Raw genomic sequence first — 111,701 nt, 5'->3', positions numbered from 1 at the left:
CGAGCCAGCCAGCCGCCCCCTGATCCGGCAGGCGATCGAGGCTGGCATCAACTTCTTCGATACCGCCAACGTGTATTCCGACGGCACCTCCGAGGAAATCGTCGGCCGCGCGTTGAAAGACTTCGCCAGCCGCGACGACGTGGTGATCGCCACCAAGGTCCACGGCCGCATGCGCCCCGGCCCGAACGGGGCCGGCCTGTCGCGCCGCGCCATCCTGGCCGAGATCGACAACAGCCTGCGCCGCCTGGGCACCGACTACGTCGACCTGTACCAGATCCACCGCTGGGATCCGCATACGCCCATCGAGGAAACCCTCGAAGCGCTGCACGATGTGGTCAAGGCGGGCAAGGCGCGCTATATCGGCGCGTCCTCGATGTATGCCTGGCAGTTCTCCAAGGCCATCTACACCTCGCGCCTGCGCGGCTGGACGCAGTTCGCCAGCATGCAGGACCATGTGAACCTGCTGAACCGCGAAGAGGAGCGCGAGATGCTGCCGCTATGCGCCGCCGAGGGCATCGCGGTGATGCCGTGGAGCCCGCTGGCGCGCGGCCGCCTGACCCGGCCGTGGCATGCCGGCAGCGCCCGCGAGGAGAGCGACACGTTTGGCAAGACGCTGTACCGCGATACCGAGGCGTCGGACCGCAAGGTGGTGGAACAGGTGCACGCCATTGCGCAGGCGCGCGGCGTGCCGGCTGCCCAGGTCGCGCTGGCGTGGTTGTCGCAGAAGCGGGAGATCACCTCGCCGATCATCGGCGCGTCCAAGCCGCACCATATCGAGGACGCCGTGGCGGCGCTCTCGCTCGGCCTCACCGCCGAGGAGATCGCCGCGCTGGAGGCGCCCTACGTGCCGCACGCGCCCGTGGGCTTCTGAGGCAGCAACGGCAAAGACGGAAGCAACGGCGATGACGGCGCCGGTGAACTACCGGCGGCCGGTCACTCGCCCGAGGGCCGCAGCGCGGCCGCGCCCGGCTCACGCGTGATCAGACGCAGCCCGCTGGCGATGCTGGCCACGCCCGCGAAGCCCGCGCCGATCGCCAACGCCAGGGTGGGGCCGTGGCGGCCCGCAATGCCGAAGCTGAGCGCGACCAGCGCCGCACCGGTTGCCTGGCCGAGCAGGCGCGCGGTGGCAATCACGCCACTGGCGCCGCCAGCGCGCTCGCGCGGCGCGCTCGACATCAGTGCCTTGAGGTTGGGCGACTGGAAGAAGCCGAAGCCCGCGCCGCAAATCGCCATGCGAATGCCGATATCCAGCGCGCTGGGATGCGCCGGCAGCAGCGCCAGCGACACCATGCCCATGCACATCACCGCCAGCCCCACGCCGCCAAGCAAACCCGGCGCATAGCGGTCGGACAGCCGCCCGGCCAGCGGCGCCATCAGCGCCACCACCGCCGACCACGGCGTCATCAGGAAGCCCGTCTCGATCGGGCTGCGCCCCAGCACGCTCTCGAAGTAGAACGGCAGCGACACGAAGGCCAGCCCCTGCGCGGCGAACGAGCAGATCGCGGTCATGGTCGACAGCGCGAACATGGGCCGCTTGAGCAAATCGATGGGCAGCATCGGCGCGGGATGTCCACGCTCGCGGCGCAGCAGCAGCACGAACGCCACCAGGAACAAGGCCAGCGCCGCCAGCGACTGCCCCAGCGGCGCGCGTTGCGCGCCCTCGCCCAGCGCAAAGATCAGCGAGGCGAACATCACCACGTTGAGCCCCGCGGCGACGCGGTCAAAGCGGTGCGCGCCGCGCACCGTCTGGGGCAGCGCGGGCCAGGCGATGTAGAGCGCCAGCAAGCCGATCGGCAGGTTCACGGCAAACAGCCACGGCCACGGCCCCAGCGACAGGATGATCGAGGCCACCGTGGGCCCCACCGCAAACGACACGCCAACCACCAGCGCGTTGAGCCCGACGCCACGCCCGAGCCGGTGCGGCGGAAAGATCGCGCTGATCAGCGCCGCGTTCACGCTCATGATGGCGCTGGCGCCCACGCCCTGCAGCAACCGGGCTGCCACCAGCGTGGGCAGCGACCAGGAAAGCGCGCAGACCACCGACGCGGCGATGAACAGCATCAAGCCGCCGAGATACACGCGCCGGTGCCCGACGATGCCGCCCAGCGCCGCGAACGGCAGCAGCGTGGCCACCATGGCGAGCTGGTAGGCGTTGATGACCCAGACGGATGCCGCCGGGGTGGCATGCAGCGAGGCCGCGATGTTGGGAAGTGCGGTGTTGGCGATTGCCGTATCGAGCGTAGCGAGCGAGACCGCCACCAGGATGGCGGCCATGCCGCGGCGCTCCAGCGACGTCATGGGCGCATCCGCCGCGCGAGAGGGGAGATTGGATTCTGCTGTGTTCGACACTGTCTTTGCCAGTTACCGCCGCGCCCGGGAAGCCGCGCGCGATGCGCCGGCGCCCTGCCCGATTGTTTGATACATGCACCATGGCTCACCCTCCCGATGCGAGAGAGGGCATGGCAAGCCGACACAATACGGGATAACGCGAATATCTGCAGGCGACGGCGTCGCCGGCAGATAGGCAAATGGCCGAGTTGACCGCCGAAAAGACCGCTAAGGCAGCGCCAGGCGACGCGCCTGCGCTATGCCGCCGACCACACCGCCAGCTCGTAGCCGTCCGGGTCGCGGAAGTGGAAACGCCGCCCGCCCGGGAACGAGAAGACCGCCCGGACCACGGTGCCGCCGGCCGCCTCCACGCCCTGCTGCGCCTGTGCCAGATCATCCGCGTACAGGATCACGAGCGGCCCGCCGGGGCGGACCTCTTCGCCGGTGGTGAAGCCGCCGGTCAGCCGGCCATCGCTGAACTCGCAGTAGGCGGGGCCGTAGTCGGTAAAGGTCCAGCCAAAGGCTGCGCCATAGAACGCCTTGCTGCGCGCGATGTCGCTGACGTTGAACTCGATGTTGTCGATCTGCCGGTCCTGGCCTCTGGTGCCCATGGCGAACTCCCTGGTGATGGATAAGGAACACCATTTTCACCCGGATGCCGTGGCAAAGCTTGAACAAAACGGCCAATCAAGCCTTTGGCGCGCACAACTGGCGCAGCAGGGCCGACGCCGTCATGCCGCACAGCGACTGGATCTCCCGGCTCAGGTGGGCCTGGTCGGCGTAGCCCGCATCCGCCGCGAGCGCGGCCAGCCCAAAGTCGGACCTGTCCGCCCTGCCTGCCCGGTTGCCTGCCCTGCCGCCTGCCCGCTGCGTCGGTGCCAGCGCCAGCGACAGCGCACGCTGGAACCGCAGGATCCGCTCCAGCGTCTTCGCGCCATAGCCGAAATGCTCGACGCTGCGGCGCCGCAGCGTGCGCTCGCCAAGGCCCAGCCGGCGCAGGAGCAGGGGAATCGTCTCGCCCGCCATGCCGGCGTTGGCCTGCACCAGCGCGAAGATGGCTGCCGCCTCGCGGCTCGGGGCGTCGACGCTCAACGCCGTCCGCGCCAGTTGGCTCTGGAATACTTCCACCTCGCGCCCTGCAGCCGCGGCCTCCTCCATCCTCCCGGCAAATTCCCGCCCACGCGCGCCCCACAGATCAGCCAGCTCGACCTGGCTCCCGACGATCTCCGACATGGGCAGGCCCAGCCAGGGCAGCGCCGCGCCCGGTTGAAAGCGCGCGCCCAGCACCACCACGCCGGGCGTCAGGTCCGGCCGGGCCGCGGTGATGTCAGGCCCGACCACCAGCAGCCGGCCGGCGCGCCAGAGCACATCCACGCAGCCGTCCGGCACGACGGCGATCGCACCGGCGTGGTCAGTTGGCAAGGCACTGGTCCACACGCACTGGAAGTGCGGCTGGAGTTCAGGCCGGGGCCGGGCTTCGCAGTAGTGCCCGACCGTGCCTGCCAGCGCGGGAATGTCCGGTGAATGTCGCGAATCCGGCTGTTGCATTACTCTGTGGGTCCCCGCAGACGTTGATGGCGATTCATGGCGATTAATGGCGATGGATTGCAATCCAGGCATGGCGCCGGAATTGGCATCGCCAGCCCCCCAAGGAGAGACGCATGAAAATTGGCCTGGTTTCGGACCTGCATCTTTCGGTCTATCCGATGGACTTTCCGAATCCCGATGTCGACGTGATGATACTGGCTGGCGACATCTGGCGCCCCCGGGAAGCCATGGCATGGGCCGCGGCCGCCACCCTGCCCACCCTGTACGTGGCTGGCAACCACGAGTTCTACGGCAGCGACCTGGCCACCACCATGGACGCCCTGCGCGCCGGCGCGGCCGGCACGCAGGTACAGGTGCTGGAGCGCTCGGAATGGCATTACCGTGGCGTGCGCTTTCTCGGCTGCACGCTGTGGTCGGACTACCGCTTGTTCTCCTCCCCGCAGCAGCGCGAAGATGGCCTGCGCGACGCCCAGTCACTGATGCGCGACTTCTCCCGCATCCGCGTTGCGCCGGATTTCGAGGAGCGCTTCACGCCCGCCACGTCGCAGGCGCTGTTCAGGGATTCGGTGGCCTGGCTGGCGCAGCGGTTCCAGGCGCCCCACGACGGCCAGACCGTCGTCATCACGCACTTCGCGCCGTCGCCGCTGAGCATCAGCCCCAAGTTCGCCGGCTCGCACCTCAACGCCAGCTTCGTCTCCGACCTGCGCCAGGAAATCGCGGCATGGCAGCCTGCGCTCTGGGTGCATGGGCATACCCATGACAGCTTCGACTATCGCCTGGGCGCCACCCGCGTGGTGTGCAACCCGCGCGGCTACGCACGGGATGGCAAGCTCGAAAACCCGGGTTTCAATCCGGGCCTTGTCATCGAGCTGTAAAGCAACGCCGGCCAGCAACCGCACCGAAGTTCGCGGCGCGAACGCCGGCGTGATGCGCACCGGACAAGCCACTTGGGATTTTCCCTTGGTTTGCGCTGCGTAATGCACTGCCAGACCTTTCGGCCCGCAGGGGCACTTCGCCATGGCAGAAGTTGTCTGCTAATGTCTGCTCCGCAGGAAATCAAGGCAGGCGACGCCCGCCGCATCCCCTGCGCCGCCCGGGCCGGCCACGCGCCGGCCCCTGGTCTGGCAAGCCCGAAAGACAGGAGATAAAGCAATGCAGCCTAAGGCTCTCGAACCGACGGAATCCGTACTTCTTGCTTTGATGGACAGCGTGCGCGAATGGCAGCGCGTGCTGGACCAGACTCTGTGCGATGCTGGACTCGACTATCCGAAATGGATCTTGCTGCGCGCTATCCGCCAGGAAGAGTTTGTTCGCCATGAGCCTTACCTGGGCCTGATGCCGATATCCGCGGCGCACTCGGAAAGCCTGCTGGACGCCTTGCACGCCGACGGCTGGATCGCATACGATCCCGCCGGCCAGCCGTTGATCCCCGCGCGCGCCGAGCCCAAGGTGGACCGCGTCTGGAAAGGGTTGAAGGCGCTCCACTCCGTCTCCGTGGCCCCCTTCAGCACCGAGGAACGCCACGCGCTGACGGCCTCGCTCAGGCGCATGAAGGCCACGTTGCACGACCACAGCGTGCGGCTTGGGCGCCAGGCGGAACGCCGGGTGGAACTGGCGCACTGAAAATAGATAAACAGACAAACAAACCAACAAACAACAAACCGGAACCCCGATGCTCCCTGCCGCACCCAGCGCCGATATGACGAATGACATGCCGCCTCCCGCCGTGGTCTGCCATTGGATAAGACGGCTGCTGCGGCGCGCGGAGCTGGCGCAAGATCCTCGGCGGGTGCAATTGGCGGCGCAAGACCCCGGTATTGCGCAAGCCGTCCGCTACGCTGCCGACCCCGCCTACATCACCGCGTATCCGGCCTGGCCCCGCGCCACGGCCTTGGCGCAGGCCGCCGGCCTGGGCGAAGCCGGCACGGAAATCCTGGCATTCCTGATCGCCGCCGAGACGTCCCCGCCGCTGCAGAGGTGCCTTGCCGCATTTGGCCCGTTGACGCAAGAGCGCATGGCTTCGGTGTTGGCCACGGCGCTGTACCGGCCAATGGCCGTCGTGACCCAGGGCCTTGCGACAGCCACCGCGCTTTGCCGCGCGGCACGGCTCGCCGCGGCGCCAGCCACGGCGAGCCTGTCCCAGGCATCCATGCCGAGCTAAGCCACGGCCACGCCTGCGAGCAGCCCGCCGGCCCTCATTGCCCGCCACCAAACAACGGCGACGCTTCGATGCGCTCAAGCATGCCGCGTGCCGCGCTGGTCAGCGGCCGGTTGGCCCTGACGATCAGGCGCGACTGCGCGGCCTCGAAGATGGGGTTGGTGGTGCGCAGCGCCACCAGCTCGCCCCTGGCGACTTCCGTCACCACGGAATTCGAGGAGGTGAAGGTCAGGCCAAGGCGGCACTCGACATAGCGCTTGAGCGTGAGGATGGAGTTGGCGACGAAGCTGGGCGTGAGAACAATGTTCTCGGACAGCTCGGCCATCTGGATCAGCTGGCGCAAACCGAATCCCGGCGCCATCAGCGCCACCGGATAACGCGCCACGTCCTTCAGGGCGGGCCGTTTGCGCTGCCGCGCAAGCGGATGGTCCGGCCAGGCGATCACGCACAGCGGATGCGTGCGCGCCGTGACCACGCGAACGGCGGGATCCGCGGGCGCGCCGAACAAGACGCCGATATGCGCGTCGTCGTGCGCCACCGCGCGCACGGCGTCGGAGGCGCCCGCCACCTTGAGCGAGACGCGGATGCCGGGATATTGCCGGCAGAACGCATCCACCACCCCGCTCATCAGGATATCCACAAAGCCCTCGCTAGCCACCAGCTGGATATCCCCGCGCTGCAGGCCGTTCACTTCATCGAGCCGGGCCATCAGCGCTTGTTCGCTGGCCTGGCGGTCGCGGCAATGGTCCATCACGATGGCGGCCACCTCCGTGGGCACGATGCCCCGGCCTTTGCGCTCCAGCAGCGCCACGCCTAGCTCGGTCTCCAGCAGCTGGATCTGCCGGCTGACGATCGACGGCTCCACGCCCAGTCGCTCGGCCGCGCCGCGCACCGACCCTGTGTTGACCGCTTCGAAGAAATACTGCAGGCGCCGCGCGCTCAGTCCGCCTTCCATGTTCCGTTCCTGTTTCACGTTTCCTGACTGGCTCAAACTCCGCCAATCGTTGCCAAATAGGCAACAAATTCCCGGCAAGCTTACATTGATTCGGACGACTGGAATTGCAAATAATGTGCGGGCGGCAAATCCGCGACCACGATCCCCTTCGAGCAAACAAAGCATGAAACCCTTCGCTTCAATCCTGGCAGCCGCAACCTTGGGCGTGCTCTGTCACCAGGCCGCGGGCGCGGCGCCGCAAGACCCCGCGTACCCGGTCAAACCCGTGAAGATCGTGGTCGGTTACGCGCCCGGCGGCTCCTCCGATGCCGTGGCGCGGCTGGTGGCCAACCGGCTTTCGGAACGGCTCGGGCAGAGCTTCGTGGTCGAGAACCGTCCTGGCGCGGCCAGCAATATCGCGGCGGCCGGCGTGGCGCGCTCGCCCAATGATGGCTACACCATCCTGCTAGGCTCCAATGCCAGCACCATCAATGTCTCGCTGTACAAGAAGCTGCCCTTCGACTTCCAGAAGGACTTCGCGCCGGTGGTGCTGCTCACGCGCTTCCCGAACATCATGGCGGTGAACCCGTCGGTGCCGGCCACGACGGTGGCGGAGTTCATCAGCTATGCCAAAGCGCATCCCAAGGGCATCTTCTTCGCGTCGTCCGGCGCGGGCTCGTCCACGCGCCTGTCGGCCGAGTTGTTCAAGATGATGGCGGGCATCCAGATGGAGCACGTGCAGTACAAGGGCAGCGCGCCGGCGCTGACCGACCTGATGGCGGGCCAGGTGCAGGTGATGTTCGATACGGCGCCGTCGGTCATGCCCCTGATCAAGAGCGGCAAGCTGCGCGCGCTGGCCGTGACCAGCGCCAGCCCGCAGCCCTTCGCGCCGGAGATCCCCACCGTGGATGCGGGCGGGTTGAAGGGCTATGAAGTGGTGTCGTGGTATGCGCTCTTCCTGCCCGCTGGCGCCCCGGGCAGCATCGTCGATACGCTGAACAAGGAAGTCAACGCGATCATGGCCGAGAAGGAAACCCGCGAGAAGCTCGCCGCGATGGTGGCGACGCCGGGCGGCGGCACGCCCGAGGCGCTGCGCCAGTTTGTCGGCTCGGAAATCACCAAATGGGGCGCGGTGGTCAAGGCCTCTGGCGCCACCGCGGACTAGGCCGGCAGATCATGCGCGTTTTTACCGGCTCGCTGGCCACCGAGACCAACACCTTCGCCCCGCTGCCGACCGCGCTCGATGCGTTCGTCGACCGCGGCTACTTTCCCGCAGGCACGCACCCGCCGGAGATGACCATGTTCAGCGGCCCGCTGTGGGCCGCGCGCGAACGCGGCCGCGCGCGCGGCTGGGTGGTGATCGAGGGCATGGCCGCGGGCGCGCAGCCCGGCGGCGTCACCACGCGTCACGCCTATGAGGCGCTGCGCGATGAACTGCTCGGCGACCTGCGGCGGGCGCTGCCCGTCGACATGGTGGTGCTGGGCCTGCACGGCGCCATGGTGGCCGATGGCTACGCGGACTGCGAGGGCGACCTGCTCACCCGCGTGCGCGCGCTGGTTGGCCCCGGCGTGGTGATCGGCGCCGAGCTGGACCCGCACTGCCACCTGTCGGATGACATGGTGGCGCATGCCGACATCCTGGTGGCCTACAAGGAATATCCGCACACCGATATCCGCGAGCGAGCGCTGGAGCTGGTGGACCTATGCGCGGCGCAGGTGGCGGGCCACATCGCCCCCGTGGCGGCGGTGGCCGACTGCGCGATGGTCGTCACCATCCGGACCAACCAGGAGCCGGCACGCAGCTACGTCGACCGGCTGATCGCACTGGAGGGACACGACGGCATCCTCTCGGTCTCCGTGGCACATGGCTTCCCGTGGGGCGACGTGCCAGACATGGGCACCAAGCTGCTGGTGTACGCGAATGGCGATGGCGCAGCCGCGCACCGGCTCGCGCGGCGCCTGGCCGACGAGCTGATCCGCATGCGCGAGACCCTGACGCCCGCTTACCCTGGCCCGGATGCGGCCATCGACCAGGCGCTGGCATTGGCCAAGGCGCCGGGCGGCGCGCCCGTGGTGATCGCGGATGCGGCCGACAACCCCGGCGGCGGGGCGGCGGGCGATGCCACGTTCCTGCTGCATCGCCTGCGCGCGCGTGGCATCGGCAACGTGGCGGTGGGCCCCTTGTGGGATCCCATCGCTGTGCGCATTGCCTTTAGTGCCGGCGTCGGCGCGCGGCTGGCGCTGCGCATCGGCGGCAAGGTCAGCCCGATGTCCGGCGAGCCTATCGACCTGGCTTGCACCGTGAAGGCGCTGGTTCCTGACATGATCATGACGGGGCTGTCGGGCGCGCCGGCGGCGGTGGGCAACGCGGCGCTGGTGGAGGCGGATGGCATCGAGATCGTGCTGATCACGCGGCGCGCGCAGGCGCTGGACACCGATGTCTTCACGCAGCTCGGCTGCCGGCTGTCCGAAAAGACGCTAATCATCGTCAAATCCGCGCAGCACTTCCACACCGCGTTCTCGCGGATCGCGCGCCATGTCATCTACGCGGACGCGCCAGGCTCGGTCTCGCTCAATTTGCGCTCCCTGCCCTATCGGCACATTCGCCGGCCCAAGTGGCCGATCGATGCCTGAACGAAAAAAGGCGGCGCACGCGCCCAGACGCGCGAGCGCCGCCTTCACGGCATCAAGCCTCCATCAACCTGCATCAACCTGCATCAAGCTTTCTTCACGCTTTCTTCACGCTTTCTTCACCCACGCACTGCACCAGCCCTTGGTCGCGACCTGCTTGCCGGCGAACAGCGGGCAGCCGCCGCTTGCATCCGCCGCCTTGCCCTGGAAGAGCTGGCAGTTGCCGCAATGCTGGCTGGTGTCATGCTTCGGGTACTTGGCCTTGTCCACCTTGGACGAATCCGCCTTGTAGCCAAGGCCGACCGCCTGCGGGTCCTTTTCATCCACCATCGGGCCGCTTCCCTGCGCCCGGGCTGGCAGGGAGACACCCAGCGCGCCGGCCGCCGCGATGATCGGAATGCCTTTCAAGAAATGACGACGAGTTGACATCTTTAATCCTCTTTTTTCTGTGGGGGACAAACCGGACAGGGCCGCGCCTTGTGCAACCACGCAAGCCCCCGTCCGTCAACCATCGGCGCGCCCATGACGGCGCGCGCCAGATACCAGCCCGGACGCAGGCTACGCCCCAGCAAAAAACCAAGTGTCAGACACGTCGATTCAAAGTGCGCGCAGCCGGCACCCGGAGCCGCCATCGTGGCCGGCTCCAGGCTTGTATCCCGATTGAGTTTAGACGACGCCGATTACGTCGACGTTGCGCGTAGTCATGGAATGCGATCGATCCATGCCCTGCGCGCACCCGGAATCCGGCCGCAGGATCGTATGAGGCCGGATCAGGCAGGGAAGAACGTTCTAGCGCCGTCCGCCCACATCCACAATCGCCCCATTTGGCGCGACCATGTAGTAATCCGCGCCAATGCCAACCCAGTGGTGGCCCTTCGATGGCTTCGGCAGTTCGTGCGAACGCCAGTCATCCACCACATATTGGCGATCACGGTACTCCGCGGGGAGCCTGTCGCCCTTATGCCACTGGCCCGGCCCGCTACGCGCGTTGTCACGGTCGTCACCCGGCCGCCCACGGTCATCCCGGTGCGGCTGCGGCTGGCCCCGGTATTGGTAGCCACGGTCAGAGTCGCGGTCCGGCTGCGCAGAACTTTGGGCCGAAACCAGGAACCCGCCGGCGAGCATCACGCCCAACAGCAGTTTGCTTCTCACGGTTTTCGTCATCAGGCACTCCTTTTTATTAGCCGCTGTAGCCACGCTGGCCGCGGTGGCCGCGCTGGCCCTGGCAGGACATCGTCAACAAGGCCAAAAGCACGAACAGTCCACGCGAATGGCTTGTCGCCATGGACTGGCTCGCAACTTCGATGCCCGATTGAAGAATAGTGGCTGCGGCGCAGGATGCCGCCGAGAAGCGCCGCATCGGGCGCTCATCATGCTTGCGCGGAGGAAAAATGAAGTGCGGAGGGAGACAGGCAAGAACACGATGGCGGTAAATGCCCACCATCCGTGTAAGAAATACAAGCCGATTTGACCAGGACGCGGCACGCAAGCCGCGCCCGCATCACAAGGCCTGCCGCCAGCGATCAGGCGTGCGCGCCCTGCAGCGTGCCGGCAAAGCGGTGTTGCCCAGGGGCGTCGTCGTCGGGGGTGGCTTCCAGCTTGAACTCGCCCACCGCGTTCTGCAACTGGTGCGCCTGTTCCGCCAGGGCAGACGCGGCGGCGGCGGCTTGCTCCACCAGCGCGGCGTTCTGCTGCGTGACCGCATCCATTTGCATCACGGCTTGATTGACCTGCTCGATGCCGCCGCTCTGCTGCGCCGATGCCACCGAAATCTCGCCCAGGATGGTGGTGACCTGGCTGGACGCCGTCACGATCTCGCGCATGGTCTGGCCGGCATGCTCCACCCGCGCGGAGCCGTTGCGCACCTGCTCAACCGAATCGCCGATGAGACCGCGGATTTCCTTGGCGGCCGCGGCGCTGCGCTGCGCCAGCGTGCGCACCTCGCCGGCCACCACGGCAAAGCCGCGCCCTTGCTCGCCCGCGCGCGCCGCTTCCACGGCGGCATTGAGCGCCAGGATATTGGTCTGGAACGCAATGCCCTCGATCACGTCGATGATGTCGACGACCTTCTTGGAGCTGGCGCTGATCGCCTGCATGGTTTCCACCACCTCGCCCACCACGGTGCCGCCGCGCTGCGCAATATGCGAGGCATTCGCCGCCAGTTCATTGGCCGCGTGCGCGCGCTCGGTATTCTGCCTGACCATGGCGGTCAGCTCGCCCATGCTCGATGCGGTTTCCTGCAGCGCCGAGGCCTGCTCCTCCGTGCGCTGCGAGAGGTCGGCATTGCCGGCGGCGATCTGCTTGGAGGCGTCGGAAATGGAATCGGTCGATTCCTTGATGCGGGTCACCAGGTCCGTGAGCATGTCCTCCATCTCGCCCATGCCGGCCAGCAAGCGGCCGAACTCGCCCTTGCGCTCGGTTTCGAATTCCTTGCTGAGGTCGCCGGAGGCCACGGTCTCGGCGATATAGACAGCCTCGCCTAGCGGCTCGGCGATACTGCGCGCAATGCCGTAGGTGAAGGCGGCGCCAACCAGAAGCGCGACAAGCCATAGGGTAAACATCAAGGTACGCGCGCCGTCGATGGCCTGCTGCGCGCCGCCGCCGCTCGCACCAGGCAGGCGGTCCAGCCCGGCCGCGATTGCCGCGGCCATCAAGAGCAAAACCACCGCGAATCCCACGCCAAGGCGCGTACGGATGGTCAGGTTGGCAAATGACATCATTGCTGCATCTCCCCTTTTTTATGTGGACTCCGCCTGCGTCGTCGCCTGGATAACGGCGATGCGCGCAGAAACTTTAGGAGAAATCCTGGATGCCTTTATCGGCTCCGTCCGCAAGGCCCGCTCAGCCGGGGAGATGGCCCGGCGCCGCCCCGTCGCCCGCGCGGCTGCCCGCGGGGAAATGCACGCCGGCGCGCTGGGCCGCCCGGACGATGTGATCCGACATGGCGCGCTGGGCCAGGCTGGCATCGCCCGCGGCCAAGGCGTCGATGATGGCGCAATGCTCGGTGTAGGTGGCATGGCGGCTGCCGCGCTGGTAGAACGGCAAGCGCTGGCTTTCCTGCATGACGTCAGTGCTGTTGCGCAGGATATCGGCGATGGCGCGGTTGCCGGCGATCGCGATGATGCGCATATGAAAATCAAAGTCCAGCCGGGCGGCCTGCGTGAAGTCGGACGCGTCGATGCACACCCGCATGGCCTCGGTGTTCTCGCGCAGGGCGTCGATGTCTTCCGGCAGCAGCGCCGCCGCGGCCAGCCCCACGGTGAAGCCCTCCAGCGCGAAGCGCAACTGGTAGATATCGGTCAGCGAATGCGATTTGGAGAAACGCCATGGCGGTGGTGCGCCGTCGCCAGCGTCGGCGGCCACGTACACGCCCTTGCCGGGGCGCGAGACCACCAGCCCGAGCCCCTGCAGCGTGGACAACGCCTCACGCAGCGAGGTGCGGCTGATGCCGAGCTGCTCCGACAGGTCGCGCTGCGAGGGCAACAGCGATCCGGCCGGATACTTGCCGCCCTCGATCCACTCGCGGATCAGGTTCGCGGCGTTGGCGGAGATGGCGGTAGCTGTGACCATTGGGTGCGATGAAGTCCTGCGCGGGATCGTGAAAGATGGAGGCCAGCGCTTGCCGCCGGATTGACGGCAAATTGTACTCGACGACCCGCCCGGAGCACGCCCCGGGCAGCGCCATCGCATACCTGCCTGACTTACTTGTTCACCAGCCGCGCCGGTACCGTATAGGTCAGCGCCGCGCCGCAAAGCAGCACGCCAGCCAGCACGAACATGGCCAGGTTGGTGCTCTGCGTCGCGTCCTTGATCAGGCCGATCATGTAAGGGCTGACAAAGCCCGCCAGGTTGGCAAACGAGTTGATCATGGCGATGCCGGCAGCGGCACCCGCGCCGGACAGCAGCGCGGTCGGCAGGCTCCAGAACAACGGCGACGTGGCCAGGCTGCCGCCCGCGGCGAGCGCCAGTGCGGCGAGCGAGAGCACCACGTTGTCGCTGAAGATCGCGCTCAGCGCCAGGCCGGCTGCGCCGCAGCAAAACGGCACGATCAGGTGCCAGCGGCGCTCGCGCATGCGGTCGGAGCTGCGGCTGACCAGGATCATCGAACACACCGCGACGGAGAACGGGATGGCCGTCAGCAGGCCGATATTCAGCGCGCCGCTCACGCCGGCCTGCCGGATCAGGGACGGCAGCCAGAACGTCAGCCCGTACTGGCCCATCACCGTGCAAAAGCAGATGCAGGCCATCTTGATGATGCGGCGGTCCGAGAACAGCTGCCGCATGGTCATGTGCCCGCCTTTGGTGGCGTTCTCGTTGGCGATGTTGCGCTCCAGCAGGTCCTTCTCGCCCTGCGTGAGCCAGCGCGCCGAGCGGATGTTGTTGTCCAGGTAGGCCAGCACGGCAACGCCGACCAGCAGCGAAGGCAGCGCTTCGATCAGGAACATCCATTGCCAGCCGCGCAGCCCCGCCACGCCCTGCATGGACTCCATGATGAAGCCGGAGAGCGGGCCGCCAAAGATGCCCGACACCGGGATCGCGCACATGAACAGCGCCACCATGCGCGCGCGGCGGTGCGACGGGAACCAGTAGGTCAGGTACAGGATCATGCCGGGGTAAAAGCCAGCCTCGGCCGCGCCGAGCAGGAAGCGCAGCACGTAGAACTGCGTGGTGGTCTGCACGAACACCATCGCCGCCGAAATCACGCTCCACATGATCATGATGCGCGAGATGGTCGCCTTGGCGCCGATGCGGTGCATCAGCACATTGCTCGGCACTTCAAAGAAGAAGTACCCGATGAAGAACAGGCCTGCGCCCAGCCCGTAGGCGGACTCGCTGAACTGCAGGTCGCCAAGCATATGCAGCTTGGCAAACCCCACGTTGACGCGGTCCAGGTAGGCCACGACATAACAGAGCATCAGGAACGGCAGCAGGCGCCACGCAACCTTGCGGTAGACGGCGTTTTCCTGCGCCGCCGCCGCGCGGGCGGCGGCGGGCTCGGGGGCTAGCGATGGGGCGGTGGTCAGGGACACAGCGGTTTCCTCCTCAGGTGGCTCGGCTTGTTATCTCAGCTGGTATTACCAGTCTGTTTTCTTGGAGATGGCGAAGGATACGTCCCAGCGTTTCTCTGGAAAAGCAGCGTAAACCCTGTGATAAAAGCGTCTTGACGCCAGTCATTGACAATCGGATACTGGATCTACTGGTATTACCAGTTGATCCACGGAGGTTGGCCAAGCGCCTTCCCCGGCCACTTCTTACCCATGACAAGAGGAAAAAGGAAAAACGTGTCTGCTCCCGACGAGAAGGCGATCCAGCCCCCACTGCCATCCCAAGCGCCGGTGCGCCTGCGGGTGGAGCCACTGACCGTAGCCGCATTCGCCCCGTTTGGCGATGTCATCGAAAGCGAGGGGCGCGCGCCGATGGTGATCAATGGCGGCATGACGCTGCGCTACGACGACCTTGCCAGCGTTGACGTCGGCACGCAGGGCGGCCGGGCGCTGATCAGCTTCTTCGACGCGCAGCCTTATGCGCTGCCGCTCGGCATCCGCGCCATGGAGCGGCATCCGCTGGGCAGCCAGGCCTTCGTGCCCCTGGACGAGGCCGCCTTCCTGGTGGTCGTGGCGCCCGTTGGCGACCAGATCGACGAATCGGCCATCCGCGTGTTCGTCACCAACGGCAGGCAAGGCGTGAACTACAAGCGCGGCGCCTGGCATCACTCGCTGATCGTCACGCAAGGCACGGCGCGCTTCCTGGTGGTGGACCGCGGCGGCGAGGGCCACAACTGCGACGTCACCGAGCTGCGCGGCAACTACCTGGTGGCGGGGTAAAGGCGTCGTCGCCTGTTGCGAGCGGGGTCCAGGACTGCACCGGCTTGATCCCCCCTGCTGCCTGCTATGGGCGCAGCGGATCAGACTGGCGGCTTCGCAATGCCCTCAGTCCACCGTGATCTGGCGCTTGCGAATCACGCCGGCCCAGCGCGCGCTGTTTTGCTCAATCGTGGTGGCCAGTTCCTGCGGCGTGCCGCCGCTGGGCTCCATGCCGAGCGTGGCCAGCTTCTCCTTGAGCGCCGGGTTCGCCAGGACTTCAAGCGCCTGGTGATTGATGCGGGCGATCACCTCCCTGGGCGTGCCTGCCGGCGCCATCAGCGCATACCAGGATACCGCCTCGAACCTGGGGAAGCCCTGCTCGGCAATGGTGGGCACGTCGGGCATCACCGCCAGGCGTTTCTGGCTGGCCACGCCGAGCGCGTGGAGCTTGCCCGCCTTGACGTACGGCAACGCCGACGAGACCTGCGCGAACATCATGGTCACCTGGCCCCCGACCAGGTCGGTCATGGCCGGGCTCACGCCCTTGTAGGGAATGTGGTTGAGCTTGACCTTGGCGTCCAGCTGCAGCAACTCGCCCGCCAGGTGCGCCTGGCTGCCGGCCCCGGGCGAGGCAAAGGTCAGCTCGCCCGGCTTTTGCGCCGCCAGCTTGAGGAGATCCGCGAGGGAAGCGGCAGGGACGTTGGCACCGACCACCAGCACGTTCTGCGCCGTCGCCAGCATCGTCACCGGCACCAGGTCTTGCGCCTTGTACGGCAGGCTGCGGAACAGTGAAGGATTGACGGCGATATTGCCCACCGGCACCACTGCCAGCGTATAGCCATCCGGCGCGGCCTTGGCCGCCTGCTCCACGCCAATGGTGCCGGCCGCGCCCGCCTTGTTCTCCACCAGCACGCTTTGGCCCCACGCCTTGGACAGCCCCTCGCCCACGACCCTGCCGAGCACGTCGGCGGGCCCGCCCGCCGGGAACGGCACGATCAGCCGCACCGGCTTGGACGGATAGGCCTGGGCGCTGGCCAGCATCGGCAACCCGGCAGCCAGCAATGTCATCAGGAAACGCTTCATCGACAATTCTCCACGTCAGTCGGACTATCAGGAAATCACAAAAACGGGCTCCCGGGCACGGTCAGGCCGCGCGCAAGCCGCGCTCGCTGCCGTGGCGGTCATGGACGCTGCTCCCAGGCGTCAAGGGTGCCGGTCAGCGCAAAGCCCGCGTGGTCGGCTTCGCTGGCGTAGCGCGCCAGCACGTCATAGTCCTGCGCGGTGACGCAAGCAAAGCGCGCCAGCCGCAATTGCGCGAGCCAGCCCGCGCAGGCCGGGTCGCGATGCAGGTCCAGCAGCACGGCGCGCACGCGCGCCACGGCGGCGTCGCCGGCCTGCGGCGCGGCCACCAGCGGCGGGATCGGAGACGCCGGCGTCACCGCCACGCTGCGCACCTTCGCCATCAGCTCAGGGACATGCATGCGCAGCAGGTCCAGCACATAGCTGTCGACCACGCCAACCTCGGCATCGCCGCCGATCACTGCGTCGATCACCTGGCGCGGCGTGGGGGTTGGTGCCGCCGTTGGCCGGAACAGCGTGGCAGCGCCAGCGGCAGCCTTTGCCATCAGGTAGTGCCGCGGCGCATTGAAGCCGGAGTTCGATTCCGGCAACATGCAAGCCAGCCGGCCACCAAAGGCCGGCTCCAGGGTGGCGAACGCCGCATCGTCGCGCACGATGAACTCGGTGAAGTATTCCGGCCGGTCCCCATAGCGCGGCAGCGATGGCACCGGCGCCGCCAGCAGGCGATGCCGGCTGCCCGTGCTGACGAACGGGAACCCGCACATGAAGACGCAGCCGCAGTCCGGCCGCGCCCACAGCGCGCTGACCGGCGCCGGCGCGGCATGCTCGACGTACGTCCACGCCACGCCGGCGCGCTCGCCCACGTAGGCAAACAACGCACGCCACGCCTGGGCCACCGGCGCGGCCACCGCATACATGCGCGCGTTGGCGATCATGCGTAGACGAGCTGCTGGCCAATGCCCATGCGCTCGGCCTTCTTCATGATGGCGTGGCCAAGCGCGATATCGCTCAGCGACAGGCCTCGGTGCCAGAACAGGTTGGTCTCGTCATCGCTCTGGCGGCCCGGCTTGCGGCCCGCGACGATATCGCCGAGTTCCGCGTGCAGCGTCTGCTCGGACAACCTGCCCGCCTCCACATGCGCGCGCAGCGAGCCGAACATGCCGCCCTTGCACTGCGCCCAGTCGTCCACCACCAGCTTGCTCATGATGTCGGTCAGCGACAGCTCCACCGCGCTCATGGTCCCGTACGGCACCACAAACGCGCCCGGCTTGATCCACTCGGTCTTGAGCAGCGGCGTGGGCTTGTCCAGCCGCGACGCCTCGACCACGATGTCCGCGCCCCGCACGCACGACTCCCAGTCCTGCGTGACGATGACCTTCTTGCCAAGATCCTTCTCCAGCCGCGCGGCGAACGCGTCGCGGCTTTCCGGGCGGCGCGAATGCACCCGGATCTCGTCGAAGTCGAAGAGGCTGTCGAGCAGGCGCACATTCCAGTACGACGTGCCGCGCGCGCCGATATGGCCAAGCACCTTGCTGTTGCGTCGTGCCAGGTGGCGAGCGCCAAGCGCGGTCACCGCGCCGGTGCGCGCATCGGTGATGAAGGTCGCGTCGATCATCGCCACCGGCATGCCGGTGCGAGGGTCGAACAGGTTGAGCATGGCCATCTCCGACGGCAGGCCCAGCTTGTAGTTGTCGACGTAGTCACCGACGATCTTCACGCCGGCCAGCCCCAGGGGCGCCACATAGCCCCGCAGCACATTGAAGTGGCCATTGAATGCCGGGTCTGGAATCAGGTGCACGCGCGGCTCGATCACCGTCTGCTTGTTGCCTTGCGCCAGCAGGCCCTGCTCGACCGCGTCGAGGATTTCCTTGTCGGTCATCGCGAGCTTCGCAATGTCTCGGCCGTTGATGTAAGTCAGATGGATGTCGCTCATGTTCTCTCCTTGTCTCCCGCAGTGGACGTTGGGGCGATGCACCAGCATGCATCAAGATGCCCCGCGATGGGCCATGCATCCCCATCGCGGTGCCGGCGCCGATGGCACCTGGCGCCGCCTTGGTGCACGTGGGCAAGCGCGCTGCCAGGACCCAGTGTAGGCAGCCGCACCCTTACTGTCATATGCTTATATATCCGCGCAACTTAACATCAGGTTAATAGGTTGAAATCATGAAAATGAACCTCCGGCAGATCGAAGTGTTCCGCGCAGTGATGCTCACGGGCTCGATCAGCGGCGCGTCCAAGCTCCTGTATGTGTCGCAGCCCGCCATCAGCCGGCTGATGTCGCACACCGAGCAGCGCCTGGGGCTGGAACTGTTCCGCCGCGTGAAGGGACGCCTGCATCCAACGCCGGAAGCCAGGCGGCTGCTGGGCGAGGTCAATGTGGTGTACGAGGGGATCGAGCGCGTGAACGAGATCGCAGAAGACCTCGCAACCAACCGCACGGGCAGCCTGCGCATTTCATGCAGCCCGAATCTCGGGCAGACGGTGCTGCCCCGCGCCATCGCCTCGTTTCGCGCCGCGCATCCTGCGGTGCGCATCGTCGTGCGCACGCAGATCCCGGGCAACATGCTGCGCGCCCTGCTCTCCGGCCAGGCCGAGCTGGCCGTGTCCAACATGCCGCTGGCGCATCCCAACCTGGAATCCCGGCTGCTGGTGAAGAACCCGATGGTGGCGCTGGTGCCCGCGGGGCACCCTTTGAGCGGGCGCAGCTACGTGCGCCCGGCCGAGCTTGCCGGGGAGCCATTGATCGGCTACGGCGCGGATGTGCCGTTCGGCTTGCTGGTGCGGGAAATGTTTGGCAGCGGCTTCGACGACCTCGATATGCGCATCGAAGTGGAGCAGGCGCACGTCGCGCGCGCGCTGGCGCAGGCCGGGGCCGGCATCGCGCTGGTCGATGCCATGACGGTGTTCGGGCAGGCGTGGCCCAATATCGTGGCGATTCCGATCCGGACCAAGGTCAATGCCTCGGTCCAGATCTTCAATGTCCAGTCCGAGCCGCTGTCGCGGCTGTCGCTGGAGTTTGCGCAGGAACTGGTGGCGCGGATGAAGGCTTGAGGCGTGCAGGGGCAATCAGGTCGACGCACCCGCGCCACCGCTCCTCTTCAGCGGATGCGCCAGGAAAAACCGCACCATCTCCGCGCTGGCATCGGGCCCGCTCGCATCGGTGTACGAACCATGCGTACTGCCACCCGCCCACGCGTGCGGCGCGCCATGAAGCAGCCAATACTCCGCATCAACGCCATCGCGCGACTTCAACTGACGGCGCGTGAAGGCGCGCCCGTTCTGCTTGCTCCAGCGCTGGCCGTCCTGCTCACCGTCATGCTCGAATGCTCGCAGCAACCGGTCGGCGTTAGACACATGCACCGTCGTATCCGCGTCTCCCTGGAAGACGATCAGGGGCCGCAACGGCGCGGCCTGCGCTTTCGCCATGTGTGTGCCTGCCAGCTTGCCGCCTTTCATCGCGGCGAGTGCCGAGGGCAAGTCATGCGCGCTGGCATACGGCAAGCCGGAGTGAATCCCCGCCGCGGCATACAGGTCGGGATAAGCATGCACCATCACGGCGGCCATGGCGCCGCCGGCGGACAAGCCGGCCACGTACACGCGATCGGGATCGACCGGATGGCTGGCCATGACTTCCCGCGTGATACCCGCGATCAGCGACGGCTCGCCCAGCTCGCGCTGCTGGTCGCCCGGCTTGAACCAGTTCCAGCATTTGGACGGGTTCGCCGTCGCGGGCTGGATGGGGTAAGCAACCAGGAAACCGTGCTGCCTTGCCAGCGCATTCATGCGGGTACCCGCGGCAAAATCGTCGGCGTCCTGCGTGCAGCCGTGCAGCATCACCACCAGCGGCAGGCGCTTGCCCTCGAAGCCGGCGGGCACGTAAAGCTTGTAGGCGCGCTGGCCGGCGTGTCCGGCATGGCGCATGGTGGTGAAGTGGCCGGTGTCCCGCACGCCGGGTTGCGGCGCGGGTTGCGGCACATCCGCGGGGTGTGCGCGGCCATCGCGCGCTTGCGCAGCGCCCTCCTGCGCCTGGCGTGGCAGCAGCGCCTCGACAACTTGTGCAGGCTGGAAGCCGGCATTGGGCACTGCGCTGTTGCCGCGCAACGCGCGCGCAATGACCTCGGTGGCTTCCAGCGGCCCCGCGGTGCGCAGCAGCGCCATGGCTTCCTGCATGGAAGCCAGGAATTCTTCGTTCATCTTCATCATGGTGTCCTTCTACGCGCCTTTGGCGTTGGGCTTTCCGTTGCCTGGCGGCTTAGCGGATGCGGCCGGCCAGCGCCGCCTTGACGGCGGCGGAAGCATGGAAAGCGCCCAGCACCACGATCGACTCGATCGTGGCCAGGGCAAGCTCGGGCGTGACATCGGATGCGATGCTGGCCAGTCCCAGCACATGGATATCCAGGCGCTGGTGCGCGGCTTGCGCCGCCTCCAGGTCCTGGCGGGAGAAATGCTGCAGGCCAAGCACCAGCGCGCGCCGCGTCACGGTCTCGCTGACGGCCTGCGCGTGGATCGCAAGCTGGTTGCGGATCGCGGTGCGGATCAGGTCGGTACGGTTTGAGTAAAAGCCTTCCTCGACCAGCAGGTCGATCTGGCCGAGATCGACCGGACCGAGATTGATCGTGATCTTCTCGGTTTCGCCGCCTTTAGGGCGGGGTTGCGCCACAAGTGCCCTTTGTTGCTCATCCATCGTTGTTAACCATCCGGCACCATCCAAATACCATCCAATGGGATGGTTATAGGATGGAACGATCCAGTATTCAAGGACGATTGCCAATGTTTGCTGCAATCGCACATAAAAGTGCGGCCTACGGTATACGGCAACATTGCCCACCCTGGCATTCAAGCCTTTACCGGCGACCCATGAAATTTTTCGCCATGCGGCAAGGTGCCGGGGGATCCGCTCTATCCTTGGGCGTGGCTTCACGCACACCGAACCAGAGCAGCAGGGAACCAGGGATCAAGTGATCGAGAGGACATAGGAGCGATATGCCAGCCCCCGCAATGACAACGCGCCGCAGCCCACGGCATCGCCGAGTGGCGTCCTGGCTTGCCTGCGCTTGCGCAGCCCTGGCGCTATGCGCCTGCGCGCCAGACTCGGTGCGCAACTACGAGGCAAAAGGCTTCGACGCCTACCTCGACAGCGTGCAACGAGGCTGCCCGAACATGATGATCGGAAACAACAACATCAGCGATTGGCTGCGCACCGACGGTGGCCAGAACAACAGCGACTACGTGTACTGGCTCGACCAGACCTCCCGGCTTTACTACCGGCGCATCACGCCGGTGCAGTATCGCGACTCGGTCATCGGCGCGCTCGGGCAAGGCAAATCGGATACGCGCGCGGTGGATTGCATCCTCGGCAAGCTGCCTGCGCAGCGCCCTACCAGCCCGGCAGGCGACAAGCGGCCGTAGTTGCTGGGCGTGGTAGTTGGCCGTTGTAGCTGGCCATGGTTGTTGCGTGGCCGGCCAGGATAGGCGCCAACACATGAGGCGCCGGATTCGGCTATCGGGCCGATGACCTGTTCAGGGCTGCAGCGGCGCGTATGAGCGTCTTGAAGGCATCCTCATCCATTTCGTCACCCTCATGCAAATCGATAGCGCGCCGGGTGTTGCCTTCCAGGCTGGCGTTGAAAAGTCCTGAAGGGTCCTCGAGCGAAGCGCCCTTGGCGAAAGTCAGCTTCACAACGCTCTTGTAGGTCTCGCCGGTGCAGATCAGTCCATCGTGAGACCAGACCGGAACGCCTCTCCACTTCCACTCCTCGACCACCTCAGGGTCAGCCTGTTTGATGAGAGCGCGGACATGGGCGAGCGTCTTGCCCCGCCAATCGTCCAGTTCCTGGATCCTGGCATCGATCAGCCGGGAAGGGGATTCGCCCTGGGGCGTTGCGCTCTTTTTCATAGGGATTGCACCTGATTCGGCTGTTTTACTAGCTTGCTTGCATAGCCGGCTCGCCGTTCCCTGAGCCGCACCGCGCCTGAATAGGCGGCATTGAATCTAGCATACCCCGTTGGTTCATGCTGCATGATCGCTATCGACCATACGGCGTCGTGGCGACATGGTGACACGCTTCAGATTGCTGCCGGCCGTCGCCAGATGACATGGTTTTGTCAGCCGATACTGGCGCGCTGCGGTCGGCTACACTTTGCCGACTCTACCCTCTCAGACATGCGCGAAGGAAATGGCAAATCAAGGCGACATCAGCATCGGCGAAGACAAATGGATCCCGTTCATCGACCTGCAAGGGAAGCACCACGACGCGGTGGGCATCGACGAGTGGCTCGTCCCTATCCTGCCCTTGCTTGACTGGCTCGAAACGGAATGCGTCGCGGACTGTTGCGGCATTGACGCCTATGGTTTCTGGCCTGATGCCATTGCCCGGGCGGCGATGCAAGCCGGGCTCCCCGATCTTGCCGAACGGATTGCACAGGTAAGAGAACGCGTCGCCGGCGCTGGCGGCGACGTGTTCCTCAGCCACAGGATGAACAACTACTTCGACAGGCAGGTCTTGCTTCAACTGATCGACCATATCGCTGCCTGCCTTGCGTCCGGCGCGCGCGATCGTGAGCCGTACTGACGGACACGCAAATCGCGCCCGTCATCAAAGTCAGCGGACGATCGGGTAAGTCAGTGGATTCTTGGGCAGTCATGGAACCGCGGATTTCGTAGAACATCGTGTGTCACCAAACCTGGAGAAATGAGCGTGCACACGGATGTAACATTTGACTCCGACGGGCTCCGCCTGGCCGGAGCCCTGCATCTCCCCCCCAACCTTGCCAGCGGCGAGCGACGTCCAGCCATCGCCGTGCTGCATGGGTTCGGCAGCAACAAGGATGACGGTATGGTGCAGCTGGCGACGCGCCTGTTTTCTTCGCTGGGCTATGTGGTCCTGCGCTTCGACATGCGGGGCTGCGGTAACAGCGAAGGCGAGCGCGGCAAGGTACTGTGCGAGGACCAGGTGCGCGACACGCGCAATGCGGTCAGCTACTTGCAGAGCCTTTCCGAGGTGGAGCCAGCGAAAATTGCTGTGATGGGCCACAGCTTCGGCGCGGCCGTGGCGGTCTATGCGGCCGGCGTTGACCCTCGCATCGTGGCCTGCATCTCATCGGCCGGATGGGGCGACGGGGAGGTAAAGCTGCGTCAGCAACATGCCGGGCCGGGCGAATGGCAGCGCTTCGAGGCAATGGTGGAAGAAGGCCGTGCCCGATTGGCCATGGGCCAGTCGATGCAGGTCTCGCGCTTTGACATCGTGCCGATCCCCGCCGCGATGCGCAGCAATCTGCCTGCGGGAAGCTTCATGGCGTTCCCGTTCGAGGTGGTCGAAAGCATGCTGGGCTTTCGGCCGAACGCAGTGGTCGGAGACATTGCCCCGCGCCCGCTCCTGCTGCTGCATCCGGCGGACGATTCGGTCACCCCTACGGACCAGTCGATCGCGCTGTTCCGCAACGCCAGGATGCCGGTCGAACTGCACCTGTTCTCGGAAATCGATCATTTCATCTTCTCCGACGACAACCGGGCTGTCCTGAACCTGGTCACGGACTGGCTGTACAAGTTCTTCCCGGTCCACCAGGCGCCATCGGGGGCCGCATGACGGCGCGCCCCCCGACCATGATCAGTGCAGCCCGGCTGCAAACCTTCGCGCAGGCGCTACTTGCCTCGGCGGGGCTGCACGAACCTGGCGCCTCACTGGTGGCGCAGAGCCTGGTGTGGGCTGACCTGCGTGGTTCTCCCGGACATGGGGTAGCGCGCATCCCGCAGTACATTGCGTGGCTGGCCTCGGGCGACATGAATGGCCGGGCACAACCGCGCCCGGTGCTCAGCCTGCCAGCGCTAACCGTTGTCGAAGGGGATCGCTGCGCCGGTGCGCTGGGCATGCGCATTGCCGCCGGGCAAGCCATTGCCGCTGCGCGCCAGGCCGGGGCGAGCCTGGTGCTCTTGCGGGAGACAACGCATACCGGCGCGCTCGGCTTTCACACCGCTCATGTGGCCAGTGCGGGCATGTTTGCCATGGCGATGGCCGCGTCGGGACCGTTGATGGCCTACCATGGCGCCTCGGTGGCTGGCGTCTCAACGGCTCCGCTGTCCATGGCCTGCCCTGGCCTCGTCGAGCCGATCGTGTTCGACATGGCTTCGGGTGCGGTTGCCTTCGGCAAACTGATGCAGGCTCGGGCAGCCGGCCGGCCGCTCGAGCCGGGCTGGGCCATCGATGCCATGGGTAACCCCACCACGGACGCCCATCAGGCGACAACGCCGCTGCCATTGGGCGGCCCGAAAGGCTCGGGCCTCGCGCTGATGGCCGAGATCGCCTGCAGCCTGCTGACCAACCATCCGATCCTGGCACCCGCGCTGCTTGCTTCCCCTGCGGTTCATCGGCACACGCAGAACGCGTGGATGCTCGTCATCGATATCGCTCAGGTGCTGGACCCCTCCATGTTTCAAGCGCAGTTGAGCGAGCTCGCGGAGGCCATCCACAATCTGCCGGCGTCTTTCGAAGGCCCTCCACGGCTGCCGGGAGAACGCGGCTACGCCGAATCCCGGGAGCGGGGCGTGAGCGGAATTGCCTTGGCGGGTGTAACCGCTGCCGCGCTGGAAAAACTTGCCAGCCAGGCGGGCATTCGCGCTCCCTGGGCGTAGCATGGCCGGGAAGTCACATTCAAACGCGCACACGGATACGGGCCTGCCGGCCACCGGGCCCGCGGCGCCTTGACGCGTACAAACGAGAAGGGCTGACTAGTCGAGCCTTGCCGACGTGTCGGAGCCAGCGATGCACGGGGCGTATTCGACGCTTGGATCGTCAGCGGCCCCCTTCCCTTCGTCTCCGTGTAGCCCTTGTTTCACGTTTGGGCAAATCGACAGAGACTGCCCCCCTTGACGACTGCCTGACAGATGACATAATTCCAACCTATTGCAAACGTTTGCATAAATGGGATGATCGAGTGGCTTGTCGGCGTGTTTGGGTCGAGCACTGGGTTCACGCAAGGCGAAGCCTTGCTCCACGGCTTTCCGCGCGTGAGCACGATCCCCCCAAGGCATTGATGAGGAGACACCCTGAATGGCAAAGGACCGCCAGCTACGCATCATTCACGGCAGCTTCGGCCGTGCCACCCTTCATCGCATATCGGGGCCGCTCGTCGCGCATGCCCATGCGGAGTTCCATCTGATCTTCAAGTTCGGCGGCACGGATGCGACATTCAAGATCGACGGCCACGCGCAGACACTGACCGACGGATGCGCGCTGCTGATCAATCCCTGGTCGACGCATGCGAAGAGCGCTAAGGAGGGCTCGCCCTCGCTGCTACTCGCCTTGCTGCTGGAGCCGGAATGGCTCGGACGCACGCTCGGCGTCGACAATCCTGCCAGCGGCCTGCGCTTCAGCAAAACGCTGGCGCGCATGGATGCGGATACCGTCGCATCATTGACAGAGTTGGGTACCCGCCTGGCCCGGGACCTGGCTGACGATTCGGCGATTGGCTCGGTAGATTGCGAGGCCGCCGTCGCGGAACTGGCACGCAGGGTATCGGCCTGCCATCTTCAGCGGCGGTCCATGACCGAAGTGCTGGCAAACACCAGACCGCTGGACTACCGGATCAAGCGCGCGACCGAGTACATACGCAACCATGCGGGGGAAAATCCCAACGTGGAGACGGTCGCCAGCGCGGTGGGCATGTCCCGCAGCCGGCTCTTCCACCAGTTCAAGGCCTGCATGGGCATTTCGCCGCAGCAATACCTTGACTGGATCCGAATCGGCATCGCCACCCGACTGCTGGCTCAACGGCATGCCAGCATCGGGGACGTAGCAGACCAGCTCGGATTCAGCGCGCAAGGACACTTCACGCGCTTTTTCGTCCAACACTTGGGGCTTAGCCCGTCGGAGTTTCGCCGCATCGGCATGCCGGGCGATGCACAAGGCGACTGAGACGCCCGACGCCGCCCGGCGTCAACTGTGTCAACTGCCGTCAACCGCGCAGCGAGCGCGACAACTTGTCCTGGATCGCCGCGTCGAATACTGCCTTGGGCAGCATGCCGTGCACAGTCTTGGCCGGGATCGACGTGTAGTTGCTGGCCGTCTGGTTGGAGTACTGGGTGATACGGAATCCCGCGGTAATGCTAGCGAGCGAGTACACGTCCTGAGGATCCATGCCGGTCGCAGCGCTCACCCAGTTGAGCATCTGCCGCAGGCAGGCGACCAGCGCCTCGTCGAGATTGTTGCCGAAGCCGAGAATGATCCAGTGGCCGGGCGTCTCTGCCATCGGCAGGGACAAGGGCCGCTGCTTGTGCAGGAAATACTGGATCTGCATGTCCTCCATCGCGGTTTCAATGGCGGTCTGATTGACCACGCCGTCGCCTTGGGCGGCGTGCGAATCGCCTGTCCAGATCATCGCGCCCGGCCGCTGGACCGGCAGGAACAGTGACGTACCCTCAACCAGCTCGCGCAACACGAGATTGCCGCCATACCGACCGCTGAGGATGGCGCTGACCGGTTCGTCGCCGGCGGGCTGCACCGCCATCACGCCCTGGAACGGCGCCAGCTTGATGTGGATGCCCGGCGCGAACTCGGTGTACTGCCGGCTCTCGTCAAATTTGAAATAGCGCAGGTACGGCTTTGGAAAGTCGTTGGGCAGTGCACCGACACCTTTGGGTGCGGAGTTCCATCCCCAGCCGATCGGACGCAACTTGACCATCCGGCACTCCACCACGTCGCCGGGCATCGCCCCGCGTAGTTCCACGGGCCCGACGTTCGAGTACGGCCCTTGCGGAAATCGCTTGCGCACCGGTTCGCGATCCTCGAAGCTCATGCCGTACGCGGCGCCGTTGGCCCAGTTCACCCAGGTATTGGGATACATCACGAGATCGCCGGACTCGATGCTGGCGGCCGGCGTTGCCTTGGGGTCGAGAATGCCGACGTGCACGGTCTGCGTGGCCGACTCGATCCGGTGGATCTTGCCCGGTTTGATTGCGGGGAGTGGAACCGCACCCGGTTCGGCAACCGGTGCGTTCCGCCCCAACGTCACCTGCGCCGCTGCCTGCAGCGAAGCGGCTCCCAGGCCGAGGGCACCTGCAGCCTTCAGCCAATGTCTCCTGTCGATCATCATCGTTTTGGTTCCTTTCGATTGTGCCGTCCGCGGCACCACTGCGCTGGACGGCAAGATGCAGCACATCAGCGCAGTTGCGCGACGTACTGCGCAACGGCGAGGATCTCTTCGTCCGTCATCAACGGCACAAGCAGGCTCATCAGCTTGCCCGGACCGCCACGTGTGCCGGATTTCCACGCTTGGAGCTGCCTGGCCACGTATTCCGGCTGCTGGCCGGCAATGCGCGGAAAGTCGGGCGCGATGCCTTCCCCATTTGGCCGATGGCATGTCACGCAGGCCGGCAGGTGATTGGACGGATTGCCCTTCCAGTAGATGATCATGCCCGCCCCGACCAAGTGCGGCAGGGCGGCCTGTCCGCGCGCGGGTGCCTGGCGGCTAAAGTAGCGAGCCACTTCGCGCATCTCCATTTCACTCATGCTTTGCACCACGGCAGCCATCGTGGCGTCCTGGCGCAGTGCCGGCTCGCTGGCGCCGGCCTTGAACTGCCGCAGTTGCTTGAACAGGTAGTCTTCGTTCTGACCCGCTAGGCTGGGGTATTCCTTCTGCGCGCTCTGGCCTGTGTTGCCGTGGCATGCCGCGCAGACTTGCTCAACGATCAGCCGCGCGGGCCGCGATTCGCCTGCCTCTGATGCGGGCTGCGCCAGCGCAGGCACGGCCAGCGTGCACAACGCGAGCAAGCGGGCAGACAGCCGGCGGCGCTCCATGGGATGTTTCACGTTGGAATCCTCACAACAAGACAATGCCCGATCTAGTTCAGGTAGCCGCCGGTTTTGGTGACGATCTGGTGCGCGCGCCGCGTTTCGCTGGTCAGACGGCTGGTCAGGCCGATCACGCCGGTCTGGCTGAAGGCGGTGTCAATGCTCTGGCCGGCCAGCCTGGCGCGGATGTCGGCATCGTTCATGATGGCGCGGACCTCGCTGCGCAGCCGCTCGGTCACCGGCGCCGGCGTGCCCTTGGGGGCGAACAAGCCATACCAGACGGTAATGTCGTACCCGGGAATGCTCTCAGCCACCGTGGGCACGTTGGGCAGGCCCTGGAGCCGGCTCGCGGTACCGACGGCCAGCAGCCTCAGTTTGCCGGCGTTCACATGGGGCATGTACTCCAGCAGCGGGCCCGTCGCCAGGTCGATGTGTCCGGCGATCATATCGTTGATGGTTGGGCCGCTGCCCTTGTAAGGGATATTGGTGATGTCGACACCAGCCATCGTCTTGATCATTTCGAGCGGATAGCTGGTCGGGCCACCGTAGTTGACCTTGCCGGGATTCGCCTTGGCGTAGGCAATCAGTTCGGTGACGGACTTGTATGGTGTGTGCGGATTCGTAACCAGCACAAGCGGCGACTCGCCCAGTGGCGCAACAGGCACCACGTCGCGCGTCACGTCGTAGGGCAGCTTGCGGTAGAAGGCGGCGTTGACCGCGTGGATGCTGTTCAGGATGCCGATCGTATGGCCGTCCGGCGCCGCGCGCACAAGCGCCTCCGCGCCGATGTTGCCGCTGGCGCCCGGTCGGTTCTCCACCACGACTGGTTGTCCCAGCGCTTTCGACAAGCGTTGCGCCACGGCCCTGGCCAGTACGTCGTTGATGCCTGCCGGCGGGAACGGCACGATAAAGACGATAGGCTTCGAAGGCTTCCAGTTGGCCTGTGTATTTGTGTCCGCTTGCGCTGCGTTGGCGGCGGCGGGCCGCAGGCCTGCGAGTGCCACGGCCAGTGCGGCGGTGATGGCCGCAGTGATGGCGGCAAATGTGGCCACCCGCTGAGGGGCGCTGAGGAATGATGGAAGCTTCCGGCTTTGCATTGACTCTTGTCTCCTGGTGAATCGCGAGGCGTGGGCGATGCGGTCAGCCCAGGCTCACACTCTACGGATCCGGAAACAAGACGCTTGCCCATTTGGGGAGCCGTTTACCAATACGTCCTCCGTTCTGCGGCATAGGCACGCCGGCAAGCGATCGCCCGATGCCGCGCGGCGTCTGCTTACCGGATTGTCCAAGAACTTGACAGGGGCCGCCCTCACGCCGCGGTTCGTCATGCAATATCGGGCGGGACATCGACGACCGGAGGAAATCAATGCATTACCAGCAAAAAGGCACCGTGGTCACCATCGGCAACGGCCCACACCATGTCATCGCCTTGCACGGCTGGTTTGGCCATGCGCGTGGATGGGGGCCCCTTGTGGACGTGCTCGACGGTGACCGCTTCACCTACGCCTTCATCGACTATCGAGGCTATGGTGCCCGGCGAGAGGTCAAGGGCAGATTCGACATGCAGGAGATCGCCGCCGACGTGCTGGCGCTCGGTGACGAACTGGGATGGCAATGTTTCTCGCTGATCGGACACTCTATGGGAGGAAAGGCCATGCAGGCTGTCGCCATGCTGGCCCCTGCACGCGTCAAGGCCATGGTCGGCGTCACGCCTGTGCCGCCGACGCGCGTGCTGTTCGACGAGCCGGCACGCTCGCTGTTCGAACGTGCTGCCGACGATTTCACCGCAAGAATTGCTGTCGTGGACAATTCCACGGGCAAACGCCTGAGCCGGTACTGGGTAGAAAAATTGGTTCAGGCCTCGACGCTGCATGCCGATGCCAACGCGTTCGCCGCCTACTTCCGGGCATGGGCCGACACTGATTTCTCTGCCGAGATTGCGGGCATCCGTGTTCCCACACTGCTGCTGGTTGGTGAGCACGACCCGTCGCTGACAGCTGACGTCATGGAGCAGACGTATGGCAAAGTATGCCTCGATCTGGCCATCGACGTGATCCGCAACGCGGGACACTATCCGATGGACGAGACACCGGTGGACCTCATCACGCGGATCGAGCGCTTCCTGACGGACGTCCAGGCCCGCAGCGAACGCTGACGTCCTGAATGGCCGATGCGGAGTGCCTGCCGGTGTCGTACACCAGCAGGCACCACCATAGCGCATACGCTACTCAGGGCGCCTCGGCCGCACCGATCGCGACCACGCCGCGGCGCCCGATCTCCTCGTCCATGTCCGATGGCCCGCCGCTAACGCCGACGGCCCCGACCAGCCGGCCACCGACGTAGATGCCCAGTGAACCCTGCGACGGAAAGACGGGCCCGCCATACACCAGCGAACTCATCTGGCCAAAAACGATGGGATTGGCCTGATAGCGCTTCACGAGTTCGGCGCCGGAGACGCCTCCCGTGGCCGCCGAAGCGATGGCCTTGCCGCGTGCGACATCAAAAGTCGCAAACGGGGCGCCATCCATTCTCACGCCGCTGAGAAAGTGGCCGGAAACGTCGACCACGACGATGCTGACGGCAAGTCTTCGGTCCTCGGCAAACCGTTTGGCGGCATCGGTAAGCCGCACCGCGGTGTCCGCGCCAAGGGTCTGCACCTGTACGACGGCCGCAGATGCGATCGACGCGCAGAACAGATGCAGCCCGAAGGCCACTGCGAAGGTAGAGCGCTTCATGGATTCTCCTAGGCATGACGAGATCGCGACGCGTCGGCCTCTGGCCGACGACGGCGACCGGGTGGCGTACGCCGGCGTGCGCACATCAGAAGAGATGGCGCATGCCTATCATGACCCCGCGCGGGTCGGACACGCTGCTTGCTGTGACCTCATTGGGGATGTTTGAAAATGTGTAGTTGGCCCCGTTCGTGTTCCAGATCTTACTGGCGTTGGCATAGAGCGTTGTACGCTTGGACATCGAGTACTGATAGCCAATCGACATCTGCTGGCCACGATTCGGCGTGCCGACCGATTGCTGCATGCCATATGCCACCAGCACCAGTCCGGCGCCGCCCACGGGAATGGTCGTGCCGACATGGAAGCCGCGGTCCTTCAGCGTCGCCTGGCCTGGCACCCATCGTGTGGCTTGGCGGACATTGGCGAACAACTTCGCCCACGGGAACTCATACGTGGCGCCGATCGCGCGCTCGTCGCGGTCGGCATCCGTTACCGCGTTGATGCTGTAGGTACGTTCGTAGGCAAGGCCCAGCCAGAGCGGTCCGCGTGCATAAGTCAGCGCCAAGCCCGCCAGCCGGTCGGCATCGCGTGGCGCGCTGGTCCGCTCGGCGCCGAATGAATAGATCGCACTGCCCTGCAGCCCGGCAAGTTCGGGACTCTCGTACCGAATGGAATTGTCCGCGCGCGCGGTCAGGCTGCTGCCCGCGGGGCCGCCGTTCTGCAGGCGACCGAGCGGGCCATACGGGGAGAAGCCAAAGGCCGATGCCTGCCCCTCGATGTAGTAGATCGGCGTGTTCTGCCGGCCAAACGTCAGCGCGCCCCAGTCGTTGCTGCTCAGGCCGACCCAGGCCTGGCGGCCGAACAGGCGTCCCCCCTGCTGGGCGGTGCCACTGTCCAGTGCAAGCCCAGTCTCCAGTGTGAATACCGTGGAAAGTCCCGGCGCCAGTTCCTCCTTGCCCCGCAAACCCCACCTCGATTGATACAGCCCGCCGTCTTCGACCCGCGCGACATGAACTGCCCCAGACCTGACATACTCGGTGTAGAGATCGGCTACGCCATAGATGGTCACCCCCGATTGTGCCGCCGCTATGCCCGGCATCGTTGCCACCGCCACTACCAAGAGTGTTCCCATTCTTTTCATGCGTTTCTCCTCGCTGTTCCGTCCTGTTTGACGATATGGTTCTTGCACGGTCTTTGCACCGGCGCAGCAAGGGTATGGGTTCGCGCCGGGAGGGCGCTAACCCAATCATCCCGCCACTTGGAAAGGTGTCCGGAATGCGTGGCCGGGTGGTTCAGGAGCGCAGGCTCGCGAGCAAGGTGCGGGGGGGCAGGCCTGGAAGTCCGCGAGAAGCACTGGCGGATTCGGCAAGGCGATGGAGGGCTTTGTCGCAGTAAGAGGCTGCTTCAAAATGAAGCGAAGCGGTTCTGGCTAGGCGCGCGGCCGCAGACAATACATGTGGATCGGCCAAGGCCGCGCAACGACGCCAGCATCTTTTTGAAATGGCCTCTAAGATGGATCCGTCGACAAACAGCCGACGGTGATGGTTGGCTTATGCGCAGGCCAGGTCGAACCGATCGAGATTCATCACCTTGACCCATGCCGTGACGAAGTCTCGGATGAATTTCTCTTGGGCGTCCTCGCTTGCGTAGACTTCAGAGAGCGCGCGGAGCTGTGCGTGCGAACCGAAGATCAGATCGACACGCGTGCCAGTCCATTTCAGTTCACCGGTCTTGCGGTCGTATCCCTCGAATACTCCCCGGGAAGCCGAAAGTGGCTTCCATTCAGTACGCATGTCGAGCAAGTTACGAAAGAAGTCATTGGTCAACGTCTCCGGCCGGTCGGTGAGAACGCCGTGAGCCTCTGTTCCGGCATGAACGTTCAGCACACGAAGCCCGCCAATCAGAACGGTCATCTCCGGTGCGGTCAGCGTCAGCAGTTGGGCCTTGTCGATCAGCAACGCCTCCGCGGGAACGCCGTATTCTCCCTTGACGTAATTGCGAAAGCCATCTGCAACCGGCTCAAGCACCTCGAAAGATTGCACGTCGGTCTGTTCCTGCGACGCGTCCATGCGACCTGGCGAGAACGGCACGGTCACCCGATGGCCTGCCCTTTCTGCTGCCTGCTCGATACCAGCTCCGCCGGCCAGCACAATCAAATCCGCCAGTGAGATCTTCTTGCCGCCAGACTGTGCGCGGTTGAACTCGGACTGGATGCCATCCAGGACCGTCAGCACCCTCGCCAATTGCTGAGGCTGGTTGACGTGCCATTCAACCTGCGGTGCCAAGCGGATGCGCGCACCATTGGCACCGCCGCGCTTGTCCGAGCCACGGAAGGTCGATGCCGATGCCCAGGCCGTCGACACCAACTCCGCTACAGACAACCCCGACGCGCGAATCGTCTGCTTGAGCGAAACGATATCCTGGTCGTTGACCAACGGATGGTCGACGACGGGGATCGGGTCTTGCCAGATCAAGGCTTGCGCAGGCACTTCCGGGCCAAGGTAGCGGGCGCGCGGCCCCATGTCGCGATGGGTCAGCTTGAACCAGGCGCGGGCGAAGGCGTCGGCAAACTGGTCGGGATTCTCCAGGAAGCGCCGCGAGATCTTCTCGTAAGCCGGGTCGAAGCGCAGCGAAAGGTCCGTGGTCAGCATCGTAGGCCGCAGCTTCTTCGAAGGATCGTGCGCGTGCGGGATCGTCTCACCGGCATCCTTTGCCACCCATTGATGCGCACCGGCCGGGCTCTTGGTCAACGCCCAATCGTAGCGGAACAGGTTCTCGAAAAATCCCATGCCCCATTTCGTCGGCGTCGCGGTCCAGGTCACTTCCAGACCGCTGGTAATGGCATCGGCCCCCATGCCGGTGCCAAAACTGCTCTTCCAGCCCAGCCCCTGCTGCTCCAGATCAGCAATCTCCGGCTCCGGGCCAACGTTGCCGGCCGGTCCAGCGCCGTGCGTCTTGCCAAAAGTATGGCCACCGGCGATCAGCGCGACGGTTTCCTCGTCGTCCATGGCCATGCGGCGGAAGGTCTCGCGGATATCGCGCGCGGCCGCGATTGGATCCGGATTGCCGTCGGGGCCTTCCGGATTCACGTAAATGAGGCCCATCTGCACCGCGGCCAGTGGATTTTCCAGGTTTCGTCCGTCGTCCGGGCGGCCGGCCCCCGCGCCATGCGGATCCCCGTCGTTGCCGGCCGCGCCCTTGCCGTAACGGATATCGCCGCCCAGCCAGGTTTTCTCGTTGCCCCAGTAGACGTCATTATCCGGTTCCCAAGTATCTTCACGACCTCCGGCGAAGCCGAAGGTCTTGAATCCCATGGTCTCAAGTGCGACATTTCCGGTGAGGATCAGCAGGTCGGCCCAGGAAATCTTGTTCCCGTACTTCTGCTTGATCGGCCAGAGCAGGCGACGTGCCTTGTCCAGGCTGACGTTATCGGGCCAGCTATTGAGCGGTGCGAAACGCTGCTGACCGCGTCCGGCGCCCCCCCGGCCGTCGTCGACACGGTAGGTGCCCGCACTATGCCAAGCCATGCGGATGAAGAGTGGACCATAGTGGCCAAAGTCCGCCGGCCACCAATCCTGCGAGTCGGTCATCAGAGCAGCAAGGTCCCTTTTTACCGCTGCGAGGTCGAGACGCTTGAAAGCCTCGGCATATCTGAAGCTCCCATCCATTGGGCTGGACTTGTCGGAATGCTGGCCAAGCAAGTCCAACCGCAACTGCTTCGGCCACCAGTCACGATTTGTCGTACCGCCGCCGGCGGCATGATTGAACGGACACTTTGCTTCATTGGACATGCGCTCTCTCCTATCAGAATCAGTCAGCGGCCATGGCCACCGGGCGCTTGTGTGCCCGGTGGATGCGGTGCGAGCCGATGATCGTTGCGACGGCGAGAAGCTGTCAATCAAACTAAAGGATAGGCAGGGCGCGCATCGACGATGCACTCACTGTGTGGGACCGAAGCCAGTGGGCCAAGGACGAGCGCCTGGCCCAGTGGGGCATCTCGCCTGGCAGGCGCATCATGGGCGTGAGGCAGCCTGACGGGCCGACACGGCACCGCGGTTCAGCGGGCCGGAACCGGGGCGATCGACGCGTGCGGCGTGGCGGTGCGCTGCGCGGCCTTGTGCACCATGGTGTAGGCGTAGTCCACGCCCATGCCGTAGGCGCCCGAGTGTTCCTTGACCAGCTGCATCACGGCGTCATAGCTGTCGCGGTGCGCCCAGTCGCGCTGCCATTCGAGCAGCACCTGCTGCCAGGTCACCGGCACCACGCCGGCCTGCACCATGCGCTGCATGGCGTAGTCATGCGCTTCCTTGCTGGTGCCGCCGGAAGCGTCGGCCACCATGTAGATCTCGTAGTCGCTGTCGTGCATCGCCGACAGCGCGAAGGTGGTGTTGCAGACCTCGGTCCACAACCCGGCCACGATGATCTTCTTGCGGCCGTTGGCGGCCAGCGCGTCGCGCACCTTCTGGTCGTCCCACGAGTTCATCGAGGTGCGTTCCAGCGTCTGCTGGCCGGGGAATACGTCAAGCAGTTCGGGGTAGGTATAGCCGGAGAAAGACTCGCTCTCCACCGTGGTGATGGTGGTTGGAATATTGAAGATCCTGGCCGCCTTGGCCAGGCCCACCGCGTTGTTCTTCATCGCCTGGCGGTCCATCGACTGCACGCCGAAGGCCATCTGCGGCTGGTGGTCGATGAAGATCAGCTGGCTGTTTTGCGGGGTCAGGACTTCGAGTTTCGGATTGGACATGATCTTGGCGCTCTCATTGAAATTGGTTGAATTTCATGGGGCAGGGTTTTTTTATTCCTGCCGCCAATGAACTGAACTATACGAGTGCAACCCACCTGAGAATCAGCCATTTCATGGATGCATTATTCAAATATTTTGATCATAGATTCTCACCGAAAAATAAGGAGATTGCCCCCTGCAGGCAACGGCCTCATTCCCATCCGCAGCGGGCGCCTCCTACGTTCGTATAACCCGGCCATCTCAATGTCGTACCGCGCCTGCACCGATGGACAACTGCGTGCGGCGCGGCGCGCGTCATAAGATGTCTTTATGGTCGGCGTCCGCACGCCAGCCTTCATCCGCGCGACGGGGTCCGGCTGCCTCCCCCGCCCGCCTCCATCATCCGGAGCTGACCATGCCAGCGCACCCGAATCCCGCCACATCATCCACCCCATGCGCGCAAGCGGACCGCCCCGACCCGTGGGATAGCACCATCGGCCTGCTCCGTGCGCGTCAGACCTTCCATCTGTACGCCGACTGCGCCTGGCCCGATGAGGAACATCCCCGGCACCGGCGCCACACCGCCATCGTCAGCGTGGTGGAGCGACCCAGTCTCACCTTGGCGGTGATCAGCTGGCGCGACGCCACCCATTGCCGCTACGGCGCCCAGATCTGGGCTGCGATATCGGCACGCGAGGCTGGCGTGTGCGCCCTCAGCGGCCTGCCCATCGCCAAGGGCCAGGCCGTCTACCGCCCGCGCCCCTGCCGGCCGCCGCCGCGCAACGCCGAAGCCATGATCCTCGCGTCGGCGCTACATGCAGCGTGCGGGACCGACGCCGACGTCTGCGGCGAGGATGCCTTGGCGGCATGAGGCATGTGCGGCCCGACCTGTGCGTCGGCTGGGGCAACTCCGTCGCCAAGATCGCGACCCGGGCCGGTGAGGCCCGAGGTGCCTGACACCGTGACCGCCGCACGAAGATAGCCAGAAGACCGCATTTGACATGCATAGCGCGCGTATTCATGTTTCATCCAAGCAACATGCCCACTTGATTTCAAACAGAATCCGAACCTAATATCCTCCGAGATAAAAAACATTACGTATTCGGGCAGGCTCTACGACGCACAGAGCCGCCCTGGCGCGTCCGCCAGGGCAGGGTCGGAAATCCGGGGATTGCAAAACCTGCCGCAAGCGCTGGTCGGCGCTGGTCGGCGCTGGCAGTGTCGTGCCATCCCCGCGGGTTCAGCCTGTCTCCGTTGCACTTGCATTTGCGCTTGTACGGGGAGTTACGGCATGAACGTGGTGCTCGTTGAAAGCCATCCATTGCTCCGGATTGCAATGCTCACGCTGCTGGAGAGTATTGCTGGCATCGCGCAAGTCGCTGCCATCGACCCGGGGGAAATCCCTGAGTATTTGCATGCCGGCGGCACCGTTGACCTGATCGTCTTTGGCATGCCCGCCGATGCTGACACGGGCTGGCAATGGCTCGGCCAGGCACGCAGGCTATGGGCCGCGCCGCGCGTGCTGCTGCTCAGCGATGCCGTGCCGCTGCAGCTGCCGCAAGGCGAGATCACCGAAGGCTTCTGCGGCTGCCTGCCAAAATCCGCCCCGCTCGACGTGCTCAGGACCACCATCCGGCGTATCGCCACCCGTCAGCCGGAGCGTGCCGGCGCGGGCCAGCTTTCACTGTTCCCCGCCTTGCCCGCCTTGCCCTCGGCTGCGCTGGCACCGCGGCCCGCCGCCGGGAGCCAGCGGTTGACACGAGAAGCAACGCAACTGGGACTGACGCAACGCCAGTATGACGTGCTGGTACTGCTCTCCCGAGGGCATGCGGTCAAGACCGTAGGCCGCCTGCTGAATATCTCGGCGCCGACGGTCAAGACGCATGCCCGCGCCATGTACAGGCAGCTCCAGGTGGCTGGCAAGGAAGAGGCCGCCTACAAGGCACGGCAACAGGGCTTTAGCCTGGCGTGGCCGATTGGCGGCGTGCCGGCGTTGACGCTGGCACACCGCCACGCCCCCACCGTCCGGCAGATGGAACTGCTCTGAGCGGCTGACCGGCGTTGATCGGCGTTGATCGGCATTGACCGGCGCTGGCCGGCCAACGCGTTGCCTGGTCACGCCAGGCTGATCCACGTGGTCTTCAGGTCCGTGTACTTGTCCAGCGCATGCAGTGACTTGTCCCGTCCCGAGCCCGACTGCTTCACGCCGCCAAATGGCACCGTCACGTCGCTGTCCATATAGCAGTTGACCCACACCAGCCCCGCCTGCAGCTTGCGCGAAACGCGGTGGGCGCGGGACAGGTTGGAGGTCCAGAGTCCCGAGCCCAGCCCGTAGGGCGAATCGTTGGCCATGCGGATGGCCTCTTCCTCGGACTCGAAGCGGGTCACCGCCAGCACCGGACCAAAGATCTCTTCGCGCACGATGGTGAGCGACTGCGTGGGGCACTCGAAGATGGTGGGCTGCATGTAGAAGCCGCCACTGTCCGTGTGCGCGCGCTTGCCGCCTGCGCGCAGGCGGGCGCCTTCGTCCTCGCCGCTCTTCACATAGGACATCACCCGCTGCAGTTGCGCGCCGTCGACGATGGCGCCCATGGCGGTGGCGGGATCGAGCGGGTCGCCCGGCTGCATGCGCGCCGCGTGTGCTTCCAGCTTCTCCATGAACGCGTCGTAGATGCCGCTTTGCACATAGAGGCGCGAGCCGGCGATGCAGATCTCGCCCTGGTTGCTGAAGATGCCGATGGCGGCGGCCTGCGCGGCGCGGTCCAGGTCGGGGCAGTCGTCAAAGACGATATGCGGAGACTTGCCGCCGCACTCGAGCCAGACGCGCTTGAGGTTGGACTGGCCGGAATACTCCATGAAGCGCTTGCCGGTGGCGGTGGAGCCGGTAAAGGCAATGCAGTCCACGTCGGGATGGCGGCCAAGTGCCTGCCCGGCGGCGGCGCCAAGACCTGGCACCACATTGAAGACGCCCGCCGGGATGCCCGCTTCTTCGGCGAGTTCCGCCAGCCGCAGCGCGGTGAGCGGGGACTGTTCCGCGGGCTTGAGCACCACGCTGTTGCCGGCGGCCAGCGCGGGCGCCACCTTCCAGCTGGCCATCAGCAGCGGGTAGTTCCAGGGCACGACCGCCGCCACCACGCCTAGCGGCTCGCGCGTGATGGTGGCCAGCACGTCGGGGCCCGTCGGCGCGATCTCATCATAGATCTTGTCGATGGCTTCGGCGTACCAGGCATAAGTGCGGCCGGCTTCGGGGATGTCGTATTGCAGCGTCTCGGCAATGGGCTTGCCCATGTCGAGCGTTTCCAGCAACGCGAGCTCTTCGCGATGCGTGTCGATCAGGTGCGATAGCCTTAGCAGCGTGGCCTTCCTGGCGCTGCGCGGCATGTCCGACCAGACGCCGGACTGAAACGCCTTGCGCGCCGCGGCTACCGCGCGGTCGACGTCCTGCGCACCGCAGGCCGCGACGCTGGCCAGCGCCTTGCCGGTGGCGGGGTTGATGGTCTCGAAGGTGGCGCCGTCGGCGGCGTCGGCCCAGCGGCCATCGATATAGGCTTGCGAACGGATCGATACCGTTGCAGCCTGCTTGCGCCAATAGGCGAGATCTCTCAAGTCACTCATCGTGGATTCCTGGCATGCATTGGGGTTTCGGCCCGCTTAGGCGTTCGCGTTCGCCTGCGCCACCATGGCGCCGAGCAGCACATTGGCCCCGGCTTCCAGATGCTCCGGCTTGGCGTCTTCGATTTCGTTGTGGCTGATGCCGTCCTTGCACGGCACGAAGATCATCGCGGTGGGCGCCACGCCGGCGATGTAGACCGCGTCATGGCCTGCGCCAGTGACGATGTCCTGATGGCTGTAGCCCCGCGCGGCGGCTTCCTGGCGCACGTGGCGGATCAGCTCGGGCGCGAACGGCGTGGGCGCGAAATACTGCACGTCTTCCACAACCACATCCAGGGCCGCGCCGGTGGTGGTGCCATCCGCGACGGCGGCGCAAGCCGCGCGAAAGCGCGCATCCATCCCGGCAAGCCGCACCGGGTCGAGGTGGCGCAGGTCGACCGTGAACGTCACCGCCCCGGGAATGACATTGCGCGACGACGGATGGACCTTGACCACGCCCACCGTGCCGCGCCCGTGGGGCGCGAAGTCGTTGGCGATGCGGATCACTTCCTGCATCAGGAACGTGGCGCCATAGAGCGCGTCCTTGCGCAGCGGCATCGGCGTGGGGCCGGCGTGCGCCTCCATGCCGGTCACGGTGACGTCGTACCAGCGCAGGCCCAGCGATCCGGTCACCACGCCGATCACGTTGTCCTCGGCCTCGAGCACCGGCCCCTGTTCGATATGGGCTTCGAAGTAGGCGCCAACCTTGCGGCCAACTTCCGCGTCGCCGGCATAGCCAATGGCCGCCAGTTCATCCGCCACCCGCTTGCCCGCGACATCGGTGGCCGACAGCGCGGTCTCCAGCGGAAAGACGCCGGCAAACACGCCGGAACCCATCATCACCGGGACAAAGCGCGAGCCTTCTTCATTGGTCCAGATGGCCACTTCGAGCGGAGCCTCGGTGGTGATGCCGTGGTCGTTCAGGGTGCGCATGACTTCCAGGCCGGCCAGCACGCCATAGCAGCCGTCGAACTTGCCGCCGGTGGGCTGCGTGTCGATATGGCTGCCGGTCATGACCGGGGCCAGCGCGTTGTTGCGCCCTGCCCGGCGGGCAAAGATATTGCCGACCTGGTCGACCGTCACGCTCAGTCCGGCTGCGCGCATCCAACCGGTCACCAGGTCGCGCCCCTGCCCATCCGGCGCCGTCAGCGCCAGGCGCGCATTGCCGCCCTTGGGCGTGGCGCCGATCGCGGCGAGGTCCATCAGCGACTGCCACAGGCGCTCGCCGTTGATTGCCAGCATGCTCATGTTCTCTCTCCTTGCCGTCGTGGCCATTACTTCGCGTGCGCTTGCCGGGCGAGTGCGTCCGAGCGTATCTGCGACAAGGTCATGCCCGGCGCGATGCCGTCCGCGTCATAGCGCAGCTCCAGCAAGGCAGGCAGCTGCTGGGTGTTGGCGAACGCAAGGGCACGCGCAAAAGCGGGACCGAACGCTTCATCACTGGCGACAATCTCGCCATACCCGCGATAGGCGCGGATCAGTTCGCTGAACTCCGGATTGTCGAAGCCAAGCGCCACGGTGCGGCCCGGGAACTCGCGCTCCTGGTGCGCGCGGATGGTGCCCCAGATGCCGTTGTTGAAGACCAGCACGACGATGCCGACCCGGTACTGCATGGCAACGCCGAGTTCCTGCAGGTTCATCTGGAAGCAACCATCGCCCGCATAGCAGATCACGGTGCGACCGGGGTTCTCGAGCTTGGCGGCAATGGCCGCCGGCAGGCCGTAGCCCATCGATCCCACGGTCGGCGCCAGGCTGGTGCCAACGCCCTTGAAGCGGTAGTAGGCATGCGGGTACAAGGCGTAGTTGCCCGCGCCAACGGTAATGCAGGTGTCCTCCGGCACGTTGTCGCGGACGTGGCAGGCGGCCACGTTGAGATTGAGCGCGCCCGGCGCGGCCTTGGGTTCCTGCTCGGCCAGGTAGACCTGGTGGGCGTCGTGCCCGGCGTTGCGCGCCCCCCGGGAACGCGATGGGGAGAGTTCGCTGACGGCGGCGGCGAACGAGACCGCGTCCGCGGCAATCGGCAGCGTGGGATGAAACACGCGGCCAAGCTCATTGGCGTCGGGGTACACATGGACCAGCCTCTGCTTCGGCAGCGGGCTCTCCACCACCGTGTAGCCCTCGCTGGTGGCCTCGCCCATGCGTGTGCCCACCGCGATCAGCAGGTCGCTTTCCTGTACGCGCTTGCGCAGCGATTCGGGCATGGCCCAGCCCACGTGCCCGGCAAAGTTCGGATGATGGTTGTCGAAGCACTCCAGGCGGCGCCAGGCCACCCCGACCGGCAGCGCGAAGCGCTCGGCAAACCCTTCCATCTGCCGCGAGGCCTCCGGCGTCCAGCCCGATCCGCCTAGCAGCAGGAACGGACGCTCCGCCTGCTCGATCAGTTCGGCCAGCGATGCCATGGCGCCAGGCGTCGGCGCACTATGGGCACGGCGGTAACGTGGCACGTCGGCCACCGTGGCCTTGCCCCACAACGTGTCTTCCGGCAGCGCCAGCACGACCGGGCCGGGCCGTCCGCTGGTGGCCACCGCGAAGGCGCGCGCGATGAACTCGGGAATGCGGTCGGTGCGGTCGATCTGCGCCACCCATTTGGTCATCTGGCCAAACATGCGGCGGTAGTCGACCTCCTGGAACGCTTCGCGCTCGTAGAAATCGTTGCCGACCTGGCCAACGAAGAGGATCATGGGGGTCGAATCCTGGTAGGCGGTGTGCACGGCGATGCTGGCGTTGGTGGCGCCGGGGCCGCGCGTGACAAAGCAGATGCCGGGCTCGCCGGTCAGCTTGCCTTGGGCCTCCGCCATATAGCCCGCCCCGCTTTCCTGCCGGCAGACGATGGGCTGGATCTTGTCCTGATGGTCGTACAGCGCATCGATGCAAGGCAGGTAGCTTTCTCCCGGCACCAGGAAGACGCGCTTCACGCCCTGGATAATCAGTTGGTCGATGAGGATCTGGCCACCGTTGCGCTCTGCGCGCGCCGGCAATGCTTGCGGCGATTGCTTGTTCATGGTCGTGAATTCCGTTTTTGCGATCGCCGCCCGCTTCAGCTTGGGTGCGGCGATCCTTCGAAGTCTTGAATACGATGTTTGCGAGCCTGAGCTTGCGCGCAGGCGGTTACTGCAGGAGCGCGGCCTCCAGGATGCCCAGCCCTTCGTCCATCACGGCGTCGGGGATGGTCAGCGGGAACAGGAAGCGCACCACGTTGCCATAGACACCGCAGGAGAGCAGCAGCAGGCCGCGCTCCAGGGCGCGGTCTTGCACTTGCCGCGTGAATTCGGGATTGGGGCGGCCGTCGGCCTTGCGGAACTCCACGGCAATCATGGCGCCCACGCCGCGGACCTCGCCGATCTCCGGCACGCGCGACTTCAGGCCAGCCAGCTTGTCCTGCAGCCGCTGGCCGAGCGCGGCGCCGCGCTCGATCAGCTTCTCGCTCTCCAGCACGTCCAGCACCGCCAGCGCCGAAGCCACCGCCAACGGGTTGCCGGCGTAGGTGCCGCCCAGCCCGCCGGGGGCCGGCGCGTCCATGATCTCGGCCCTGCCGCAAACGGCCGACAAAGGCATGCCGCCGGCCAGGCTCTTGGCCATGGTGGTCAGGTCCGGCGTGACGTCGTAGTGCTCCATGGCAAAGAGCTTGCCGGTGCGGCCGAAGCCGGTCTGCACTTCATCGGCCACCAGCAGGATGCCGTGCTCGTCGCAGATGCCGCGCAGCGCGCGCACGAACTCGGCGGGCGCCACGTTGAAACCACCCTCGCCCTGGACCGGCTCGAAGATGATGGCCGCGACCCGCTTCGGGTCCACATCCGCCTTGAACAACTGGTGCAGCGCGTTGATCGAATCCTGCACGCTCACGCCATGCAACCCGTACGGGTACGGTGCGTGGAACACGTCGCCCGGGAACGGGCCAAACCCCACCTTGTACGGCACGACCTTGCCGGTCAGCGCCATGCCCATCATGGTGCGGCCGTGGAAGCCGCCGGAGAAGGCGATCACGCCCGGGCGGCCAGTCGCGGCGCGGGCGATCTTGATGGCGTTCTCCACAGCCTCGGCGCCGGTGGTGAAAAACGCGGTTTTCTTGGCGAACGCGCCCGGCGCGCGGGCGTTGATCTTCTCGGCCAGCTCGATATAGCTGGCATAGGGCACGATCTGGTAGGCGGTGTGCGTGAAGCGCTCCATCTGTGCCTGCATGGCTTGCACCAGGCGCGGATGGCGGTGACCGGTATTGAGCACGGCGATGCCAGCCGCGAAGTCGATGTAGCGGTTGCCTTCGACATCCCACAGTTCCGAGTTCTCGGCGCGCTCGGCATAGAAGTTGCACATCACACCAACGCCACGGGGCGTGGCGGCATCTTTGCGGCGTACCAGGTCTGCGTTCTTCATTGCATGCTCCATTGCATTGGTGTCCTGCTGTCTTGTCTGGATCTGGACGGCCGGCGCCGTGAGGGGCCGGCCGGGAAATCGGGGGAAAGCGCTTCGGGTCAGGCTTCGGGTCAGACCAGTGCGACCCACCGGATGACGCTAAAGCCGCTTTCTGTGTCGCCGGGCTTGTAACTCAACCGGTGGCCGGACCAATTCTATGGCTTTCGCAGGAAAATTGCCAAATCTTTTGATTTTTTGACAGGGTGGTCAGTCCAATTGAAGGCGATTGCTTCACGTTTTGCCCAGTACACGCGCAGCGATGTGCGGGAAAGACGACCGATAGCACCCGGAGCGCATGCCCGGCTTGCTGCCAATCCGAGGCCATATTGGCCGGACCACTCCCGCTCGCGCCCCGGAAAGCCGGGAGAAACCCACCCTGCCCCTTGAACAGACACCGGGTTTTGCTGTATTGATCAGACCATCAGTCAATTTGCAGCGGCCTTGCCTTCATGTCCTTACTTCAAGCGGTTTCAGCGCAGCGCCTTTACCGGCTGATCGCCGACCAGATTGCCAAGAAAATCAGCGCAGGCGAGTTCGCCCCCGGCGAGCGCCTGCCCGCGGAGCGCGAGCTGGCCGAGCAGCTCAACGTCGCGCGCTCGACGTTGCGCGAAGCGTTGATCGCGCTCGAGATCGGCGGCTATATCGAGGTGCGCGTCGGCAGCGGCGTATTCGTGCTGGAACCCAAGGAGAACGGGCAGGCCGCCACCAACGGCACCGAGTCCGATCCGGCTGCCGAGATCGATGCCCGCCTGGGCGCGGCACTGGAAGCCAGCCCGTTCGAGCTGATCGAGACGCGCACGCTGTTCGAACCGGAATGCGCGGCGCTGGCAGCCCAGCAAGGCACCCCCGAGCAGATCGCCGCCATCGAAGAGGCGCACCGGAAGATGAACCCCGATCAGTCGCCGGAAGCTGGCGACTTCGCACATGACCGAGCCTTCCACCAGGCCATCGCCGATGCTTGCGGCAATGCGGCGCTGGCATCGGTGGTCACGCATGTATGGGATCTGTGCGAGGCCAGCCCCTTGTATAAGCGGCTCGACAAGCACTTTGTGGATGCGTCTGCCTGGCGCGCGGCGGTTGGCGAGCACGACCGCATCGTCAGCGCGATTGTGGCGCGGGACCCCATCCGGGCGCGCCACGCCATGTCGTTCCATCTGCTGGCGATTGTGTCGCGCTTGTCCGAGGACATCGCCGAGTAGGCCAGACAGACCCTTTGCCGGGCCCGGGCAATCCGGGTCCGGGCGCACACCGCTGGTGCAAGCCAGGCCCAACCCAGCGCTTCCCGCCGCCCACTTTCGCACCAATTCCACGCGCAGACTTTAGCGAAAAGTGCCATGTCGTCACTTTTGTTGCTGGCACGTGGCTTGCGTTAACGAAGCCGAAGTGGTGAAATTCGCCCCAACAGGCCGGACCACCCGCCCACCAGACCTAGAACAACTACCTATTACGCTTAATTTCTCGGTCATCTACGCTATATTGGCCTGACCACCCGAACAAAAAGATCCAAAGCATCACCCCGCACCGGCCCCCTTACCTCACGCGTGCCCAAGCCTGCCCGCATTACTGGAAAGCCTCATGAACCCCGACCACGCCCCCACCCACCAGCCCGAAGCCGGGCGAGCGCCCCGCAACATGAAGAAGATTGCCGCGGCCAGCGTCATCGGCACCACGGTCGAGTGGTACGACCTGTTTATCTTCGCCACGGCCTCGGCCCTGGTCTTCAACAAGGTCTTCTTCCCGGCCTTTGACCCGCTCACCGGCACGTTGCTCGCCTTTGGCACCTTCGCATCGGCCTATCTGGCCCGCATCCTCGGCGCCGCGCTGTTCGGCCACTTCGGCGACAAGGTCGGCCGCAAGTCCATGCTGCTGATCTCGCTCATCATGATGGGCTCGGCCACCTTTGCCATCGGCCTGCTGCCGGACTACCGCTCGATCGGTATCTGGGCGCCCATCCTGCTGCTCACCTTGCGCGTGATACAGGGCCTGGCCCTGGGCGGCGAGTGGGGCGGCGCGGTGCTGATGGCGGTGGAACACGCCCCGGCCGACAAGCGCGGCCTGTACGGATCGTGGGTGCAGATCGGTGTGCCCGCCGGCACGCTGATCGCCAACCTGGCGTTCCTGCTCTGCAATGCCGTGCTATCGAATGAGGCGCTGTTGTCCTGGGGCTGGCGCATTCCGTTCCTGGCCAGCGTCTTGCTGGTGGGCGTGGGCATGTACATCCGCCTGAACACGTCGGAAACGCCGTCGTTCAGCAAGGTCAAGGCCACCGCCGCGCAGGTGAAGATCCCGCTGGCGGAAGTGCTGACGAAATCGTGGAAGCAGGTCCTGCTGGGCGGCATCGCGACGATGTCGACCGGCACGGCCTTCAACCTGATCGTGGCGTTCGGGCTGACGTACGGCACGCAGACGCTTGGCTTCTCCCGCAACCAGATGCTCACCATCGCGCTGATCTCGTGCGCGCTGTGCATCGTGCTGCTGCCGCTGTTTGGCCTGCTGTCGGACAAGGTGGGCCGCAAGCCGGTGATCATCGGCGGCATCATCGCCGAGGCGCTGCTAGCCTTCCCGCTGTTCTGGCTGCTGGACACCAAGGTATTCTCGTTCGCCCTGCTCGGCTACCTGCTGATGATGAGCGCCTTCGCGGCCAACTACGGCCCGATCGCCACGTTCCTGGCGGAGCTGTTCGGCACCAAGGTGCGTTACTCGGGCCTGTCGATCAGCTACATGCTGTCCGGGCTGCTGGGGAGCGCCGCCACGCCGATCATCACCACCGCGCTGCTGTCCGCCACGGGCCGCGGCTCTTCCGTTGCGTGGTACATGATCGGCTCCGCGCTGATTTCCGCCGCCGCCCTGCTGCTGCTGGCCGAGACGCTCAGCAGGCATGCCCCGGCGGCGGCCACCGGGGTGGACGCCACCACCTCGCTGTCCTGAGTGAGCGCCATGCAAGCCAAACTTGACACGGCACTGCTGCGCCAGCTTGAACGGGTGAGCTTCCCCACGCTCGGGCACTTCCTTGAAGACGGTTTTGCCAGCCACGAGATCCGCGCGCTCGCGCCCAACGTGAAGGTCGTTGGCCGTGCCGTCACGCTGCGCCTGGCCACGCCCAACGCCATTGCCGTGAACCGGGCGCTGGCCAGCCTCGCGCCCGGCGATGTGCTGGTGATCGACGCCTGCGGCGACCATGCGCATGCCCCCGTTGGCGCCGTCACCGGCACCGCAGCCTTGTGCGCCGGCGCCAGGGGCATCATCGTGGACGGCGTGGTGACGGACATCCTGGAGCTGCGCGCCATGGGGATGCCGGTGTTCGCGCGCGGCACCAGCGTCCTGACCACCAAGCGCATCGACGACGGCGGCAGCGCCGTCAATGAGCCGGTGATCTGCGGCGGCGTCACCGTCAACCCGGGAGACATCGTGCTGGCGGATGACAACGGCGTGCTGTTCCTGGCGCCGGATGTCGCCGCCGGCATCATCAACCAGGCGCTGGCTTCCGATGAAGCCGAGCCGGCGATCCTGGCCCGCCTGCAGGCGGGTGAGCCGGCCAGTGCCGTGCTGTTCCAGGGCGATGGCCACGCGCCCGCTACGAGAGAAACGCCATGAGCAGCCAAGCAACAAGACGGCCGCCTGGACTGCGGCGCAGCTGGCTGTTCGTGCCCGGCCTGGACCCCGTCCGCCAGCACGCGGCCCTGGAGAGCGGCCCGGATGTGGTGGTCGCCGACCTGGAGGAATTCACCAGCCCCGCGGACCGTCCCGCGGCGCGCGCGCGGATCGCCGCCCTGATGGGCGAATGCCGGGCCCGCGGCATTGTCGGCGCCGTGCGCGTCAACAAGCTGGATGGCGACGGGCTGGATGACCTGCGCGGCGTGCTGCCGGGTGCGCCCGCGGCGATCCTGCTGCCGCACACCGAGTCGGGCGCGCAGATCCTGGCGCTCGACCAGCTGATCACCGGCCTTGAGCGCGAGCTTGGCTTGCCGCAAGGCCACACCGAAATCGTGCCAACGCTGGAATCCGCGCGGGGCATCGTTGCCGCGCCAGCCATCCTGTCGGCCAGCCCGCGCGTCAGTGCCTGCCTGCTGGCGGCGGAAGACCTGAGCGCGGATCTCGATGCGGTGCGCGGCCCGGACGGCGTCGAGCTGCATCATGTGCGCTCGCGCTTCCTGGTGGACTGCATTGCCGCGGGCTGCGTGCCGATCGACTGTCCGTTCAACTACCAGGATGCTACGGCGCTGGCTGAGGACCTCGCCTGGGCCCGGCGGATCGGGCTGAAGGCGAAATGCACGGTGTTCCCGCATCAGGTCGCCGCGATACACGCCGCGCTGACGCCATCGGCGCAGCAGGTCGCGCAGGCGCAAGACAGGGTTGGCAGGTATGAGGCGGTGCGCGACGGCAAGCTCGCGCAGGGCCCGCGCATCGATTCGCCGGACTACAACACGGCACGCCGCCTGCTGGCGCGCCATGCCGGGTTCGTGCAATGGGCGCAGGCCGCCGCAGGCACGGCGGCCTGCTAGCGAGTTAGCCAGCCAGCGAGTTGCCCATCTAGATGATGACCACCTTGTTCCTGCCGTCGGCCTTGGCCATATAGAGCGCGCGGTCCGCAAGCGCGAACCCCTCGCGAGACCCGGGCTCGACGGCGCCCTTCTTGCGCGCCAGCGATGCGCCGATGCTCAGCGTCACGCTGCCGAACGGCGAGCCGCGGTGCTCTATCTTCAAGCGCTCCACGCTCAGGCGCAGGTCTTCCAGCGCCGTCTCCAGCGCTGGCCGTGGCGCGCCGCACAGAAGCAGCCCGAACTCTTCCCCGCCCAGGCGCCCGGCGATCATGCGATGCGCATCCGCAATCGATTGCAGCACCGATGCGACCTCGCGCAAGCAGGTGTCGCCCGCCGGATGCCCGTAGGCGTCGTTGTATCGCTTGAACCAGTCGACGTCGACCATGACCGCGCCGATTTCTTCTCCGTCGGCCGTTTCATGCCATCTGCGGCGAACGCTCTCCAGCATGGCGCGCCGGTTGAACAGTTGCGTGAGCGGATCGATCGCGGTGGCAGTGCGCAGCTTCAGATCGTTCTCGACCATGGCACGCAGGTGCCTGAAGACCTCGCACTGCGCCAGGGTGATGCGGTGCGGCGCCGAATCCATCGCGCAGAGCGCACCGACGACCGTGCCACAGGGCGCCTTGATCGGGATCGCTGCGTAGAAACGCACGAAGGGGAAGCATCTGACCAGCATGCATTCGCCAAAGCGTGGATCGGCCAGCGCGTCCTCGAGCACGAACAGGTCGCCGTGCCGCGCCACATGGTCGCAAAGCGAATGCTTGCGCGAGATAGGCGAAAGCGGCATGCCCGCCGCGGCCCGATAGTGCTGGTGCTCCTCGTCGAGCAGCGTGACCGCCGTCATGGCGGCACCCGTCGCATTCTTCAGGATCGCGGCGGCATGGCGAAAGCACTCGCGGATCACCTGGTCATCGTGCAGCAGCCAGTCGGTGACGGACGGCTCGGGATGCTGCCCGCCGGCGTCAATCTCGGCCGGCAGCAGCCTGCTGGCGGGGCGGTCGTATTCAGTGGCGGGGCGCAAGGTCTACATTCGAATTCAACGGGTGCCCCTCCTAACGGCGAGCCATCCGCAAACTTGAATGCCTTGCGCCGGTCAGTCCGAGCGCCCCGGCAGCATGATGGGGCCATCCTGATCGGAGCTGCCGTCCATCACCACCAGCGCATCGCCTGCCCAGAACACCTCCGCCAACGGCACGCCGGACGCCGATGCCTGGCCGATCTGCTTCCCGTCGGCGGTGTACACCCGCACATAGCCGTTCACATAGTAGAGCTTGTCCGAGCCTTGTCCCGGAAAGGCCATGATCGGCACCCAGCTACGCCAGCTGGCCAGCTTGTATTTCTGATAGTAGAAGGCCCCGTTGGGGCTGTACGCCTTGCCGCCATAGGCCACGCCGTAATAACAGTAGAGATACGCGGGGTAAGCCAGGACGGCGATTGCCGCGGCAGCAATTAGAAGAGACTTTTTCTTCATGTATTGTTAAGTGATTGCCCAAACCAAGGGGTTTCCCATTCGCCAGCGGGCCAACGGACCAACTGGCCAACGCGCCGGCGCGTCAACGTGCGGCCTGCCTCACCGGGACAAAGACCTCCCAGCGCTGGGTCCAGCCGCCTGCGGTACGCGGGCAGCGCACCGCTACGCTCTGGCTGGACAGCCCCTGGCTTTTCGGCGCCCATTGCACACCCAAGGCCTTGGCGCAGCGGGGCGCCAGCACCTTGTTGTTCGGCTCGCCCGCTACCCAGCGGGTGCCCGCTTGCTGGTTCTGCGCAGCCACGAACGCCGCCGCAGCCTGCTGTATCTGCGCCAGATCCTGAATGGGAGGCTGATTGTACGGCACCTCCGGCCCGCGGGCCTGCGCCGCCGTGCATGCCAGCCCGAGCGCAAGCGCCGCCATGGCACGGCGCATCGGCATGCCGGGCCTCATGATCGCTCCCCTTGCGCAGCCGTTGCCTTGCGCTGGCGCCGGGCGCGCGCGTGCAGGCGGCGCAGTATCACGTCAAAGGACTCCAGCTGCCGGTTGATTTCCGCCTGGCCTTGCTCCACCAGGTAGCCACGGAAGGCAACCGCCACGCGCGGCAGGCGCACGCCCGGCAGGTTCAGTACGTACCAGTCGCGCTCGATGGGATTGCCTTGCAGCGGCAACAGCCCGATCAGCCCGGCCTGGAATTCCAGGGTGCAGGCGTGCAGGGAGAGAAATGCAAGCCCCAACCCTGCCGACACCATCCGCTTGATCGCCGCGTTGCTGGACAGCTCGGACCCCAGGGGCAGCCGCAGGCCGGCCTCCCTGAACAGCCGCTCCACGGTATTGCGCGTGCCGGAGCCGCGCTCGCGCACCAGCAGGTTCTCCGCCACCAGGTCCTGCAGCGTGAGATTGCGGCGCGCCATCAAAGGGTGGTCCGGCGCCGCGATGAATGCCATGGGGTGCTTGGCGAACGGCGTCGCCTGCGTGCGGATGTCCGTGGGCGGCCGGCCAATGATGGCAAGGTCGATCTCATGCATGGCCAGCATCCGCACGATCTCCTCGCGGTTGCCCACATGGAGCTTGATCTTGACGTCGGGCTGGTCCGCGGTGAATGCCACCAGCATCGAGGGCAGCAGGTACTCCGCCGTCGTGATGGCGCCGACCCGCAGCGTGCCGGCCAGGTTGCCCTTGAGCGCCGCCACCTCCTCGGTGGCTTCGCGCCACAGCCGCAGGATCTGACCGGCGTAGCCCGCCATCACCTCACCGGCGGGCGTGAGCTGCGTGCCCCGGCCCGCGCGCTGCAGCAGCGGCGCCCCGATCGCTTCCTCGAGCAGCTTGAGCTGCAGCGACACCGTTGGCTGCGTGATGTGCAATTCCTCCGCCGCGCGGGAAACACCGCCCAGGCGGGCAATGGCATCGATGGCATTGAGCTGCCGGAAGGTGGTGGTGCGATTCATAGTAGAAAACCTATTGGTCGGTTTTATAAACCAATTTTTCAATATGAAGCGGCTACCTTATAGTGCCCTGACCGGAAACGCAATGGCGTCCGCGTATCGAAACGTAGTGCATAGGGAGACGAAAAATGTCGCTGGAATTGCTGGTGCTTACCCTGGACGATGTACTCATCCGCGCGGACGACCTGCGCAAGTCCGGCTTCGGCGCAGCACCGCGAGAACGCGACGCCCTGCTGCGCTGGCATGAGGATGCTTGCACCGGCGCGCGTGCCGGCCAGTCGATCGAAATCCGTGCCCAGGCCATGCAGCTCATGCGCAGCGCGGAGCTGGGCGGCGCGCGGCTGGCGCTTGCCGCGCCGGTCGCATCGCGTGGGCTGCGCGTGCTGCTCGATGGCGCCATCGGGCCAGACTGGATGGGCCGCTTTACCGTCGTCGCCACGGCGGACGCGCTGCTGCCCCGGGAAACCGAGATCGAGCTTTACCGGCTGATCCTGCGCACCGCCGACGTGCCCGCGCACCGCGCCTTGCTGGTTGGCGCCACGCCGAGCAGCCTGCGCGCCGCGCAAGCCGTCGGCATGCACACAGCCAGTGTTCAGCCGGCGTATGACGATGCGCCGCGCCAGGCAGGGCGATCCGTTGTGCTTTCAGGATCGCCGGATGCGCTCTGGCCGGACTTCCACGCGCTGGAGTGCAGCGTGGACGGCAAGCGGCGGCTGGAGCCGCTTGCCGCAACAAGACCCCAATCACGGAGTTTCCCATGACCACCATCGTGATCGTCGGCGGCGGCGCCGCCGGGCTGCAGGTCGCCACCCGCCTCGCCAGGCGGCTAGGCAAGCCAGGGCTCGCCGAAATCGTGCTGGTCGACCGCAGCCCCACGCACCTGTGGAAGCCGCTGCTGCATGAAGTGGCCGCGGGCAGGCTCGAGCCCGTGGTTCACCATACGTCCTTCGCGCTGCAGGCCGAGCGCCATCGCTTCCGCTACGTGCAGGGCGACCTGCAGGCGGTGGATCGCATCAACCGCACCATCTCCGTGGCTATCGCCGGCACCGGCCATGGCGAGGGCGCAGAGATCCAGTCCATCGGCTACGACAAGCTGGTGCTTGCCGTTGGCGGTGTCACGCAGTACTTCGGCGTGCCCGGCGCGCGTGAGCACGCCCTGACGCTGGACAGCGTGAGCAGCGCGGAGCAGGTGCGTGACCGCGTGTTCACCGCCTTGCGCCGCAAGACCGCGCAGGCCGCGGCACAGCCGCAAGCGCCCACCGGCACAGTCCGCGTCGCCATCGTCGGCGCGGGCGCCACCGGCGTGCAGCTCGCGGCCCAGTTGCGCCGCACGTCCAGCGTGCTGAACCGTTACGGCATCCACCGGCTCGACCCGGTGAAGGACGTGGACATCTGCCTGATAGAAGCCTCCCCCGGGGTGCTCCCCGGCCTCGGCGCCCGGATCGCGGATCGCACCGGCGAACAGCTCGCGCGGCTGAACATCCGCGTCCAGTGCGGCGCCCGCGTGACGTCCGTCAGCGAGAGCGGCCTGACCATGGCCGGCCAGGCACCCATGCAGGCGGATGTCGTGGTGTGGGCGGCCGGCATAGCCGCGCCGGGCATGCTGGCCAGCTTCGGGCTGCCGGTCAATGCCAAAGGGCAGATCCGCGTGCTGCCCACGCTGCAGAGCGTCGAGGACGAACATATCTACGCGATCGGCGACTGCGCCAGCTGCCGGCCCCAGGACCTCGATGCGGAGCTCCCGACGCGCGCGCAGGTTGCCTATCAGCAAGCGCTGTATCTTGCGCAAGCGTTGCCACGGCGATTGGCGGGCAAGCACACCGAGGGGTTCCGGTATCGCGACTATGGCTCGCTGGTCTGCCTGGCGGGAAGCAACGCCATCGCCAGCCTGGCCGCGCCGGGCAAGGAGAGCGGCTGGCATATCGAAGGCAGGTTTGCCGCCCTGCTCCACCATGCCGTCTACCGCCGGCACGTGCTCGCCATCCACGGCTGGGGACGCGCGCTGGGCATGACGCTGGCCCAGGGGCTGGAGCGTTTGCTGGCGGCGGGCACGCGGCTGCACTGAGGATGGCGCCAGGCGGGGGCGGCCTGGCGCGCCATTGTGTCTCCTCCAGATGCCGTTTGCGCGGAGATTTTCACGATCCTCCTGCGCTGCGGCTAGCTATGTCTTGATATGCCTTGATATGTCTTGATCCAGGCCCGACCGCGCTTTCCCGACGAAAGACGTGGCGTCTATCTTGCCGGCTTGATTGCCGTGATGAACGCGTCGCTATGGAACCGGCCCGCAAGCAGCCCGTTGTCGCGCGTCAGCACGTGGCTGGCTGCATCCACCATCAGCGGATTGCCACAGGCGTACACCTCAAACGCCGAGAGATCCGGGAAGTCGCAAGCGACCGCCTCGTGCACAAAGCCCGTGCGCCCTGTCCATGGGCCATCCGGCTCGGACAGCACGGGAACGAAATGCAAGCGCTCGCTGGAAGCAGCCCAGTGCACCGCGTCGTCCCACGCGTAGAGGTCCTCCTTGCGCCGGCCACCCCAATAAAGCGTGGCACCTCGTCTTGCGAGCGCCTCGTGGTGGCTACGCATGAACGAGGCAATTGGCGCGTAGCCCGTGCCGGATGCCAGCAGGATGACCGGGGCATCGGAATCCTGCAGGATGAACGCCCCGAACGGCCCTTCCAGCCGCAGCACGTCCCTCTGCTTCAGCTTCTCATACACATGCGGCGAGAACCGCCCGCCGGGCATTGCACGGACATGCCATTCGATCGTGCCCTGCGCATCCGGTGAGTTTGCCATGGAATAGCTGCGCCGCGTGCCGTCGCGCAGGATCACGTCCATATACTGGCCGGGGGAAAACGAGAAATCCGTCCCTCCCTGCACGTGCAACGACACGATGGCCACATCCGGGCTCACCCGGCGCACCTGCGCCACCCGCGCGGGCGCTTGCACCACCCGGCGGCCGGGAATGGCGCAGACTTCCGGCGCTTCGATGATGACATCGGTCACCGGCCGCGCCACGCAGGTCAGGCAGTGCCCCGGCCGCACCCCTTCCGGGATGAAGCCGGCAGGGTAAGCGACCTCCCCGGCGATCACCCGTGCCTCGCATGCATTGCACTCGCCCCGGCGGCAACTGTGTTTCGGGAAGAAGCCTTGCGACACGGCGGTATCCAGCAGCGACGCGCCGGGCGCACACCGCAACTGGACACCCGCCGGCGCGAAGGTCAGTGTCACCCCCGGCTCGGACTGGTCCGCTGGCCGCGCCAGCTGCGCTTCAGTGTCGGGCGCCATCTTGCGCTTCCAGTTGCCGTGCCTTCAGATCCAGGGCGACGTCCACGATCATGTCTTCCTGCCCCCCCACCATGCGGCGCTTGCCGAGTTCAACCAGGATGTCGACTGTTTTCAGGTCATGCTGGGCAGCCGCCGTTTCCGCGTGCCGCAGGAAGCTCGAGTACACGCCCGCGTAGCCCAGGGCGAGCGTCTCGCGGTCGACCCGCACCGGACGGTCCTGCAGTGGGCGCACCAGGTCGTCAGCGGCGTCCATCAGCTTGTAGAGGTCGCAGCCATGCGACCAGCCCTGGCGCTCGGCCGCAGCGATGAACACTTCCAGCGGCGCATTGCCCGCGCCGGCGCCCATCCCGGCCAGGCTGGCGTCGATCCGGTTGCAGCCTTCCTCGACCGCGACGATGGAGTTGGCCACGCCCAGGCTGAGGTTGTGGTGCGCGTGCATGCCGGTGTGCGTGGCGGGATCCAGCACGTCCTTGAAGGCGCGGAAGCGGTCGCGCACGTCGTTCATGGTCAGTGCACCGCCGGAGTCCACCACATAGACGCAGGTGGCGCCGTAGCTTTCCATCAGCTTGGCTTGCTGGGCGAGAGCCTGCGGCGTTGTCATGTGGCTCATCATCAGGAATCCCACGGTATCCATGCCGAGTTCGCGCGCGTACTCGATATGCTGGCGGGAAATGTCCGCCTCGGTGCTATGCGTTGCCACCCGGACCACGCGAGCCCCGGCGTCATAGGCGGCGCGCAGGTCATGCGTGGTGCCGATTCCCGGCAGCAGCAAGGTGGCGATCTTGGCGCGGGTGACAGATTCGGCTGCGGCTGCGATCCACTCTACGTCGCTGTGCGCGCCGAAGCCATAGTTGAATGAGGAGCCTTGCAGGCCGTCGCCATGCGCGACTTCGATTGAATCGACGTTGGCCTCGTCCAGCGCGCGCGCAATGGCCTTGACCTGCGCTATGCTGTACTGGTGGCGGATGGCGTGCGAGCCGTCCCGCAGGGTCACATCGGAGATATAGAGCTTGGTTTCCATCTTTTGTCCTGGGCTTTGTCCTGGGCTTGGGTTCTTCACGCTACCGCGGCCTCGCGCGCGGCAAGCTCGCGACGCGCGAGCTGCTCGGCGGTGGCCAGCGCTGCCGAAGTCATGATGTCCAGGTTGCCGGCATAGGCTGGCAGATAGTGAGCGGCGCCCTCCACTTCGAGGAAGACCGAGGTCTTCAGCCCGCTCATGCGCCCGACGCCCGGGATGTTCAGCGGCTGGCTTTCGTCGAATCGCTCGAACTGCACCCGTTGCTTGAGCCGGTAGCCGGGCACGTAGGCGTTGACGCGAGCCACCATGGCCGCCACCGCTGCCTCGATGCGCGTGGTGTCTGCCATATCCGACAGCGTGTACACCGTGTCGCGCATCAACAGCGGCGGCTCCGCCGGATTGAGCACGATGATGGCCTTGCCCTTGCGGGCGCCACCTACCACTTCCAGCGCACGGGAGGTGGTTTCCGTGAACTCGTCGATATTGGCGCGCGTGCCTGGTCCGGCCGACTTGCTGGAGATCGAAGCCACGATCTCCGCGTAGTGAACCTGTGCCACCGAGGCAACGGCCGCGACGATGGGAATGGTCGCCTGCCCGCCGCAGGTGACCATGTTGACGTTGCGGCCATCGAGGTTGGCATCGAGGTTGACCACGGGGACGCAATACGGGCCGATGGCGGCCGGCGTCAGGTCGACCACGCGAATGCCCGGCTTGCGTGTGCGCAACAGCTTGTCGTTCTCGATATGGGCGCCGGCCGAGGTGGCATCGAACACAATGTCGATATCGGCGAACGCCGGCATGTCGACCAGGCCAGCCACGCCCGTCGCGCACGTGGCAACCCCAAGCCGGGCGGCGCGCGCAAGACCGTCCGAGGCGGGGTCGATGCCGACCATGACGCCCATTTCGAGGTGTTGGCCATGGCGCAGTATCTTGATCATCAGGTCCGTGCCGATATTGCCGGAGCCGACGATCGCGGCCTTCAGTGTCTGGGTCATGATTGCTTCCGTTAGCCCTGGGAGATGTTGTTTGGATAGATCACGGACTGGCAGTCCGAATACAGGCGGTCCACATCGCTGGCGCGCAGCGTCAGTACCGCGCGCTGGTTGATGTAGCCCTTGTCGGTGATTTCGCCCTGCTCGATCGCCGGCGCGGCGGATAGCAGCACCGCGCGCGCCGGCCGCTGGGAAGACCCGGCACCCCTGCCAAGGTCGGCCAGCACCGCGCCAAGCGCTCGCCGCACGGCCGGCACCAGCCCCAGCGACTTACCGCAAAGCGTGCCGTCCTGGTCGTTGGCAAGCGCACGCAGCTTCGCGCTGGGAAACACCAGCAAGCCGACTTCATCGCGATCGTGCCCGGTGACGACGATATCCAGCGCATAGGGCGACATCGCCGAGACCGCGCGCACGCGCAGCGAGCCGACCGATACCCAGGTGCCCGTCGTCAGCTTGAAGTCTTCGGACACCCGGCCATCGAAGATGACGCCGCTGTTCGGGTCGGCCGGATCGGCGAGCCGGCCCGCATCGCCCATGCAGTAGAAGCCTTGCTCGTCGAACGCGGCGCGCGTCTTCTCCTCGTCGCCGAGATAGCCAGCGAAGATAGACGGCCCGCGCACCCGCAGTTCGTGCTTGCCCTGGCACGGCACGAACTTCAGCTCGACGCCGGGAACAGGCACGCCGATATTGCGCGGGTCCGAGGACGAGAAATGCGCGCTGGTCACCACTGGCGAAGTCTCCGTCGAACCCCACTCCGTCGTGAAGAACAACGATCGATGCCGGGCGCCGCGCGCCACCGCGCGCAGGCGCTCCGCGGTCTTCTGCGGCAGGGCCGCGGCCGCGAAGAACAGCATGTCCAGCCGCTCGAACAGCGCCGTGGCCAGCGCTTCATCCGCCTCCAGGTAGGGCAGCAACGCGTCATAGCCCTTGGGCACATTGAAGAACAGTGTCGGGCGAACCTGGCGGATGCCCTCGATGGTCCGCTCGATCAGGCCCGGCGCGGGACGGCCGTCGTCGATGTACAGGGCGCCGCCATTGCGCAGCACCAGGTTGAAGTTGTGGTTGGCGCCGAAGGTATGGCTCCACGGCAGCCAGTCCAGCACCACGGGATGCGTTTCGTCGACGAACGGCCAGCACTGCGCGATCATCTGCTGGTTGGCGCACAGCATCTCGTGCGTATTCGGCACCAGCTTGGGGGCCCCGGTGGAGCCGGAAGTCAGCAGGATGCGGGCTATGGTGGCGCCCGTGATGCTGCGCAGCGCCTCATCCACGCCGGGCCCGGCACTGGCCGCGCAAAGCGCGGAGAACGGCAACTCGCCGCCGGCCGCGCCCTGCGCATAGACCACGGGGCACGAGAGCCCGGCGCGCCGTATCGCCGCTGCGTACAAGGCGGCGTCCTCCGCATAGACGAGGCCGGGATGCAAGCTGGCGAGGATGGCGTGCAGCTTGGCGTGATCGCTGCTCATCCTGGTATAGGCTGACGACACCACCGCGATGCGCAGTCCCACGTGCATGGCCGCCAGCGACAGCAGTGCCAGGTTCACGCTGTTGTCCGACAGCGCGACCACGGGATCTTCCGGCGCAATATCGAGATCCAGCAACGCCTGGCCGATATTGCGGACCGTGGCATGGGCCTCGCCGTAGCTGACGGTATGCCAGCCCGAACCTCGGCGCTCCGCCAGGAAGACGCGCGCAGGCGCCTTGGCCGCCCATCGTGCGAGCCATTCGCCGATGCAGCGATCGAAATCTGCCAGCGGTACCGAGGAGCGTAAGACAAAGCTGCCATCGGGCAGGTCGGTGCGCAGGATGCTGGGCTCTGCCAGCCGCAGGCCAGCATCTGGTCCGGCGGCGCGGCGGCCGACGGCGGACGCGCGAGTCAATTGGTTTGCGTCCATGCGCCCTCCTCCAGCTTGGCGAGAATGCAGCCCGTAGCGGCCCACGCGGACACCATGATCCCCGCCGCAATTGCGGCAGCGTATTTGATTCCCATTGTTGTCTCCGAATCGCCCGTTCTTGCGACGGGCGTTAGCGTCAATCCACCTGGCAGCGCACCTGCCCCAGCCCTTCGATCTCCAGATGCAGCGCGTCGCCACTGCCGATCTTGAACATGGGCCCAAGCGCGCCAGAGAGCACGACGTCGCCAGCCCGCAGCGGCTCGCCCATCACGGTCATGGTGCGTGCCAGCCACCAGGCGGCATGCAGCGGGTGGCCCAGGCAGGCGGCGCCGTTGCCCTCCGACGCCGGTTCGGCATTGCGCGTGAAACGCATCGCGCAATCGGCCAGCGCCAGGTCGGTCAAGCGCTTCGGATCGGTGCCGAGCACGTAGAGACCGCAGGACGCGTTGTCCGCCACCGTATCGACCAGCGTGATCTTCCAGTCCTGGATGGCGCTGTCGACGATCTCGATGGCGGGCAATGCGAATTCGATGGCACGGAGGAAACGCCCCCAGGTCATTGCCTCGTCATCAAGATCGCGGCCAATGACGAAGGCGACCTCCCCTTCCGCCTTCGGCTGGATCAGTGAGCCCGAGGGAATGGCCGCGCCGGACAGGAACTCCATGTCCGCGAACAACACGCCGAAATCCGGCTGGTCGACGCCGAGTTGCGCCTGCACGGCCTTCGATGTCAGGCCGATCTTCTTGCCGCTGATGACGCGGCCTTCGCGCAGCGCGCGTCCCGTGTTGGCGGCGGCAACGGCATAGGCCGCCTCGAGTCCGTCGATGCCGAAGGTCTCCGAGACCCTGGCGATGGGGCTGCGCTCGCGGCGGGCCTGGTACAGAGCCTCGGCCGCCTGCTGGATGGGGGTATCTTTCATCGTCGTCTACCTCGTGATGCTTGTTGTCTGGTCATTGCCTGCTTGTCCGCCAGCCTAGGCGGCGGCCCGGGCTGCGCGATATCTCGGCAGCAACTGCAGGATCTGCTCAGCTTCTCCCGCCAGGCAGGCGGCATAGCTGTCAGCCAGCGCCGTAACCACGTCCTCGACCGAGCCGACCGCATCGATCGCGCCGACACCATGGCCTGCCGACCACACGTCCCGCCATGCCTTCGGCGCCGAGGCAATGTCGCCGGAGAAATCGATCTTCTTCTCCTCCTTGAGCTTGTCGGGGGTGAATCCCGCCGCCGCAACCGTCGGCTTGAGCCAGTTCGCCATCACGCCCGATACGGCGGTGGACTGCACCAGGTCCTCCATATTGCTGGCCACCAGCATGTCGCGGTAAGCGGGCGCCGCCATGCTCTCCCGCGTTGCGATCAGGCGGGTGCCGACCACCACGAAATCGGCGCCCAGCAACTGCGCGGCCCGTATCTGCGCACCGCTGGATATGGCGCCCGCCAACCCAACCGGGCCGTCCCAGAAGCGGCGCACTTCCGCCAGGAAGGCGAAGGGGTGATAGGTGCCGGTGTGGCCGCCGGCACCGCTGGTGACCAGCACCAGGCCATCGACTCCGGCGTCGATCGCCTTGCGGGCCAGTGCCGGCGAGATGACATCCGCCATCACCAGCCCGCCGTAGCCGTGCACGCGCTCGAGCACGCGCCGGGGGCTGCCCAGCGCCGTGGTCACGATGCCTGGGCGATACCGTTCCACCAGTGCCATTTCCGCCTCGAAGCGGTCATAGCTGCTGTGGACGATCATGTTCAGTGCCCAGGGCACTTGCGGGTGATGTGCGGCCTCGGCTGCGATCTGCGCCAGCGCCGCATCGAGCGCGGCCAGGTTGCGCGCGTTCGGGGCGGCGTAGGTGCCGACGATGCCGGCCTTGAGGCTGGCGGCCACCAGTTCCGGGCCAGAGACCAGGAACATGGGCGCGCCCATGACCGGCAGACGCGCGCGGGCGAAGACGTTGCGCACGGCAGCGTGCGAGGCGCAGGCTGATGTGTTGGGCGATGCGTTGGGGGCGTTCATCTTGTCTCGTTCTTGTCTCATGCTGATCGGCTAGCGCCGCCCTGGCCGCCCGCGGACTTCCCAGCCGCAGTCGCTTTGCAGGATGGCGGCCGTGGTTGCCGGGGAATTGGTGCGCGAGGCCAGCAGCACGTAGTGCCCGGTGTGGTCCTCCGGCTGGGCGATAAAGCCCAGCGGCATTGCGTTGGCCACGGCGTCCGAGAAGCCGGGAATCTCCGACAGTCGGGCCTCCTGCTTGCCAAGGGCCTCCGGGCCCTTCAACGGGGTCACCGTGCCGCCGGGTGCCACGCCGTTCACGCGGATGTCCGGCGCCAGTTCGTAAGCAAGCTGCCGGATCAGGCCCACGCAGGCGTGCTTGGAGGCCACGTAGACCGGGCCTCCGCCGCCGGCATAAAAACTGGCGTTCGACAGCGTGAAGATCATGCTGCCGCGGCTCTCACGCAGTGCGGGCGCGGCGGCATGAGCGGCCAGCAGGTAGCCCAGCACGTTGACGTCGAACACCTCGCGAAAGGTCGCGCTGACCACACCCGGCTCCAGCTTGCGCAGCGTGGCGAAGTGGTCCCATATGCCAGCGTTGCCAACCAGGGTGTCGAGCTTGCCGAAGGCCTTGACGGTGGCCTGCACCGCCTGCGCGTTGGCGTCTTCCGAGCGCACGTCGCCCACGGTGATCGCCACGCGGTCGCCAAACTCTGCGCGCATGGCGTCAGCGCTCTGCGCATTGCGCACCAGCACGCCGACGCCGGCTGCGCCCTCCGCCAGGAACCTGCGGGTGACCGCAAGGCCAATGCCTGAGTTGGCGCCGGTCACCAATGCCACATCGTTATCGAGCCAGCCCATGGTCAGAAGAAGGTATTGAGGTTCTTGGACATCAGCAGGGACTGCGTGATGACAATCTTGCGCCGGGCGATCCGGAAATCCCCGCCATGAGCGCGCAGCACGTCCTCGCGCCGGCCAAGCAACAGATCGTTGTCCGCCTCGCCCCGGCTGCGGTAGTTGACGAAGACCGAATGCACGATGAACTCGTCATCGGCCGCACCCGCGTACGCTTCGATATTGCTGATGACGTGCACATGGCGGGTCGGCGGATCCTCGGCCCATGCGGAGGGTTGCTTGAAGCGGGCCACGCGGCGTTCCAGGTCGAAGTGGTTGTCGTCGAAATACGCGCCACGCCCCACCCCGTAGGCACCCAGCTTGTCCGCGCGGCGGCGGTTCTCGATGGCCGGCATCCAGTAGTGGATGTCGTCCGTCATCAGCGCCAGCCAGTCGCTCCATGCCTCGCTGTCGAGCAGGCGCGCCTCGCGATAGAGGAACTGCTGCACCCGATGCGCAGTGGCAAGGTCCACCGCCTGCAGCGCCAGGGCCTGCGGCAATTGTTGAGGGAGCGCGCTCATGCGACCTCCTTCAGGCTGTCGTTGACGAACGCGCTCTCAGGCAAGCTTGGCTTGTCGCGCACCGGGACTTCATCCCAGGCGCGCGCCTGCATCAGGTCCAGCCAGCGCTGGTAGAACGCGCGGTGGTTGGCTTCGTTCACCTGGTTGCGATAGACATTGCCAGGCAGCTCGCTGCCCTCCAGCCGGGAGTCGAGGCCCAGGCCCATGTACAGGTCTTGCTGGCGCGTGACGAAGCCGGCATTGGTGCGGGTGGAGAACTCGAAATTCTCGCCATCGTCCATCTCGAACACGCCGGAGGGCGAGAACGTCAGCATGGTGCCCTTCAGCCAGCGATCCTTGATGTCCTGCGGCGCGCTCTTGTTGACAATGGTCCAGGTGTGCAGCTCGATCTTGCCCGGGCCGCGCGGATGCCAGACGCGGAAGGTGTTCTGCCCCGGCAGGAAGGAAAGGTTCGGGAAGACGCTGACCGAGGAAATCGAGCCGATCATCTTCGAGCGGAACTCGCCAAGCCGCTCGGCCACCTTGGGCTGGATCCCGTACAGGTATTTCCGGATCTCCTTGTCTCCCAGGGTCGCGGCATTGCCGACGACGTCCAGGTTGAATTCCCAGCCGTGCCCGTTGACATTGACATGGTACGAATCCGGATCCTTGAAGACCTCGGCCACCGGGCCGCCAAGCATGGCGCGCGCGGCGGAGTCATGGGTCCACAGCGCGTGGTAGATATCACCGATGAAGTTCTCGACCGGGACTTTCCAGTTGCAGTTGATCACCGACTTGACGCAGCTGCCGACAAACTCCGTGCCCTCGCCGTCCATGTCCAGCATGACGTCGAGGTAATAGCGGAAGTCGCCCAGGAAGTCCTCCAGCGAGGGCGCATCCGGATCCATGTTGCCGAACACCAGCCCCTTGTAGCTCGCTACCTTGGCAACCGGGTGCAAGCCGTGTTCCGAGCGGTCCATGCCGCTGGCCTCGAACAGCTCCTGCCCCGCCATGCCACGCAAGGCGCCATCGATGCCAAAGCTCCAGCCATGGTAGTTGCAGACAAAGCTGCGCGCGTTGCCCGCGTCGGTGAAGTTCAGCTTGTTGCCGCGATGCGGGCAGGTGTTCAGGAAGGCACGGATGGAAGCGTCCTTTTGCCGCACCACGATCACGTTGTCTTCCGCCATATACGTGGTGACGTAGTCGCCCGCCTTGGGAATCTGCGATTCATGCGCGAGAAAGAGCCAGCTGCGCGCGAAGATCTTTTCCAGTTCCTGCTCGTAGATGCGCTGGTCCCAGTAGACGCGGCGCGACAGCCTGCCAGCGTTCAGGTCCAACAGGCGATCCAGGTCGCGCAGGGGCGCGCTGGCGGGATCCTTGCGCAAGCGTTCGCAGTTGCCGCTGCAGTCGTGTGTCATGTTCACTCTCTCAATGGCTTCAGATAGCCGACGACGCCGCTTCGGACTCTTCGTCGAGATCGGCGTAGATCTGGTCAGCCTCGACGATGACCTTGTAAGTGCGCAGGTCGACGGTGCACGGGAACCCGACGGCCTGTCCGGTCGGGATATGGAACTGGCCGTCGTGGACCGGGCAGGCGATCAGGTCGCCATCGACGATCTCGCCTTCGGACAGGGATGCCGTGGCATGCGTGCAAACATCGCTGGTGGCGAAGTACTCGCCGTCGATGTTGTAGACAGCCAGCGGGCAGCCCGATGTCTCGACCTTGCACACCTGGCCCGGCGCCAGCGCTTCACGCTGGATCAGGAAAACTTTATTGCTCATCGCTGTCATTCCTTCTTGCCCGGCGCAAGCGCCGGATATTGCGTCACTGCAGGTGCAGCTGGACAAATCCCAGGCCGGTCACCCATTCCGGGACGGCTTCGTAGGCGATGGTCTCGCCGCGCGCGCCTTCCAGCGCGCCCATGGCGCAGGCCCAGTTCCGAATCTCCATGCCGCCGTTGCCACCGTTGGCGAGGATGTACTCGTCGCTGAGCGCAGCAAGCGCCTGCAGATCGTTGCGTTCGGCATAAGCCAGGATCTCGCGATCGAAAGCCTCGTTGACCCGCCCCATCTCCGCCGTGCCGACCCAGTGGCTGATGCCGCCGCTGCCGATCACCACAACCCGTTCATCCTCCGGATAAGCGCTGACCGCATCGCGGATCTGGTGGCCGACCTGGATGGCGCGCGCCATCCGGATATAAGGGTCGACGCCGGCGGCGAGGTACACCGGGATGGTGCCCACGGCGTGGCCCGCTTCCCGCATCGGCTGCACCATCAGCTGGTTTGGAATGCCGATGGCGTGGTCCACCGTCAGCGCGCGCGCCACCGCCCAGTCGAACCCGTTCGCGTGGCCTTCGGCAGCGATATGCGCCGCCAGCGCTTCGCTGTTCGGTATCACGCCACGCTTGAGGCCCGGCATGGCGTCGAGCGGGCCATCGACATCGCCCGTGCCGATCAGGTAGCTGGGCAGGCAACCCGTGCCAAACAGCATGTAGTGGTCCGCGCCCACGATCACCACGCTGGTGGGCGCCAGCCCGGCCAGCCGCGCCGCGCAAGTCTTGAAGGCGTTCCACATGCGCTCGCGCACCGCGGGTGCCGGCGCCTCGGGCGCGACGAACATCACCGGGTCATGGGGCACCAGGAAGCCACCTACGATCTTTCCCATCTTTGTTCCTGTTCCTGTTCCTAGCGCTTCAAGGCGGCGCTGTGCAACGTCTCGGCCGAGCCGACCGGGCGCAGCTTCTTCATGTAGGCGCGCATGTCGCGCTCCGGGGACAGTTCCTGCCAGAAGCCCATGGTCAGCATCGGGTTGACACCCGCTTGCTGCAGGCCAAGCACATCGAACTGCATCAACATGGCCCGCTGGGCCTCGCTGAGGGCAAAGCGCCGCAGGTAGGCATCGGCATCGTCGCGAAAGCGCTGCTTGGCCGAGCGATCCACCGTGAGCTGGTGCAGGACCTTTTCGAGGACATTGCGGCTCATGGTCTTATGCGCAGAAGTTGCCGGCCAGGCTCAGGAAATCGGCGCGCCGCTCGGTCTGGACCCAGTGCCCGCATTGCCCGAACAGGTGCAGGTCCGCCTGCGGGATCGTGCTTGCCAGCAACTGGCCGCATGCCGGCGGCACCACGCGGTCTTCGCGTCCGTGCAGCACCAGCGTAGGCGCCTCGATCTTGGCGATGGCAGCTGGCGGGAAGCCCTTGACGAGGGTCGGGCCTTGCGCATTCGGCTTGGGCAGCAGCTTGCGCAACGCGTCCTGCGCGCCGGGACGGGCGCTGGCCTCGTAGCGGGACTGCACCATCTCCGGGGTGATGAACGACTGGTCGAAAGGGAACAGGCGCATTGTCTTTTCCATGTTCTCCGGCGACGGCTCGTACTCCCATGCCGAGCGCAGGCCCGGCGTCTGCTCGAACTCCCCTGCCGGCGTGCCCAGCAGCACCAGGCGCTCGACGCGCTTCGGATCGAACACGGCCAGGCCCACGGAGAGCGCGCCGCCAAAGGAGTTGCCGACAAACGAAGCCTTCTCGATATCCAGTGCGTCCATGATGCCGACCAGATGCCGCACCCACAGCTTGATGTCGTACTTCGTGCCTTCCTTGAATTCGGTAAAGCCGAAGCCGGCGATGTCCGGAACGATGACGCGGAAGGTCTTGGCAAGTTCGCCCATTACGCCCTTCCAGTTCGACCAGCCGGACACGCCCGGCCCCGAGCCATGCAGCAGGAACAGCGGCTTGCCCGTGCCCTGGTCAAAGTAGTTGGTTTGGTGTTCCGCGGCGGTCAAGGTCAAGCCGACGCCTTCATGCTGACTCATCTCAATTTCTCCATACACATACGTATGTGTATGGTAGGAAGTGAAATGGATCCGGTCAAGCGAGTATTCCGGCGAATTCATCGGTGTTTACCCCCGGAGATGCCGAGAACCTTACCGTACATAACTGCATTGAAGGAGGGAAGTACAATCCTCACCATATTTATTGGAGGCACTATGCCAAAAGGCACGGGGACAAGTTCCGCAGCCCCTCGCAACCAACTTACGCCGGAAGACTGGATCATGGCTGCCCGCAATCTGCTGGTCAGCCGCAGCGTAGACGCAGTGCGCGTCGAAGTGCTGGCCAAGGAACTGGAAGTCACGCGCGGCAGCTTTTACTGGCACTTCAAGGATCGTGAAGACCTGCTGCAGCGCATGCTGACCGCATGGCGCGATGAGGCCACCGAGCAGATCATCTACCGCTTCGAGCGCCGCGGGCTGCCGCCCCGGGAGCTGGTCCGGGATCTGCTCGCGTTGCCGTTCCGGGGTACCGCCGCGCAGGAAGCGGCGTCAACGGAGCTTGCCATCCGCGCCTGGGCCCGCCGGGAAGAGCGGGTACGCCAGGTGCTCGACGAGGTGGATGCCAAGCGCCTGTCCTATATCTCGCAGTGCTTCAGCGCACTCGGGTTCGACATCCCCGAGGCGCGCGCCAGGGCGTTCGCACTATACAGTTATGAATTGTCGGAGTCCCTCCTTTCCCACCAGGGTACCGCGGCGCAGAAGGAAGAGCGCAGGGCCTGCATCGAGCGCCTGCTGCTAGCGCCTTGAATCGCAAAAAGGGGCACAACTGTGCCCCTGTCCGCGACCCTTTGCTGCCCCGGGTTGCTGCCGCATACTTGCCGCCGTGCGGCACTACCTGCCGTCAAACCAGCCCGTAGCGCTGCAACGTATCCCCCAGCCCGAGCAGCTCGACCATCGTCTTGCCCTTCTCCAGCTCTTCGCGGATCTTCGCTTCCTTCAGCTCCCGGTCGGCGCTCCTGGCAATCACGCTGTCTACCTCGTTTGCATCGACCACCACCAGGCCGTCGCGGTCGCCCACGATGATGTCGCCGGGATTCACCAGCACGTCGCCAAGGCTCACCGGCACGTTCACGCGGCCTGGCTGATGCTTGTTGGTGCCTTTGATCGACAGCCCCCGGCAGAAAACCGGGAAGCCCATCTCGATGATGGCGTTGCCGTCGCGTACCGAACCGTTGACCACAAGCCCGGCCAGGCCGAGCTTCTGCGCGGCGAGCGTCAGCAGGTCGCCCCATGGGCCGGCTTCGAGAAAGCCCTTGGCATCGACCACCAGCACGTCGCCCGGCCTGGTCTTGGTCAGCGCGTAGTGAATCATCAGGTTGTCGCTGGGACGCAGGTCCACCGTCACAGCCGGCCCGGCCATGCGCAAGGTGGGGTCCAGCGGCTTGAGGCCAACGTCGAGCGCGCCCTTCTGCCCTTGCGCCTCGTGAATCGTGGCCGCGCCGAGCGCCTTCAGGCGCGTGATCTGTTCCGGGGAGATGGTCATGGCTTTCCTTTCGTTTCCTTTGGTGTCTTGAAGTAGAGGGGCTCTTGCGGCCGCCTGCTTGCCCGCTCGCGCCTGCAGCGCGCTTGCGATCTCCGAATAATACAAAAAAAGTACAATAAGATGCAAGGAAAGGATTGGACAAAGAAAATACAGCCAAAAAAAGCAGAATCCCCTCCGCGCGCAGCAAGGATGGATACAAATTGAATACATAAAGCAACAAAAGGTGCGTCAACCGCCTCACCAAAACGACGGCCATTCCTGCCCGCCTCCTCCAAGGGCGTTTTCCGGCGCCGACATGCGGTCTGATACGATTGCCGCCGCGCATGGTGTGCACGCTTGCGCGCAAATTGCATCCCCGTCGCGCCGAGGACATCGCGCGCCGCCCGGTATGGGCACGCCCCGGAAAGAACAAAGCCAGCTATGAAAAAAGGAAGCGAACAGACCTACGAGCAGCTGAAAAAGCGCATCGTGGCAGGTCACTACACGGCGGGCACACAGCTGAAGGAAGAACACATCGCCGAGGAAATGGGCGTCAGCAGGACGCCCGTGCGGGCCGCGCTCAAGCGCCTGATCGACGACGGGCTGGCCGTGGCGCAGACCGGCCGCGGCGTGTTTGTCGCGGGCTGGACGCGCTGGGACATCGAGGAGATGTTCAGCCTGCGCTCGCTGCTGGAGCCGTACGCGGCCAGGCTTGCCGCCGAGCGCGCGGATGCGCAGACCATCGCCGCGCTCAAGGCTTGCAACGCGCGCATGGCGGCCGTGATCGAAGCCGGCGCCAAAGGGGATGACGCCATTGCGGAAATACAGGCGGCGAACAGCACCTTCCACCGCCTGCTGCTGGAAGCATCCGGCTCCAACCGGCTGAAGTCCATGCTGGAGACGATGATCGACATGCCGGTCATCGTCCGCTCGTTCTTCCTCTATGAACTCGATGACCTCAGGCGCAGCCTGCATCATCACCAGGACATCGTGCTGGCGATGGAGCTGCACAACGGCGAGCTGGCCGCGCAGCTTATGTCGGTCCACCTCCATATCTCCAACCAGCGCTTCATGAGCCGCCGCCTGGACTCGGCGCCGGCGGGGTTGCAGCACGATGCCGACGCCGGGGACGAAGCCACCGACAAAACAAATTGAGTACAAATCCAGCGCGACCCCACGAAGAAAGTCGCGAGACGGGCCGATAATTTAGAGGTATACCCGCAGGTTAGTCATTTCAGATTGTTGCGACTGTTTTTTTTATGTACTCTTGGCCGAAATCAGCCAGGAGATAGTCTTGAACATCGCAATCATTGGCCTGGGGGAAGTCGGCCGTTGCTACGCCACCGCCCTGGCAAGCCTGCCGGGCGTGCAGCTCCACCTCTGCGACACCCACCTCTCGCCCGCGGGGAAGGAACTCGCCACCGCCTGGGGGCTTCCTGTCCATGCGGAAACCGGCCCCTGGCTCGCCTCGGCCGACTGGGTCTTGTCCTGCGTATTCGGATCGGCTGCGCTGGCCGTGGCGGGCAACTGCCATGCGCACATGAAAGCAGGCGCAAGCTACGCGGACCTGACGACCGCCAGCCCCGAGGACAAACGCGAGGCCGCCGCCGCGGCATCCGCAGCCGGGCTCGCGTATGTCGACGTGGCCGTGATGGGCGCCATCTCGCTGTCGCTGCATCGCACCCCGCTGCTGTGCGCCGGCGCATCCGCCGCCGAATTCTGCAAGCTGGTCAACGCGGCCGGCGGCAAGGCCGAAGCCGTGGAAGGCGGCGTGGCCGGTGATGCGATCTCGCTGAAGATCCTGCGCAGCGTCTTCACCAAGGGCATGGAAGCCCTGTCCGTGGAGCTGCTGATGGCCGCCGAGAAGCAAGGCGTGCGCGACAAGCTCTATGGCGTGCTGCGCGACATCGATGAAGCACCGCTGGCCGGCTTTATCGACATGCTGGTCCGCACCCACACCATCCATGCCAAGCGCCGCACGCACGAGGTGCTGGAAGCGCAAAAGGAACTTGCACGCGCCGGGCTTCCCTCACTGGTCCTGCCCGGTGTCGAAGCGCGCTTCAAGGCCACGGCCGCGGCGCTGGATGCGCATCCCATCCAGGACAACCCCACGATCCAGGACGCGCTTGGCTGGCTGCTGTCCAACCAGCCATAGCCAGCCTCCTCGCTTCGCCCGAATCCGCTTTCAAAATAAAAAGGAGACACCATGCACAAACTCGCCCATGCATTGCTGGCGGCAGCCATTGTTTTGCCCGCCATCGCGGCCACGCCCGCGCTGGCCTCGGACACCTATCCCGGCAAGCCGATCCGGATGATCGTGGGCTTCCCGCCCGGGGGCTCGGCCGACATCAACGCGCGCATCGTCGCGCAGGGCCTCGGCAAGCAGCTGTCCACGTCCGTCGTGCCGGACAACAAGCCCGGCGCCGGCGGCAACATCGCGGCAACGGAGGCCAAGCGCGCCACGGCCGATGGCTACACCATCTTCTACAGCACCTCCGCCGTGGTGCTGGCCCCGGCGCTGTACCAGAACGTGCAATTCGATACGTTCGCGGATTTCGTGCCGGTCTCGCTCACCGCCATCGTGCCGCTGGTCCTGGTCACCACGCCAGGCCTGCCGGTGAAGAACGTGCATGAACTGGTGGCCTACGCCAAGGCAAACCCCGGCAAGCTGAACTACGCGTCATCCGGTGCCGGTGCGTTGCTCCATCTCGGCGGCGCGCTCTTTGCCAAGGAAACCGGCATCCAGGTGACCCATGTCGCCTACAAGGGCAGCGCGCCGGCGATCACCGACCTGATCGCGGGCTCGACGCAGTTCATGTTCCTGCCGCTGAGCGACGCCCAGCCGCTGATCAAGGGCGGCAAGCTGAAAGCCCTGGCCATCACCAGCGCCAAGCGCTCGACGCTGCTGCCGGAGATCCCGACGATCAAGGAAGCGAGCGGCATGAGCTCGCTGGAAATGGGCGCGTGGCAGGGCATCCTGGTGCCCAAAGGAACGCCGGAGCCCATCGTCAAGCAACTGCGGGAGGCGACCGACAGGACATTGAAAGATGAGGCGGTGCGCGCCAAGCTGATCGCCCAGGGATCCGACATTCTTGGCGGCACGCCCCAGCAATACACGGCCTACATGAAGAGCGAGGCCACGCGCTGGGGCCAGATCATCAAGGAGTCTGGCGCCAAGGTGGAATAGGCCTGCCCGGCGGGGATCCGGTCAGGGCAGACCGGCCTGCCGCAGATGCTCCCCGAGAAGCCGCGCGGCGATGGATAAGGGCACGCCCGAGCGCGTTGCCAGCAGAAGCCGCCGGCTGGCCCAATCGTCCGACAAGCCGACCATATGCAGCCCCAGCGCCTTGGCCTGGGCGCGGCACACGGCTTGTGGCAGGACGCCTACGCCAAGGTCGGCCGCAATCATCTGGCACATCGCGTCGAAGCTGCGGACCTGGATGCGAAGCCGAAGCGGCCGCCCGGCCTGCTCCGCCGCGCGCGAGGTCAGTTCCAGCAACGCACTGCCGCGATTGAGCCCGACCATGTCGTACTCCAGGCAGCTCGCAAAATCGACGCGCCGCTTGCGCGCAAGGGGATGGCGGCGCGAGCACAGCAGCACCAGCGTGTCGGTCTGGAAATCGCTGATGTCCAGGCCATCCGTGGGCGTGCCTTCCGAGAACACGCCGATATCCGCCAGGCCGTCCACCAGCGCGCGGGCGATATCGCCGCTGAGTTGTTCCTCGACTTCCACATGAACCCCCGCATGCTGCGCCAGGAAGGTGGCGAGCCTGGCGGGCAGGAACTCCGTCAGGGCGGACATATTGGCCCACAGCCGCACATGGCCCAGCAAGCCGCGTGAATGGTCCTGCAGCTCCGCGCTGAAGCGCTCGAAACCCTGGAACAGGCGCATGGCATGCTGCATGGCCATATGGCCCACGGGCGTGAGCGTCACCCCTTTGGACGTACGCTCCAGCAACTGGAAGCCCGTGGTTTCCTCGAAATCCGACAAGCGCCGGCTGGCCGCCGACAAGGCCAGGTGGCAGGCAGCCGCGCCTTGCGTGATGCTGCCGGTCTGCACGACCGCGCAGAACAAGCGCAGCGTCACGAAATCTACTCGGGCGGGATTGAGGGGCCAGGTCATTGGCGCATTCTAGCGCGGGTCCTTCGCGTTTTGCGAAGCCGGATTGTGGAGATCGCAATTCCGCCGACGGCGCCGCGCCCATAGAGTGGCGGGGACGGCCCGACCCGTGACGGCGGCACCACGGCTTGGCGAACACAACCAGGATCAAGCCGCCGGTGGCTGCCCGGCGCGTCATCCGCAACCCGCAAAAGGAGCGCAAGCATGCATCACGGCCAAGGCATCCGCCTGGAGTTCAATGAAGTGGCGACCCGCGACGGTTTCCAGATGGAGTGCGATTTCATCGAGACGGATGACAAGGTCGCCCTGCTCGATGCGCTGAGCGGGCTGGGCTTCGCCAAGATCGAAGTCACGTCGTTCACGTCGCCCAAGGCCATCCCGGCGCTCAAGGATGCCGAGGCGGTCATGCACCGTATCCGGCGCGCGCCCGGCGTGGTGTACACCGCGCTGGTGCCGAACGTGCGCGGCGCGCAGCGCGCGCTGGAGTCCGCCACCGAGGAGTTCAACCTCGTCATGTCGGTGAGCGCGACCCACAACCTGGCCAACCTGCGCATGACGCAAGAGCAATCGTTGGGCCAGTTGCAGGACGTGATCGCGCTCGGCATGCAACGCGGCGTGCGGGTGAACGTCTCGCTGTCCTGCGTATTCGGCTGCCCGATGGAAGGCGAGATCGCGGCGGAAGCTGTCCTTGGATGGGTCGCCCGCTTTGCCGGGCTGGGCGTGCACGGCATCACGCTGTGCGACACCACCGGCATGGCGTACCCCAACCAGGTGCAGGCCCTGTGCGAGGCCGTGCAGGCACGCTTTCCCAAGCTCGAATTCACCGCCCATTTCCACAACACGCGCGGCATGGGGCTGGTCAATGCGGTGGCTGCCGTGCAAGCCGGCATCCGCCGCTTCGACACGTCGCTTGGCGGCATCGGCGGCTGCCCCTACGCGCCCGGCGCCACCGGCAACGTCGCCACCGAGGACATGGTGCATCTGTTCGACTGCATGGGCTATGACACGGGCATGGACCTGCCCGGCTTGCTCGGCGCTGCCGCCACCCTGCGCCAGCTGCTCCGGCGCGATCTGCCCGCGCAGGTATCGCAGGCCGGCCCGCGCTTGACGCGGCACGCCCCGCCGGCGGATTTCGAGGACATCCGCCGGCGTGCGCTGGCGCGCTGAAGCCACGCCGGATATTGACGTCCCGCCCGGCCTGCAGCACCCGGCAACGCGCGTGCACTTCCTTGCCCTCAACACCACGACCACTACCGCGACCGCTGATGGTGGGTCGTGTGGTCGGAACATGAGAACCATCGAGAAGTTCATCGCGAGAGTCAAGGAGAACGCGCCTTGTCCGACGGTGTCATCGCTTGCCGGGGCGCGGTGAGATTCTCTTCTCCGTATGCAACTTGTCCTTATGGATCACGGGAACTTTAGTCGCGGATGCCATGGTGACCGGAGCCCCCGGAGGACAAGATAAGGAGTTGGCCGTTGCGACCAACTCCTTTCTCAAGGACTGAAGCGCCTTGATATGGGCATCGATTTGTCCGATCTTGGCGCTCAAGCGTTGCTCTATCTCGGCCCGGCCAAACCTGCCGCCAATCAATTGCGGGATGATTTCCCGAATCTCGGCAAGCGAGAACCCGAGCGTTTGCGCGCTACGGATGAATTGAATGTGCCGAACGGCCTGGGTGTCGTATGAACGATAGCCATTGCCCAGCCGAGCGGGCGGCGCCAACAGTCCCACCTTTTCGTAGTGACGCAGGGTATCTGTAGTCGTGCCAACTGCCTTCGCCAACTCGCTGATGTTCACCTGTGGCCCCCGTCAAACGCGACGTCCCTGATTTGTCTTGACCTTGGAGTCTACACCAAGGTTTAAGGTGCGCGTGGGATGCACTCCACAGGATCCCGGAACCATCGACAAAGGTGACGCCATGTTTCGTATGCTTGTTCTTCTACTGCTGTCTGCTATTGCCATGCCCGCTATCGCCGACAATGGCTCGGCACCAGGCAGCCCATCGACTTCGGGCCAACCCAAGGTAGCTTTTGCGATCATCAGAACCGCGGAGCTATCCGTTACCGAGGCCTTGGTCTACTCCGGCGGGAGCTTCACGCGCAAGGTGAGCAGTAACTTCTCCGCGTTCCTGGTGAAACACGGCACTGACACGCTGCTGTTCGACGCAGGGCTGGGCTCGAAGGTGGCCGATCAATATCGGCAAGATATGCCTTGGTGGCAAAGCCTGTTTTTCAAGTACGAGAATCCGGTGGCCCCGGTGATCGACCAGCTATTGCGCGCCGGCATGGAACCCGTTCAAACGATTATCCTGAGCCACAGTCACTGGGATCATGCCAGCGGCATTAGCGACTTCCCGAATGCCACGGTGCTGGTGCATCCCGCGGAGCTGTCGGTGATCAGGCGCCCTTCCGCTGGCGTCGGCGGCAGCTGGCCCTCGCAAGTCAGCGCGCAATCGATCAAATGGAAAAGCTTGGCATTCGAACCGGTGTCATACAAAGGGTTCGCGAACAGCCGGGATCTCTATGGAGACGGCACGGTCGTGCTCGTTCCTCTTCTCGGTCATACCCCCGGTTCGATCGGCATGTTCATCTCTGTCGACTCCGGTGCACAGTACTTCCTGGTGGGCGATGCAGTCTGGAATGCGAAGGCATTGAAGCTTGGCAGCCCGAAGTTCTGGGCAGCACGTTGGTTGGTGGATGGCGACATTGAACAAACCCAGGATGCCGTGGATCAGATTCGCGCGCTGGCGGGCAGGCATCCGGATATTGTCGTGGTTCCGGCGCACGATGGGCCGGTACAGACGTCACTGGGATACTTCCCAGCCTGGGTGGAATGAGGTGACGTTCAGGCCGGCGCCTTCCCCATTCCGGGCAGACTCTCCTGACGCCTGCATCAGGCGCTGCTGACCGACTCGATGGCCAACGCCAGCTTGGCCACCGCAGGCCCGATCTCCTCCTCGCTGACCCCGCCGTAGCCCAGCACCAGGCCGTTGCGCGAGCGCCGGGGATTGGCATAGTAGGACGACAGCGGGCGCGCCACGATCCCGTGGGCAAGCGCGGCGCGCGATACCCGGTGATCGTCCGCGCGGCGCAGCAGGACGGTCAGATGCAGCCCGGTATCGGTGCCGACGATATCGATCTCGCCGTCAAGCCGGCGCTGCAATTCGTGCGTCAGGAGGGCCTGGCGCTCGCCATAGATCTTGCGCATGCGCCGGATATGGGCGGCTGCCCCTACGCGCCCGGCGCCACCGGCAACGTCGCCACCGAGGACATGGTGCATCTGTTCGACGGCATGGGCTATGACACCGGCATGGACCTGCCCGGCTTGCTCGACGCTGCCGCCACGCTGCGCCAGCTCCTCAAGCACGACCTGCCCGCGCAGGTTTCGCAGGCCGGCCCGCGCCTGACGCGGCACGCCCCGCCGGCGGATTTCGAGGACATTCGCCGGCGTGCGCTGGCGCGCTGAAGCCACGCCGGATATTGACGCCCCGGCCGGCCTGCTGCATGATCCGCAAATGCACTTCCCGGCTCTCAATACCACGACCACTATCACTACCACGACCGCTGATGGCGGGTCGTGTGGTCGGACCATGAGCCAGGAATAGGCCGCTCAAGTCTTCACCCCAAGGCCCCGCCAGCGATGGACGGGGCCTTTTGGTTTCTCCGCCCGCGCCGGCATCACAGGAGAAACACCATGCCAAGCAGTGCAAGCCCCGGGCGCTCCGCCCTCTTGATCATCGACATGCAGGTCGGCATGCTCAACGGCCCAGAGGCGCCCTATGAAGGGCAGCGCGTCCTCGCCACCGTCAACACGCTCATCGCTAGAGCCCGCGAAGCGGGCGCGCCCGTCTTTGCCGTGCGCCACACCGGCCCGCTGGGATCTCTGCTGGAGCCCGGCAGCGCGCTGTCGCAATTGCTTCCCGAGCTTGCGGTAGATGCGGTGGTGGACACGGTGTTCGATAAAGCCCGGCCCAACTGCTTTGCCGGAACCGGGCTGGCAGGCTGGCTGGCGGATGCCGGCATTGCCGAACTGGTCATTGTCGGCATGAAGACGGAGTACTGCGTCGACACGACTTGCCGTGCCGCCGCGGAGCTGGGCTTCAGGCCGGTGCTGGTCGCGGACGGACATACCAGCATGGACACGCCGGTGCTGCCGGCACAAGCCATCATTGCGCATCACAACCGGACGTTGAGCGGGCCGTTCGTGAAACTGGTGAGCGCGGCGGACTGCCGGTTCGCACAACAATCAACACAACAATAGACACAGCGATCAACGCCGCGTCGCTAGCCTCGCAATGCGTTCGTTCGGTGTTCGTGGATGGCGACAAGGTCGTCGAGCGCTGTCCGAGGCGGCCCGCAGCGTCTTGACCCGGCACCCGCATCACGCCCCGCCAACCGACTCGATGGCCACCGCCAGCCGGGCCACCGCCGGGGCGATCTCCTCCTCGCTGACCCCGCCGTAGCCCAGCACCAGGCCGTTCTGCGCGCGCCGGGGATCCGCGTAGTAGGACGACAGCGGGCGCGCCACGATCCCGTGAGCAAGCGCGGCGCGCGATACCCGGTGATCGTCCGCGCCGCGCAGCAGGACGGTCAGATGCAGCCCGGTATCGTTGCCGACGATATCGATCTCGCCGTCAAGCCGGCGCTGCAATTCGTGCGTCAGGAGGGCCTGGCGCTCGCCATAGATCTTGCGCATGCGCCGGATATGGGCGGCGTAGTGCCCGTCCGCGATAAACAGCGCCAGCGCGGTCTGGATCTGCAGTTGCCCGCCGCGATACAACTCGGAGTGCGCTACGGCGAAGGCATCCACCAGTGACGGCGGCAGGATCAGGAAGCCGAGCCGCAGGCCGGGGTACAGCACCTTGGAAAAGCTGCCCACGTAGATGGTGTTGCGATGGGGATCGAGGCCCTGCAGCGACGGCTGGGGCGCGCCGTGGTAGCGGAACTCGCTGTCGTAGTCGTCCTCGATGATCCAGGCGCCGTAGCGATGCGCCAGCTCCGTGAGCAAACGTCGGCGTGCCAGGCTCATTACCACGCCGCTGGGGTACTGGTGCGACGGGGTGACGAAGATGAGCTTGGGCGCGGTCTGCGGCGCAACGGGGGGCTGCATGCCCTGCGCGTCGACCGGCACCGCCTCGACCTTCAGGCCTGCGGCGCGAAACACGCTGCGCGCGCCCCAGTAGCCCGGGTCTTCCACCCACACCACATCGCCCGGATCGGCGAGCAAGCGGGCGCACAGATCGATGGCCTGGTGGCTGCCCTGCGTCACCACGATCTGCTCGGGCGAGCAGTCGACGCCGCGTGCGAGCGCCAGGTATTGCGCCAGCGCGCGCTTGAGCGGCGGACAGCCATGCCGCGTGCCATAGCCCAGTTGTTCCTGGCAGGCGGTTTTCCAGACCTGGGTGATCAGGCGCTGCCATGTCGCGCGCGGAAACTGCCTGACATCCGGAATGCCCAGCACGAACGAGCCCACCTGCCGGTCCGATGCGCCGGCGCCATCGAGCAGCTCGCGGGCTCTTGCGGACAGGCGCGATGCCTCGCGCGGCGGCGCGATCTCACTCGCCTGGCTCAAGTCGAACACGCGCTCGCGCAGCGCGGGATCGGGCGGTGCCTTGCCGACGTAGGTGCCACTGCCGCCCTGTGTCAGCGTATAGCCCTCTTCGGTGAGGCGCTCATACGCATACAGGACCGTGTTGCGGGCGATGCTCAGGCCTTTGGCAACCTCGCGGGTCGGCGGCAGGCGCGTACCGGCCGACAACTGGCCAGCAAGGATCGCACCGCGGATGTCGTCGAACAACTGCCGGTTCAAGGGGAGGCCCGATCGGTCGGGTTGCGCCCAGTGACTGCGCCCGAGAAGCCAGTCGATCAGTGGCGTCTCTTTCAAAGTCTTCGCTCCCTCTGCTCGTTGAGCCCCGACTCTTGGCTACTGACATCATGATGCGTTCGGCTCTTTGTAACATACGCTACAAAAAAACCTAATGGCTGAGCCGGGTGCTTCACTGACAAACAATACACGCCGCGTCCGTCGGGAGAAACCGAGGGTTTCTACGCGGTTTTTGCCGAGCGACCCAAATGATATTCTCCGATTTGTTTCACGTTATGTAATGTTCATTACGTCATACTGCCGCACCGCATAGTGACCGGGCAGTCCCTTTTCGGAGAGCGGCTTGGCCAGGTTATCAATCAGGGAAATGCTGGCAGACCAGGCCGCCGGCTTCACCACGTCAGAGCTGAAGGTAGTGGAAACGCTGCTCGCCAGCTACCCAAGTGCCGCGCTGACCTCCATCTCGAACCTCGCGGGGCAAGCCGGGGTCAGCGATCCGACGGTGTACCGGCTGGTCGTGAAGCTGGGATTCGACGGTTACCCGTCATTTCAGCGAGCACTCCTGGCGGAGGTTGACGAGGCAATGAATTCGCCGCTCTCCCGGCTCGGCGCGCTGGGCGACACAGCACTCGGAGAAGACTTCCAGAAGGGTTCGCTGGCAAGCCTGGCGATGTCGGTCGAGCGCGTGGCGCAGCACGCTTCGCCGGAGGACTTCAACACCGCCGTCGAGTTGCTTGGCAATGCGCGGTCCGCCGTGTTCTGCACCGGCGGACGATCGAGCTTGTTCCTGGCCTCGCGGCTCGCGTCGCACCTGACGCATATCCGGCCCAAGGTCCGTCTCGTCGAGCCTGCCCTGGAGCGGGCGAACGAGGTACTGGTCGACATCGGGCCTAACGATGCGCTGGTCGTTTTCGACTACCGCCGCTATCAGAAAAGCGTCATCGACTTTGCCGCCGCGGCGCATCGCCAGGGCGCCAGAATCATCCTGTTTACCGACGAGTGGAAGTCGCCGATTGCCGGCTTCGCCACAGCCACGCTAAGCAGCTTTGTGCAGACCGGCTCGCCGTTCGATACCAAGGTACCCGCGCTGGCGCAATGCGAGACCTTGATTGCCGCCCTCATTGCCCGCTTCCCGGAGGAGGCAAGGCGCCGGCTCGAAGCCATCGAGGCCGTACGCAGCTCTGCCACCCCCGAGGGGGCAAGCATCGATTTCTAGAATGCCTTTCCTTTCAGGAGAATAATGAAATGACCACTCAGCAGTTTTCATTGATACGCCGGGGCAGCCCGCTGGCGTTGGCGCTCGCCCTGCTAAGCGCATGCTCGACGCAGACCGGGGTGTCCTCGACACCGCCGGCCACAACCGCTCCCACGTCAACTGCCCTGCCCGCGGCACCGGAAGTCTCGTCCGGCTACCGGCCGGGCATGACGACCACTTACGCCGACAAGCACATGGCCGCGGCCGCCAATCCCCTGGCCACCGAAGCCGGCCGCAAGATCCTGCGCGCGGGCGGCACGGCCATCGATGCGGCCGTTGCCATGCAGGCTGTGCTGACGCTGGTCGAGCCGCAAGCCACCGGCATCGGCGGCGGCGCCTTCATCATGTACTGGGACGGCAAGCGCGTGCAGGCTTATGACGGCCGCGAGACCGCGCCCGCCGGCGCCGGCGAGAACCTCTTCATGCGCCCCGACGGCAAACCCATGAGCTTCAGCGAAGGGCAGATCGGCGGGCGCTCGGTGGGCACCCCCGGCGTGCTGCGCGCGCTGGAACTGGCGCACCGCCAGCATGGCAAGCTGCCCTGGGCCAAGCTGTTCGAGCCGGCCATCGCGCTGGCAGAGCAGGGGTTCCCGATCTCGCCGCGCCTTTATACGCAGATCGCCGCCGACAAGTTCCTCCCGGCCTCGCCCGAGATGGCAGCCTACTTCCTGACGCCGGACGGCAAGCCCAGGCCGGTCGGCACCATGCTGAAGAATCCGGCGCTGGCCAACACGCTGCGCGAGATCGCGCAGCGCGGGCCAAACGTGCTCTATACCGGCCCGATTGCCAGCGAGATCGTCAAGCAGGTCAACGGCAGCGCCAACCCGGGCTCGCTCTCGCTGGCTGACCTGAAGGACTACCGCGCCAAGGAGCGCGCGCCCATTTGCAGCGACTACAAGCGCTGGAAGATCTGCGGCATGCCGCCGCCTTCGTCAGGCGGCATCGCGATCGCGCAGATGCTCGGCGCCTTGCAGGCGCTGGAGGCCAGGAACCCGAAATACGCGCTCGCCGCGCTCAAGCCGAAACAGGTCGCAACGCCTGCCGGTGTCGAGCCGGGCATCGACGCCGTGCACGCCATTTCCGAGGCCGGGCGCCTGGCCTATGCGGACCGCGGCCTCTATGTGGCGGACTCGGATTTCGTGCCAGTCAATGTGGCGGGGCTGCTGAGCCGTGACTACCTGGCAAGCCGCGCTAGCCTGATCGGCGAGGAAAGCATGGACAAGGCGGAGGCCGGCGTGCCACCCGGAGTCACCGTCGCGCTGGCGCCGGACCGCTCGCCACCGCGCGTGTCCACCTCGCAGATCGTCGCGGTGGATGACACCGGCGGCGCGATTTCCATGACCACCACCGTCGAGAGCTATTTCGGCTCGCACCTGATGGTGCGCGGCTTCGTGCTGAACAACCAGCTCACCGACTTCTCCTTCGTGCCGAGCGAGAACGGCAAGCCCGTCGCCAACCGCGTGCAGCCCGGCAAGCGCCCGCGCTCGTCGATGGCGCCCACGCTGGTGTTCGAGCGCGACAGCGGCAAGCTGGTCGCAACCGTGGGTTCGCCCGGCGGCTCGCAGATCATCGAGTACGTGTCCAAGACGCTGGTGGGCCTGCTGGACTGGAACATGGACGTGCAGGCGGCCATCAACATGCCCAACTTCGGCAGCCGCAACGGGCCAACGGAACTGGAAGCCGGCCTGGTCAGCCCGGCCCTGGTGCAAGGCCTGAAAGACCGTGGGCATGAGGTCGCGCAGATCGAGATGACCAGCGGCACGCAGGCCATCATGCGCCGCCAGCGCCCCGATGGCACGTGGGCCTGGGCCGGCGGCGCCGACCCGCGCCGCGAGGGAGTGGCATTGGGAGATTGAGCGCGGTTGCGCAATGGCGCGGGTGCTAGTGCTATCGGCACGTTCGAAGCGCCGGGACTGCGTTGCCGTGCTCCCCTCCCCCGCCTGCGGGAGAGCGGTTGGGGGAGAGGGCGGGCGCCCATTACGCCTGCGTGCTGGAAAACACCACGGGCTTCGCTTCTAGTGGCTCCTAGCTAAGCCACCCCTCTCCCCGGCCCTCTCCCCCTGAGGGGCGAGGGAGAGACAGCCGTCGTCATGGCGCGCGGCTTTGGCCCGCTCCGCGGCTTCGGCTGGTGCTTCAGGTTTGTCAGCAGCCTTCTTCGTTGCGACCTGCGAGCCGTTACTCGTAGGAGAAGAAGCTGCCGAGCTTGTCCATGCGTTCGAGCGCCATGCCCGCGCCCCGCACCACGCAGGTCAGCGGGTCATCGGCCACCAGGACCGGCAAGCCGGTTTCCTCGGCCAGCAGGCGATCCAGGTCGCTCAGCAGCGCGCCGCCACCGGTGAGCATCATGCCGCGCTCGGCAATATCGGCGCCAAGTTCCGGCGGGGTCTGCTCCAGCGCGATCTTGACCGCCGACACGATCTGATTGAGTGGCTCGGTCAGCGCTTCCAGGATTTCGTTGGACGACACCGTGAACGCGCGCGGGATGCCTTCGGACAGGTTGCGGCCCTTGACTTCCATTTCGCGGACTTCGGAGCCCGGGAACGCCGAGCCGATGGTCTTCTTGATGGCCTCGGCGGTCTGCTCGCCAATCAACATGCCGTAGTTGCGCCGGATGTAGTTGACGATGGCCTCGTCGAACCTGTCCCCGCCCACGCGGATGGAACCCTTGTAGACCATGCCGCCCAGCGAGATCACGCCGACCTCGGTGGTGCCGCCGCCGACATCCACCACCATCGAGCCGGACGGCTCCGACACCGGCAGCCCCGCGCCGAGCGCGGCCGCCATGGGCTCCTCGATCAGGTAGACCTGGCTGGCGCCGGCGGCCAGCGCGGATTCGCGGATGGCGCGGCGCTCGACCTGGGTCGAGCCGCACGGCACGCAGATGATCATGCGGGGTGACGGCCGCAGCAGCTTGGTGTCGTGCACCATCTTGATGAACTGCTTGAGCATCTGCTCGGTGACCCGGAAGTCGGCGATCACGCCATCTTTCATCGGGCGGATGGCCTCGATGTTTCCAGGCACCTTGCCCAGCATCTGCTTGGCTTCCTTGCCCACCGCCTCGATGGTCTTCCTGGGATTGGGGCCGCCCTGCTGGCGAATCGCGACCACCGAGGGCTCATCGAGGACGATGCCCTTGTCGCGCATGTAGATCAGGGTGTTGGCGGTGCCGAGGTCGATCGCGAGATCGTTGGAGAAGTAGCTACGGAGAAATCCAAACATCAGGAAACTTTCATCTGGTGGTTCGCAAGCATGCGAACCGGCGGGCGCCAGTTCTGGCGACAAGCAGGCTATGAATTGCGGCGCATGCAGGAAGCCTTCATGCGCCGCGCGTCGAGCGGAGCGGCCTTCGGCGGTGGCCGGCGCTCCGTCACTTTGTATGGGCGGCAAAACCCGGTGGTGGCCACATCCGTGCGGCCTGGCGGCGAACCCGGCCACCAGGCAACCAGGCAACCGCTGAACAGGCCGTATCGTTGAAACCGCGCCGGGATCACAAAAAAATCCTGACGAGACGCAACCGGAACATCCTTGGCTCGGGGAGTGGCGTGCGCCGTACTTGCGCTACGCCAGCGCGTGAGCCAGATGCTAACCGGAGGCTAACCGGGAACGAATGATACCTTGCGCAAAGGTCTTCCTGCTCAAAAAACGGCGTCCGTCGGCCAGCGGCGCAAGCCGTGACATCAGGGACCGAACCGGGGGCCAGCCTCCTCGTCTCGCTCAGTGCGCCAGCAGCCGCACGTCCCGCAAGCAACCCAGCAATACCTCGAACGCCGGCCCTATCTGCTCCTCCGGTACGCACGCATACCCGAGCAACAGCCCCCTCTGCACCGCACCGCCCAGAAAATACCGCGACAGCGGCCGCACCAGGATGCCCCGGCGCCCGGCTTCGTCCGCAATGGCCACATCATCCGCGCTGTCCGGCAGGCAGAGTACCAAGTGCAAGCCGGCATTGCTGCCGTACCGGTGCAGCGCTTCGGGTCCCAGATAACGCTCGATCAATCCTGCCAGGATGGCGCGGCGGCGGCCGTACAGCAGCCGCATGCGGCGGATATGCGCGGCATAGTCGCCCGCCTGCATGAACTCGGCCACGGTGGCTTGCGTCATCAGGTGGCCGGCGCGGTACAGCTCGGAATGCGCGGTCTGGAAGGCGCCGGCCAGCGCGCGCGGCAAGACCATGTAGCCCATGCGCAGCCCGGGGAACAGCGTCTTGCTGAATGTGCCGATATAGATCACCGGCGCGTCCGGTTCCATGCCTTGCAGCGACGGGATTGGCTGGCCGGAGAAGCGGAACTCGCTGTCGTAGTCGTCCTCGACGATCCAGCTGCCCTGGCGCCGGGCGTATTCGAGCAGCGCGCGCCGCCGCGTCAGGCTCATGACGGCGCCGAGCGGATACTGGTGCGATGGCGTGACAAAGATAAAGCGCGGCGGCAGGCCCGCGTCCTTCCCCGCCGGTATCGTCAGCCCCTCCTCATCGACCGGGATCGGCATCATGTGGATGCCGTTCATCTGCAGCAAGCCGCGAATCCCCCAGTAGCTGGGTTCCTCCACCCAGGCGTGCTCGCCGGACATGCCAAGCATCCGGACCAGCAGGTCGATGCCCTGGTGAATGCCTTCGGTGATCAGCACCTGGGCGGCGTCGCATTGCACCGATCGCGCCACCCGCAAGTGCGCCGCCACGGCTTCACGCAAGGCGGGCAAGCCACCGCCATGGCAATAGCTGAGCCGCTCGGGCGGCGGATTGCACCACAGGCGGGCAGCGATCTGCGCATAGCGCCGGTGCGGGAAACGCGTCACATCCGGCACGCCCGGCATGAAGGCGCCCCACTGCGATGGCGACGCCGAGGCATTGGCCAGCAGTTCCACGCCGCGCGGCGACAAGCCTGGCATGGCCCGGTCCTGCGCGCTGCTGGCCTGACTGGCCTTGGCATTGAGATAGGCCTCCGGCGCGGTGGCCGCCACGAAGGTGCCGCTGCCGGTACGGGCGTGCACATAGCCCTCGGCCAGCAACTGCTCGTACGCAAACATCACGGTATTTCTCGACATGCCCAGCTCGGATGCAAGGTCACGCGATGGCGGCAGACGGGTCTGGGGCCCCAGGCTGCCATCGAGGATGGCGCCGCGGATGCACTCGTAAAGACTGCGGTTCAACGGTTTCGCAAGGGCTGCGGGACCGTCCGGACCCAGGCGCTGAAGCAGCAGGTCGCCACAGATCGATCTCAATTGGCACCATCAGATATGTGAATGCGGTACTGGATTGTAGTGCCAAAGGAAGTTGAAATGCACTGCATCGTTGCGATCGCGATCGATCGACAGCCAGCGACAACCCGCGAAAACCGAGTCCGGCCGGCAAGCGCCGCCCAGGCCATATCAAGCACCACGGAGAGCCCATGAAGAACCTCGAACTGAATCAGCGCCGCGCCCTTGCCACCCCCCGCGGTGTCGGCGTGATGTGCGACTTCTATGCAGACCGCGCGGAAAACGCCACGCTCTGGGATGTGGAAGGCCGCCAGTACACCGACTTTGCCTGCGGCATTGCCGTGCTCAATACCGGTCACTGCCATCCGCGCGTGATGCAGGCAGTAATCGCGCAGCTCGAGCGCTTCACGCATACCGCGTACCAGATCGTGCCCTACGAGAGCTACGTGGCGCTGGCCGAGCGCATCAACGCCCTGGTGCCGATCGATGGCCTGAAGAAGACCGCCCTGTTCACCACCGGCGCCGAGGCCGTGGAAAACGCGGTCAAGATCGCCCGCGCGCATACCGGGCGCCCTGGCGTCATTGCGTTCTCGGGCGGCTTTCATGGCCGCACCCTGCTTGGCATGGCACTGACCGGCAAGGTGGCGCCTTACAAGGTCGGGTTCGGGCCGTTCCCGTCCGACATCTATCACGCACCGTTCCCGTGCGAGCTGCATGGCGTGAGCACCGAGCAATCCATCCAGGCGCTGGAGTCGCTGTTCAAGACAGATATCGACCCGCAGCGCGTGGCGGCCATCATCATCGAGCCGGTCCAGGGCGAAGGCGGCTTCCACCCGGCGCCGGTGGACTTCATGCAAACGCTGCGCGCACTGTGCGACAAGCACGGCATCCTGCTGATCGCCGATGAGGTGCAGACCGGTTTCGGCCGCACCGGCAAGCTCTTTGCCATGTCGCACTACCCGGTGGCGCCCGACCTCATCACCATGGCCAAGAGCCTGGCGGGCGGCATGCCGCTGTCGGCCGTTTGCGGCCGCGCCAGCATCATGGACGCGCCGCTGCCCGGCGGCCTGGGTGGCACCTACGCCGGCAACCCGCTGGCGGTGGCCGCCGCCCACGCGGTGATCGAGACCATCGAGCAAGAGCGCCTTTGCGAGCGCGCCACCACGCTTGGCGAGCAACTGAAGGCCGCGTTGCAGGAAGCCAGCCAGACCTGCCCGGGCATCGCCGACATCCGCGGGCTTGGCTCCATGGTCGCGGTGGAGTTCCACGACCCGGCCAGCGGGCAGCCCAGCGCTGAACTGGCCAAGCGGGTGCAGCTGCGCGCCATGGAGGCCGGGCTGATCCTGCTGACCTGCGGCACGTACGGCAACACCATCCGCTTTCTCTACCCCCTGACCATCCCGCAAGCCCAGTTCGACGCCGCACTGGTGGTGCTGACGAAGGTGCTGGCCGGCATCGCCGCATAAAGGCAGACACCATGGGAGACACCTTGACATTGCAACGACCCGAGTTGCTGCGCAGCGCCTGCCTGATCGATGGCGAATGGACCGGCGCCGCCAGCGGCGCCGTATTGGTGGTGCACAACCCGGCCACCCACGACGTGGTCGGCACCGTCCCGGGCTGCGGCGCCGCCGAAACCCGGCAAGCCGTGGAGGCCGCCGCGCGCGCGCTGCCGGCCTGGCGCGACCTGACCGGCAAGGCCCGCGCCGCGGTACTGCGCCGCTGGGCCGACCTGATGCTGGCGCACCAGGAAGACCTGGCGCAACTGATGACCGCCGAGCAAGGCAAGCCGCTGGCCGAAGCACGTGGCGAAGTCGCCTACGCGGCCTCCTTCCTCGAATGGTTCGGCGAAGAAGCCAAGCGGGTGGACGGCGACGTACTGTCCAGCCCGCGCGCCGGCCAGAAGATGCTGGTGCTGCGCCAGCCGGTGGGTGTGTGCGCGGCGATCACGCCGTGGAACTTCCCCGCCGCCATGATCACGCGCAAGGCCGGCCCGGCGCTGGCCGCGGGCTGCACCATGATCGTGAAGCCCGCCGAACAAACCCCGCTGACCGCGCTGGCGCTGGCCGCGCTGGCCGAAGAAGCCGGCGTGCCCCGTGGCGTGCTGCAGGTCGTCACCGGCGACCCGGTCCAGATCGGCGGCGTTTTGTGCGAGAGCCCGGTGGTGCGCAAGCTGAGTTTCACCGGCTCCACCGCCATCGGCAAACTGCTGATGGCGCAATGCGCCGGCACGGTCAAGAAGCTCTCGCTCGAACTCGGCGGCAATGCGCCGCTGATCGTGTTCGAGGACGCCGATCTCGACCGCGCCGTGGACGGCATCCTGGCTTCGAAATTCCGCAACAGCGGCCAGACCTGCGTCTGCGCCAACCGCATCTATGTGCACGACGCCGTGTACGACGAGATGGCCAGCCGGCTGGTGCGCGCGGTGAGCGCCCTGCGTCCCGGGCACGGCATCGACAGCGGCGTCACGCAAGGGCCGCTGATCGACGCCGACGCCGTCGCCAAGGTGGAAAGCCATATCGCCGATGCGCTCGCCCAAGGCGCACGGGTGCTGGCCGGCGGCAAGCGCCATGCGCTTGGCGGCACCTTCTTCGAGCCCACGGTGGTGGCTGACGTCACCGCTGCCATGCGCGTCGCGCGCGAGGAAACGTTCGGCCCGTTGGCACCGTTGTTCCGCTTCAAGGACGACCAGGAAGTCATCGCCATGGCCAACGACACCGAGTCCGGTCTTGCCGCTTACTTCTTCTCCAAAGACATGGCCCGTGTGTGGCGCGTGGCCGAGGCGCTGGAGTACGGCATGGTCGGCATCAATACGGGGCTGATCTCCAATGAGGTGGCGCCGTTCGGCGGCGTCAAGCAATCCGGCCTCGGCCGCGAAGGCTCCAGCTACGGCATCGACGAGTACCTGGAGATGAAATACCTCTGCCTGGATCTCGGCTGATCTACGGGCGCGAGCAGCGCACAGGCCTGCGTGGACCGCCGGGAGGCGGTTCCATCAACTAATCCTGATTGGCTCTTATTTACGCACCGGATGTTCCTTATGCTAGCTAAACCCAATGAGCCGGACCTATTTACGCCATCAGGTCTTTCATTGCGTTAGCCATTCAACGAGGAGAAGGAAATGTCGAATACCGGTAGCGCCCTGCGCGAAGTCGATAGCCTGTTGGTGCCTGCCACCAATGCCACCCATGCCCCCGGCACGCCGGCCGCGGATGCGCCGGGCAAGGTGCAGGAACGCCTGAAGAAGGCAAAGAAGAAAATCGCCGATGTGCAATACGTCGTCGTGGAAAAGAGCCGCCACACGGCGCGCGTCGCGGACGACTATGTGCATGAAAGCCCGTGGACGGCCATCGGCGTGGCCGCTGCTGTCGGCGTGCTGATCGGCTGGCTGATCGACCGACGATAGATCCCCCGGCCAATCGCCAACGTATCCGCCCGGGCCGCCAACCACCGCGGCCCGGGACCCAGCCTTACAGCATCCCGCAGTCGCTCGATTCAGCGGCCTTGCCCATCAGCATCAATTGCGGGTCCCGCACATGGCTGATAAAGGACCACAGCTCATCGACCAGCGGCTTCGGGCTGGCCGCCGAGCGGTACAGGCGGATATCGAGGCTGGTTGCCCACGAGGCCGGCCCCGCCACCACCAGCTTGCCCTCTTTCAGCTCGTCGCTGACGCAGCTCTCCGGCAACCAGCCCACCCCGTGCCCGGCCACGACCATGGCCTTCAGGGCCTCCGACATATGGGTCTCGAAGCAGCGCTGCAGCCCGTAGGGCTCCGGCGCATTGAGCAGGATCATCTCGACCACGTTGCCAAGGAACGCGCCGGATGAATAGGCCATGAAGGGCAAGGGCTTGGCGCTCGTGCCCGGCAGCCGGAAGATCGGCTGCCCGTGCTTGTCCGGCGCCGAGAACGGCAGGATCCGCTCGACGCCCAGCATCAGGAACGGGAAGCCGTTCGGGTCAAGCAGGATCGGCAGTTGCTGATGATGGTAGCCCAGCAGGATGTCGCAATCGTCATCCACCAGTTGCTGCACGCCCTCCGGCACATTCACCGCATGCACGCAGGCGCTCAACGAGCCGAAACGCCCGTGCAGGTACTTGAGCCAGGACGGGAAGAAGGTAAAGACCAGGGTGTGCGCCACCGAGAAGCGGATGACCTTGTCGCTCTCGGCAAGGGGCTGGCGGCTGCTCAGCAGCGCGCGTGCGGCGTAAGCGTCACGCAACAGGTCGGCGGCCAGCCGGCGGAACAGCCAGCCTGCCGTGGTCAGCGTTGCCGGATGCACGCTGCGGTCAACCAGGCTGACGCCAAGCCACTCCTCAAGGGCCATGATGCGCCGGCTGAACGCCGACTGGGTGATATGCCGGTCGGCAGCCGCGCGCGAAAAACTGCGCGTTTCAGCCAAGCACAGGAAGTCTTCAAGCCACTTGGTTTCCATAATGGAATGTACTCAACATCAGGGGGGGACGCGCTGTCTATGGCACATCATACGGCAGCGCGGTGCTGCACAAATCGGTGGAAGCCCGATAGCACCATGCAAATTTTGCGCCACATTATTCCGAAATTGCAACATCCCTCCCCGGCCTCGCGCGGACAAGCGCAAGGCGCCGAGTACTCGACTGGTGCTCGCTCAGTGCTCGCTCAGTACTTCCAGAAGATCTTCTGCAGTTCCTTGGTGTCGTTGGTCTTGGTCAGTGCCAGCGCCATCAGGATGCGGGCCTTCTGCGGCAGCTGGTCGTCGGTCACCAGCCAGTCGTACTTGTCGTCTGGCTGCTCGGCGTTGCGGACCACCACGCCGCTGCCGGTGCGCGAGGCACGCACGATCTGCACGCCCTTGGCGCGGGCGGCCTTGAGCGGCTCGACCATGTAGTCGCCCACGCTGCCATTGCCGGTGGCGGCGTAGACGATCGCCTTGGCGCCGTTCTTCACCGCGGCATCGATGCTGGCCGGATTGACGTTGCCGTAGGCGTACACCACGGCCACTTCAGGCAGCTTGTCGATCTTGTCGATGTCCCATTCGGTTTGCAGGGTATGCGGGCGCGCCGGCAGGCGGTAGTACAGCGTGCGGCCCTCCACCACGTAGCCCAGCGGGCCAAACGGCGAGCGGAAGGTCTCGATCTTGAAGGTGTTGGACTTGGTGACGTCGCGCCCAGTGTGGATCTCGTCGTTCAGCACCGCCAGCGTGCCCTTGCCTCTGGACTCCGGGCTGGACGCCACCAGCACCGCGTCGTACAGGTTAAGCGCGCCGTCCGCGCCCAGCGCCGTGCCCGGACGCATCGATCCCACCACCACGACCGGCTTGTCGCTCTTGAGCGTGAGGTTGAGGAAGTAGGTGGTTTCCTCGATGGTGTCGGTGCCGTGGGTGATCACGATGCCGTCCACGTCCGGCTGCTTGAGCAGTTCCGAGACGCGCTTGCCAAGCTTGAGCAGGCGCTCGTTGTTGAAGCTCTCCGAGCCGATCTGGAAAACCTGCTCGCCCTTGACGTTGGCGATCTTGGAGATCTCCGGCACCGAGGCGATGATCTTGTCCACCGGCACCACGGCCGACTGGTAGGCGGCGGTATTGGTGGCGGCGGCGCCCGCGCCGGCAATGGTGCCACCGGTGCCGATGATCACGATATTGGCCTTGCGGGCTTCGCTGGCCTGTGTCGGCGCGCCGGCGGCAGGGGCGGAGGGAGCAAGCTGGGCATGGGCAACGCCGGTGGTCAGGCTGGCGGCAAGCAGCAAGGCGCTGAGGGTATTAAGACGTGCAAAACGCTTCATGGTGTTCTCCATGCGTTGGATATCAGGCGCTGGGTAAGTGCCCGCCAAATGGTGATGACAGGTGATGAGCGGGCGATGATACGGCAACCAAAAAGCGCCCGTATCCGTATAAGCCCTGATAGGGCGATGCAAAATTCGCGGCGAAGTATGCGGAAAAATCATCACCCCGCGAGGCCTGCGCCCGCCGCGCTCCAGCCGCCCCTGGCGCCTTGCCGATAGCGCCGGTGCCGCATGAGTATTTCGCGCCGCGCCATGAGAAATTCGCATCATGGTCGCTACCTGCCGGCGGATTACCTAGAGTCAACTCCTCCCTGATGACAATTTGCGAGGAGCAATGCAATGACCGCTGGCACCTTTAGAACCGAACATGACCTCCTGGGCGATCGCGAGGTCCCGGCCGATGTCTACTACGGTGTGCACACCCTGCGCGCGGTAGAGAACTTCCCGATCACCGGCACCCCCATCTCCATCTACCCTGAGCTCATCAGGGCCCTGGCGTACATCAAGCAGGCAGCCGCGCTGGCCAACCACGAACTGGGCCTGCTCGACGAGCCCCGCTGCGACGCCATCGTCGCCGCCTGCGCGGAACTGCTTGGCGGCAAGCTGCACGATCAGTTTGTCGTCGACGTGATCCAGGGCGGCGCCGGCACCTCGACCAACATGAACGCCAACGAGGTCATCGCCAACCGCGCGCTCGAACTGATGGGGCACAACAAGGGCGAGTACCAGTACCTGCACCCGAACGAGCAGGTCAACATTGGCCAGAGCACCAACGACGTCTACCCGTCCGCCCTCAAGATCGCCACCTGGTTCGGCATCCTGGGCCTGGTGGATGCCATGGGCGTGCTGCGGCGCGCCTTCGAGCGCAAGGCCGAAGAGTTCAGGCATGTCCTGAAGATGGGCCGCACCCAGTTGCAGGACGCCGTGCCCATGACGCTGGGCCAGGAGTTCAGCACCTACGCCGTGATGCTCGGCGAGGACGAGGAGCGGCTGCGCGAGGCCGCCCTGCTGATCTGCGAGATCAACATGGGCGCCACCGCCATCGGCACCGGCATCACCGCGCACCCGGACTACGCGCCGCTGATCCTCAAGCGGCTCAAGGAGATCACCGGCATTCCGCTGATGACCGCGCCGAACCTGATCGAGGCCACGCAGGATTGCGGCGCCTTTGTGCAGCTCTCCGGCGTGCTCAAGCGCGTGGCGGTCAAGCTCTCCAAGACCTGCAACGACCTGCGGCTGCTGTCCAGCGGCCCGCGCGCCGGGCTGGGCGAGATCAACCTGCCGGCCATGCAGGCAGGGTCCAGCATCATGCCCGGCAAGGTGAATCCCGTCATCCCGGAGGTGGTCAACCAGATCGCGTTCGAGGTCATCGGCAACGACATCACGGTCAGCTTCGCGGCCGAAGCCGGCCAGCTGCAACTCAATGCCTTCGAGCCGATCATCGCGCACAGCCTGTTCAAGAGCGTGAGCCATCTGCGCAACGGCTGCCTGACGCTGGCCGAGCGCTGCGTCAACGGCATCACCGCCAACGAAGAGCGCCTGCGGGCCACGGTCGAGAACTCCATCGGCATCGTGACGGCCCTGAACCCGTACATCGGCTATGCCAACGCCACCGCCGTGGCGCAGGAGGCTCATGCCACCGGCGGCAGCGTGTACGAGATCGTGCTGCAAAAGGGCTTGCTGACCCGGGAGGAACTGGACCAGATCCTGCGCCCGGAAGTGCTGACGCAGCCAACCCCGCTGAGCTTGGCGCCCCGCGCACGCTGATCCGGGGGGCAAGGCGCGTCCGGCGCCAGGCACGGCGCCACCGGCCCCGCCCTGCCCCGATACCGACGGTCAGACCAGGATCTGGCCGCAACCCCTGGAGACAACGCATCATGAAGGCAAACAAGCTCACAACCCGGATCATGATCGCCATGGTCCTGGGCATCGTCACCGGCTACCTCTGCAACCGCTTCGTGCCCGATGCGGCAATGGCCAAGGAGATCGCCGGCTACTTCTCCATTGTCACTGACGTCTTCCTGCGGCTGATCAAGATGATCATCGCGCCGCTGGTGTTCGGCACGCTGGTGGCGGGCATCGCGGGCATGAAAGACGCCAGCGCCGTGGGCCGCATCGGCATCAAGGCGCTCGGCTGGTTCATCACCGCGTCGCTGATATCGCTGCTGCTCGGCATGTTCTTCGTGGACCTGCTGCAGCCCGGGCATGCACTGAACCTGCCACTGCCCGAAATCGGCACGGCCACCAACCTCAAGACCTCCACGCTGAACCTGAAGGACTTCATCACGCACGTCTTCCCCAAGAGCGTGTTCGAGGCGATGGCGCAGAACGAGATCCTGCAGATCCTGGTGTTCTCGCTGTTCTTTGGCTTTGCCATTGCGTCGTTCAAGGGCAAGGTGGGCCATCACCTGGTGGCGTCGATCGAGGAACTGGTGGCGATCATGCTGCGCGTCACCGACTTTGTGATGCGCTTCGCGCCGCTCGGCGTGTTTGCCGCCGTAGCCGCCGCCATCACGGTGCAGGGCATTGGCGTGCTGTTTACCTACGGCAAGTTCATCGGCGGCTTCTACCTGGGCTTGCTGGTGCTGTGGCTGGTGCTGACCGCGGCGGGCTACCTGTTCCTGGGTGGGCGGGTGTTTACGCTGCTCAAGCTGATCCGCGAGCCGACGATCCTGGCGTTCTCCACCGCCAGCAGCGAGGCGGCCTACCCCAAGACCATGGAGCAGATGGAGAAGTTCGGGGTGCCCAACAAGGTGACCGGCTTCGTGCTGCCGCTGGGCTACTCGTTCAACCTCGACGGCTCGATGATGTACCAGGCATTTGCCGCGCTGTTCATCGCCCAGGCCTACAACATCGAGATGAGCCTGACCCAGCAGATCACCATGCTGCTGGTGCTGATGGTCACCAGCAAAGGCATCGCCGGCGTGCCCCGTGCCTCCATCGTGGTAGTGGCGGCAACCCTGCCGATGTTCAACCTGCCGGAAGCTGGCCTGCTGCTGATCCTGGGCATCGACCAGTTCCTCGACATGGGCCGCACCGCCACCAACGTCATCGGCAACAGCATCGCCACGGCCGTCGTTGCCAAATGGGAAGGCGAGCTTGGCGCCACGCAGGACCCCGATACCGTGGCTGCCCTGGAGTCCGAGGACATTGCGCAAGCGCCGTCGCAACAACCCCGGGCCGGCTAGGCGCGGGTATTCCCTGACGGCCTCGCATGAAAACTCATAACGATGACCCCGCCTGAATATGGATTCCCGACCGGGCAGCCGGCCGGCCAGGGCGGGTTTCCTTTCCAATCAATGACTTGCACAACCCGCATGACTGCGTTTGCAGTGGCATGTCTCTTGCTGAACAGATCTGCCACTGCAGCACCCGACACAACCAAAACAGAACACGTGGAGACACTATGAGCGCACGAGAAGCGGGCGATCTCGATCCTATCGAGACCGCGGAATGGCTGGAGTCCTTGCAAGCGGTGACGCAACATCGCGGAGCCGAGCGCGCTAACCAGCTGGTCAATACGCTGGTGGACGAGGCGCGGCGCGATGGCCTCTATGTGCCGCGCTCCCTGACCACGGGCTACCGCAACACCATCGCCCCCAAGGACGAAGCGCAATCGACCGGCGACCGCGCCATCGAGCATCGCCTGCGCTCGATCATCCGCTGGAACGCCATGGCGATCATCCTGCGCGCCAACAAGGAATCGTCGGAGCTGGGTGGCCACATCGCCAGCTTCCAGTCGGCCGCCACGCTCTACGACATCGGCTTTGGCCACTTCTGGCATGCGCCCACCGACACCCACGGCGGCGACCTGCTCTACATCCAGGGCCACAGCGCGCCCGGCATCTATGCCCGCGCCTTTGTCGAAGGGCGGCTCACCGAGCAGCAGTTGCTGGGCTACCGGCAAGAGACCGGGGGCACCGGGCTGTCCTCCTACCCGCACCCCTGGCTGATGCCGGATTTCTGGCAGTTCCCCACCGTGTCGATGGGCCTGGGGCCGCTGATGTCGATCTACCAGGCGCGCTTCCTCAAGTACCTGCAAGGCCGTGGCCTGGCGGACACGGCGGCGCGCAAGGTCTGGGCCTTCATGGGCGACGGCGAGATGGACGAGCCCGAATCGCTGGGCGCGATCTCGCTGGCCGGCCGCGAGCGGCTGGACAACCTGATCTTCGTCATCAACTGCAACCTGCAGCGGCTGGACGGCCCGGTGCGGGGCAACGGCAAGATCATCCAGGAGCTCGAATCGGTCTTCCGCGGCGCCGGCTGGAACGTGATCAAGGTGGTCTGGGGCGGCGGCTGGGACAAGCTGCTGGCCAAGGACAAGAGCGGCCTGCTGCTAAAGCGCATGGAGGAATGCGTCGACGGCGAGTACCAGGATTTCAAGAGCAAGAGCGGCGCTTATGTGCGCGAGCACTTCTTTGGCAAATACGAGGAACTCAAGGCATTGGTCGCCGACATGAGCGATGACGAGATCTGGGGCCTCACGCGCGGCGGCCACGATCCCGAGAAGGTGTTTGCCGCCTACGCGGCGGCCGTGAAGCACACCGGCGAGCCGACGCTGATCCTGGCCAAGACGGTCAAGGGCTATGGCATGGGCGAATCCGGCGAAGGCCAGATGATCGCCCACCAGGCCAAGAAGATGACGCAGGACGCCCTGCGCGGCTTCCGCGACCGCTTCCAGATTCCGGTCAGCGACGAGCAACTGGCCGACGTGCCCTTTATCAAGCCGGCCGAGGACAGCTCGGAGATGCAGTACCTGCGCGCCCGGCGCGCGGCGCTGGGCGGCTACCTGCCGGCACGCCGCAGCAAGTCGACCTCGCTGGAGATCCCGCCGCTGTCCAACTTCCAGCGCCTGCTGGACAGCACCGGCGAGCGCGAGATCTCCACCACCATGGCCTTCGTGCAGATGTTGGGCACGCTGGTCAGGGACAAGGCCATTGGCAAGCACGTGGTGCCCATCGTGCCTGACGAATCGCGCACCTTCGGCATGGAAGGCATGTTCCGCCAGCTGGGCATCTATTCGTCGGTCGGCCAGCTCTACAAGCCGCAGGATGCCGACCAGCTGATGTACTACCGCGAGTCCAAGGACGGCCAGGTGCTGCAGGAAGGGATCAACGAGGGCGGCGCGATGTCCAGCTGGATCGTGGCCGCGACCTCGTACAGCACGAGCAACGTGCCGATGATCCCGTTCTACATCTACTACTCGATGTTCGGGCTGCAGCGGGTGGGCGACCTGGCGTGGCTGGCGGGCGATATCCGCGCGCGCGGCTTCTTGCTGGGCGGCACCGCCGGGCGCACGACGCTCAACGGGGAAGGCTTGCAGCACGAGGACGGCCATAGCCACATCATCGCCGGCACCATCCCGAACTGTGTCTCCTACGACCCCACCTTCGCCTATGAAGTGGTGACCATCGTGCGCGAGGGCATGCGCCGCATGTACGAGCAGCAGGAGGATGTGTACTACTACATCACCCTGATGAACGAGAACTACACGCACCCGGGGCTGGCCGAAGCGGGCGCCGGCGCCAGCACCGAGGAAGGCATTCTCAAGGGCCTGTACCTGCTCAAGGACGGCGGCAAGGCCGGCAAGGGCGGGCTGCGCGTGCAGCTGATGGGCAGCGGCACCATCCTGCGCGAGGTGATTGCGGCGGCCGAGCTGCTGAAGGCGGACTTCAACGTCACCGCCGACATCTGGAGCGCCCCCAGCTACAACGAGCTGCGCCGCGACGGCATGGCCGCGCAGCGCTGGAACCTGCTGCACCCCACCGAGCCGCGCCGCAAGAGCTGGGTCGAGGCGAGCCTGGCAGGCCATGACGGCCCGGTGATCGCCTCCACCGACTACATGCGCAACTACGCCGACCAGGTGCGCGAATACGTGCACGCCGCCGGGCGCCGCTACGTGGTGCTCGGCACCGATGGCTTTGGCCGCAGCGACTACCGCGCCAAGCTGCGCAGCTTCTTCGAGGTGGACCGCTACCACGTGGCCGTGGCCGCGCTCAAGGCGCTGTGCGATGACGGCGCGATCAAGCCCGCGGTGGTGGCCGAGGCCATTGCCAGATATGGGGTGGATAGCGAGCGCGCAGCGCCGTGGACGGTCTGACAGGCGAAGGAATAAAGACAATGAACCAAGCCATTGAAATCAAGGTGCCCGACATCGGGGACTTCAAGGACGTGCCGGTGATCGAGCTATTCGTCAAGGTGGGAGACCTGGTCAAGGCCGAGGACCCGCTCGTCTCGCTGGAGTCGGACAAGGCCACCATGGAAGTGCCCGCGCCGCACGGCGGCGTGGTCAAGCAGATCCACGTCAAGCTGGGCGATGCCGTCAGCGAAGGCAGCGTGCTGATGCAGTTCGAGGGCAATGGGGCCGGCACTGCCGCCGCCGCGCCGGCGCAAGCCACCAAGCCCAGCGTGAGCGCGCCGCCCTCGCCGGTCAGCGCGCCCGCCGGGCTGGCCGAAGTGCGCATTCCCGACATCGGCGACTTCAAGGACATCCCGGTGATCGAGATCTTCGTCAAGGTCGGCGATACCGTGAAGGCGGAGGACGCGCTGCTGTCGCTGGAGTCCGACAAGGCCACCATGGACGTGCCGGCGCCGCTGGGCGGCGTGGTGCGGGAGATCCGCGTCAAGGTGGGCGACACCGTCAGCGAAGGCAGCATCATCATGGCGCTGGCCACCGGCGATGCGCCGGCGGCGACAGCGACGACAGCGGCGACGGCGCCGGGCGCCGCGCCCGCCGTGGCAGCCGCGCTTGCCGCCCCTGCCCCCGCCGCTGCCACCGCCGCATCCGGTGGCGTCGACGAAACCGCTTTTGCCCTTGCCTACGCCAGCCCGGCGGTGCGCAAGCTCGCCCGGGAGACCGGCGTGGACCTGGGCAAGGTGCGCGGCAGCGGCGAGCATGGCCGCATCCTGCGCGCCGACGTAGAGGCGTTCGCCCGCCCGGGCGGCGCCGTGGCGCCTGCCGCCAGGCCCGCCGCCGCGCCCGCGGGTGGCGGCGCCGGCCTGGACCTGCTGCCGTGGCCCAAGGTCGACTTCGCCAAGTTCGGCCCGGTCGAGCGCAAGGAACTGAGCCGCATCAAGAAGATCTCGGGCGCCAACCTGCACCGCAACTGGGTGGTGATCCCGCACGTCACCACGCACGACGAAGCCGATATCACCGACCTCGAGCAATTCCGCGTGCAGATGAACAAGGAGCTGGAGAAGAGCGGCGTCAAGATCAGCATGCTGCCCTTCATGATGAAGGCGGCCGTGGCCACGCTCAAGGCATTCCCCGAGTTCAACGCGAGCCTGGACGGCGACACCCTGGTGCTCAAGCAGTACTACCACATCGGCTTTGCGGCCGACACGCCCAACGGCCTGATGGTGCCGGTAATCCGCGACGTCGACAAGAAGAGCATCCCCGATATCGCGCGGGAGATGGGCGAGCTGGCCAAGCTGGCGCGCGAGGGCAAGCTCAAGCCCGACCAGATGTCGGGCGGCACCTTCACCATCAGCTCGCTCGGCGGCATCGGCGGCATCAACTTCACCCCCATCATCAACGCGCCCGAAGTCGCGATCATGGGCGTATGCAAGAGCTTCTGGAAGCAGCACTCCAGCGACGGCAAGAACTGGGCTTCGCGCCTCACGCTGCCGCTGTCCTTGTCATGGGACCACCGTGTCATCGACGGCGCCGCGGCTGCCCGCTTCAATGTCCATTTTGCCAACCTGCTCGCCGATCTGCGGCGTGTGCTGTTCTGAGGGGCGCGCTGCAATGACCCAACGTGTCGAAGTCAAAGTGCCGGATATCGGCGATTTCAAGGATGTCACGGTGATCGAGGTCATGGTCAAGCCCGGCGAGACCATCGCCGTGGATACCAGCCTGATCGCGGTCGAGTCCGACAAGGCCTCGATGGAGATCCCTTCCACCCACGCCGGCGTAGTCAAGGAGATCACCGTCAAGGTCAACGATAAGGTGAGCGAGGGATCGGTGATCCTGGTGGTGGAGGCCGCCGCGGGCGCTGCAACCGTTGCCGCGCCCGCCGCGCCAGCGCCTGCGGCCCCATCGGCCCCATCGGCACCGCCCAAGCCAGCGCCAGCCGCCGCGCCCGTTCCCAACGCTGCCAGCTACACCGGCAAGGTGGACCAGGAATGCGAAATGCTGGTGCTGGGCGCCGGCCCCGGGGGCTATTCCGCCGCGTTCCGCAGCGCCGACCTGGGCATGAAGACTGTCCTGGTGGAGCGCTACGACACGCTTGGCGGTGTCTGCCTCAACGTGGGCTGCATCCCCTCGAAGGCGCTGCTGCACACCGCATCGGTCATGGACGAAGTGGCGACCCTGCCGGACCACGGCATCCGCTACGGCGCGCCCGAGATCGACCTGGACAAGCTGCGCGGCTTCAAGGACAGCGTCATCAAGAAGCTAACCGGCGGCCTGGCCGGCATGGCCAAGGCACGCAAGGTCGAGGTGGTGACCGGCGTCGGCAGCTTCCTCGACCCGTATCACCTGGAAGTGGTGGCGGCCGACGGCGGCAAGCGCGTGATCAAGTTCGCCAAGGCCATCATCGCGGCGGGCAGCCAGGCGGTGAAGCTGCCGTTCATGCCCGACGACGAGCGCGTGGTCGACTCCACCGGCGCGCTGCTGCTCAGGTCGATCCCCAAGCGCATGCTGGTGGTGGGCGGCGGCATCATCGGGCTGGAGATGGCCACGGTCTACTCCACGCTGGGCACGCGCATCGACGTGGTGGAGATGCTGGATGGCCTGATGCAGGGCGCGGACCGCGACCTGGTCAAGGTGTGGGAGAAGAAGAACGCGCACCGCTTCGACCACGTCATGCTCAAGACCAAGACGGTGGGGGCCAAGGCGACGCCGGCCGGCATCGAAGTCAGCTTCGAGGGCGAGAAGGCGCCGGCCCCTCAGGTCTATGACCTGGTGCTGGTGGCGGTGGGCCGCAGCCCCAACGGCAAGTCCATCGGCGCGGACAAAGCCGGCGTGGCCGTCACCGAGCGCGGCTTCATCGAGGTCGACAAGCAGATGCGGACCAACATCGCGCATATCCATGCGATCGGCGACATCATCGGCCAGCCAATGCTGGCGCACAAAGCGGTACATGAAGCGCATGTGGCCGCCGAGGCCGCGCACGGCGAGCCCGCCTTCTTCGACGCGCGGCAGATCCCGTCCGTTGCCTACACCGATCCCGAGGTGGCCTGGGCCGGCAAGACCGAAGACCAGTGCAAGGCCGAAGGCATCAAGTTCGGCAAGGCCGTGTTCCCGTGGGCCGCTTCGGGCCGGGCCATCGCCAACGGCCGCGACGAAGGCTTCACCAAGCTGCTCGTCGACGAAGCCACCCATCGCGTGATCGGCGGCGGCATCGTCGGCACGCATGCCGGCGACCTGATCAGCGAGATCTGCCTGGCCGTGGAGATGGGCTGCGAGCCCGCCGATATCGGCAAGACCATCCACCCGCACCCGACGCTGGGCGAATCGATCGGGATGGCGGCCGAGGTGTTTGAAGGGCATTGCACCGATTTGCCGCCTGTGAAGAAGAAATAAGAAGAAATAAGCGAGAGGCGCACGGCGCGGCATTTGCGCCGTGCGCTACGCCCAAGAGATCACAAGAACGTGTATCGCCGATCTGGCGCCCTGACCGAGCCACAGAGACAACCATGACCGAAAACCTTCGCGAAGCCGCACTCGACTACCACCGCTACCCGACGCCCGGCAAGATCTCCGTGACGCCGACCAAGGCAATGGCCACGCAGCGCGACCTCGCCCTCGCCTACTCGCCGGGCGTGGCCGATGCCTGCATGGAAATCGTGCGCGATCCGGCCGAGGCAATGAACCTCACGTCGCGCGCCAACCTGGTCGCCGTGATCACCAACGGCACCGCGGTGCTGGGCCTGGGCAATATCGGGCCGCTGGCGGGCAAGCCGGTGATGGAGGGCAAGGGCTGCCTGTTCAAGAAGTTCGCGGGCATCGATGTGTTCGACATCGAACTGGCGGAAGACGATCCGGACGCGCTGATCGACACCATTGCCCGCATGGAGCCGACCTTTGGCGGCATCAACCTGGAAGACATCAAGGCGCCCGAGTGCTTCTACATCGAGAAGAAGTTGCGCGAGCGCATGAAGATCCCGGTCTTTCATGACGACCAGCACGGCACGGCCATCGTGGCCGCCGCGGCCATCCTGAATGCGCTCAAGCACGTTGGCAAGGATATCGCCGAGGTCAAGCTGGTCGCATCCGGCGCCGGCGCCGCGGCACTGGCCTGCCTGGACCTGATCGTCAACCTGGGCCTGCCGACCGGCAACGTGTTCGTCTCCGACAGCAACGGCGTGGTCTATCAGGGCCGCAAGGAGGCAATGGACCCGAACAAGGCGCGCTATGCGCAGGACACATCCGCGCGCACGCTGGCCGACATCATCGGCGGCGCGGACATCTTCCTGGGGCTGTCGGCCGGCGGCGTGCTCAAGCCGGACATGGTCAAGGTGATGGCGCGCGACCCGATCATCCTGGCCATGGCCAACCCCACGCCGGAGATCGCGCCGGAGGATGCGCTGGCGGTACGTCCCGATGCCATCCTGGGCACCGGGCGCTCGGACTATCCGAACCAGGTCAACAATGTCCTGTGCTTTCCGTTCATCTTCCGCGGTGCGCTGGACGTTGGCGCCACCACCATCAACGAGGAGATGAAGCTGGCCGCCGTGCGCGCCATCGCCGAACTGGCGCACGCGGAAATCCCCGAAGTGGTGGCCCAGGCCTACGGCGCGGTGGGCCTGCGCTTCGGCGCCGAATACCTGATTCCCAAGCCGTTCGACCCGCGCCTGATCGAAGCGGTGGCGCCCGCCGTGGCCAAGGCCGCGATGGACAGCGGTGTGGCAACGCGCCCGATCGCTGACATGGAGGCGTATCGCCAGCGCCTGGGCCAGTTTGTCTACCAGTCGCGCAGCGCCATGGGGCCGGTGTTTGCCGCTGCCAAACGCGCGCCCAAGCGGGTGATCTACGCCGAAGGCGAGGACGAGCGCGTGCTGCGCGCCGCCCAGGTGGTGATCGATGAGGGCATCGCGCGCCCGTTGCTGGTGGGCCGCCCAAATGCGATCGTCCAGCGTATCGCGCAGTTCGGCCTGCGCCTGCAGCCCGGCGTGGATTGCGAGTGCGTGGATCCACTGGACCCCGCCGTCTACCGCGACGCGGCCGAGGCGTACTACCAGCTGAGTTGCCGCGACGGCGTGTCGCGGGCGCTGGCACAGGCGGAGGTGCGCAGCCGCGGTACGCTGCTGGGCGCCATGCTGGTGCGCCAGGGCCGGGCCGATGCCATGCTGTGCGGCACCGTGGGCCGCTTCCAGGATCACCTTGGCTATGTGCGGGACACCATCGGCCTCAAGCCCGGCAGCGAGACGCTCGCCGTCATGCAGATGCTGATGCTGCCGGGCCGCCAGCTGTTTATCTGCGACACCCATGTCAACCTCGACCCGACGGCGCAGCAGATCGCCGACATCACGTTGCTGGCGGCCGAGGCGGTCAGGCGTTTCGGCATCACGCCTAGCGTGGCCCTGCTCTCCCACTCCAACTTCGGCGGCTCCACCGCGCCCGCCGCGGTGAAGATGCGCGAGGCGCTGGCGCTGGTGAAGGCGCGCGAGCCGTCGCTGGCCGTGGAAGGCGAGATGCGCGGCGATGCGGCGCTGTCCAAGCCCATCCTGGAGCACGAGTTCCCCGAGTCCTGCCTGCCCACCGAAGCCAACGTGCTGGTGATGCCCAACGTGGATGCCGCCAACATCTCCTACAACCTGATGCGCATCGCCGCGGGCGGCGGCATCACGGTGGGCGGCATCCTGCTCGGCGCCGCGCGCCCGGTGCACATCCTGACGTCTTCATCGACGGTACGCCGCATCGTCAACATGAGCGCCGTGGCAACGGTCGACGCCAGCGCGCAGCGCGCCTCTGCCTGGGCAATCGACTGACCTGACCCGCGACGACGCCGGCGCCCACGCAACCCCAAAGAGGAGACACCCATGGACAATGACAATCACCCCAAGCCGTTGTACCGATCCCTGTACTTCCAGGTCATCACCGCGATCGTCATCGGTGTGATCCTCGGCCACTTCTACCCGCAGGCCGGCGAGGCGATGAAGCCGTTGGGCGATGGCTTCATCAAGCTGATCAAGATGATCATCGCGCCGATCATCTTCTGCACGGTCGTGGTCGGCATCGCCGGCATGGAGGACATGAAGAAGGTCGGCAAGACCGGCGGGCTGGCGCTGCTGTACTTCGAGGTGGTGAGCGCCATTGCGCTGGTGGTGGGTCTCGTGATCATCAACATCGTCAAGCCCGGGGCGGGCATGAATGTCGACGTGAGCACGCTCGATACCAAGAGCATCGCCGCCTATACCGAGCCCGGCAAGATGCAGGGCACGGTGGATTTCCTGCTGCATGTGATCCCCAATACCGTGGTGGACGCCTTCGCCAAGGGTGAGATCCTGCAGGTGCTGCTGTTTGCCGTGATGTTTGGTTTCGCGCTGCACAAGTTCGGCGGGCGCGGCACGCTGGTGTTCGACTTCATCGAGAAATTCTCGCATGTGCTGTTCACCATCGTCGGCTACATCATGAAGGTGGCCCCCATCGGTGCGTTCGGGGCCATGGCGTTCACCATCGGGAAATATGGCGTGGGCTCGCTGCTGCAGCTTGGCCAGCTGATGGCAACGTTCTACGCGACCTGCCTGTTCTTCATCTTTGTCGTGCTTGGCGGCATCGCGCGCGCGCATGGGTTCTCGATCTGGAAGTTCATCAAGTACATCAAGGAGGAACTGCTGATCGTGCTGGGCACGTCGTCGTCCGAATCGGTGCTGCCGCGGATGATGGCCAAGCTGGAGAACCTGGGTGCGCGCAAGTCCGTCGTGGGGCTGGTGATTCCCACCGGCTACTCGTTCAACCTGGATGGCACGTCCATCTACCTGACCATGGCGGCTGTGTTTATCGCCCAGGCCACCAATACCGACATGAGCCTGATGCAGCAACTGACGTTGCTGGCCGTGCTGCTGCTCACCTCCAAGGGCGCGGCCGGGGTCACCGGCAGCGGCTTCATCGTGCTGGCGGCCACGCTGTCGGCGGTGGGCCATGTGCCGGTGGCGGGCCTGGCCCTGATCCTGGGCATCGACCGCTTCATGTCGGAGGCGCGCGCGCTGACCAACCTGATCGGCAACGGCGTGGCCACGGTGGTGGTAGCGAAATGGACCGGCGACCTGGACGTGGCGCGCATGCACCGCCGGCTGGACAACGAATCGGACGCCGAGGCCGACGAGCCGGAGGCCGTGCTCGATCCGATGGTGGCGCGCATGCCGGCCTCCGGCACCACGCTGACCCGGTGACCGGCAGGCCGCGATGAAACCTTCCACCTATCGTCCCGACGCCAGCGTCAAGGCACCGCACCGCATCGTCATCGTCGGCGGCGGCGCTGGCGGGCTTGAGCTGGCCACCCGGCTGGGCAACACCCTTGGTCGGCGCCGGCAAGCCGAAGTCACCCTGATCGAGAAAACCCGCACCCACGTGTGGAAGCCCAAGCTGCACGAGATCGCCGCCGGCAGCATGGACATGAGCGCCCATGAAGTGGGCTATCTCGCGCAATCGCACTGGCACCACTTCCGCTACCGCGTCGGCGAGATGGTGGGACTGGACCGGGAGCGCCAGGAGGTGCTGGTGGCGCCCTATGTGGATGACGAAGGCACGCAGATCACGCCGCCGCGCACCTTTGGCTATGACACGCTGATTATCGCGGTGGGCAGCCAGAGCAACGACTTCGGCACCCCTGGCGTCTACGAGCACGCCATGCGGCTGGAGTCCGCGGCGGACGCGCTGCGCTTTCACTCGCGCATGGTCAATGCCTGCATCCGCGCGCATGCGCAGACCGCGCCCCTGCTGGCCCAGCAGCTGCACGTTGCCATCATCGGCGCCGGCGCCACCGGGGTGGAACTGGCGGCCGAGCTGCACCGCACCACCCGCGAGGTGGTGGCCTTCGGCCTGGACCGGGTCGACGCCGACAAGGACATCCGCGTCACGCTGATCGAAGCCGCGCCGCGCGTGCTGCCGGCGCTGCCGCCGCGCCTCTCAAGCGCCACGCAGGGCCTGCTGCGCAAGCTGGGCGTGGAAGTACTTACCGACGCCAAGGTGGCCGAGGTGCTGCCCGGCGGCGTGCTGCTGGGCGATGGCCGCCTGCTGCCGGCGGAACTGGTGGTATGGGCGGCGGGCGTGAAAGCACCCGACTTTCTCAAGGACCTGGCGGGCCTTGAAACCAACCGCATCAACCAGCTTGTGGTGCATCCCACGCTGCAGGCCAGCCGCGACGAGAACATCTTCGCGATCGGCGATTGCGCGGCGTGCGCGTGGCCCGAGGCCAATCAGGGCAAGGGCGGGTTCGTGCCGCCGCGCGCCCAGGCCGCGCACCAGCAGGCCTCGCACATGGTCAGGCAGGTCCGCGCCCGCATGGCGGGCAAGCCGCTGGCCGACTACCGCTACCGCGACTTCGGCTCGCTGGTGTCGCTGGGCGAGTTCAGCACCGTGGGCAACATGATGGGCGGCCTGATCGGCGGCAGCCTGATGGTGGAGGGACTGTTCGCCCGGATGATGTACCTGTCGCTCTACAAGATGCACGAACTGGCCTTGCACGGCTTTGCCAAGGTGGCGCTGGACGCGCTGGCGCGCTCCATCGTCCGGCGCACCGAGCCACATGTGAAGCTGCACTGAACCCGGTGCCGCTGTCCTGCAAACACACACGCACACGCACAAGCAACCGCACAAATCCGGACCCCATGACCACGCCCACGCCCGACCCCTCCCGCTGGATTGCCGAGCTCTTCAGCGCGCAACAGACCATGCTGCGCGCGTTCGGCGCCGCTCCCGGCCAGGCACCGCAGGATGCCGACGGCACGCCCGCGCCGGTCTCCATGCTGGCGGCAGCGCGCGCGCTCGCCGCCTGGCCGGAACAGGCCCTCAGGCAAATGAGCGCGCTCTGGCCGGCGAGCGAGCCTGCCGGCACCGCGGACCGGCGCTTTGCCGCACAGGCCTGGCGCGATGACCCGCGCTTCGCGCTGGCGGTGCGCCACTACCAGAGCTACGCCACGCTGCTGCAAGGCGCGATCGAGCAAGCGCCGGCCGATGCGCAGACCAAAGGCCAGTGGCAGTTTGCGCTGCGCCAGGTGCTGGATGCGCTCAGCCCGGCCAACTGCCTGGCCACCAACCCCGAGGCGCTGCAACTAGCCGTGGACTCCGGCGGCGCCAGCCTGGTGGAAGGCATGCGCCTGTTCCTGCAGGACCTGGCCAAGGGGCGCGTGTCCATGACCGATGAGCAGCGCTTCGAGGTTGGCCGCAACGTGGCCACCACGCCGGGCGCCGTGGTGCATGAGAACGAGCTGATGCAGCTCATCCAGTACGCACCGGGCGCGGGCAAGGTCCATCAGCGCCCCCTGCTGATCGTGCCACCCTGCATCAACAAGTTCTACATCCTCGACCTGCAGCCCGAGAACTCCTTCGTCGCCCATGCGGTGGCGCAAGGACATACGGTCTTCCTGGTGTCCTGGCGCAACGTGGCGCAGGCGCAGGCGCACCTGACCTGGGACGACTATCTCGAGCAAGGCGTGCTGCGCGCCATCGACGTGGCGCAGGACATCACGGGCGCCGACCGCGTCAACACGCTGGGCTTCTGCGTGGGCGGCACGCTGCTGGCCTGCGCGCTGGCCGTGGCCGCCGCGCGCGCCGAGGACAAGGTTGCCAGCGTCACGCTGCTCACCACGATGCTGGATTTCCACGACACGGGCGAGATCGGGCTACTGGTCAACGAAGCCATGGTCGCCATGCACGAGGCCGCGATCGGCCGCGGCGGGCTGCTGCGCGGCCGCGAGCTGGCCCATGTGTTCGCGGCGCTGCGCGCCAACGACCTGATCTGGCCCTATGCCGTCAACAGCTACCTGAAGGGGAGCGCGCCGCCCGCGTTCGACCTGCTGTCCTGGAACTGCGACGACACCAACCTGCCCGGGCCGATGTACTGCTGGTACCTGCGCAACGCCTACCTGGAGAACCGTATGCGGGTGCCCGGCGGCACGGTGCAGTGCGGCGAGCCGGTGGACTTTGCCCAGGTCCAGGTGCCAGCCTTTCTCTATGCCTCGCATGACGACCATATCGTGCCGTGGGGCAGCGCCTATGCCACCACGCGCCTGCTGGGCGGGCCCACGACCTTTGTGCTGGGCGCCAGCGGCCATATCGCCGGCGTGATCAACCCGCCGGCCAAAGGCAAGCGCCATCACTGGACCGGGCCGCTCCAGAGCGATCCGCAACGCTGGCTCGACGGCGCCGAGCGCGCCGAAGGCAGCTGGTGGCCGGCCTGGACCCGCTGGCTGGCGCAGCACGCCGGCGCGCGCACCGCTGCGCGCCGGTCGCCCGGCCACGCCGCTTACCCCGTGATCGAGCCCGCACCCGGGCGTTACGTCAAGGCGAAGGCCAGCTAGCTACCAACCAGCCAGCCGCCCCGTCAATCCGCTATCCACCCTACCCCCAAGATTCACCCAGGAGAATCACATGGAAGATGTTGTCATCGTCGCCGCAGCCAGAACCGCCGTGGGCAAGTTCGGCGGATCGCTCGCCAAGGTGCCGGCCCCTGAGCTGGGCGCCACGGTCATCAAGGCCTTGCTCGAACGCAGCGGCCTGAAACCCGAGATGGTCGACGAAGTGCTGCTGGGCCAGGTGCTGACCGCTGGCAGCGGGCAGAACCCCGCGCGCCAGGCCGCCATCAAGGCCGGCTTGCCCGACACCGTGCCCGCCATGACCATCGGCAAGGTCTGCGGCTCCGGCCTGAAGGCCGTGCACCTGGCGGCCCAGGCCATCAAGTGCGGCGACGCCGATATCGTCATCGCCGGCGGCCAGGAGAACATGAGCGCGTCACCGCACGTGCTGGCAGGCTCGCGGGACGGCCAGCGCATGGGCGACTGGAAGCTGACCGACACCATGATCGTCGACGGCCTGTGGGACGCCTTCAACCAGTACCACATGGGCACCACCGCCGAGAACGTGGCCAAGGCCTACAACATCTCGCGCGAACAGCAGGACGCGTTCGCGGCCGCGTCGCAACAGAAGGCCGAGCTGGCACAGAAGACCGGCCGTTTCAAGGACGAGATCGTGCCGGTCTCGATCGTCTCGAAGAAGGGCACGGTGGTGTTCGATACCGACGAGTTCATCAAGCACGGCACCACGGCCGATGCCCTGGCGGGCCTGCGGCCGGCGTTCGACAAGGCCGGCTCCGTCACTGCGGGCAATGCCTCCGGCCTGAACGACGGCGCGGCGGCGGTGCTGATGATGTCGGCCAGCAAGGCGCGCGAGCTGGGGCTGACGCCGCTGGCCCGCATCGCCTCCTATGCCAGCGCCGGGCTTGATCCCACGATCATGGGCATGGGCCCGGTCCCGGCCTCGCAGCGTTGCCTGCACAAGGCGGGCTGGAGCATCAACGACCTGGACCTGATGGAAATCAACGAGGCCTTCGCCGCCCAGGCGTGCGCGGTCAACCAGGAAATGGACTGGGACGCCAGCAAGATCAACGTCAATGGCGGCGCCATTGCCATCGGCCATCCCATCGGCGCGTCCGGCTGCCGCATCCTGGTCACCCTGCTCCATGAAATGGCGCGGCGCCATGCCAGGCGCGGCCTGGCGTCGCTGTGCATCGGCGGCGGCATGGGCGTGGCGCTGGCCGTCGAGCGCTAATCGAGCGCTAATTTATCGCTAAGACAACATACATTCCACAAGGAGAAAACAACCATGAGCAAGCAACGCGTGGTACTGGTCACGGGCGGCATGGGCGGCCTGGGCGAAACCATTTCCACCAAGATGGCCGATGCCGGCTACCGGGTGGCGGTCACCTATTCGCCCGGCAACACCACCCATGGCGAATGGGTTCAGCAGATGAAGGCACGCGGCTACGACATCCTCGCCGTGCCCTGCGATGTGGCGGACATCGATTCGTGCGCCAAGGCAGTGGCGGCAGTGACGGAAGTCGCCGGCCCGGTCGATGTGCTGGTCAACAACGCCGGCATCACGCGCGACATGACGTTCAAGAAGATGGACAAGGTGAACTGGGACATGGTGCTGCGCACCAACCTGGACAGCCTGTTCAACATGACCAAGCAGGTCGCGGACGGCATGGTCGAGCGCGGCTGGGGCCGCGTGATCAACGTGTCGTCGGTCAACGGCTCCAAGGGCGCGTTCGGCCAGACCAACTATTCGGCCGCCAAGGCCGGCGTGCACGGCTTTACCAAGGCACTGGCCCTGGAGGTCGCCAGGAAAGGCGTGACGGTCAACACCATCTCGCCCGGCTACATCGGGACCAAGATGGTCACTGCCATTCCCGAGGAGATCCTGAATACCAAGATTCTCCCGCAGATCCCGGTAGGCCGCCTGGGCAAGCCGGAGGAAGTGGCGGGCCTGATCATCTACCTGGCCTCGGAAGAAGCCGCCTTCCTGACCGGCGCCAACATCGCCATCAACGGCGGCCAGCACATGCAGTGACGCGGGCGCAGCGATGACGGCCATCTGGCAAGACAACAGCAAGGCAAGGCAGCAACCGGAGACCATATGAAATCCATGGGCATCGATCACGACGCGCTGATCAAGCAGTTCGCGCAATCGTCGCAAAAGCAAGGCGAATCCCTGCAACAGGCGGTCCAGCAAGCGACCCTCAAGGCGTTGCAAGGCCGGGAGCTGACCCTGAAGAGCATCAAGGACACGCTGAAGATGGTCACCCAGGCGGCCTCCGCCGGGGCGGCCAGCAGCGGGCTCGCCGGGCCGGGGCTGGAGCCGATGTTGTCCCAGGTCGCGCAGGGCATGGACGCCGCGCTGGTGCAGGCGGTGGAAGCCAATCGCCGGGCGTTGCAGCAGATCGTCGACCAGGGCGCGCAATTGCGCGAGACCCACCTCAAGAAGGCCGTGGCCGACATCGAGAAGATGGAGGACGCGCTGTTGGGCACGGTGGCCAAATCCATCGGCGAGTTGCCGCAGTCAGTGCAGGGGCCGTGGTCGTCGGTGCTGGAGGGCATGAAGCTCAAAGGCACGGCGACCGGCGCCAGCGCCACGGCAGTGGTCGAGCAACTGACCACCCAGGCGCGCGAGCTCGCGCGCGAGGGACGGGCCTTTGCGCAAAGCAGCACCGAAGCCTGGCTCGAGCACTACGCCACGCTGGTCAGCGGCGTGCTGATCGGCATGTCGAACGGCCTGAACGGCGAAGGCAAGCGCTGACCTCGCGGTAGCCACGCCGCCATGCAGCAACCGGGACGCCGCACGCGCGGCGTCCCGTCCACAACCCACGGAGGAGCCCGGACAGATGGATCCCATCCTGCTGGCGCGCATGCAGTTTGCTGCCAACATCACCTTCCATATCTTGTTCCCGACCATCAGCATTGCCCTGGGATGGTTGCTGCTGTTCTTCCGCTGGCGCTATCTGAAGGCGGACACGCCACCGCTGCGCCATGCCTGGCTGAATGCTTACCGGTTCTGGACCAAGGTGTTCGCGCTGACGTTTGCGCTTGGCGTGGTCAGCGGCATCACCATGAGCTTCCAGTTCGGCACCAACTGGCCTGGCTTCATGGAAACGGTCGGCAATATTGCCGGGCCCCTGCTCGCCTATGAAGTGCTGACCGCGTTCTTTCTCGAAGCCGGCTTTCTTGGCGTGATGCTGTTCGGCCACGGCAAGGTGGGCGAGCGGATACACCTGATGTCGACCTTCTTCGTCGCCTTCGGCACCACGCTCAGCGCCTTCTGGATCCTGGCGCTGAATTCCTGGATGCAGACGCCACAGGGCTACGAGATCATCCATGGCGAGTTCCATGTGCACAGCTGGCTCGCCATCATCTTCAACCCCTCCTTCCCCTACCGCTTCTGCCATATGCTGCTGGCCTCGGCGCTGACCTGCGCCTTCCTGCTCGCGGGGCTGAGCGCGTGGCAGTTGCTCAAGGGCACCGGACAGCTGTCCGCGCCCAAGGTGCTGCGGGTCGGGCTGACCCTCGCCGCTGTCGCGATCCCCCTGCAGATCGTGATCGGCGATATGCACGGGCTCAACACGCTTGAGCACCAGCCCCAGAAGATCGCGGCCATGGAGGGCGTGTGGGAGACCGAGCGCGGCGCGCCCTTGCTGCTTTTCGCCATTCCCGATGCCGGCGCCCGCACCAACCGCGCGGCGATCGGCATCCCGCATCTCGCCAGCCTGATCCTGACGCACCGCGCTGACGGCGAGATCCGCGGGCTGAACACGTTCGGCGACGCGCATCCGCCCGTCCTCCCGCTGTTCTTCGCGTTTCGCGTGATGGTGGGCATGGGGGTGCTGATGCTGGCGGCCAGCTGGCTGGGCTGGTGGTGGTACCGCCGCGCCGGCTGGCAGCCGCAGCGGCTGCCGCGCGCGCTGCTGTGGGGATTCGCAGGCATGACCTTCTCCGGCTGGATTGCCACGGTGGCCGGCTGGTACGTCACCGAGATCGGACGCCAGCCTTTTATCGTCTACGGCCTGGTACGCACCGCCGACGTTGCCTCCAACGTGCCGGCGCCCCATATCGCCCTGACACTGACGCTGTTTGCGACGGTGTACCTCGCGCTGATCGTCGCCTATGTCAGCGTGCTCAAGTACCTGGCGGAGAAACCGGAAGCCCCGCTCGGGGCCGATCACGCCGGACAACCCACGCCGGCGTCCGGCACGATCGCCGCGCGCCCCTTGCCTGCCGGGAGCCAACCATGACCTGGATGCGTTTTGACGACACCCTGCCCGTGATCTTCATGGCGCTGATGGGCGTGGCCATGCTGGTCTATGTGATCAGCGATGGCTATGACCTGGGCGTCGGCATGCTGATGCACCGGGCGGCCCCGGCCGAGAAAGACGTCATGGTGGCGTCGATCGGTCCGTTCTGGGATGCCAACGAAACCTGGCTGGTGCTCGGCATCGGCATCCTCCTCGTGGCTTTCCCTAAGGCGCACGGATTCATATTGACCGAGCTCTACCTGCCTGTCACGCTGATGCTGGTGGGGCTGATCCTGCGCGGCGTGGCGTTCGACTTCCGGGTGAAGGTAAAGAGCGCGCACAAGCCGGTGTGGGACCGCCTCTTCTTCGCCGGCTCGACGATCGCGTCGGTCTCGCAAGGATGGATGCTGGGACGTTACATCAGTGGCTTCGGTACCGGTTGGAACTATCCCCTGTTCGCTGCGGCCATCGCCGTGGCGTTGCCGATGGCCTACGTGCTGCTCGGCGCGTGCTGGCTCGTCATGAAAACCGAGGGCGAACTCCAGCAGCGCGCGGTGCACTGGGCCAGGATCGCGTGGGCGCCGATGGTCTGCGGGCTGGCATTGATCTCGATTGCCACACCTTGGATCAGCCCGGCGGTGCGCGAGCGCTGGTTCGTGCTGCCGCAGATTGTCGCCCTGGCCTCCATCCCGCTGGTGACCGGCGTCGCGCTCGTGGCCGTGCGCATGCTGCTGAACACCCGCGTGGTACGCGGGCCGGTGAGCTGGCTGCCCTTCGTGCTGCTGATCGGGGTCTTTGTGCTCAGCTTCCTCGGGCTGGCCTACAGCATCTTTCCGTTTGTCGTGATCCACCGCCTGACGATCTGGCAGGCCGCCAGCAGCCCGGAGGCCTTGAAGGTGATCCTGGTGGGCGTGTGCATCTCGGTGCCGGCCATTGCCGGCTACACGGTGTTCTCGTACCGGGTATTCCGTGGCAAGACCGGCGAACTCCGCTATGCCTAGCTGGCCCTGGAACATGCTGCGGCGCGACACAACGCAAGGCCCCGCCGACGGCTGCGCGGGCTTCGCGCGGCCGTGCTCCGGGAGTACACTGCATTCACCTGACCTGTGCCTGGACGAGCACAGGTCTCGCTTCTATCACTGGTATCCGGACGACAAGTCCTGCATCCTTGAGGACCGCGGAGAAAGGGCTCGCGACATGAATCTCGGCCGTATGCGCATGGGGATCTGGTGCGGTATGGCATTGGTAGCGATCGCGCTGGCCACGTGGCTAGCCTATGTCATGGCGTTGCGCGCCGGGCTCGATCAGCTGCGGGTTGCCGCCCAGCATCGCCTCGATGTCGTGTCCGCGCGGCTTGACGGCGAGCTGTCCCGGTTCGACTACCTGCCATCGTTGCTCGAATCCACCACGGATGTCTTCGCGTTGCTCAGCCGGCCCGATGACGTGGCGCTCAAGCGGCAGGTCAGCCGTTACCTGCACGGCATCACCGCAACCGCCGGCGCGGACAACCTGTACGTCACCCAGCGCTCCGGCCTGACCCTGGCGGCGGCCGACTGGGACCAGCCGGGCACCCCGGTGGGCGCGGATCTCTCGTTCCGGCCGTATATGCGCGATGCGCTCGAGCACGGCCGGGGCCGCTTCTACGGCGTAGGGTTTACCTCCGGCCGGCCCGGCTATTACCTCGCCTACGCGCTGCAGCAAGGCGGCGCGCAGCGCGGCGTGGCCACGG

At 65.9% G+C, this 111,701-nt stretch carries 102 protein-coding genes (2 of these 102 only partly in view); 50 read left to right on the top strand and 52 right to left on the bottom strand.

Going from position 1 to position 111,701, the window contains the following annotated elements; all coding sequences use genetic code 11:
* Window positions 1-871, top strand: the 3' portion of a protein-coding gene (locus AC1Q7Q_RS10900) for an aldo/keto reductase (protein ID WP_492372242.1). 107 nt of this gene lie to the left of the window's left edge; the window shows 871 of its 978 coding nt (coding positions 108-978); its start codon lies off the left edge, out of view; it ends in the stop codon at window positions 869-871.
* A gap of 62 nt (window positions 872-933) precedes the next feature.
* Here the strand turns inward: AC1Q7Q_RS10900 and AC1Q7Q_RS10895 are convergent, their stop codons facing one another.
* From AC1Q7Q_RS10895 to AC1Q7Q_RS10885, 3 genes are all read right to left on the bottom strand, one after another.
* Window positions 934-2,298, bottom strand: coding sequence for an MFS transporter (locus AC1Q7Q_RS10895; protein ID WP_492372243.1), 1,365 nt, complete (start codon window positions 2,296-2,298; stop codon window positions 934-936).
* Between the two features lie 287 nt (window positions 2,299-2,585).
* A complete protein-coding gene (locus tag AC1Q7Q_RS10890; RefSeq protein WP_492372244.1) occupies window positions 2,586-2,939 on the bottom strand; it encodes a VOC family protein in 354 nt (117 codons plus the stop codon).
* A 76-nt stretch (window positions 2,940-3,015) separates the two neighbouring features.
* A complete protein-coding gene (locus tag AC1Q7Q_RS10885; RefSeq protein ID WP_492387162.1) occupies window positions 3,016-3,834 on the bottom strand; it encodes a DUF6597 domain-containing transcriptional factor in 819 nt (272 codons plus the stop codon).
* Window positions 3,835-3,989: 155 nt separating this feature from the next.
* Here AC1Q7Q_RS10885 and AC1Q7Q_RS10880 point away from each other — a divergent pair, with 155 nt between their 5' ends.
* From AC1Q7Q_RS10880 to AC1Q7Q_RS10870, 3 genes are all read left to right on the top strand, one after another.
* Window positions 3,990-4,751: a metallophosphoesterase gene (locus AC1Q7Q_RS10880; RefSeq protein WP_492372245.1), complete on the top strand. Its 762-nt coding sequence runs from the start codon at window positions 3,990-3,992 to the stop codon at window positions 4,749-4,751.
* Between the two features lie 277 nt (window positions 4,752-5,028).
* Complete coding sequence (locus tag AC1Q7Q_RS10875; RefSeq protein ID WP_492372246.1) at window positions 5,029-5,499, top strand: MarR family transcriptional regulator; 471 nt, start codon at window positions 5,029-5,031, stop codon at window positions 5,497-5,499.
* Between the two features lie 49 nt (window positions 5,500-5,548).
* Window positions 5,549-6,037, top strand: coding sequence for a hypothetical protein (locus tag AC1Q7Q_RS10870; RefSeq protein WP_492372247.1), 489 nt, complete (start codon window positions 5,549-5,551; stop codon window positions 6,035-6,037).
* 34 nt (window positions 6,038-6,071) lie between these two features.
* On the opposite strand, the gene AC1Q7Q_RS10865 is transcribed toward AC1Q7Q_RS10870, so the two are convergent.
* Window positions 6,072-6,989: a LysR family transcriptional regulator gene (locus tag AC1Q7Q_RS10865; RefSeq protein ID WP_492372248.1), complete on the bottom strand. Its 918-nt coding sequence runs from the start codon at window positions 6,987-6,989 to the stop codon at window positions 6,072-6,074.
* Between the two features lie 163 nt (window positions 6,990-7,152).
* Here AC1Q7Q_RS10865 and AC1Q7Q_RS10860 point away from each other — a divergent pair, with 163 nt between their 5' ends.
* On the top strand, window positions 7,153-8,133 hold the full coding sequence (locus AC1Q7Q_RS10860; protein ID WP_492372249.1) for a tripartite tricarboxylate transporter substrate binding protein: 981 nt from the start codon (window positions 7,153-7,155) through the stop codon (window positions 8,131-8,133).
* Between the two features lie 11 nt (window positions 8,134-8,144).
* Window positions 8,145-9,602, top strand: a complete 1,458-nt coding sequence (locus AC1Q7Q_RS10855) for a M81 family metallopeptidase (RefSeq protein ID WP_492372250.1) — start codon at window positions 8,145-8,147, stop codon at window positions 9,600-9,602.
* Between the two features lie 105 nt (window positions 9,603-9,707).
* On the opposite strand, the gene AC1Q7Q_RS10850 is transcribed toward AC1Q7Q_RS10855, so the two are convergent.
* The 5 genes from AC1Q7Q_RS10850 to AC1Q7Q_RS10830 form a co-directional block, all read right to left on the bottom strand.
* Window positions 9,708-10,028 carry a high-potential iron-sulfur protein gene (locus AC1Q7Q_RS10850; protein ID WP_492372251.1) on the bottom strand — a complete coding sequence of 107 codons (321 nt, stop codon included), beginning with the start codon at window positions 10,026-10,028 and terminating at the stop codon, window positions 9,708-9,710.
* A gap of 360 nt (window positions 10,029-10,388) precedes the next feature.
* Window positions 10,389-10,763, bottom strand: coding sequence for an RcnB family protein (locus tag AC1Q7Q_RS10845; RefSeq protein WP_492372252.1), 375 nt, complete (start codon window positions 10,761-10,763; stop codon window positions 10,389-10,391).
* A 359-nt stretch (window positions 10,764-11,122) separates the two neighbouring features.
* On the bottom strand, window positions 11,123-12,319 hold the full coding sequence (locus tag AC1Q7Q_RS10840) for a methyl-accepting chemotaxis protein (protein ID WP_492372253.1): 1,197 nt from the start codon (window positions 12,317-12,319) through the stop codon (window positions 11,123-11,125).
* Window positions 12,320-12,440: 121 nt separating this feature from the next.
* Window positions 12,441-13,169 carry a FadR/GntR family transcriptional regulator gene (locus tag AC1Q7Q_RS10835; protein ID WP_174428415.1) on the bottom strand — a complete coding sequence of 243 codons (729 nt, stop codon included), beginning with the start codon at window positions 13,167-13,169 and terminating at the stop codon, window positions 12,441-12,443.
* Window positions 13,170-13,300: 131 nt separating this feature from the next.
* Window positions 13,301-14,623, bottom strand: a complete 1,323-nt coding sequence (locus AC1Q7Q_RS10830; RefSeq protein ID WP_492372283.1) for an MFS transporter — start codon at window positions 14,621-14,623, stop codon at window positions 13,301-13,303.
* 258 nt (window positions 14,624-14,881) lie between these two features.
* On the opposite strand from AC1Q7Q_RS10830, the gene AC1Q7Q_RS10825 reads away from it, so the two are divergent.
* Entirely contained in the window at window positions 14,882-15,424 is a 543-nt protein-coding gene (locus tag AC1Q7Q_RS10825) for an ureidoglycolate lyase (RefSeq protein WP_492372254.1), read from the top strand.
* A 105-nt stretch (window positions 15,425-15,529) separates the two neighbouring features.
* Here AC1Q7Q_RS10825 and AC1Q7Q_RS10820 read toward each other — a convergent pair whose 3' ends face one another.
* The 3 genes from AC1Q7Q_RS10820 to AC1Q7Q_RS10810 all read right to left on the bottom strand — a co-directional run bounded on the left by AC1Q7Q_RS10820 (window position 15,530) and on the right by AC1Q7Q_RS10810 (window position 18,416).
* The gene (locus AC1Q7Q_RS10820) at window positions 15,530-16,486 is read right to left on the bottom strand and encodes a Bug family tripartite tricarboxylate transporter substrate binding protein (protein WP_492372255.1); all 957 of its coding nucleotides are present in this window, start codon (window positions 16,484-16,486) and stop codon (window positions 15,530-15,532) included.
* 98 nt (window positions 16,487-16,584) lie between these two features.
* Window positions 16,585-17,418 (bottom strand): phosphate/phosphite/phosphonate ABC transporter substrate-binding protein, encoded by an 834-nt coding sequence (locus AC1Q7Q_RS10815; RefSeq protein ID WP_492372256.1) that lies wholly within the window; start codon window positions 17,416-17,418, stop codon window positions 16,585-16,587.
* Complete coding sequence (locus tag AC1Q7Q_RS10810) at window positions 17,415-18,416, bottom strand: ornithine cyclodeaminase family protein (protein ID WP_492372257.1); 1,002 nt, start codon at window positions 18,414-18,416, stop codon at window positions 17,415-17,417. The genes AC1Q7Q_RS10815 and AC1Q7Q_RS10810 overlap by 4 nt, the downstream gene beginning before the upstream one ends.
* Window positions 18,417-18,646: 230 nt before the next feature.
* Between AC1Q7Q_RS10810 and AC1Q7Q_RS10805 the strand changes: the two genes are divergently transcribed.
* Window positions 18,647-19,534 carry a LysR family transcriptional regulator gene (locus AC1Q7Q_RS10805; protein ID WP_183033095.1) on the top strand — a complete coding sequence of 296 codons (888 nt, stop codon included), beginning with the start codon at window positions 18,647-18,649 and terminating at the stop codon, window positions 19,532-19,534.
* A gap of 15 nt (window positions 19,535-19,549) precedes the next feature.
* On the opposite strand, the gene AC1Q7Q_RS10800 is transcribed toward AC1Q7Q_RS10805, so the two are convergent.
* Together AC1Q7Q_RS10800 and AC1Q7Q_RS10795 are read right to left on the bottom strand one after the other, a co-directional pair.
* A complete protein-coding gene (locus AC1Q7Q_RS10800; RefSeq protein WP_492372284.1) occupies window positions 19,550-20,683 on the bottom strand; it encodes an extracellular catalytic domain type 1 short-chain-length polyhydroxyalkanoate depolymerase in 1,134 nt (377 codons plus the stop codon).
* Window positions 20,684-20,735: 52 nt separating this feature from the next.
* Window positions 20,736-21,167: a CopG family transcriptional regulator gene (locus tag AC1Q7Q_RS10795; protein WP_492372258.1), complete on the bottom strand. Its 432-nt coding sequence runs from the start codon at window positions 21,165-21,167 to the stop codon at window positions 20,736-20,738.
* Between the two features lie 299 nt (window positions 21,168-21,466).
* Between AC1Q7Q_RS10795 and AC1Q7Q_RS10790 the strand changes: the two genes are divergently transcribed.
* Entirely contained in the window at window positions 21,467-21,892 is a 426-nt protein-coding gene (locus AC1Q7Q_RS10790; protein WP_492372259.1) for a hypothetical protein, read from the top strand.
* 91 nt (window positions 21,893-21,983) lie between these two features.
* On the opposite strand, the gene AC1Q7Q_RS10785 is transcribed toward AC1Q7Q_RS10790, so the two are convergent.
* The gene (locus AC1Q7Q_RS10785; protein ID WP_492372260.1) at window positions 21,984-22,379 is read right to left on the bottom strand and encodes a DUF1801 domain-containing protein; all 396 of its coding nucleotides are present in this window, start codon (window positions 22,377-22,379) and stop codon (window positions 21,984-21,986) included.
* Window positions 22,380-22,659: 280 nt separating this feature from the next.
* Between AC1Q7Q_RS10785 and AC1Q7Q_RS10780 the strand changes: the two genes are divergently transcribed.
* The 4 genes from AC1Q7Q_RS10780 (at window position 22,660) to AC1Q7Q_RS10765 (ending at window position 26,394) form a co-directional block, all read left to right on the top strand.
* Entirely contained in the window at window positions 22,660-23,055 is a 396-nt protein-coding gene (locus tag AC1Q7Q_RS10780; RefSeq protein WP_492372261.1) for a DUF6331 family protein, read from the top strand.
* Window positions 23,056-23,175: 120 nt separating this feature from the next.
* Window positions 23,176-24,069, top strand: coding sequence for an alpha/beta hydrolase (locus AC1Q7Q_RS10775; protein ID WP_492372262.1), 894 nt, complete (start codon window positions 23,176-23,178; stop codon window positions 24,067-24,069).
* Complete coding sequence (locus AC1Q7Q_RS10770) at window positions 24,066-25,112, top strand: Ldh family oxidoreductase (protein ID WP_492387159.1); 1,047 nt, start codon at window positions 24,066-24,068, stop codon at window positions 25,110-25,112. Before AC1Q7Q_RS10775 ends, AC1Q7Q_RS10770 begins: the two co-directional genes overlap by 4 nt.
* A 418-nt stretch (window positions 25,113-25,530) precedes the next feature.
* Window positions 25,531-26,394, top strand: coding sequence for a helix-turn-helix transcriptional regulator (locus AC1Q7Q_RS10765; protein ID WP_492372263.1), 864 nt, complete (start codon window positions 25,531-25,533; stop codon window positions 26,392-26,394).
* 40 nt (window positions 26,395-26,434) lie between these two features.
* Here the strand turns inward: AC1Q7Q_RS10765 and AC1Q7Q_RS10760 are convergent, their stop codons facing one another.
* The 3 genes from AC1Q7Q_RS10760 to AC1Q7Q_RS10750 all read right to left on the bottom strand — a co-directional run bounded on the left by AC1Q7Q_RS10760 (window position 26,435) and on the right by AC1Q7Q_RS10750 (window position 29,366).
* Entirely contained in the window at window positions 26,435-27,571 is a 1,137-nt protein-coding gene (locus AC1Q7Q_RS10760; protein ID WP_492372264.1) for an acetamidase/formamidase family protein, read from the bottom strand.
* A gap of 65 nt (window positions 27,572-27,636) precedes the next feature.
* The gene (locus AC1Q7Q_RS10755) at window positions 27,637-28,287 is read right to left on the bottom strand and encodes a c-type cytochrome (RefSeq protein WP_492372265.1); all 651 of its coding nucleotides are present in this window, start codon (window positions 28,285-28,287) and stop codon (window positions 27,637-27,639) included.
* 32 nt (window positions 28,288-28,319) lie between these two features.
* Window positions 28,320-29,366, bottom strand: a complete 1,047-nt coding sequence (locus AC1Q7Q_RS10750) for a Bug family tripartite tricarboxylate transporter substrate binding protein (RefSeq protein WP_492372266.1) — start codon at window positions 29,364-29,366, stop codon at window positions 28,320-28,322.
* Window positions 29,367-29,635: 269 nt separating this feature from the next.
* On the opposite strand from AC1Q7Q_RS10750, the gene AC1Q7Q_RS10745 reads away from it, so the two are divergent.
* On the top strand, window positions 29,636-30,424 hold the full coding sequence (locus AC1Q7Q_RS10745; RefSeq protein ID WP_492372267.1) for an alpha/beta fold hydrolase: 789 nt from the start codon (window positions 29,636-29,638) through the stop codon (window positions 30,422-30,424).
* A 73-nt stretch (window positions 30,425-30,497) separates the two neighbouring features.
* Here the strand turns inward: AC1Q7Q_RS10745 and AC1Q7Q_RS10740 are convergent, their stop codons facing one another.
* The 4 genes from AC1Q7Q_RS10740 to AC1Q7Q_RS10725 all read right to left on the bottom strand — a co-directional run bounded on the left by AC1Q7Q_RS10740 (window position 30,498) and on the right by AC1Q7Q_RS10725 (window position 35,745).
* Window positions 30,498-31,004, bottom strand: a complete 507-nt coding sequence (locus AC1Q7Q_RS10740) for a GlcG/HbpS family heme-binding protein (protein WP_492372268.1) — start codon at window positions 31,002-31,004, stop codon at window positions 30,498-30,500.
* Window positions 31,005-31,089: 85 nt separating this feature from the next.
* Complete coding sequence (locus AC1Q7Q_RS10735; RefSeq protein WP_492372269.1) at window positions 31,090-32,190, bottom strand: porin; 1,101 nt, start codon at window positions 32,188-32,190, stop codon at window positions 31,090-31,092.
* Window positions 32,191-32,551: 361 nt separating this feature from the next.
* On the bottom strand, window positions 32,552-34,792 hold the full coding sequence (gene katG, locus AC1Q7Q_RS10730; protein WP_492372270.1) for a catalase/peroxidase HPI: 2,241 nt from the start codon (window positions 34,790-34,792) through the stop codon (window positions 32,552-32,554).
* Window positions 34,793-35,058: 266 nt separating this feature from the next.
* Entirely contained in the window at window positions 35,059-35,745 is a 687-nt protein-coding gene (locus AC1Q7Q_RS10725) for a hydrolase (RefSeq protein ID WP_492372271.1), read from the bottom strand.
* A 394-nt stretch (window positions 35,746-36,139) separates the two neighbouring features.
* Here AC1Q7Q_RS10725 and AC1Q7Q_RS10720 point away from each other — a divergent pair, with 394 nt between their 5' ends.
* Together AC1Q7Q_RS10720 and AC1Q7Q_RS10715 are read left to right on the top strand one after the other, a co-directional pair.
* Entirely contained in the window at window positions 36,140-36,595 is a 456-nt protein-coding gene (locus AC1Q7Q_RS10720; protein ID WP_492372272.1) for a DUF3331 domain-containing protein, read from the top strand.
* 420 nt (window positions 36,596-37,015) lie between these two features.
* On the top strand, window positions 37,016-37,771 hold the full coding sequence (locus AC1Q7Q_RS10715) for a response regulator transcription factor (protein ID WP_492372273.1): 756 nt from the start codon (window positions 37,016-37,018) through the stop codon (window positions 37,769-37,771).
* Between the two features lie 68 nt (window positions 37,772-37,839).
* Here AC1Q7Q_RS10715 and AC1Q7Q_RS10710 read toward each other — a convergent pair whose 3' ends face one another.
* From AC1Q7Q_RS10710 to gabT, 4 genes are all read right to left on the bottom strand, one after another.
* Complete coding sequence (locus AC1Q7Q_RS10710) at window positions 37,840-39,339, bottom strand: aldehyde dehydrogenase (protein ID WP_492372274.1); 1,500 nt, start codon at window positions 39,337-39,339, stop codon at window positions 37,840-37,842.
* Between the two features lie 36 nt (window positions 39,340-39,375).
* Window positions 39,376-40,623 (bottom strand): Zn-dependent hydrolase, encoded by a 1,248-nt coding sequence (locus AC1Q7Q_RS10705; RefSeq protein WP_492372275.1) that lies wholly within the window; start codon window positions 40,621-40,623, stop codon window positions 39,376-39,378.
* Window positions 40,624-40,649: 26 nt separating this feature from the next.
* Entirely contained in the window at window positions 40,650-42,377 is a 1,728-nt protein-coding gene (locus tag AC1Q7Q_RS10700; protein ID WP_492372276.1) for a thiamine pyrophosphate-binding protein, read from the bottom strand.
* 106 nt (window positions 42,378-42,483) lie between these two features.
* Complete coding sequence (gene gabT, locus AC1Q7Q_RS10695; protein WP_174425308.1) at window positions 42,484-43,746, bottom strand: 4-aminobutyrate--2-oxoglutarate transaminase; 1,263 nt, start codon at window positions 43,744-43,746, stop codon at window positions 42,484-42,486.
* 488 nt (window positions 43,747-44,234) lie between these two features.
* On the opposite strand from gabT, the gene AC1Q7Q_RS10690 reads away from it, so the two are divergent.
* The 4 genes from AC1Q7Q_RS10690 (at window position 44,235) to AC1Q7Q_RS10675 (ending at window position 48,287) form a co-directional block, all read left to right on the top strand.
* The gene (locus AC1Q7Q_RS10690; protein ID WP_492372277.1) at window positions 44,235-44,984 is read left to right on the top strand and encodes a FadR/GntR family transcriptional regulator; all 750 of its coding nucleotides are present in this window, start codon (window positions 44,235-44,237) and stop codon (window positions 44,982-44,984) included.
* Window positions 44,985-45,360: 376 nt separating this feature from the next.
* Window positions 45,361-46,713, top strand: coding sequence for an MFS transporter (locus AC1Q7Q_RS10685; RefSeq protein ID WP_492387158.1), 1,353 nt, complete (start codon window positions 45,361-45,363; stop codon window positions 46,711-46,713).
* A 9-nt stretch (window positions 46,714-46,722) separates the two neighbouring features.
* Window positions 46,723-47,379 (top strand): RraA family protein, encoded by a 657-nt coding sequence (locus tag AC1Q7Q_RS10680; protein WP_492375143.1) that lies wholly within the window; start codon window positions 46,723-46,725, stop codon window positions 47,377-47,379.
* A complete protein-coding gene (locus AC1Q7Q_RS10675; RefSeq protein WP_492375144.1) occupies window positions 47,376-48,287 on the top strand; it encodes an HpcH/HpaI aldolase/citrate lyase family protein in 912 nt (303 codons plus the stop codon). The genes AC1Q7Q_RS10680 and AC1Q7Q_RS10675 overlap by 4 nt, the downstream gene beginning before the upstream one ends.
* A 28-nt stretch (window positions 48,288-48,315) precedes the next feature.
* Here AC1Q7Q_RS10675 and AC1Q7Q_RS10670 read toward each other — a convergent pair whose 3' ends face one another.
* From AC1Q7Q_RS10670 to AC1Q7Q_RS10655, 4 genes are all read right to left on the bottom strand, one after another.
* Complete coding sequence (locus AC1Q7Q_RS10670) at window positions 48,316-49,347, bottom strand: sensor domain-containing diguanylate cyclase (protein WP_492375145.1); 1,032 nt, start codon at window positions 49,345-49,347, stop codon at window positions 48,316-48,318.
* Between the two features lie 72 nt (window positions 49,348-49,419).
* Window positions 49,420-49,797, bottom strand: coding sequence for a hypothetical protein (locus AC1Q7Q_RS10665; protein WP_492375146.1), 378 nt, complete (start codon window positions 49,795-49,797; stop codon window positions 49,420-49,422).
* A gap of 82 nt (window positions 49,798-49,879) precedes the next feature.
* A complete protein-coding gene (locus AC1Q7Q_RS10660; RefSeq protein ID WP_492375147.1) occupies window positions 49,880-50,236 on the bottom strand; it encodes a hypothetical protein in 357 nt (118 codons plus the stop codon).
* A gap of 8 nt (window positions 50,237-50,244) precedes the next feature.
* Complete coding sequence (locus AC1Q7Q_RS10655; protein WP_492375148.1) at window positions 50,245-51,243, bottom strand: LysR family transcriptional regulator; 999 nt, start codon at window positions 51,241-51,243, stop codon at window positions 50,245-50,247.
* Window positions 51,244-51,368: 125 nt separating this feature from the next.
* Between AC1Q7Q_RS10655 and AC1Q7Q_RS10650 the strand changes: the two genes are divergently transcribed.
* The gene (locus AC1Q7Q_RS10650; RefSeq protein ID WP_492375149.1) at window positions 51,369-52,001 is read left to right on the top strand and encodes an HAD family hydrolase; all 633 of its coding nucleotides are present in this window, start codon (window positions 51,369-51,371) and stop codon (window positions 51,999-52,001) included.
* Window positions 51,998-53,305: an NAD(P)/FAD-dependent oxidoreductase gene (locus AC1Q7Q_RS10645; RefSeq protein WP_492375150.1), complete on the top strand. Its 1,308-nt coding sequence runs from the start codon at window positions 51,998-52,000 to the stop codon at window positions 53,303-53,305. The genes AC1Q7Q_RS10650 and AC1Q7Q_RS10645 overlap by 4 nt, the downstream gene beginning before the upstream one ends.
* A 167-nt stretch (window positions 53,306-53,472) precedes the next feature.
* On the opposite strand, the gene AC1Q7Q_RS10640 is transcribed toward AC1Q7Q_RS10645, so the two are convergent.
* From AC1Q7Q_RS10640 to AC1Q7Q_RS10580, 13 genes are all read right to left on the bottom strand, one after another.
* Window positions 53,473-54,528 carry an FAD-binding oxidoreductase gene (locus tag AC1Q7Q_RS10640; RefSeq protein WP_492375151.1) on the bottom strand — a complete coding sequence of 352 codons (1,056 nt, stop codon included), beginning with the start codon at window positions 54,526-54,528 and terminating at the stop codon, window positions 53,473-53,475.
* The gene (gene dmpG, locus AC1Q7Q_RS10635) at window positions 54,512-55,549 is read right to left on the bottom strand and encodes a 4-hydroxy-2-oxovalerate aldolase (RefSeq protein WP_492375152.1); all 1,038 of its coding nucleotides are present in this window, start codon (window positions 55,547-55,549) and stop codon (window positions 54,512-54,514) included. Before dmpG ends, AC1Q7Q_RS10640 begins: the two co-directional genes overlap by 17 nt.
* A gap of 35 nt (window positions 55,550-55,584) precedes the next feature.
* Entirely contained in the window at window positions 55,585-56,541 is a 957-nt protein-coding gene (locus tag AC1Q7Q_RS10630; RefSeq protein WP_492375153.1) for an acetaldehyde dehydrogenase (acetylating), read from the bottom strand.
* 11 nt (window positions 56,542-56,552) lie between these two features.
* A complete protein-coding gene (locus tag AC1Q7Q_RS10625) occupies window positions 56,553-58,433 on the bottom strand; it encodes a feruloyl-CoA synthase (protein WP_492375154.1) in 1,881 nt (626 codons plus the stop codon).
* Window positions 58,434-58,569: 136 nt separating this feature from the next.
* Window positions 58,570-59,352, bottom strand: a complete 783-nt coding sequence (locus AC1Q7Q_RS10620) for a 2-keto-4-pentenoate hydratase (protein ID WP_492375155.1) — start codon at window positions 59,350-59,352, stop codon at window positions 58,570-58,572.
* Between the two features lie 54 nt (window positions 59,353-59,406).
* A complete protein-coding gene (locus AC1Q7Q_RS10615) occupies window positions 59,407-60,435 on the bottom strand; it encodes an NAD(P)H-dependent flavin oxidoreductase (protein WP_492375156.1) in 1,029 nt (342 codons plus the stop codon).
* A 30-nt stretch (window positions 60,436-60,465) separates the two neighbouring features.
* A complete protein-coding gene (hcaB, locus tag AC1Q7Q_RS10610) occupies window positions 60,466-61,269 on the bottom strand; it encodes a 3-(cis-5,6-dihydroxycyclohexa-1,3-dien-1-yl)propanoate dehydrogenase (protein ID WP_492375157.1) in 804 nt (267 codons plus the stop codon).
* A 2-nt stretch (window positions 61,270-61,271) separates the two neighbouring features.
* Window positions 61,272-61,823, bottom strand: a complete 552-nt coding sequence (locus AC1Q7Q_RS10605) for a 3-phenylpropionate/cinnamic acid dioxygenase subunit beta (RefSeq protein ID WP_492375158.1) — start codon at window positions 61,821-61,823, stop codon at window positions 61,272-61,274.
* Window positions 61,820-63,220 (bottom strand): aromatic ring-hydroxylating dioxygenase subunit alpha, encoded by a 1,401-nt coding sequence (locus AC1Q7Q_RS10600; RefSeq protein ID WP_492375159.1) that lies wholly within the window; start codon window positions 63,218-63,220, stop codon window positions 61,820-61,822. Before AC1Q7Q_RS10600 ends, AC1Q7Q_RS10605 begins: the two co-directional genes overlap by 4 nt.
* A 19-nt stretch (window positions 63,221-63,239) precedes the next feature.
* Window positions 63,240-63,584: a non-heme iron oxygenase ferredoxin subunit gene (locus AC1Q7Q_RS10595; RefSeq protein ID WP_416051952.1), complete on the bottom strand. Its 345-nt coding sequence runs from the start codon at window positions 63,582-63,584 to the stop codon at window positions 63,240-63,242.
* 43 nt (window positions 63,585-63,627) lie between these two features.
* Entirely contained in the window at window positions 63,628-64,467 is an 840-nt protein-coding gene (locus tag AC1Q7Q_RS10590; RefSeq protein WP_492375160.1) for a DODA-type extradiol aromatic ring-opening family dioxygenase, read from the bottom strand.
* Between the two features lie 20 nt (window positions 64,468-64,487).
* Window positions 64,488-64,784, bottom strand: a complete 297-nt coding sequence (locus AC1Q7Q_RS10585) for an extradiol ring-cleavage dioxygenase (protein WP_174425342.1) — start codon at window positions 64,782-64,784, stop codon at window positions 64,488-64,490.
* Window positions 64,785-64,788: 4 nt separating this feature from the next.
* Window positions 64,789-65,610 carry an alpha/beta fold hydrolase gene (locus AC1Q7Q_RS10580; protein ID WP_492375161.1) on the bottom strand — a complete coding sequence of 274 codons (822 nt, stop codon included), beginning with the start codon at window positions 65,608-65,610 and terminating at the stop codon, window positions 64,789-64,791.
* A gap of 240 nt (window positions 65,611-65,850) precedes the next feature.
* On the opposite strand from AC1Q7Q_RS10580, the gene AC1Q7Q_RS10575 reads away from it, so the two are divergent.
* Complete coding sequence (locus AC1Q7Q_RS10575; RefSeq protein WP_492375162.1) at window positions 65,851-66,375, top strand: TetR/AcrR family transcriptional regulator; 525 nt, start codon at window positions 65,851-65,853, stop codon at window positions 66,373-66,375.
* 94 nt (window positions 66,376-66,469) lie between these two features.
* On the opposite strand, the gene AC1Q7Q_RS10570 is transcribed toward AC1Q7Q_RS10575, so the two are convergent.
* Window positions 66,470-67,111, bottom strand: a complete 642-nt coding sequence (locus tag AC1Q7Q_RS10570; RefSeq protein ID WP_492375163.1) for a 4-carboxy-4-hydroxy-2-oxoadipate aldolase/oxaloacetate decarboxylase — start codon at window positions 67,109-67,111, stop codon at window positions 66,470-66,472.
* Between the two features lie 420 nt (window positions 67,112-67,531).
* Here AC1Q7Q_RS10570 and AC1Q7Q_RS10565 point away from each other — a divergent pair, with 420 nt between their 5' ends.
* The 3 genes from AC1Q7Q_RS10565 (at window position 67,532) to AC1Q7Q_RS10555 (ending at window position 70,277) form a co-directional block, all read left to right on the top strand.
* The gene (locus AC1Q7Q_RS10565; protein WP_492375164.1) at window positions 67,532-68,245 is read left to right on the top strand and encodes a GntR family transcriptional regulator; all 714 of its coding nucleotides are present in this window, start codon (window positions 67,532-67,534) and stop codon (window positions 68,243-68,245) included.
* 139 nt (window positions 68,246-68,384) lie between these two features.
* Entirely contained in the window at window positions 68,385-69,245 is an 861-nt protein-coding gene (locus AC1Q7Q_RS10560; protein ID WP_492375165.1) for an NAD(P)-dependent oxidoreductase, read from the top strand.
* Window positions 69,246-69,296: 51 nt separating this feature from the next.
* Window positions 69,297-70,277, top strand: a complete 981-nt coding sequence (locus tag AC1Q7Q_RS10555) for a Bug family tripartite tricarboxylate transporter substrate binding protein (protein ID WP_492375166.1) — start codon at window positions 69,297-69,299, stop codon at window positions 70,275-70,277.
* 21 nt (window positions 70,278-70,298) lie between these two features.
* On the opposite strand, the gene AC1Q7Q_RS10550 is transcribed toward AC1Q7Q_RS10555, so the two are convergent.
* Entirely contained in the window at window positions 70,299-71,213 is a 915-nt protein-coding gene (locus AC1Q7Q_RS10550; protein ID WP_492375167.1) for a LysR family transcriptional regulator, read from the bottom strand.
* 201 nt (window positions 71,214-71,414) lie between these two features.
* Here AC1Q7Q_RS10550 and AC1Q7Q_RS10545 point away from each other — a divergent pair, with 201 nt between their 5' ends.
* Window positions 71,415-72,377, top strand: a complete 963-nt coding sequence (locus AC1Q7Q_RS10545; protein ID WP_492375168.1) for a hydroxymethylglutaryl-CoA lyase — start codon at window positions 71,415-71,417, stop codon at window positions 72,375-72,377.
* A 181-nt stretch (window positions 72,378-72,558) separates the two neighbouring features.
* On the opposite strand, the gene AC1Q7Q_RS10540 is transcribed toward AC1Q7Q_RS10545, so the two are convergent.
* Window positions 72,559-73,008 carry a heavy metal-responsive transcriptional regulator gene (locus tag AC1Q7Q_RS10540; RefSeq protein ID WP_492375169.1) on the bottom strand — a complete coding sequence of 150 codons (450 nt, stop codon included), beginning with the start codon at window positions 73,006-73,008 and terminating at the stop codon, window positions 72,559-72,561.
* Between the two features lie 121 nt (window positions 73,009-73,129).
* Here AC1Q7Q_RS10540 and AC1Q7Q_RS10535 point away from each other — a divergent pair, with 121 nt between their 5' ends.
* Window positions 73,130-74,047, top strand: a complete 918-nt coding sequence (locus AC1Q7Q_RS10535; RefSeq protein ID WP_492375170.1) for an MBL fold metallo-hydrolase — start codon at window positions 73,130-73,132, stop codon at window positions 74,045-74,047.
* Between the two features lie 56 nt (window positions 74,048-74,103).
* Here AC1Q7Q_RS10535 and AC1Q7Q_RS10530 read toward each other — a convergent pair whose 3' ends face one another.
* On the bottom strand, window positions 74,104-74,418 hold the full coding sequence (locus AC1Q7Q_RS10530) for a hypothetical protein (protein ID WP_492375171.1): 315 nt from the start codon (window positions 74,416-74,418) through the stop codon (window positions 74,104-74,106).
* A 9-nt stretch (window positions 74,419-74,427) separates the two neighbouring features.
* On the opposite strand from AC1Q7Q_RS10530, the gene AC1Q7Q_RS10525 reads away from it, so the two are divergent.
* Window positions 74,428-74,676, top strand: coding sequence for a hypothetical protein (locus AC1Q7Q_RS10525; protein WP_492375172.1), 249 nt, complete (start codon window positions 74,428-74,430; stop codon window positions 74,674-74,676).
* A 228-nt stretch (window positions 74,677-74,904) separates the two neighbouring features.
* A complete protein-coding gene (locus AC1Q7Q_RS10520; protein ID WP_492375173.1) occupies window positions 74,905-75,471 on the top strand; it encodes a cysteine hydrolase family protein in 567 nt (188 codons plus the stop codon).
* 120 nt (window positions 75,472-75,591) lie between these two features.
* On the opposite strand, the gene pdxR (AC1Q7Q_RS10515) is transcribed toward AC1Q7Q_RS10520, so the two are convergent.
* Complete coding sequence (pdxR, locus tag AC1Q7Q_RS10515) at window positions 75,592-77,094, bottom strand: MocR-like pyridoxine biosynthesis transcription factor PdxR (protein WP_492375174.1); 1,503 nt, start codon at window positions 77,092-77,094, stop codon at window positions 75,592-75,594.
* 283 nt (window positions 77,095-77,377) lie between these two features.
* Here pdxR (AC1Q7Q_RS10515) and AC1Q7Q_RS10510 point away from each other — a divergent pair, with 283 nt between their 5' ends.
* Together AC1Q7Q_RS10510 and ggt are read left to right on the top strand one after the other, a co-directional pair.
* Window positions 77,378-78,250: a MurR/RpiR family transcriptional regulator gene (locus AC1Q7Q_RS10510; protein ID WP_492375175.1), complete on the top strand. Its 873-nt coding sequence runs from the start codon at window positions 77,378-77,380 to the stop codon at window positions 78,248-78,250.
* Window positions 78,251-78,279: 29 nt separating this feature from the next.
* Window positions 78,280-80,145, top strand: coding sequence for a gamma-glutamyltransferase (ggt, locus tag AC1Q7Q_RS10505; protein WP_492375176.1), 1,866 nt, complete (start codon window positions 78,280-78,282; stop codon window positions 80,143-80,145).
* 319 nt (window positions 80,146-80,464) lie between these two features.
* On the opposite strand, the gene AC1Q7Q_RS10500 is transcribed toward ggt, so the two are convergent.
* Both AC1Q7Q_RS10500 and pdxR (AC1Q7Q_RS10495) read right to left on the bottom strand, forming a co-directional pair.
* On the bottom strand, window positions 80,465-81,508 hold the full coding sequence (locus AC1Q7Q_RS10500) for a rod shape-determining protein (RefSeq protein ID WP_492374543.1): 1,044 nt from the start codon (window positions 81,506-81,508) through the stop codon (window positions 80,465-80,467).
* Window positions 81,509-82,003: 495 nt separating this feature from the next.
* Complete coding sequence (gene pdxR / locus AC1Q7Q_RS10495) at window positions 82,004-83,506, bottom strand: MocR-like pyridoxine biosynthesis transcription factor PdxR (RefSeq protein ID WP_492374542.1); 1,503 nt, start codon at window positions 83,504-83,506, stop codon at window positions 82,004-82,006.
* A 167-nt stretch (window positions 83,507-83,673) separates the two neighbouring features.
* Between pdxR (AC1Q7Q_RS10495) and AC1Q7Q_RS10490 the strand changes: the two genes are divergently transcribed.
* From AC1Q7Q_RS10490 to AC1Q7Q_RS10480, 3 genes are all read left to right on the top strand, one after another.
* A complete protein-coding gene (locus tag AC1Q7Q_RS10490) occupies window positions 83,674-84,948 on the top strand; it encodes a 4-aminobutyrate--2-oxoglutarate transaminase (protein WP_492374541.1) in 1,275 nt (424 codons plus the stop codon).
* Window positions 84,949-84,959: 11 nt separating this feature from the next.
* On the top strand, window positions 84,960-86,423 hold the full coding sequence (locus AC1Q7Q_RS10485) for an NAD-dependent succinate-semialdehyde dehydrogenase (protein ID WP_492374540.1): 1,464 nt from the start codon (window positions 84,960-84,962) through the stop codon (window positions 86,421-86,423).
* A gap of 180 nt (window positions 86,424-86,603) precedes the next feature.
* Window positions 86,604-86,888 (top strand): ElaB/YgaM/YqjD family protein, encoded by a 285-nt coding sequence (locus tag AC1Q7Q_RS10480; RefSeq protein ID WP_492374539.1) that lies wholly within the window; start codon window positions 86,604-86,606, stop codon window positions 86,886-86,888.
* A 64-nt stretch (window positions 86,889-86,952) separates the two neighbouring features.
* Here AC1Q7Q_RS10480 and AC1Q7Q_RS10475 read toward each other — a convergent pair whose 3' ends face one another.
* Window positions 86,953-87,918, bottom strand: a complete 966-nt coding sequence (locus AC1Q7Q_RS10475; RefSeq protein WP_492374538.1) for a LysR substrate-binding domain-containing protein — start codon at window positions 87,916-87,918, stop codon at window positions 86,953-86,955.
* Between the two features lie 203 nt (window positions 87,919-88,121).
* Window positions 88,122-89,243: an asparaginase gene (locus tag AC1Q7Q_RS10470; RefSeq protein ID WP_492374537.1), complete on the bottom strand. Its 1,122-nt coding sequence runs from the start codon at window positions 89,241-89,243 to the stop codon at window positions 88,122-88,124.
* A 339-nt stretch (window positions 89,244-89,582) separates the two neighbouring features.
* Between AC1Q7Q_RS10470 and aspA the strand changes: the two genes are divergently transcribed.
* The 15 genes from aspA to AC1Q7Q_RS10395 all read left to right on the top strand — a co-directional run.
* Window positions 89,583-91,010, top strand: coding sequence for an aspartate ammonia-lyase (gene aspA / locus AC1Q7Q_RS10465; RefSeq protein ID WP_492374536.1), 1,428 nt, complete (start codon window positions 89,583-89,585; stop codon window positions 91,008-91,010).
* 110 nt (window positions 91,011-91,120) lie between these two features.
* A complete protein-coding gene (locus AC1Q7Q_RS10460; protein WP_492374535.1) occupies window positions 91,121-92,431 on the top strand; it encodes a dicarboxylate/amino acid:cation symporter in 1,311 nt (436 codons plus the stop codon).
* 218 nt (window positions 92,432-92,649) lie between these two features.
* Window positions 92,650-95,343: a pyruvate dehydrogenase (acetyl-transferring), homodimeric type gene (gene aceE, locus AC1Q7Q_RS10455; protein WP_492374534.1), complete on the top strand. Its 2,694-nt coding sequence runs from the start codon at window positions 92,650-92,652 to the stop codon at window positions 95,341-95,343.
* A gap of 20 nt (window positions 95,344-95,363) precedes the next feature.
* Window positions 95,364-96,977 carry a dihydrolipoyllysine-residue acetyltransferase gene (aceF, locus tag AC1Q7Q_RS10450; protein ID WP_492374533.1) on the top strand — a complete coding sequence of 538 codons (1,614 nt, stop codon included), beginning with the start codon at window positions 95,364-95,366 and terminating at the stop codon, window positions 96,975-96,977.
* A gap of 13 nt (window positions 96,978-96,990) precedes the next feature.
* Window positions 96,991-98,769, top strand: coding sequence for a dihydrolipoyl dehydrogenase (gene lpdA, locus AC1Q7Q_RS10445; protein ID WP_492374532.1), 1,779 nt, complete (start codon window positions 96,991-96,993; stop codon window positions 98,767-98,769).
* A gap of 113 nt (window positions 98,770-98,882) precedes the next feature.
* Complete coding sequence (locus AC1Q7Q_RS10440; RefSeq protein ID WP_492374531.1) at window positions 98,883-101,177, top strand: NADP-dependent malic enzyme; 2,295 nt, start codon at window positions 98,883-98,885, stop codon at window positions 101,175-101,177.
* 51 nt (window positions 101,178-101,228) lie between these two features.
* Window positions 101,229-102,581 (top strand): dicarboxylate/amino acid:cation symporter, encoded by a 1,353-nt coding sequence (locus tag AC1Q7Q_RS10435; protein WP_492374530.1) that lies wholly within the window; start codon window positions 101,229-101,231, stop codon window positions 102,579-102,581.
* 13 nt (window positions 102,582-102,594) lie between these two features.
* The gene (locus tag AC1Q7Q_RS10430) at window positions 102,595-103,953 is read left to right on the top strand and encodes an NAD(P)/FAD-dependent oxidoreductase (RefSeq protein WP_492374529.1); all 1,359 of its coding nucleotides are present in this window, start codon (window positions 102,595-102,597) and stop codon (window positions 103,951-103,953) included.
* A gap of 65 nt (window positions 103,954-104,018) precedes the next feature.
* Window positions 104,019-105,710 (top strand): class I poly(R)-hydroxyalkanoic acid synthase, encoded by a 1,692-nt coding sequence (gene phaC / locus AC1Q7Q_RS10425; protein ID WP_492374528.1) that lies wholly within the window; start codon window positions 104,019-104,021, stop codon window positions 105,708-105,710.
* Window positions 105,711-105,780: 70 nt separating this feature from the next.
* Window positions 105,781-106,956 carry an acetyl-CoA C-acetyltransferase gene (locus AC1Q7Q_RS10420; RefSeq protein ID WP_492374527.1) on the top strand — a complete coding sequence of 392 codons (1,176 nt, stop codon included), beginning with the start codon at window positions 105,781-105,783 and terminating at the stop codon, window positions 106,954-106,956.
* A 54-nt stretch (window positions 106,957-107,010) separates the two neighbouring features.
* On the top strand, window positions 107,011-107,757 hold the full coding sequence (gene phbB / locus AC1Q7Q_RS10415; protein WP_043354246.1) for an acetoacetyl-CoA reductase: 747 nt from the start codon (window positions 107,011-107,013) through the stop codon (window positions 107,755-107,757).
* Window positions 107,758-107,823: 66 nt separating this feature from the next.
* Window positions 107,824-108,483 carry a DUF6781 family protein gene (locus AC1Q7Q_RS10410; RefSeq protein ID WP_492387157.1) on the top strand — a complete coding sequence of 220 codons (660 nt, stop codon included), beginning with the start codon at window positions 107,824-107,826 and terminating at the stop codon, window positions 108,481-108,483.
* A gap of 85 nt (window positions 108,484-108,568) precedes the next feature.
* Window positions 108,569-109,972 (top strand): cytochrome ubiquinol oxidase subunit I, encoded by a 1,404-nt coding sequence (locus AC1Q7Q_RS10405; protein ID WP_492374525.1) that lies wholly within the window; start codon window positions 108,569-108,571, stop codon window positions 109,970-109,972.
* A 5-nt stretch (window positions 109,973-109,977) separates the two neighbouring features.
* Window positions 109,978-110,973, top strand: coding sequence for a cytochrome d ubiquinol oxidase subunit II (locus AC1Q7Q_RS10400; RefSeq protein ID WP_492374545.1), 996 nt, complete (start codon window positions 109,978-109,980; stop codon window positions 110,971-110,973).
* Window positions 110,974-111,169: 196 nt separating this feature from the next.
* Window positions 111,170-111,701, top strand: partial view of a sensor histidine kinase gene (locus tag AC1Q7Q_RS10395; protein ID WP_492374524.1) — the start only. Its footprint extends 1,244 nt past the window's final position; the window shows 532 of its 1,776 coding nt (coding positions 1-532); the start codon lies at window positions 111,170-111,172; its stop codon lies off the right edge, out of view.

Source organism: Cupriavidus sp. GW823-FHT07A04 (genome assembly GCF_058794615.1).
The sequence above is the reverse complement of the archived record's forward strand: the minus strand, read 5'-3'. Positions and strand labels throughout refer to the sequence as shown.

Excerpts from the sequence above, each read along its gene's own strand:
- AC1Q7Q_RS10895 (WP_492372243.1), bottom strand. The coding sequence starts at position 2,298 with ATGACGTCGCTGGAGCGCCGCGGCATGGCCGCCATCCTGGTGGCGGTC.
- AC1Q7Q_RS10890 (WP_492372244.1), bottom strand. The coding sequence starts at position 2,939 with ATGGGCACCAGAGGCCAGGACCGGCAGATCGACAACATCGAGTTCAAC.
- AC1Q7Q_RS10880 (WP_492372245.1), top strand. The coding sequence starts at position 3,990 with ATGAAAATTGGCCTGGTTTCGGACCTGCATCTTTCGGTCTATCCGATG.
- AC1Q7Q_RS10875 (WP_492372246.1), top strand. The coding sequence starts at position 5,029 with ATGCAGCCTAAGGCTCTCGAACCGACGGAATCCGTACTTCTTGCTTTG.
- AC1Q7Q_RS10870 (WP_492372247.1), top strand. The coding sequence starts at position 5,549 with ATGCTCCCTGCCGCACCCAGCGCCGATATGACGAATGACATGCCGCCT.
- AC1Q7Q_RS10865 (WP_492372248.1), bottom strand. The coding sequence starts at position 6,989 with ATGGAAGGCGGACTGAGCGCGCGGCGCCTGCAGTATTTCTTCGAAGCG.
- AC1Q7Q_RS10860 (WP_492372249.1), top strand. The coding sequence starts at position 7,153 with ATGAAACCCTTCGCTTCAATCCTGGCAGCCGCAACCTTGGGCGTGCTC.
- AC1Q7Q_RS10855 (WP_492372250.1), top strand. The coding sequence starts at position 8,145 with ATGCGCGTTTTTACCGGCTCGCTGGCCACCGAGACCAACACCTTCGCC.
- AC1Q7Q_RS10850 (WP_492372251.1), bottom strand. The coding sequence starts at position 10,028 with ATGTCAACTCGTCGTCATTTCTTGAAAGGCATTCCGATCATCGCGGCG.
- AC1Q7Q_RS10845 (WP_492372252.1), bottom strand. The coding sequence starts at position 10,763 with ATGACGAAAACCGTGAGAAGCAAACTGCTGTTGGGCGTGATGCTCGCC.
- AC1Q7Q_RS10840 (WP_492372253.1), bottom strand. The coding sequence starts at position 12,319 with ATGATGTCATTTGCCAACCTGACCATCCGTACGCGCCTTGGCGTGGGA.
- AC1Q7Q_RS10835 (WP_174428415.1), bottom strand. The coding sequence starts at position 13,169 with ATGGTCACAGCTACCGCCATCTCCGCCAACGCCGCGAACCTGATCCGC.
- AC1Q7Q_RS10820 (WP_492372255.1), bottom strand. The coding sequence starts at position 16,486 with ATGAAGCGTTTCCTGATGACATTGCTGGCTGCCGGGTTGCCGATGCTG.
- AC1Q7Q_RS10815 (WP_492372256.1), bottom strand. The coding sequence starts at position 17,418 with ATGATCGCCAACGCGCGCATGTATGCGGTGGCCGCGCCGGTGGCCCAG.
- AC1Q7Q_RS10810 (WP_492372257.1), bottom strand. The coding sequence starts at position 18,416 with ATGAGCGACATCCATCTGACTTACATCAACGGCCGAGACATTGCGAAG.
- AC1Q7Q_RS10805 (WP_183033095.1), top strand. The coding sequence starts at position 18,647 with ATGAAAATGAACCTCCGGCAGATCGAAGTGTTCCGCGCAGTGATGCTC.
- AC1Q7Q_RS10800 (WP_492372284.1), bottom strand. The coding sequence starts at position 20,683 with ATGAAGATGAACGAAGAATTCCTGGCTTCCATGCAGGAAGCCATGGCG.
- AC1Q7Q_RS10795 (WP_492372258.1), bottom strand. The coding sequence starts at position 21,167 with ATGGATGAGCAACAAAGGGCACTTGTGGCGCAACCCCGCCCTAAAGGC.
- AC1Q7Q_RS10790 (WP_492372259.1), top strand. The coding sequence starts at position 21,467 with ATGCCAGCCCCCGCAATGACAACGCGCCGCAGCCCACGGCATCGCCGA.
- AC1Q7Q_RS10785 (WP_492372260.1), bottom strand. The coding sequence starts at position 22,379 with ATGAAAAAGAGCGCAACGCCCCAGGGCGAATCCCCTTCCCGGCTGATC.
- AC1Q7Q_RS10780 (WP_492372261.1), top strand. The coding sequence starts at position 22,660 with ATGGCAAATCAAGGCGACATCAGCATCGGCGAAGACAAATGGATCCCG.
- AC1Q7Q_RS10775 (WP_492372262.1), top strand. The coding sequence starts at position 23,176 with ATGAGCGTGCACACGGATGTAACATTTGACTCCGACGGGCTCCGCCTG.
- AC1Q7Q_RS10770 (WP_492387159.1), top strand. The coding sequence starts at position 24,066 with ATGACGGCGCGCCCCCCGACCATGATCAGTGCAGCCCGGCTGCAAACC.
- AC1Q7Q_RS10765 (WP_492372263.1), top strand. The coding sequence starts at position 25,531 with ATGGCAAAGGACCGCCAGCTACGCATCATTCACGGCAGCTTCGGCCGT.
- AC1Q7Q_RS10760 (WP_492372264.1), bottom strand. The coding sequence starts at position 27,571 with ATGATGATCGACAGGAGACATTGGCTGAAGGCTGCAGGTGCCCTCGGC.
- AC1Q7Q_RS10750 (WP_492372266.1), bottom strand. The coding sequence starts at position 29,366 with ATGCAAAGCCGGAAGCTTCCATCATTCCTCAGCGCCCCTCAGCGGGTG.
- AC1Q7Q_RS10745 (WP_492372267.1), top strand. The coding sequence starts at position 29,636 with ATGCATTACCAGCAAAAAGGCACCGTGGTCACCATCGGCAACGGCCCA.
- AC1Q7Q_RS10740 (WP_492372268.1), bottom strand. The coding sequence starts at position 31,004 with ATGAAGCGCTCTACCTTCGCAGTGGCCTTCGGGCTGCATCTGTTCTGC.
- katG (WP_492372270.1), bottom strand. The coding sequence starts at position 34,792 with ATGTCCAATGAAGCAAAGTGTCCGTTCAATCATGCCGCCGGCGGCGGT.
- AC1Q7Q_RS10725 (WP_492372271.1), bottom strand. The coding sequence starts at position 35,745 with ATGTCCAATCCGAAACTCGAAGTCCTGACCCCGCAAAACAGCCAGCTG.
- AC1Q7Q_RS10720 (WP_492372272.1), top strand. The coding sequence starts at position 36,140 with ATGCCAGCGCACCCGAATCCCGCCACATCATCCACCCCATGCGCGCAA.
- AC1Q7Q_RS10715 (WP_492372273.1), top strand. The coding sequence starts at position 37,016 with ATGAACGTGGTGCTCGTTGAAAGCCATCCATTGCTCCGGATTGCAATG.
- AC1Q7Q_RS10710 (WP_492372274.1), bottom strand. The coding sequence starts at position 39,339 with ATGAGTGACTTGAGAGATCTCGCCTATTGGCGCAAGCAGGCTGCAACG.
- AC1Q7Q_RS10705 (WP_492372275.1), bottom strand. The coding sequence starts at position 40,623 with ATGAGCATGCTGGCAATCAACGGCGAGCGCCTGTGGCAGTCGCTGATG.
- AC1Q7Q_RS10700 (WP_492372276.1), bottom strand. The coding sequence starts at position 42,377 with ATGAACAAGCAATCGCCGCAAGCATTGCCGGCGCGCGCAGAGCGCAAC.
- gabT (WP_174425308.1), bottom strand. The coding sequence starts at position 43,746 with ATGAAGAACGCAGACCTGGTACGCCGCAAAGATGCCGCCACGCCCCGT.
- AC1Q7Q_RS10690 (WP_492372277.1), top strand. The coding sequence starts at position 44,235 with ATGTCCTTACTTCAAGCGGTTTCAGCGCAGCGCCTTTACCGGCTGATC.
- AC1Q7Q_RS10685 (WP_492387158.1), top strand. The coding sequence starts at position 45,361 with ATGAACCCCGACCACGCCCCCACCCACCAGCCCGAAGCCGGGCGAGCG.
- AC1Q7Q_RS10680 (WP_492375143.1), top strand. The coding sequence starts at position 46,723 with ATGCAAGCCAAACTTGACACGGCACTGCTGCGCCAGCTTGAACGGGTG.
- AC1Q7Q_RS10675 (WP_492375144.1), top strand. The coding sequence starts at position 47,376 with ATGAGCAGCCAAGCAACAAGACGGCCGCCTGGACTGCGGCGCAGCTGG.
- AC1Q7Q_RS10665 (WP_492375146.1), bottom strand. The coding sequence starts at position 49,797 with ATGAAGAAAAAGTCTCTTCTAATTGCTGCCGCGGCAATCGCCGTCCTG.
- AC1Q7Q_RS10660 (WP_492375147.1), bottom strand. The coding sequence starts at position 50,236 with ATGCCGATGCGCCGTGCCATGGCGGCGCTTGCGCTCGGGCTGGCATGC.
- AC1Q7Q_RS10655 (WP_492375148.1), bottom strand. The coding sequence starts at position 51,243 with ATGAATCGCACCACCACCTTCCGGCAGCTCAATGCCATCGATGCCATT.
- AC1Q7Q_RS10650 (WP_492375149.1), top strand. The coding sequence starts at position 51,369 with ATGTCGCTGGAATTGCTGGTGCTTACCCTGGACGATGTACTCATCCGC.
- AC1Q7Q_RS10645 (WP_492375150.1), top strand. The coding sequence starts at position 51,998 with ATGACCACCATCGTGATCGTCGGCGGCGGCGCCGCCGGGCTGCAGGTC.
- AC1Q7Q_RS10640 (WP_492375151.1), bottom strand. The coding sequence starts at position 54,528 with ATGGCGCCCGACACTGAAGCGCAGCTGGCGCGGCCAGCGGACCAGTCC.
- dmpG (WP_492375152.1), bottom strand. The coding sequence starts at position 55,549 with ATGGAAACCAAGCTCTATATCTCCGATGTGACCCTGCGGGACGGCTCG.
- AC1Q7Q_RS10630 (WP_492375153.1), bottom strand. The coding sequence starts at position 56,541 with ATGACCCAGACACTGAAGGCCGCGATCGTCGGCTCCGGCAATATCGGC.
- AC1Q7Q_RS10625 (WP_492375154.1), bottom strand. The coding sequence starts at position 58,433 with ATGGACGCAAACCAATTGACTCGCGCGTCCGCCGTCGGCCGCCGCGCC.
- AC1Q7Q_RS10620 (WP_492375155.1), bottom strand. The coding sequence starts at position 59,352 with ATGAAAGATACCCCCATCCAGCAGGCGGCCGAGGCTCTGTACCAGGCC.
- AC1Q7Q_RS10615 (WP_492375156.1), bottom strand. The coding sequence starts at position 60,435 with ATGAACGCCCCCAACGCATCGCCCAACACATCAGCCTGCGCCTCGCAC.
- hcaB (WP_492375157.1), bottom strand. The coding sequence starts at position 61,269 with ATGGGCTGGCTCGATAACGATGTGGCATTGGTGACCGGCGCCAACTCA.
- AC1Q7Q_RS10605 (WP_492375158.1), bottom strand. The coding sequence starts at position 61,823 with ATGAGCGCGCTCCCTCAACAATTGCCGCAGGCCCTGGCGCTGCAGGCG.
- AC1Q7Q_RS10600 (WP_492375159.1), bottom strand. The coding sequence starts at position 63,220 with ATGACACACGACTGCAGCGGCAACTGCGAACGCTTGCGCAAGGATCCC.
- AC1Q7Q_RS10595 (WP_416051952.1), bottom strand. The coding sequence starts at position 63,584 with ATGAGCAATAAAGTTTTCCTGATCCAGCGTGAAGCGCTGGCGCCGGGC.
- AC1Q7Q_RS10590 (WP_492375160.1), bottom strand. The coding sequence starts at position 64,467 with ATGGGAAAGATCGTAGGTGGCTTCCTGGTGCCCCATGACCCGGTGATG.
- AC1Q7Q_RS10585 (WP_174425342.1), bottom strand. The coding sequence starts at position 64,784 with ATGAGCCGCAATGTCCTCGAAAAGGTCCTGCACCAGCTCACGGTGGAT.
- AC1Q7Q_RS10580 (WP_492375161.1), bottom strand. The coding sequence starts at position 65,610 with ATGAGTCAGCATGAAGGCGTCGGCTTGACCTTGACCGCCGCGGAACAC.
- AC1Q7Q_RS10575 (WP_492375162.1), top strand. The coding sequence starts at position 65,851 with ATGGCTGCCCGCAATCTGCTGGTCAGCCGCAGCGTAGACGCAGTGCGC.
- AC1Q7Q_RS10570 (WP_492375163.1), bottom strand. The coding sequence starts at position 67,111 with ATGACCATCTCCCCGGAACAGATCACGCGCCTGAAGGCGCTCGGCGCG.
- AC1Q7Q_RS10565 (WP_492375164.1), top strand. The coding sequence starts at position 67,532 with ATGAAAAAAGGAAGCGAACAGACCTACGAGCAGCTGAAAAAGCGCATC.
- AC1Q7Q_RS10555 (WP_492375166.1), top strand. The coding sequence starts at position 69,297 with ATGCACAAACTCGCCCATGCATTGCTGGCGGCAGCCATTGTTTTGCCC.
- AC1Q7Q_RS10550 (WP_492375167.1), bottom strand. The coding sequence starts at position 71,213 with ATGACCTGGCCCCTCAATCCCGCCCGAGTAGATTTCGTGACGCTGCGC.
- AC1Q7Q_RS10545 (WP_492375168.1), top strand. The coding sequence starts at position 71,415 with ATGCATCACGGCCAAGGCATCCGCCTGGAGTTCAATGAAGTGGCGACC.
- AC1Q7Q_RS10535 (WP_492375170.1), top strand. The coding sequence starts at position 73,130 with ATGTTTCGTATGCTTGTTCTTCTACTGCTGTCTGCTATTGCCATGCCC.
- AC1Q7Q_RS10530 (WP_492375171.1), bottom strand. The coding sequence starts at position 74,418 with ATGCGCAAGATCTATGGCGAGCGCCAGGCCCTCCTGACGCACGAATTG.
- AC1Q7Q_RS10525 (WP_492375172.1), top strand. The coding sequence starts at position 74,428 with ATGGGCGGCTGCCCCTACGCGCCCGGCGCCACCGGCAACGTCGCCACC.
- AC1Q7Q_RS10520 (WP_492375173.1), top strand. The coding sequence starts at position 74,905 with ATGCCAAGCAGTGCAAGCCCCGGGCGCTCCGCCCTCTTGATCATCGAC.
- ggt (WP_492375176.1), top strand. The coding sequence starts at position 78,280 with ATGACCACTCAGCAGTTTTCATTGATACGCCGGGGCAGCCCGCTGGCG.
- AC1Q7Q_RS10500 (WP_492374543.1), bottom strand. The coding sequence starts at position 81,508 with ATGTTTGGATTTCTCCGTAGCTACTTCTCCAACGATCTCGCGATCGAC.
- AC1Q7Q_RS10490 (WP_492374541.1), top strand. The coding sequence starts at position 83,674 with ATGAAGAACCTCGAACTGAATCAGCGCCGCGCCCTTGCCACCCCCCGC.
- AC1Q7Q_RS10485 (WP_492374540.1), top strand. The coding sequence starts at position 84,960 with ATGGGAGACACCTTGACATTGCAACGACCCGAGTTGCTGCGCAGCGCC.
- AC1Q7Q_RS10480 (WP_492374539.1), top strand. The coding sequence starts at position 86,604 with ATGTCGAATACCGGTAGCGCCCTGCGCGAAGTCGATAGCCTGTTGGTG.
- AC1Q7Q_RS10475 (WP_492374538.1), bottom strand. The coding sequence starts at position 87,918 with ATGGAAACCAAGTGGCTTGAAGACTTCCTGTGCTTGGCTGAAACGCGC.
- AC1Q7Q_RS10470 (WP_492374537.1), bottom strand. The coding sequence starts at position 89,243 with ATGAAGCGTTTTGCACGTCTTAATACCCTCAGCGCCTTGCTGCTTGCC.
- aspA (WP_492374536.1), top strand. The coding sequence starts at position 89,583 with ATGACCGCTGGCACCTTTAGAACCGAACATGACCTCCTGGGCGATCGC.
- AC1Q7Q_RS10460 (WP_492374535.1), top strand. The coding sequence starts at position 91,121 with ATGAAGGCAAACAAGCTCACAACCCGGATCATGATCGCCATGGTCCTG.
- aceE (WP_492374534.1), top strand. The coding sequence starts at position 92,650 with ATGAGCGCACGAGAAGCGGGCGATCTCGATCCTATCGAGACCGCGGAA.
- aceF (WP_492374533.1), top strand. The coding sequence starts at position 95,364 with ATGAACCAAGCCATTGAAATCAAGGTGCCCGACATCGGGGACTTCAAG.
- lpdA (WP_492374532.1), top strand. The coding sequence starts at position 96,991 with ATGACCCAACGTGTCGAAGTCAAAGTGCCGGATATCGGCGATTTCAAG.
- AC1Q7Q_RS10440 (WP_492374531.1), top strand. The coding sequence starts at position 98,883 with ATGACCGAAAACCTTCGCGAAGCCGCACTCGACTACCACCGCTACCCG.
- AC1Q7Q_RS10435 (WP_492374530.1), top strand. The coding sequence starts at position 101,229 with ATGGACAATGACAATCACCCCAAGCCGTTGTACCGATCCCTGTACTTC.
- AC1Q7Q_RS10430 (WP_492374529.1), top strand. The coding sequence starts at position 102,595 with ATGAAACCTTCCACCTATCGTCCCGACGCCAGCGTCAAGGCACCGCAC.
- phaC (WP_492374528.1), top strand. The coding sequence starts at position 104,019 with ATGACCACGCCCACGCCCGACCCCTCCCGCTGGATTGCCGAGCTCTTC.
- AC1Q7Q_RS10420 (WP_492374527.1), top strand. The coding sequence starts at position 105,781 with ATGGAAGATGTTGTCATCGTCGCCGCAGCCAGAACCGCCGTGGGCAAG.
- phbB (WP_043354246.1), top strand. The coding sequence starts at position 107,011 with ATGAGCAAGCAACGCGTGGTACTGGTCACGGGCGGCATGGGCGGCCTG.
- AC1Q7Q_RS10410 (WP_492387157.1), top strand. The coding sequence starts at position 107,824 with ATGAAATCCATGGGCATCGATCACGACGCGCTGATCAAGCAGTTCGCG.
- AC1Q7Q_RS10405 (WP_492374525.1), top strand. The coding sequence starts at position 108,569 with ATGGATCCCATCCTGCTGGCGCGCATGCAGTTTGCTGCCAACATCACC.
- AC1Q7Q_RS10400 (WP_492374545.1), top strand. The coding sequence starts at position 109,978 with ATGCGTTTTGACGACACCCTGCCCGTGATCTTCATGGCGCTGATGGGC.